Annotated in this window: 99 protein-coding genes, 2 tRNA genes and 3 pseudogenes; 71 read left to right on the plus strand and 33 right to left on the minus strand. The window is 73.9% G+C overall.

Annotated features, from left to right (window positions below):
- The first annotated feature begins 316 nt into the window (after positions 1-316).
- The 12 genes from ACWD4P_RS06925 to ACWD4P_RS06980 all read left to right on the plus strand — a co-directional run bounded on the left by ACWD4P_RS06925 (position 317) and on the right by ACWD4P_RS06980 (position 19,000).
- Positions 317-1,849, plus strand: coding sequence for a DUF7059 domain-containing protein (locus ACWD4P_RS06925; protein WP_449778834.1), 1,533 nt, complete (start codon positions 317-319; stop codon positions 1,847-1,849).
- Between the two features lie 321 nt (positions 1,850-2,170).
- Entirely contained in the window at positions 2,171-2,629 is a 459-nt protein-coding gene (locus tag ACWD4P_RS06930; RefSeq protein ID WP_359829795.1) for a DUF3592 domain-containing protein, read from the plus strand.
- 489 nt (positions 2,630-3,118) lie between these two features.
- Positions 3,119-6,031, plus strand: coding sequence for a type I DNA topoisomerase (gene topA, locus ACWD4P_RS06935; RefSeq protein ID WP_449778835.1), 2,913 nt, complete (start codon positions 3,119-3,121; stop codon positions 6,029-6,031).
- A gap of 247 nt (positions 6,032-6,278) precedes the next feature.
- Positions 6,279-9,878 carry a dTMP kinase gene (tmk, locus tag ACWD4P_RS06940; RefSeq protein ID WP_449778836.1) on the plus strand — a complete coding sequence of 1,200 codons (3,600 nt, stop codon included), beginning with the start codon at positions 6,279-6,281 and terminating at the stop codon, positions 9,876-9,878.
- A 288-nt stretch (positions 9,879-10,166) separates the two neighbouring features.
- Positions 10,167-11,378, plus strand: a complete 1,212-nt coding sequence (locus ACWD4P_RS06945; RefSeq protein ID WP_359824696.1) for a DNA polymerase III subunit delta' — start codon at positions 10,167-10,169, stop codon at positions 11,376-11,378.
- Between the two features lie 337 nt (positions 11,379-11,715).
- Entirely contained in the window at positions 11,716-12,903 is a 1,188-nt protein-coding gene (locus ACWD4P_RS06950; RefSeq protein WP_449778837.1) for a hypothetical protein, read from the plus strand.
- A gap of 183 nt (positions 12,904-13,086) precedes the next feature.
- Complete coding sequence (locus ACWD4P_RS06955; protein WP_449778838.1) at positions 13,087-14,817, plus strand: alpha/beta hydrolase; 1,731 nt, start codon at positions 13,087-13,089, stop codon at positions 14,815-14,817.
- Between the two features lie 119 nt (positions 14,818-14,936).
- Positions 14,937-15,587, plus strand: coding sequence for a leucine efflux protein LeuE (gene leuE, locus ACWD4P_RS06960; RefSeq protein ID WP_359824686.1), 651 nt, complete (start codon positions 14,937-14,939; stop codon positions 15,585-15,587).
- 81 nt (positions 15,588-15,668) lie between these two features.
- Positions 15,669-15,742 (plus strand) — tRNA-Thr (locus ACWD4P_RS06965).
- A gap of 242 nt (positions 15,743-15,984) precedes the next feature.
- On the plus strand, positions 15,985-16,368 hold the full coding sequence (locus ACWD4P_RS06970; RefSeq protein WP_359824684.1) for a hypothetical protein: 384 nt from the start codon (positions 15,985-15,987) through the stop codon (positions 16,366-16,368).
- A gap of 41 nt (positions 16,369-16,409) precedes the next feature.
- The gene (locus ACWD4P_RS06975; protein WP_449778839.1) at positions 16,410-17,336 is read left to right on the plus strand and encodes an ABC transporter ATP-binding protein; all 927 of its coding nucleotides are present in this window, start codon (positions 16,410-16,412) and stop codon (positions 17,334-17,336) included.
- Positions 17,333-19,000 (plus strand): hypothetical protein, encoded by a 1,668-nt coding sequence (locus ACWD4P_RS06980; protein ID WP_449778840.1) that lies wholly within the window; start codon positions 17,333-17,335, stop codon positions 18,998-19,000. Before ACWD4P_RS06975 ends, ACWD4P_RS06980 begins: the two co-directional genes overlap by 4 nt.
- Before the next feature lie 118 nt (positions 19,001-19,118).
- Here the strand turns inward: ACWD4P_RS06980 and ACWD4P_RS06985 are convergent, their stop codons facing one another.
- From ACWD4P_RS06985 to ACWD4P_RS06995, 3 genes are all read right to left on the minus strand, one after another.
- The gene (locus ACWD4P_RS06985; RefSeq protein ID WP_449778841.1) at positions 19,119-19,715 is read right to left on the minus strand and encodes a TrmH family RNA methyltransferase; all 597 of its coding nucleotides are present in this window, start codon (positions 19,713-19,715) and stop codon (positions 19,119-19,121) included.
- Complete coding sequence (locus ACWD4P_RS06990) at positions 19,712-20,356, minus strand: class I SAM-dependent methyltransferase (RefSeq protein ID WP_359824675.1); 645 nt, start codon at positions 20,354-20,356, stop codon at positions 19,712-19,714. The genes ACWD4P_RS06985 and ACWD4P_RS06990 overlap by 4 nt, the downstream gene beginning before the upstream one ends.
- Before the next feature lie 223 nt (positions 20,357-20,579).
- The gene (locus ACWD4P_RS06995; RefSeq protein WP_359824673.1) at positions 20,580-21,074 is read right to left on the minus strand and encodes a carboxymuconolactone decarboxylase family protein; all 495 of its coding nucleotides are present in this window, start codon (positions 21,072-21,074) and stop codon (positions 20,580-20,582) included.
- Between the two features lie 213 nt (positions 21,075-21,287).
- Between ACWD4P_RS06995 and ACWD4P_RS07000 the strand changes: the two genes are divergently transcribed.
- Positions 21,288-21,488 (plus strand): hypothetical protein, encoded by a 201-nt coding sequence (locus ACWD4P_RS07000; protein WP_359824670.1) that lies wholly within the window; start codon positions 21,288-21,290, stop codon positions 21,486-21,488.
- A 90-nt stretch (positions 21,489-21,578) separates the two neighbouring features.
- On the opposite strand, the gene ACWD4P_RS07005 is transcribed toward ACWD4P_RS07000, so the two are convergent.
- Positions 21,579-24,311: a lysylphosphatidylglycerol synthase domain-containing protein gene (locus ACWD4P_RS07005; protein WP_449778842.1), complete on the minus strand. Its 2,733-nt coding sequence runs from the start codon at positions 24,309-24,311 to the stop codon at positions 21,579-21,581.
- 444 nt (positions 24,312-24,755) lie between these two features.
- Here ACWD4P_RS07005 and ACWD4P_RS07010 point away from each other — a divergent pair, with 444 nt between their 5' ends.
- From ACWD4P_RS07010 to ACWD4P_RS07020, 3 genes are all read left to right on the plus strand, one after another.
- Entirely contained in the window at positions 24,756-25,022 is a 267-nt protein-coding gene (locus ACWD4P_RS07010) for a UBP-type zinc finger domain-containing protein (protein ID WP_359824665.1), read from the plus strand.
- Between the two features lie 141 nt (positions 25,023-25,163).
- Positions 25,164-25,436 (plus strand): hypothetical protein, encoded by a 273-nt coding sequence (locus ACWD4P_RS07015; protein ID WP_359824663.1) that lies wholly within the window; start codon positions 25,164-25,166, stop codon positions 25,434-25,436.
- A 214-nt stretch (positions 25,437-25,650) separates the two neighbouring features.
- Positions 25,651-26,679, plus strand: coding sequence for a sigma-70 family RNA polymerase sigma factor (locus ACWD4P_RS07020; protein ID WP_359824660.1), 1,029 nt, complete (start codon positions 25,651-25,653; stop codon positions 26,677-26,679).
- A gap of 57 nt (positions 26,680-26,736) precedes the next feature.
- On the opposite strand, the pseudogene ACWD4P_RS07025 reads toward ACWD4P_RS07020, so the two are convergent.
- Positions 26,737-26,913 (minus strand): annotated as a pseudogene (locus tag ACWD4P_RS07025) (hypothetical protein); the annotation flags it as partial.
- Between the two features lie 101 nt (positions 26,914-27,014).
- Between ACWD4P_RS07025 and ACWD4P_RS07030 the strand changes: the two are divergent.
- Positions 27,015-27,515 (plus strand): NUDIX hydrolase, encoded by a 501-nt coding sequence (locus ACWD4P_RS07030; RefSeq protein WP_359824657.1) that lies wholly within the window; start codon positions 27,015-27,017, stop codon positions 27,513-27,515.
- Positions 27,516-27,645: 130 nt separating this feature from the next.
- Here the strand turns inward: ACWD4P_RS07030 and ACWD4P_RS07035 are convergent, their stop codons facing one another.
- From ACWD4P_RS07035 to ACWD4P_RS07050, 4 genes are all read right to left on the minus strand, one after another.
- Entirely contained in the window at positions 27,646-28,407 is a 762-nt protein-coding gene (locus tag ACWD4P_RS07035) for a Clp protease N-terminal domain-containing protein (protein WP_359824654.1), read from the minus strand.
- 77 nt (positions 28,408-28,484) lie between these two features.
- Entirely contained in the window at positions 28,485-29,228 is a 744-nt protein-coding gene (locus ACWD4P_RS07040; RefSeq protein WP_449778843.1) for a tyrosine-protein phosphatase, read from the minus strand.
- 190 nt (positions 29,229-29,418) lie between these two features.
- A complete protein-coding gene (locus tag ACWD4P_RS07045; protein WP_449778844.1) occupies positions 29,419-30,153 on the minus strand; it encodes a VC0807 family protein in 735 nt (244 codons plus the stop codon).
- A 199-nt stretch (positions 30,154-30,352) separates the two neighbouring features.
- Positions 30,353-31,054, minus strand: a complete 702-nt coding sequence (locus ACWD4P_RS07050) for a hypothetical protein (protein WP_359824647.1) — start codon at positions 31,052-31,054, stop codon at positions 30,353-30,355.
- Between the two features lie 452 nt (positions 31,055-31,506).
- On the opposite strand from ACWD4P_RS07050, the gene ACWD4P_RS07055 reads away from it, so the two are divergent.
- The 4 genes from ACWD4P_RS07055 to ACWD4P_RS07070 all read left to right on the plus strand — a co-directional run bounded on the left by ACWD4P_RS07055 (position 31,507) and on the right by ACWD4P_RS07070 (position 35,879).
- A complete protein-coding gene (locus tag ACWD4P_RS07055; RefSeq protein ID WP_449778845.1) occupies positions 31,507-32,373 on the plus strand; it encodes an RNA polymerase sigma factor in 867 nt (288 codons plus the stop codon).
- Positions 32,370-33,488, plus strand: a complete 1,119-nt coding sequence (locus ACWD4P_RS07060) for a hypothetical protein (RefSeq protein WP_449778846.1) — start codon at positions 32,370-32,372, stop codon at positions 33,486-33,488. Before ACWD4P_RS07055 ends, ACWD4P_RS07060 begins: the two co-directional genes overlap by 4 nt.
- A 403-nt stretch (positions 33,489-33,891) precedes the next feature.
- Positions 33,892-35,484 (plus strand): protein kinase domain-containing protein, encoded by a 1,593-nt coding sequence (locus tag ACWD4P_RS07065; protein WP_449778847.1) that lies wholly within the window; start codon positions 33,892-33,894, stop codon positions 35,482-35,484.
- 20 nt (positions 35,485-35,504) lie between these two features.
- Positions 35,505-35,879, plus strand: a complete 375-nt coding sequence (locus ACWD4P_RS07070) for a VOC family protein (RefSeq protein ID WP_449778848.1) — start codon at positions 35,505-35,507, stop codon at positions 35,877-35,879.
- A gap of 186 nt (positions 35,880-36,065) precedes the next feature.
- Here ACWD4P_RS07070 and ACWD4P_RS07075 read toward each other — a convergent pair whose 3' ends face one another.
- From ACWD4P_RS07075 to ACWD4P_RS07100, 6 genes are all read right to left on the minus strand, one after another.
- Positions 36,066-36,776 (minus strand): class I SAM-dependent methyltransferase, encoded by a 711-nt coding sequence (locus ACWD4P_RS07075; RefSeq protein WP_359825904.1) that lies wholly within the window; start codon positions 36,774-36,776, stop codon positions 36,066-36,068.
- Positions 36,777-37,059: 283 nt separating this feature from the next.
- A complete protein-coding gene (locus tag ACWD4P_RS07080) occupies positions 37,060-37,581 on the minus strand; it encodes an ion channel (protein WP_359825906.1) in 522 nt (173 codons plus the stop codon).
- A gap of 55 nt (positions 37,582-37,636) precedes the next feature.
- Complete coding sequence (locus tag ACWD4P_RS07085) at positions 37,637-39,019, minus strand: hypothetical protein (RefSeq protein WP_449778849.1); 1,383 nt, start codon at positions 39,017-39,019, stop codon at positions 37,637-37,639.
- A 149-nt stretch (positions 39,020-39,168) separates the two neighbouring features.
- Complete coding sequence (tatA, locus tag ACWD4P_RS07090; RefSeq protein WP_359825912.1) at positions 39,169-39,459, minus strand: Sec-independent protein translocase subunit TatA; 291 nt, start codon at positions 39,457-39,459, stop codon at positions 39,169-39,171.
- Positions 39,460-39,701: 242 nt separating this feature from the next.
- Positions 39,702-40,271: a methyltransferase family protein gene (locus ACWD4P_RS07095; RefSeq protein ID WP_359825915.1), complete on the minus strand. Its 570-nt coding sequence runs from the start codon at positions 40,269-40,271 to the stop codon at positions 39,702-39,704.
- Between the two features lie 267 nt (positions 40,272-40,538).
- Positions 40,539-42,083 carry an MFS transporter gene (locus ACWD4P_RS07100; RefSeq protein ID WP_449778850.1) on the minus strand — a complete coding sequence of 515 codons (1,545 nt, stop codon included), beginning with the start codon at positions 42,081-42,083 and terminating at the stop codon, positions 40,539-40,541.
- Between the two features lie 109 nt (positions 42,084-42,192).
- On the opposite strand from ACWD4P_RS07100, the gene ACWD4P_RS07105 reads away from it, so the two are divergent.
- Entirely contained in the window at positions 42,193-42,798 is a 606-nt protein-coding gene (locus ACWD4P_RS07105) for a TetR/AcrR family transcriptional regulator (protein ID WP_359825921.1), read from the plus strand.
- On the opposite strand, the gene ACWD4P_RS07110 is transcribed toward ACWD4P_RS07105, so the two are convergent.
- A complete protein-coding gene (locus ACWD4P_RS07110) occupies positions 42,788-43,105 on the minus strand; it encodes a cupin domain-containing protein (protein ID WP_359825923.1) in 318 nt (105 codons plus the stop codon). The two genes, ACWD4P_RS07105 and ACWD4P_RS07110, sit on opposite strands and share 11 nt — an antisense overlap.
- Before the next feature lie 172 nt (positions 43,106-43,277).
- On the opposite strand from ACWD4P_RS07110, the gene ACWD4P_RS07115 reads away from it, so the two are divergent.
- On the plus strand, positions 43,278-43,544 hold the full coding sequence (locus ACWD4P_RS07115) for a hypothetical protein (RefSeq protein ID WP_359825925.1): 267 nt from the start codon (positions 43,278-43,280) through the stop codon (positions 43,542-43,544).
- A 114-nt stretch (positions 43,545-43,658) separates the two neighbouring features.
- On the opposite strand, the gene ACWD4P_RS07120 is transcribed toward ACWD4P_RS07115, so the two are convergent.
- Positions 43,659-44,816, minus strand: coding sequence for an acyl-CoA dehydrogenase family protein (locus tag ACWD4P_RS07120; RefSeq protein ID WP_359825927.1), 1,158 nt, complete (start codon positions 44,814-44,816; stop codon positions 43,659-43,661).
- A 253-nt stretch (positions 44,817-45,069) separates the two neighbouring features.
- Between ACWD4P_RS07120 and ACWD4P_RS07125 the strand changes: the two genes are divergently transcribed.
- Entirely contained in the window at positions 45,070-46,299 is a 1,230-nt protein-coding gene (locus ACWD4P_RS07125; RefSeq protein WP_449778851.1) for a TetR/AcrR family transcriptional regulator, read from the plus strand.
- 64 nt (positions 46,300-46,363) lie between these two features.
- On the opposite strand, the gene ACWD4P_RS07130 is transcribed toward ACWD4P_RS07125, so the two are convergent.
- Positions 46,364-46,804: a hypothetical protein gene (locus tag ACWD4P_RS07130; protein WP_359825933.1), complete on the minus strand. Its 441-nt coding sequence runs from the start codon at positions 46,802-46,804 to the stop codon at positions 46,364-46,366.
- A 296-nt stretch (positions 46,805-47,100) separates the two neighbouring features.
- Between ACWD4P_RS07130 and ACWD4P_RS07135 the strand changes: the two genes are divergently transcribed.
- The 8 genes from ACWD4P_RS07135 to ACWD4P_RS07170 all read left to right on the plus strand — a co-directional run bounded on the left by ACWD4P_RS07135 (position 47,101) and on the right by ACWD4P_RS07170 (position 59,016).
- Positions 47,101-49,056, plus strand: a complete 1,956-nt coding sequence (locus tag ACWD4P_RS07135; protein ID WP_449778852.1) for an ATP-binding protein — start codon at positions 47,101-47,103, stop codon at positions 49,054-49,056.
- Between the two features lie 61 nt (positions 49,057-49,117).
- Complete coding sequence (locus tag ACWD4P_RS07140) at positions 49,118-51,475, plus strand: hypothetical protein (protein ID WP_449778853.1); 2,358 nt, start codon at positions 49,118-49,120, stop codon at positions 51,473-51,475.
- A 261-nt stretch (positions 51,476-51,736) separates the two neighbouring features.
- Positions 51,737-52,390 carry a DedA family protein gene (locus tag ACWD4P_RS07145; RefSeq protein ID WP_449778854.1) on the plus strand — a complete coding sequence of 218 codons (654 nt, stop codon included), beginning with the start codon at positions 51,737-51,739 and terminating at the stop codon, positions 52,388-52,390.
- A 209-nt stretch (positions 52,391-52,599) separates the two neighbouring features.
- Positions 52,600-54,375 carry a threonine/serine ThrE exporter family protein gene (locus tag ACWD4P_RS07150; RefSeq protein WP_449778855.1) on the plus strand — a complete coding sequence of 592 codons (1,776 nt, stop codon included), beginning with the start codon at positions 52,600-52,602 and terminating at the stop codon, positions 54,373-54,375.
- Positions 54,376-54,463: 88 nt separating this feature from the next.
- Complete coding sequence (locus ACWD4P_RS07155) at positions 54,464-55,525, plus strand: hypothetical protein (protein ID WP_449778856.1); 1,062 nt, start codon at positions 54,464-54,466, stop codon at positions 55,523-55,525.
- Positions 55,526-55,808: 283 nt separating this feature from the next.
- Entirely contained in the window at positions 55,809-57,083 is a 1,275-nt protein-coding gene (locus ACWD4P_RS07160; protein WP_449778857.1) for a C40 family peptidase, read from the plus strand.
- Positions 57,084-57,149: 66 nt separating this feature from the next.
- Positions 57,150-57,695, plus strand: a complete 546-nt coding sequence (locus ACWD4P_RS07165) for a GNAT family N-acetyltransferase (RefSeq protein ID WP_449778858.1) — start codon at positions 57,150-57,152, stop codon at positions 57,693-57,695.
- Positions 57,696-57,735: 40 nt separating this feature from the next.
- On the plus strand, positions 57,736-59,016 hold the full coding sequence (locus ACWD4P_RS07170) for a GNAT family N-acetyltransferase (protein WP_449778859.1): 1,281 nt from the start codon (positions 57,736-57,738) through the stop codon (positions 59,014-59,016).
- A 61-nt stretch (positions 59,017-59,077) separates the two neighbouring features.
- Here the strand turns inward: ACWD4P_RS07170 and ACWD4P_RS07175 are convergent, their stop codons facing one another.
- The gene (locus tag ACWD4P_RS07175) at positions 59,078-59,932 is read right to left on the minus strand and encodes a TetR/AcrR family transcriptional regulator (protein WP_359830202.1); all 855 of its coding nucleotides are present in this window, start codon (positions 59,930-59,932) and stop codon (positions 59,078-59,080) included.
- A 182-nt stretch (positions 59,933-60,114) separates the two neighbouring features.
- On the opposite strand from ACWD4P_RS07175, the gene ACWD4P_RS07180 reads away from it, so the two are divergent.
- Positions 60,115-60,687 carry a GNAT family N-acetyltransferase gene (locus ACWD4P_RS07180; protein WP_359830204.1) on the plus strand — a complete coding sequence of 191 codons (573 nt, stop codon included), beginning with the start codon at positions 60,115-60,117 and terminating at the stop codon, positions 60,685-60,687.
- 56 nt (positions 60,688-60,743) lie between these two features.
- On the opposite strand, the gene ACWD4P_RS07185 is transcribed toward ACWD4P_RS07180, so the two are convergent.
- Positions 60,744-61,223 (minus strand): macro domain-containing protein, encoded by a 480-nt coding sequence (locus ACWD4P_RS07185; protein WP_359830206.1) that lies wholly within the window; start codon positions 61,221-61,223, stop codon positions 60,744-60,746.
- A 9-nt stretch (positions 61,224-61,232) separates the two neighbouring features.
- Positions 61,233-62,561: an MFS transporter gene (locus ACWD4P_RS07190; RefSeq protein WP_449778860.1), complete on the minus strand. Its 1,329-nt coding sequence runs from the start codon at positions 62,559-62,561 to the stop codon at positions 61,233-61,235.
- A 115-nt stretch (positions 62,562-62,676) separates the two neighbouring features.
- Here ACWD4P_RS07190 and ACWD4P_RS07195 point away from each other — a divergent pair, with 115 nt between their 5' ends.
- On the plus strand, positions 62,677-63,666 hold the full coding sequence (locus ACWD4P_RS07195) for a LysR family transcriptional regulator (RefSeq protein WP_449778861.1): 990 nt from the start codon (positions 62,677-62,679) through the stop codon (positions 63,664-63,666).
- Between the two features lie 162 nt (positions 63,667-63,828).
- On the opposite strand, the gene ACWD4P_RS07200 is transcribed toward ACWD4P_RS07195, so the two are convergent.
- Positions 63,829-64,443 (minus strand): YceI family protein, encoded by a 615-nt coding sequence (locus ACWD4P_RS07200; protein ID WP_359831919.1) that lies wholly within the window; start codon positions 64,441-64,443, stop codon positions 63,829-63,831.
- Between the two features lie 183 nt (positions 64,444-64,626).
- Here ACWD4P_RS07200 and ACWD4P_RS07205 point away from each other — a divergent pair, with 183 nt between their 5' ends.
- The 8 genes from ACWD4P_RS07205 (at position 64,627) to ACWD4P_RS07240 (ending at position 72,565) form a co-directional block, all read left to right on the plus strand.
- A complete protein-coding gene (locus tag ACWD4P_RS07205; RefSeq protein ID WP_449778862.1) occupies positions 64,627-67,854 on the plus strand; it encodes an SNF2-related protein in 3,228 nt (1,075 codons plus the stop codon).
- Positions 67,851-68,051: a hypothetical protein gene (locus ACWD4P_RS07210; RefSeq protein ID WP_449778863.1), complete on the plus strand. Its 201-nt coding sequence runs from the start codon at positions 67,851-67,853 to the stop codon at positions 68,049-68,051. Before ACWD4P_RS07205 ends, ACWD4P_RS07210 begins: the two co-directional genes overlap by 4 nt.
- A 32-nt stretch (positions 68,052-68,083) precedes the next feature.
- Positions 68,084-69,031 carry an RNA polymerase sigma-70 factor gene (locus tag ACWD4P_RS07215; protein WP_449778864.1) on the plus strand — a complete coding sequence of 316 codons (948 nt, stop codon included), beginning with the start codon at positions 68,084-68,086 and terminating at the stop codon, positions 69,029-69,031.
- Between the two features lie 34 nt (positions 69,032-69,065).
- Positions 69,066-70,163, plus strand: coding sequence for a DNA polymerase III subunit beta family protein (locus tag ACWD4P_RS07220; protein WP_449778865.1), 1,098 nt, complete (start codon positions 69,066-69,068; stop codon positions 70,161-70,163).
- A gap of 37 nt (positions 70,164-70,200) precedes the next feature.
- Positions 70,201-71,004: an alpha/beta fold hydrolase gene (locus ACWD4P_RS07225; RefSeq protein ID WP_449778866.1), complete on the plus strand. Its 804-nt coding sequence runs from the start codon at positions 70,201-70,203 to the stop codon at positions 71,002-71,004.
- A gap of 83 nt (positions 71,005-71,087) precedes the next feature.
- Positions 71,088-71,531 carry a helix-turn-helix domain-containing protein gene (locus tag ACWD4P_RS07230; RefSeq protein WP_449778867.1) on the plus strand — a complete coding sequence of 148 codons (444 nt, stop codon included), beginning with the start codon at positions 71,088-71,090 and terminating at the stop codon, positions 71,529-71,531.
- A 2-nt stretch (positions 71,532-71,533) separates the two neighbouring features.
- The gene (locus ACWD4P_RS07235; protein ID WP_449778868.1) at positions 71,534-72,094 is read left to right on the plus strand and encodes a hypothetical protein; all 561 of its coding nucleotides are present in this window, start codon (positions 71,534-71,536) and stop codon (positions 72,092-72,094) included.
- Between the two features lie 117 nt (positions 72,095-72,211).
- Positions 72,212-72,565: a DUF2516 family protein gene (locus tag ACWD4P_RS07240; protein WP_359828888.1), complete on the plus strand. Its 354-nt coding sequence runs from the start codon at positions 72,212-72,214 to the stop codon at positions 72,563-72,565.
- A gap of 191 nt (positions 72,566-72,756) precedes the next feature.
- Here ACWD4P_RS07240 and ACWD4P_RS07245 read toward each other — a convergent pair whose 3' ends face one another.
- On the minus strand, positions 72,757-74,262 hold the full coding sequence (locus ACWD4P_RS07245) for a PP2C family protein-serine/threonine phosphatase (RefSeq protein ID WP_449778869.1): 1,506 nt from the start codon (positions 74,260-74,262) through the stop codon (positions 72,757-72,759).
- A gap of 235 nt (positions 74,263-74,497) precedes the next feature.
- On the opposite strand from ACWD4P_RS07245, the gene ACWD4P_RS07250 reads away from it, so the two are divergent.
- Positions 74,498-75,061 carry an O-acetyl-ADP-ribose deacetylase gene (locus tag ACWD4P_RS07250; RefSeq protein ID WP_449778870.1) on the plus strand — a complete coding sequence of 188 codons (564 nt, stop codon included), beginning with the start codon at positions 74,498-74,500 and terminating at the stop codon, positions 75,059-75,061.
- Positions 75,062-75,260: 199 nt separating this feature from the next.
- Here the strand turns inward: ACWD4P_RS07250 and ACWD4P_RS07255 are convergent, their stop codons facing one another.
- Entirely contained in the window at positions 75,261-76,094 is an 834-nt protein-coding gene (locus ACWD4P_RS07255) for a methyltransferase domain-containing protein (RefSeq protein ID WP_359828894.1), read from the minus strand.
- 217 nt (positions 76,095-76,311) lie between these two features.
- On the opposite strand from ACWD4P_RS07255, the gene mshA reads away from it, so the two are divergent.
- Both mshA and ACWD4P_RS07265 read left to right on the plus strand, forming a co-directional pair.
- Positions 76,312-77,682 (plus strand): D-inositol-3-phosphate glycosyltransferase, encoded by a 1,371-nt coding sequence (gene mshA / locus ACWD4P_RS07260; protein WP_449778894.1) that lies wholly within the window; start codon positions 76,312-76,314, stop codon positions 77,680-77,682.
- 95 nt (positions 77,683-77,777) lie between these two features.
- Positions 77,778-78,314, plus strand: coding sequence for a YbjN domain-containing protein (locus ACWD4P_RS07265; protein ID WP_449778871.1), 537 nt, complete (start codon positions 77,778-77,780; stop codon positions 78,312-78,314).
- Positions 78,315-78,323: 9 nt separating this feature from the next.
- Here ACWD4P_RS07265 and ACWD4P_RS07270 read toward each other — a convergent pair whose 3' ends face one another.
- A complete protein-coding gene (locus ACWD4P_RS07270; protein ID WP_449778872.1) occupies positions 78,324-79,667 on the minus strand; it encodes an MDR family MFS transporter in 1,344 nt (447 codons plus the stop codon).
- A gap of 148 nt (positions 79,668-79,815) precedes the next feature.
- Between ACWD4P_RS07270 and ACWD4P_RS07275 the strand changes: the two genes are divergently transcribed.
- Positions 79,816-80,574 carry a phosphoglyceromutase gene (locus ACWD4P_RS07275; protein WP_359830330.1) on the plus strand — a complete coding sequence of 253 codons (759 nt, stop codon included), beginning with the start codon at positions 79,816-79,818 and terminating at the stop codon, positions 80,572-80,574.
- 276 nt (positions 80,575-80,850) lie between these two features.
- Complete coding sequence (locus tag ACWD4P_RS07280; protein ID WP_359830328.1) at positions 80,851-81,447, plus strand: lytic polysaccharide monooxygenase; 597 nt, start codon at positions 80,851-80,853, stop codon at positions 81,445-81,447.
- Positions 81,448-81,582: 135 nt separating this feature from the next.
- On the opposite strand, the gene ACWD4P_RS07285 is transcribed toward ACWD4P_RS07280, so the two are convergent.
- Complete coding sequence (locus ACWD4P_RS07285) at positions 81,583-81,762, minus strand: hypothetical protein (protein WP_359830326.1); 180 nt, start codon at positions 81,760-81,762, stop codon at positions 81,583-81,585.
- A 180-nt stretch (positions 81,763-81,942) separates the two neighbouring features.
- The gene (gene phoU / locus ACWD4P_RS07290; RefSeq protein ID WP_359830323.1) at positions 81,943-82,632 is read right to left on the minus strand and encodes a phosphate signaling complex protein PhoU; all 690 of its coding nucleotides are present in this window, start codon (positions 82,630-82,632) and stop codon (positions 81,943-81,945) included.
- 306 nt (positions 82,633-82,938) lie between these two features.
- Between phoU and ACWD4P_RS07295 the strand changes: the two genes are divergently transcribed.
- Positions 82,939-84,336, plus strand: a complete 1,398-nt coding sequence (locus ACWD4P_RS07295; protein WP_449778873.1) for a sensor histidine kinase — start codon at positions 82,939-82,941, stop codon at positions 84,334-84,336.
- A 2-nt stretch (positions 84,337-84,338) separates the two neighbouring features.
- Entirely contained in the window at positions 84,339-85,034 is a 696-nt protein-coding gene (locus ACWD4P_RS07300) for a response regulator transcription factor (RefSeq protein ID WP_031069385.1), read from the plus strand.
- Positions 85,035-85,137: 103 nt separating this feature from the next.
- On the opposite strand, the gene ACWD4P_RS07305 is transcribed toward ACWD4P_RS07300, so the two are convergent.
- On the minus strand, positions 85,138-85,809 hold the full coding sequence (locus tag ACWD4P_RS07305; RefSeq protein WP_359821240.1) for a DUF461 domain-containing protein: 672 nt from the start codon (positions 85,807-85,809) through the stop codon (positions 85,138-85,140).
- A 427-nt stretch (positions 85,810-86,236) separates the two neighbouring features.
- Between ACWD4P_RS07305 and ACWD4P_RS07310 the strand changes: the two genes are divergently transcribed.
- The 7 genes from ACWD4P_RS07310 (at position 86,237) to ACWD4P_RS07340 (ending at position 93,406) form a co-directional block, all read left to right on the plus strand.
- On the plus strand, positions 86,237-86,719 hold the full coding sequence (locus tag ACWD4P_RS07310; protein ID WP_014136563.1) for a CarD family transcriptional regulator: 483 nt from the start codon (positions 86,237-86,239) through the stop codon (positions 86,717-86,719).
- 296 nt (positions 86,720-87,015) lie between these two features.
- Positions 87,016-87,771, plus strand: coding sequence for a 2-C-methyl-D-erythritol 4-phosphate cytidylyltransferase (ispD, locus tag ACWD4P_RS07315; RefSeq protein ID WP_449778895.1), 756 nt, complete (start codon positions 87,016-87,018; stop codon positions 87,769-87,771).
- Entirely contained in the window at positions 87,761-88,279 is a 519-nt protein-coding gene (gene ispF, locus ACWD4P_RS07320; RefSeq protein WP_359821242.1) for a 2-C-methyl-D-erythritol 2,4-cyclodiphosphate synthase, read from the plus strand. Before ispD ends, ispF begins: the two co-directional genes overlap by 11 nt.
- 142 nt (positions 88,280-88,421) lie before the next feature.
- The gene (locus ACWD4P_RS07325) at positions 88,422-88,814 is read left to right on the plus strand and encodes a PPOX class F420-dependent oxidoreductase (RefSeq protein ID WP_359821245.1); all 393 of its coding nucleotides are present in this window, start codon (positions 88,422-88,424) and stop codon (positions 88,812-88,814) included.
- Positions 88,815-88,911: 97 nt separating this feature from the next.
- The gene (gene cysS, locus ACWD4P_RS07330) at positions 88,912-90,306 is read left to right on the plus strand and encodes a cysteine--tRNA ligase (RefSeq protein ID WP_359821246.1); all 1,395 of its coding nucleotides are present in this window, start codon (positions 88,912-88,914) and stop codon (positions 90,304-90,306) included.
- A gap of 137 nt (positions 90,307-90,443) precedes the next feature.
- The gene (rlmB, locus tag ACWD4P_RS07335) at positions 90,444-91,436 is read left to right on the plus strand and encodes a 23S rRNA (guanosine(2251)-2'-O)-methyltransferase RlmB (protein WP_359821249.1); all 993 of its coding nucleotides are present in this window, start codon (positions 90,444-90,446) and stop codon (positions 91,434-91,436) included.
- Between the two features lie 287 nt (positions 91,437-91,723).
- Complete coding sequence (locus tag ACWD4P_RS07340; RefSeq protein WP_449778874.1) at positions 91,724-93,406, plus strand: DoxX family membrane protein; 1,683 nt, start codon at positions 91,724-91,726, stop codon at positions 93,404-93,406.
- Between the two features lie 230 nt (positions 93,407-93,636).
- Here the strand turns inward: ACWD4P_RS07340 and ACWD4P_RS07345 are convergent, their stop codons facing one another.
- From ACWD4P_RS07345 to ACWD4P_RS07355, 3 genes are all read right to left on the minus strand, one after another.
- Positions 93,637-94,428 (minus strand): nucleotidyltransferase family protein, encoded by a 792-nt coding sequence (locus tag ACWD4P_RS07345; protein ID WP_449778875.1) that lies wholly within the window; start codon positions 94,426-94,428, stop codon positions 93,637-93,639.
- 107 nt (positions 94,429-94,535) lie between these two features.
- Positions 94,536-94,991: a hypothetical protein gene (locus ACWD4P_RS07350; protein ID WP_359821256.1), complete on the minus strand. Its 456-nt coding sequence runs from the start codon at positions 94,989-94,991 to the stop codon at positions 94,536-94,538.
- A 282-nt stretch (positions 94,992-95,273) separates the two neighbouring features.
- Complete coding sequence (locus ACWD4P_RS07355) at positions 95,274-96,365, minus strand: ABC transporter ATP-binding protein (protein ID WP_359821258.1); 1,092 nt, start codon at positions 96,363-96,365, stop codon at positions 95,274-95,276.
- A 282-nt stretch (positions 96,366-96,647) separates the two neighbouring features.
- On the opposite strand from ACWD4P_RS07355, the gene ACWD4P_RS07360 reads away from it, so the two are divergent.
- Positions 96,648-96,724 (plus strand) — tRNA-Thr (locus ACWD4P_RS07360).
- A 752-nt stretch (positions 96,725-97,476) separates the two neighbouring features.
- Here ACWD4P_RS07360 and ACWD4P_RS07365 read toward each other — a convergent pair.
- Together ACWD4P_RS07365 and ACWD4P_RS07370 are read right to left on the minus strand one after the other, a co-directional pair.
- Positions 97,477-99,079 (minus strand): annotated as a pseudogene (locus ACWD4P_RS07365) (IS1634 family transposase).
- Positions 99,080-99,345: 266 nt separating this feature from the next.
- Positions 99,346-99,649 (minus strand): annotated as a pseudogene (locus ACWD4P_RS07370) (DUF255 domain-containing protein); the annotation flags it as partial.
- 520 nt (positions 99,650-100,169) lie between these two features.
- On the opposite strand from ACWD4P_RS07370, the gene ACWD4P_RS07375 reads away from it, so the two are divergent.
- From ACWD4P_RS07375 to ACWD4P_RS07440, 14 genes are all read left to right on the plus strand, one after another.
- The gene (locus tag ACWD4P_RS07375) at positions 100,170-101,027 is read left to right on the plus strand and encodes a LysR family transcriptional regulator (protein WP_359821271.1); all 858 of its coding nucleotides are present in this window, start codon (positions 100,170-100,172) and stop codon (positions 101,025-101,027) included.
- A gap of 681 nt (positions 101,028-101,708) precedes the next feature.
- Positions 101,709-102,602, plus strand: a complete 894-nt coding sequence (locus ACWD4P_RS07380) for an ABC transporter ATP-binding protein (RefSeq protein WP_449778876.1) — start codon at positions 101,709-101,711, stop codon at positions 102,600-102,602.
- Positions 102,603-102,610: 8 nt separating this feature from the next.
- Positions 102,611-103,648, plus strand: coding sequence for an ABC transporter permease (locus ACWD4P_RS07385; RefSeq protein WP_449778877.1), 1,038 nt, complete (start codon positions 102,611-102,613; stop codon positions 103,646-103,648).
- Positions 103,645-104,979 carry a YcaO-like family protein gene (locus ACWD4P_RS07390; protein ID WP_359821277.1) on the plus strand — a complete coding sequence of 445 codons (1,335 nt, stop codon included), beginning with the start codon at positions 103,645-103,647 and terminating at the stop codon, positions 104,977-104,979. The genes ACWD4P_RS07385 and ACWD4P_RS07390 overlap by 4 nt, the downstream gene beginning before the upstream one ends.
- A gap of 40 nt (positions 104,980-105,019) precedes the next feature.
- Positions 105,020-105,721, plus strand: coding sequence for a TOMM precursor leader peptide-binding protein (locus ACWD4P_RS07395; protein ID WP_449778878.1), 702 nt, complete (start codon positions 105,020-105,022; stop codon positions 105,719-105,721).
- Between the two features lie 9 nt (positions 105,722-105,730).
- Positions 105,731-107,407, plus strand: coding sequence for a nitroreductase family protein (locus ACWD4P_RS07400; protein ID WP_449778879.1), 1,677 nt, complete (start codon positions 105,731-105,733; stop codon positions 107,405-107,407).
- A 2-nt stretch (positions 107,408-107,409) separates the two neighbouring features.
- On the plus strand, positions 107,410-108,210 hold the full coding sequence (locus ACWD4P_RS07405; protein WP_359821285.1) for a nitroreductase family protein: 801 nt from the start codon (positions 107,410-107,412) through the stop codon (positions 108,208-108,210).
- Positions 108,211-108,330: 120 nt separating this feature from the next.
- Positions 108,331-108,507 (plus strand): thiocillin family RiPP, encoded by a 177-nt coding sequence (locus ACWD4P_RS07410; protein ID WP_359821287.1) that lies wholly within the window; start codon positions 108,331-108,333, stop codon positions 108,505-108,507.
- Between the two features lie 37 nt (positions 108,508-108,544).
- On the plus strand, positions 108,545-108,721 hold the full coding sequence (locus ACWD4P_RS07415) for a thiocillin family RiPP (RefSeq protein WP_359821289.1): 177 nt from the start codon (positions 108,545-108,547) through the stop codon (positions 108,719-108,721).
- A 61-nt stretch (positions 108,722-108,782) separates the two neighbouring features.
- Positions 108,783-108,959: a thiocillin family RiPP gene (locus ACWD4P_RS07420; RefSeq protein WP_449778880.1), complete on the plus strand. Its 177-nt coding sequence runs from the start codon at positions 108,783-108,785 to the stop codon at positions 108,957-108,959.
- 49 nt (positions 108,960-109,008) lie between these two features.
- The gene (locus ACWD4P_RS07425) at positions 109,009-109,209 is read left to right on the plus strand and encodes a thiocillin family RiPP (RefSeq protein WP_359821293.1); all 201 of its coding nucleotides are present in this window, start codon (positions 109,009-109,011) and stop codon (positions 109,207-109,209) included.
- A 101-nt stretch (positions 109,210-109,310) separates the two neighbouring features.
- Positions 109,311-110,480, plus strand: coding sequence for a PqqD family peptide modification chaperone (locus tag ACWD4P_RS07430; RefSeq protein ID WP_359821296.1), 1,170 nt, complete (start codon positions 109,311-109,313; stop codon positions 110,478-110,480).
- Entirely contained in the window at positions 110,477-113,050 is a 2,574-nt protein-coding gene (locus ACWD4P_RS07435; RefSeq protein WP_449778881.1) for a hypothetical protein, read from the plus strand. The genes ACWD4P_RS07430 and ACWD4P_RS07435 overlap by 4 nt, the downstream gene beginning before the upstream one ends.
- Positions 113,047-113,958: a lantibiotic dehydratase C-terminal domain-containing protein gene (locus tag ACWD4P_RS07440; protein ID WP_449778882.1), complete on the plus strand. Its 912-nt coding sequence runs from the start codon at positions 113,047-113,049 to the stop codon at positions 113,956-113,958. Before ACWD4P_RS07435 ends, ACWD4P_RS07440 begins: the two co-directional genes overlap by 4 nt.
- Positions 113,959-114,343: the final 385 nt, after the last annotated feature.

Genomic DNA, 114,343 nt, shown 5'->3' on the forward strand with positions numbered 1-114,343 from the left:
CCAGTCGTCCACCGCTGCGCCGGGCCCGGATCTCGACGACCCGCGCGGTCGGAGCGTGCCGCCGGACGTTGGTCAGGGCCTCGACCACGATCCGGCGGCCCACGGCCCACCACCCACCGCCGTCCTCGCGAGCCGATGAGAGCCGCGCCGAGCCGCCGCGCCGCCGAGCGCGGCCCACCGCCGTCGGACGACTCGGCGTCCCTCGCGGGGCGGCGCGTGGGGGCTTCCGGGGGCGCGCGGGGTGGTGCGAGCTTCCGTCCGGTGGGCGCGGGGCGCAGGGGCGGCCGGAGGGTGAGCGGCGGGGGACAATGGCGGGGTGATCAGTAGCCCCGTTCTCGACCCGACCCGCCTCGCCAAGTTCCGTGAGGCGCTGCTCGCCGCCTCGTTCACCGCCGACGGGTGCCTGGACCTGCTCGGGCCCACCGGCTATTCGGCGTTGGCCCGCAGCGAGGCGGTCCCGGCACTGCGGGCGACCCGCGGTGGCAGTCCGCTGGAGACGCTGGTGCGGCTGTTCCTGCTGCAGCAGCCGGTGCCGTACCGGGCGGCCGCCGCCGCGCTGCCGGTGGAGGACTGCCTGGCGGACGGCTGGCTGCGCCCCGACGGCGACCTGGTGCGCGCCACCGTCGACGTCCGGCCGTACGCCAACGAGGTTGCCGGCATGCCCAGTTCGGACGCCTGGGTGGTCTCCGACCTGGGCTGCGCGGTGGGCGGCGCGGGCGGCATCGGCTCCGGTGAGACCGCGCACGGGGTGGCCCGCAAGGACCTGGTGCTGGGGGTCGGCGGCGCTTCGACCACGCTGGCCAACATCGCTGTGCGCCGCCCCGTCCGGGCCGCGCTGGACCTCGGTTCGGGTTCCGGTGTCCAGGCGCTGCACGCCGCCCGGCACGCCGGGACCGTCACCGCCACCGACCTCAACCCGCGCGCGCTGCGCTTCACCGAGCTGACCCTGGCGCTGTCCGGTTTCGACAACACCGAGGTGGCCGCCGGCAGCCTCTTCGAGCCGGTCGGGGAGCGGAAGTTCGACCTGATCGTCTCCAACCCGCCGTTCGTCATCTCGCCGGCCGGCCGGTTCACCTACCGCGACGGCGGCATGGCCGGCGACGACCTGTGCCGCAGCCTGGTCCGTTCGGCCGCCGACCACCTGGAGCCCGGCGGCTACTGCCAGCTGCTCGCCAACTGGCAGCACATCAAGGGCGAGGACTGGCAGGAGCGGCTGGCGGGTTGGGTCGCGGGAACCGGACTGGACGCCTGGATCGTCCAGCGCGAGGTCCAGGACGTGGCCCAGTACGCCGAGTTGTGGCTGCGCGACGGCGGTGACCACCGCGGCCCCGGCGGCGACTACCAGGCCCGCTACGGCGAGTGGCTGGACGCCTTCGAGGCGGGTCGGGTCGAGGGCGTCGGCATGGGCTGGATCACCCTGCGGGCGAGCGGCGCCGAGCGCCCGACCGTCCGGGTGGAGGAGTGGCCGCACCCGGTGGAGCAGCCGCTCGGCCCGCACATCGAGGCCTGGTTCGACCGGCAGGACTTCCTCCGCTCGCACGACGACGCGGGCCTGCTCGCGGCCCGCTACGTGCTGGCCGACGAGGTGGTCCAGGAGCAGGTCGGCGCGCCCGGCGCGGAGGACCCGGAGCACGTGATCCTGCGTCACAACCGCGGCATGAGGCGGGCCACCAAGGTGGACACCGTGGGCGCCGGCTTCGTCGGTGTGTGCGACGGGACGCTGTCGGCGGGCGAGATCGTGGACGCCATCGCGCAGCTGCTCGGCGAGGACCGGGTGGTCCTGCGGGACCGGGTCCCGGAGTCGCTGCGCCTGCTGACCGAGCAGGGGTTCATCGACCCGGTCCGCTGAGGCCGGACCGGCAGGACCCGCCGGCCCGCCCAGACCCCCAGCAGACCCCCAGACCCCCAGACCCCCAGACCCCCAGACCCCCAGACCCGCCGGACCCGCCGGACCGGCAGGACCCCCAGAGCGGCAGGACCCGGTTCCGTCGGGCCCCGGTCCGTCGAGAGCGGGGTCCGGTCCGGTTCGGTCCGGTCCGAACCGGGACGGTTCACCCGGCCGTACCCCCTGGTTCGTCCGTCCGCCGCTGGGCGGCTGTCTCCCGTTGGCTCCCCGCTGCGAAGCTCTGTCCACAGGCTGTGGACAGAGCTGGGGAGCCGGGGGCCAGGGGTGGACACGACGACGGCGATGGTGGGCGGGTCGGTGCTCGCCCTCTTCGGTGGCGTGCTGCTGCTCTGGTGCGCCGCCGAAGCGGGCCTGCGCCTGCGGGTGCGTCGCCGGGGTGCGTCGGCGGTGGCCACCGTGGTGGCCGAGGACGACGTGCACGGCCAGTTGGACAGTGCGCCGCTGCTCTCCTTCTCGGTGCCGCTCTCGGTCGGCGGCCCGGGTGCGTGCGGGATCGCGGGGCTCGTGGTCGCCCGACCGCGCGGGCACACCCCGCTGCGCCGTCCGGACCGCTTCGCGCCCGGGGCCTCGGTGCGGATCTGTTACGACCCGCAGCGCCCGAGCCGGGTGGTGCTGGCGTCCGGGGAGGTCGGCCGGGCGGCCGTCGTCGACCTGCTGTGGAGCGTCCTCGGGGTGGGCTGTCTGGCGGCGGGCGCCGGGCTCCTGGCCGCGGCCGGCGGCTGAGCCCGCGCGACCCTGAGCACCGATCCGCAACGAAACCCTGAGCTCCGGTCCGCGACGCGGCCCGGAACACCGATCCGCGACGCAGCCCCGAGCTCCGGTCCGCACCGCGGCCCGGAGCGCCGACCCGCACCGCGACCCGGGGTACGGCCACGGAAGGCGACCCGCCGGCGCCCGCACCCCGCGCCCGCCCGTCGATATTTCCGTTGACAGATCTTGAAATCCGTCATTCCATCCTCCGGAACCTGCCGAAGCCCCCCTCCGCGGGGCGCGAACCTCCGTCATCGGGTTACCGTTCGAGTGGCGTCGGTGAGCCCGGCAAGTGAAAAAGCGGGATCCGTCCGTTTGACAAGGGTGGCCGGGGTACGGTCACACTCCGCTGGTGGGGGTGTCGTGCCGCGGCAGCCCCGGGACGGTGGAGGGGTCGGGCGGAGCGCAGCCCGTGCTGCCGGCGCCGACCAGCCACATATGGACCGGGAGAGAAGAGCGAAGGTGTCCCCGAGCAGCGAGACCGCGCACGGACAGCGACTCGTCATTGTCGAGTCGCCGGCCAAGGCGAAGACGATCAAGGGCTACCTGGGCCCCGGCTACATCGTCGAGGCGAGCGTCGGGCACATCCGCGACCTCCCCAGCACCGCGGCCGAGGTGCCGGACAAGTACACCGGCGAGGTGCGCCGCCTCGGGGTGGACGTCGACCACGACTTCGCCCCCATCTACGTGGTCAACGCGGACAAGAAGTCCCAGGTCAGCAAGTTGAAGTCGCTGCTCGCGGAGTCCGACGAGCTCTTCCTCGCCACCGATGAGGACCGCGAGGGCGAGGCCATCGCGTGGCACCTCCAGCAGGTGCTGAAGCCCAAGGTGCCGGTGCACCGCATGGTGTTCCACGAGATCACCAAGTCGGCGATCCAGGAGGCCGTGGCCAATCCGCGCGAGCTCAACCAGCGCCTGGTCGACGCCCAGGAGACCCGCCGCATCCTCGACCGGCTGTACGGCTTCGAGGTCTCGCCGGTGCTGTGGAAGAAGGTCATGCCGAAGCTGTCGGCGGGCCGCGTGCAGTCCGTCGCCACCCGCCTGGTGGTCGAGCGCGAGCGCGAGCGGATGGCCTTCCGCACCGCCTCGTACTGGGATCTGGTCGGCACCTTCGGCACCGGCCGCACCCCGGCCGACGCCGCCAACCCGGAGACCTTCGGGGCCCGGCTGGCCTCCGTCGACGGCAAGCGGATCGCCAGCGGCCGGGACTTCGGCCAGGACGGCCGGCTGAAGGGCGCCAGCGCGAACACCCTGCACCTGGACGAGCAGGCGGCCCGTCAGCTGGCCGCCGCCCTGGAGCAGACGGTGTTCGCCGTCCGCAGCGTCGAGTCCAAGCCCTACCGTCGCTCGCCGTACGCGCCGTTCCGCACCACCACGCTGCAGCAGGAGGCCAGCCGCAAGCTGGGCTTCGGTGCCAAGCGGACCATGCAGGTGGCTCAGAAGCTGTACGAGAACGGCTTCATCACCTATATGCGTACCGACTCCACCACGCTGTCGGACACCGCGGTCACCGCCGCCCGGGTCCAGGTCACCCAGCTGTACGGCGCCGACTACCTGCCGGACGCCCCGCGCACCTACGCCAGCAAGGTCAAGAACGCTCAGGAGGCGCACGAGGCCGTCCGCCCGTCCGGCGACCGCTTCCGCACCCCCGCCGAGACCGGCCTGACCGGTGACGACTTCAGGCTGTACGAGCTGATCTGGATGCGCACCGTCGCCTCCCAGATGAAGGACGCGGTCGGCCAGTCCGTCACCGTCCGGGTCGGCGGCACCTCCGCCGACGGCCGGGACGTCGAGTTCTCCGCCTCCGGCAAGATCATCACCTTCCACGGCTTCCTCAAGGCCTACGTCGAGGGCGCCGACGACCCGAACGCCGAGCTCGACGACCGCGAGCGCCGGCTGCCGCAGGTCGCCCAGGGTGACCCGCTGGCCGCCGAGCGGATCACCCCGGAGGGCCACGCCACCAAGCCGCCGGCCCGCTACACCGAGGCCTCGCTGGTCAAGGAGCTGGAGGACCGGGAGATCGGCCGCCCCTCCACCTACGCGTCGATCATCGACACGATCATCCAGCGCCGGTACGTCTTCAAGAAGGGGACGGCGCTCGTTCCGTCGTTCCTCTCCTTCGCCGTGGTCAACCTGCTGGAGAAGCACTTCGGCCGGCTGGTCGACTACGACTTCACCGCCAAGATGGAGGACGACCTCGACCGGATCGCCGCCGGTGAGGCGAAGTCCGTGCCGTGGCTGAAGCGCTTCTACTTCGGCGAGGGCGAGGGCCACGCCACGGGCGGCGCCGCCGAGGCCGGCAACGGCGACGGCGACCACCTGGGCGGCCTGAAGGAACTGGTCACCGACCTCGGCGCGATCGACGCCCGGGAGATCAGCTCGTTCAAGGTCAGCGACGACATCACCCTGCGGGTCGGCCGCTACGGCCCGTACGTCGAGCGCGCCTCGGCCGTCGAGGGCGAGCCCGGTCAGCGCGCCGACATCCCGGACGAGCTGCCGCCGGACGAGCTGACCGTCGAGCTGGCCGAGGAGCTGCTGGCCAAGCCCAGCGGTGACTTCGAGCTCGGCCCGGACCCGGTCAGCGGCAACACGCTGGTCGCCAAGGACGGCCGCTACGGCCCGTACGTGACCGAGATCCTGCCCGAGGGCACGCCGAAGACCGGCAAGAACGCGGTCAAGCCGCGGACCGCCTCGCTGTTCAAGACGATGTCGCTGGACACCGTCACGCTGGAGGACGCGCTGCGGCTGCTCTCGCTGCCGCGGGTGGTCGGCACCGACGCCGAGGGTGCGGAGATCACCGCGCAGAACGGCCGCTACGGCCCGTACCTCAAGCGCGGCACCGACTCTCGGTCGCTCACCAGCGAGGACCAGCTCTTCACGATCACTCTCGACGAGGCGCTGGCGATCTACGCCCAGCCCAAGCAGCGCGGCCGGGCGGCCGCCGCCCCGCCGCTCAAGGAACTGGGCAACGACCCGGTCAGCGAGCGTCCCGTGGTGGTCAAGGACGGCCGCTTCGGCCCGTACGTGACCGACGGCGAGACCAACGCGACGCTCCGCAAGGACGACGACGTCGAGACCATCACGCCGGAGCGCGGGTACGAGCTGCTCGCCGAGAAGCGGGCGCGCGGGCCGGTGAAGAAGGCGGCGAAGAAGGCCCCGGCGAAGAAGGCCGCGGCCAAGAAGACGACCACGGCCAAGACCGCGGCGACCAAGACCGCCGCCAAGAAGACCGCCGCGAAGAAGACCACCACCACCAAGACGGCGGCGGCGAAGAAGACGGCGGCCAAGAAGACCGCCGCGAGCAAGACGGCGGCCAGCAAGACCACCGCGAGCAAGACGGCGGCTGACACGACCACGGCCACCGAAGAGGGCTGATCACAGGTCACCACGGCCGGGCCCGTGCCCCCGATCCCGGGGGTGCGGGCCCGGCCGCGTGTCCGGCGGTCCGGGTCGGACCGGCGCGTGGCGAGGCGGGTGCCCCGGCGCCGCGCGCCCGGCGGGGCCGTCGGACACGCCCGGGGTCGGGCGGGCTTGTGCGGGGAACGTCACAACCCGGTGATGAGCGGGATCCGGAGGCCCGTTCGCCTCATTCCGGCCAGGTCCAGCCCGCTACGCTGACCGTATGACGAGCGAGGAGCAGCCCACCCCCAGCGCCGCCCCGGCCGCCAGAGCCGCACGGGCCGACCTGCCCGATGTCGCGCCCGCCGGGACTCCGGCGGACCGGGCCCGGGCGTTGCTGCGGACACGTGCCTACCGGCGCCTGTGGACCACCCAGCTGATCGGCGGCACCGCCGACCGGCTCGGTCTGCTGGTACTGCTCGCGCTCACCGTGATCGCCGCAGCCCAGGGCGGCCAGTTCGGCGGCCTGCCGCGCAGCCTCGCCTTCGCCCTCGCCGCGGTCCTCGCCGTCCGGGTGCTGGCCACCGGGCTGGTCGGTGTCGCGCTGCTGGGCCCGGTGCACCGGCTGGTGGCCGGTCGGCTGGACCGGCGCTGGACGCTGTTCGGCGCCGACGTGCTGCGCGTCCTGCTGCTCGGCGTCGCGCCCTGGTGGAGCGTCTGGCTGGGCTCCGCCGCCAAGCCCTCCGGGGCCGCCACCTACGTCCTGCTCGCCTCCGTGTTCGTGACCGGTGCCGCCGAGCGGGTCTGGGGCATCACCAAGGCCGCCGCCGTCCCGGGCCTGCTGCCCTCGGCCGATCCCCACGCCCCGGCCGCCGAGCGGCGACCGGCCGCCGCCAACCTGGAGAGCGTCCGCGGCATCGACCGCTTCACCGGCTGGGTGACGGTGCCGCTCGGCGCCGCCGGCCTGGTGGTCCTCACCCTCCTCAACAACATCGGCGCGGCCCTCGGCTCCGACTGGCTCCGCGCCCACCAGCTCACCTTCGCGGCGCTCGGCGCGGCCGGGCTGTTCGCCGCCTCGGCGGTCCGCGGCTACCTCCAGCAGCTGCCCGGCGGTCCGGTGTCCGTCGCCCCGGTCTCCCCGCTCCAGGGCCTGCGCGCCCCGACCGACGCCGCCCCCGGCCCCGCGCTGAGCAAGGGCCGCACCGGCAGCGCCCCGTACTTCACCTTCGCCGTCGCGGCCGGCTACGCCGCGATGGCGGGCGTCGCCGCGCTCGCGCTGCTGACCGCCGCCGAGCACCGCGCCGGGCCGATCGGCTACGGCCTTGTGGTGCTCGCAGCCGCCGGCACGCCCGCCCTGGGCGCCCGGCTCACCCGGGCCACGCTGCCCTCGCTGTCCCGCCGCCGGCTGCTCGCCCTGGCGCTGCTCACCCAGGGTGTCGCGCTGATCCTCGCCGGGCTGGTGCTGGACTTCGTGCTGGTGCTGCTGCTCACCGTGCTGGCCGGCCTGGCCGCCGGGATCGTCGTCTCGGCCGGGCGGACCCTGCTCGCCCAGGAGGTCGAGGAGGCCCGGCTGCCGAAGGTCACCGAGCACCTGTTCGCCGTGCTCAGGTCCGTGGTCGCCGCCGCGCTGGTCGTCGTCCCGCTGATCGCCGCCGCCTACGGGGACGTCGAGTACGGCACCGTCGAGCCCGGCTCCTTCACCTTCATCCACGGCGGCGCGGCCCTGGCCGTCGCCACCGCAGGGCTGCTCACGCTGGTGCTCGCCGCGGTCGTGCTGCTGCGCACGGACGACCGGCGCGGCACCGCCCCGTTCGTCCGGGACCTGGTGGACTCGGTGCGCGGCCCGGTCGGCCCGGTACCGCACCGGGGCACCGGCACCGGCTTCTTCATCGCCCTGGAGGGCGGCGACGGCGCCGGCAAGTCCACCCAGGCCCAGGCGCTCGCCGAGTGGATCCGCGGCAAGGGGCACGAGGTCGTGCTCACCCGTGAGCCCGGCGGCAGCCCGGTCGGCCAGCGGCTGCGCGGCCTCGTCCTGGACGTCGGCAACACCGGCCTGTCGCACCGCGCCGAGGCGCTGATCTACGCCGCCGACCGCGCCGAGCACGTCGAGAACGTCATCCGGCCGGCGCTCGCCCGCGGCGCCGTGGTGATCACCGACCGGTACATGGACTCCTCCATCGCCTACCAGGGCGCCGGGCGCGACTTGGCCGCGACCGAGGTCGCGCGGATCTCCCGCTGGGCCACCGGCGGGCTGCTGCCCGACCTGACCGTCGTCCTGGACGTCGACCCGACCAGGGCCCGCGAGCGCTTCACCGAGGCGCTGGACCGGCTGGAGTCCGAGCCCACCGAGTTCCACCAGCGGGTCCGGGCCGGCTTCCTCGCCCTTGCCGCCGCCGACCCGGCGCGCTACCTGGTCGTGGACGGCAGCCAGGCCCCCGGCTTCGTCACCACCGCCATCCGGCACCGGCTCGACCGCGAGCTGCCGCTCTCCGAGCAGGAGAAGGCCGCCCGCGCCGAGCAGGAGCGGCTCGCCAAGGAGGAGGCCGAGCGCCGCGCCGCCGAGGAGGCCCGCAAGAAGGCCGAGGAGGAGGCCGCCGAGCGCAAGCGGCAGGAGGTCCTGGCGCAGCTGCGGGCCGAGCAGGCGGAGCAGGAGCGGTTGGCCAAGGAGGAGGCCGAGCGGGCCGCCGCCGAGGCCCGGCGCAAGGCCGAGGAGGAAGCCCGGAAGAAGGCCGAGGAGGAAGCCCGGCGCCGCGCCGCCGAGGAGGCCGAGCGCCGCGCCAAGGAGGAGGCCCGGCTGGCCGCGGAGGCCGCCGAGCGCCGGCGGCTCGCCGAGGAGGCGGCCGCCCAGGCGGAGCTCCAGCGGCAGCGCGAGCTCGCCCGGGAGGAGCAGCGCCGGCGGGCGGAGGAGGCGCTGCAGCGGGCCGAGGAGGCGCGGCTGGCGCAGGCCGCCGCGCTGGCGGCCGCGGCTGCGGCGGCGGAGTCGGCGGAGGGCCGGGCCGAGGGACGGCCGGGTTCGGAGCCAGGCTCGGGCGCGGGCTCGAAGGGTTCGGGGCCCGGGGAGTCGGCCGCGGAGACGACCACGGAGCTGCGGGCGGTCCGGGACGTCCCGACCGACGCGTCGCAGGGTTCTCCGCGGACCTCGCCGGAGGCTCCCTCGGGGGCCGCGTCGGGCGGGCTCGGGGACGAGGCGACGCGCGAGTTGTCGCTGCGGGACCGGCAGGCGGCCGTCCGGGCGGCGGAGGCCGTCGAGGCGCGCAAGGCCGCCGAGGCCCAGGCTCAGGCCGAGGCTCAGGCTCAGGCCCGCCGGGCCGCCGGCGGTGCCGGCGGTGCCGCGGGCGCGGTCGACGAGACCGCCAGGCTGCCGGTGGTACCGGCCTCGGCGGTGGACGAGACGGCCGTGCTGCCGAAGGTCCCGGCGGAGGACGACCGGACCGCGGTGCTGCCGCGGATCGACCCGGGCCGCGTCGAGGGCCGCGGCGAAGGCCGTCCCGAGGGCCGTACCGAGGGCCGTACCGGCGGGAGCCGGCCGGCGCAGGGGCCGCGACGCGCGGAACCGGTGGACAGCACCCGCGAGCTCCCGGTGATCGGCGCGGAGCCGACGGCCGAGTCGCAGGCGCCGTCGCAGCCGCAGGCCCAGGCGGGTGCCGAGCGGTCGCGGCCGGAGTGGGCCGAGGAGACGCCGCTGGACGACCTGCCGAGCCTCACCGACACCCTGCTCGGCTCGCACGACGAGTGGGCGCGCCTGGAGCGCGGCGGCCCGGGCCAGAGCGCCCCGTACGGCGGCCCGCAGGGCGCCCCGACGGAGCGGCCCGAGAGCCGTGGGGACGCCCCGGACGCGGGCAACGGCAAGGGCAAGGGCCGTCGCTGGGGCCGCCGGGGCTGACCGGACGGCTGTGCGCGGCGCCGTCGGGGCTCGATCCCCGGCGGCGCCGTCGCGTTCGCGGCCGTCGCGCTGCCGTTGCCCCGCGCGCCGCCGTGCCTCGCCAGCCGCCGTGCCCCGCGCGCCGCCGTGCCTCGCGTGTCGCCGTTCTGCGTGTCGTCGTGGCCCGTGCGGGGCCGGCCTCCCGTCCGCCGTGACCCGGACGGAGCAGTGGGTGTCGGAGCGGAGACGTATGCTCGACGGCGGGGAAGAGGCGCCACGGGCGCTGCCGTACGGAGCTTGGGAGCAGCAGTGGCCGTCTGGGACGACCTGGTGGGCCAGGACCGGGTGGTCGAGCAGCTGACCGCCGCCGCCCGGGCGGCCGGGGCGACGGTCGAGGCCGGCCGCGGAGCCGCCCCGGTCGAGGGCGCGAACGCCTCCCTGATGACGCACGCCTGGCTGTTCACCGGCCCGCCCGGCGCCGGGCAGGTCACCGCCGCGCGTTCCTTCGCCGCCGCCCTCCAGTGCACCAGCCCCGATCTCGCGCTCGGCGGAACGCCCGGCTGCGGGTTCTGCGACGGCTGCCACACCGTGCTGGCCGGCAGCCACGCCGACGTCAAGTACGTCCGGACCGACGGCCTCTCCATCGGCGTCGGCGACATGCGCGACCTGGTCATGCGCGCCTCCAGCTACCCGACCGGCGGCCGCTGGTCGGTGATCCTGGTGGACGCCGCCCACCGGCTCACCGAGGCCGCCGCGAACGCGCTGCTCAAGGGCGTGGAGGAGCCCTCCCCGCGCACCGTCTGGCTGCTCTGCGCCCCCTCCGTCCAGGACGTGCTGCCGACCATCCGCTCGCGCTGCCGCCTGCTGGTGCTGCGCACCCCGGCGGCCGAGGCGGTCGCCGACACCCTGGTCCGGCGCGACGGCGTCGACCCGGAGACCGCCCGGCTCGCCGCGCTCGCCGGTCAGGGCGACATCGAGCGCTCGCGCCGCCTCGCCGTCGACGAGCAGGCCCGGACGCGCCGCACGGAGGTGCTGCGCATCCCGCTGGAGGTCGGCGACATCGGCGGCTGCCTGACCGCCGCCCAGCGCCTGGTCGACACCGCCAAGGCCGACGCCGAGGCGCTCGCCGAGACCCAGGACGCCAAGGAGACCGACGACCTCAAGGCGGCCTACGGCGCCGCCGAGGGCAGCAAGGCGCCACGCGGCATGGCGGGCGCGGTCAAGGAGCTGGAGAAGCGGCAGAAGAGCCGGGCCACCCGCACCCGTCGGGAGACGCTCGGCGTCGCCCTGCTCGACCTGCTCGGCTTCTACCGGGACGTGCTCGCCATCCAGCTCGGCTCCACCGGCGCGCTCGCCAACGAGGACCAGCGGCAGGCGCTGAACCGGGTGGCCCAGGCCGGGCCGGCCGAGAGCACGCTGCGCCGGATCGAGGCGGTGCTGGCCTGCCGCCGGGCGCTGGACCGCAACGTGGACCCGCTGCTCGCGGTCGAGGCGATGACGGTGGCCCTGCGCGCGGGCTGAGCACCGGACCGGGGCCGCGGTTGGGTGTGCCGTTCCGCTGCCCCGGGGGCCGCTCGCGTTCCCTGAAGGCCGCTCAGGTGCGTTGAGGCCCGCTCACCTGCTGAGGCCCGTTCACCTGTGTTGAGGCCCGCTCACCGCCGGTGGTATCCGTACGCCTCCCGGAGGCGGTGCGCCGTCCCACCTTCGAGTGAACGAGCGACACTCGCCGGGCACACCGTCGTGTGACCGTCCGCCGGTTGTGCACGCTGGGGGCCGACTGCGCCCGCTGCCGGGGCGGTCGCCTCCCGCACGCGCCGGTTCCGGTTCGGCGCGGCCCCCTCCAGAGGTGGTGCGTCCCGTGGTTCGTTCGCTCCTCGTCATCCCCCTGCTCGCCGCCGCTCTCGGTGGGATCTGGCTGGCCCGGGGTGCCCAACAGCGCTGGCGCGACCTGCGCGCCGCCGAGACCTACGAGCTGGCCGGAGACCGCTGGCCGATGCTGCTGCGGGCGGCCGGGGCGATGGTCTGCGGGGTGTGCGTGACCGCGCTGACGGTGCTCACCGCGCTCGGCGCCTTCGGCGGCCTCGGCCGTGGAGCCCAGGAGCCGGACCTGGTGGACCCGGTCGTGGACGCGGCGGGCGCGGGGCCGGGCAGCGGGACGGGCACGGCTGAGGGAGCGGTGGCCCGGCAACAGGCGGCGCCCCCCGTGGCCGCCGATCCGGCCGGTGCCACGGCCGCCGCCGCTGCGCCCGTCGGAGCCGCCTCGGCGCCCGCGGCCCCCGCCGTGGCCAGCCGCTTCGACAGCGTCGGCCACCCCGGCGGCGGCGAGCTCCTCCAGTCCGCCGTGCTCGGCCCCGACGGCCACCCCCGCAACGTCCGGGTCTGGCTCCCGCCGCAGTACGCCAAGGAGCCGAACGCCCACTTCCCGGTCGTCGTGATGCACGCGGCCGCGCCGCAGAAGACCGCCGACGCCGAGGTCCCGGACGTCTTCGAGGGCATCGGCTCGGCCCTCCAGACCGGCAAGACCCACCCGTTCATCCTGGTCGCCCCCGAGGCGCCGAACGGCACCGCGCACCCCTGCGAACTGGTCGCCGCCGCCCCGGCCGCCGTCGCCGACGACGCGGCGCTGCGCACCACCATCGCGGCCACCTTCCGCACCCTGCCACCCGGCCCGGCCTCCTGGGGCGCGCTCGGCGTCGAGGGCGGGGCGCCCTGCGCGGCCGCCGCCGGACTGGCCAGACCCGACCTGTACGGCGCCGCCGCGGCGGTCTCCGGCCGCTACGACGCCACCGCCCTCACCCAGACCGGCGCCGAAGCCCCGGCGGGCAGCGCGGCCAAGTTGCTGCTGGCCGCCGCCAAGGCCGACTCCGCCGGGCTGGACGCGGCCCGCAAGCTCCAGTCCGCGCTGAAGGCCGGCCCCGGAGCGGCGGCCAGGGCAGAGGTGCGGATCTCGGACAACGTCCAGGACTTCACCCCCGACCGGGAGCGGCTGCGGCTGGTCCGGCAGGCGGCGCAGTTCCTGGCCGAGGCGCTGGCGAGGGCGTCCTGAGCGCGGGTCAGGCGGCGCTACGCTGCCCGGTACCCCGGGGCGGGTGCCGGGCAGCGGCGTTGTTCCCGGGGGCTCCACGAGGGGTTCCACGGGCTGTTCCACGGCTGGGGCACGGCTATTCATGGCTGGTCCACGGCTGGTCCATGGCTGGTCCATGGCTGGTCGACTGCGGAGAGGTGGCGGATGAGGGTCTTCGGGCGGACACGGCTGCGGGTACGGTCACGGGCACGGGTGTGGGTGCGGCCTCGGGCGCGGTCACGGTCACGGGCGCAGGTGCGGCCGCGGGCGTTGGCGGCGGCACTGGTCGTGGTCGGGCTGCTGGCGGGCGGGTGCGGCTCCGGTCGGTCCGGGGCGCCGGCGGCGCCCTCCTCGGACGCGGCCGGTTCCGGCGCGCCGTCCGCCCCGGTGGTCCCGGGACAGACGGCGGCCCCGGCGGCCGGGGCGACCCCGCTGGAGCCGCTGCCCGCCGCCGTCCCGGCCGCGCTCGCGCCGTACTACGCGCAGCGACTGGCCTGGCAGCCCTGCGACAACGGGTTCGAGTGCACCACGTTCCGGGTGCCGCTGGACTACGACCACCCGGGGAGCAGTGACCTCACCCTGGCGGCCGCCCGCGCGGCGGCATCGCCTGCCTCCCCCTCCGCCACCGCGCCGTCCGCCTCCCCGGTCACGCGGCTCGGCTCCCTGCTGCTCAACCCGGGCGGGCCCGGCGGCTCGGCGATCGAGTACCTGGAGGCCGCCGCCGGGACGTACAACCACGGGGTGCGGGCCCGGTACGACCTGGTCGGCCTCGACCCGCGCGGGGTGGGCCGCAGCAACCCCGTCAGCTGCCTGAGCGGCGACCGGATGGACGCCTACACCACCGTCGGCCTGACCCCCGGTGACCAGCACGGCATCGACGCGCTGATCGCCGCCGACAAGGAGTTCGCGGCGGGGTGCCACCAGCAGGCCGGGGCGGCGCTCGGCCACCTCAGCACCGTCGAGGGCGCCCGCGACATGGACGTGCTGCGCGCCCTGCTCGGCGACGAGAGGCTCAACTTCGTCGGCAAGTCCTACGGCACCTTCCTCGGCGCCACCTACGCCGGGCTGTTCCCGAGCCGGGTCGGGCGGCTGGTGCTGGACGGCGCGATGGACCCGTCGCTCGACTCCGTCACCGGCAACCGCACCCAGGCGGGCGGTTTCGAGACGGCCTGGGCCGCCTTCGCCAAGGACTGCGCCGCCCGCGAGGACTGCCCGCTGGGCCGCACCGAACAGCAGGTCGGCGACCGGCTCACCGCCCTGCTCGCGGGTGTCCGCGGCACCCCGCTGCCCACCACCACGGGCGGCCGCCGGCTCACCGGGTCCCAGGCGACCACCGGCGTCATCCAGGCCATGTACGCCGACTTCCTGTGGCCGCGGCTGCGCACCGCGCTCGCCGACGCCGAGGCCGGCGACGGCACCGGGCTGCTGAAGCTGTCCGACGACTACTACGGGCGCGAGGCGGACGGCTCGTACCCCAACCTGATGTTCGCCAACACCGCGGTGAACTGCCTCGACCTGCCCGCCCCGTTCCGCGGACCGGAGGACGTCCAGCGGGCGGTGCCGGAGTTCGAGCGGGTCTCCCCGCACTTCGGGCGCGACATGGCCTGGATGGCCCTGGCCTGCACCTACTGGCCGGTCCGGGCCACCGGCGCGGCGCACACCATCCGGGCCGCCGGCGCCGCCCCGATCGTCGTCATCGGCACCACCCGCGACCCGGCCACCCCGTACGCCTGGGCCCAGTCGCTGGCCGGCCAGCTGGAGTCCGGCCGACTGCTGACCTTCGACGGCGACGGCCACACCGCGTACGGCCGGCACAGCACCTGCGTGGACGGAGCGGTGAACCGCTTCCTGCTGACCGGGGAGGCCCCTGAGCAGGGCAAGCGCTGCGACCGGTAGCGCCGGGGCGCCGGGGCTCCGGCGTCGGCCGTCCGACAGGTGGTTTGCACTTCAACCGATCACCGGTGCGACGTTACGATGAGCGCCCCCTGTCACCCTCCCCCGCACCGGAGCTCATCGTGCTCGGAGTCAACGACCTGGCGACGTACGTCCTCGGCGCCCTCGTCATCGTCCTCCTGCCCGGCCCCAACTCCCTGTACGTCCTGTCCGTCGCGGCCCGCAAGGGCATCCGCACCGGCTACCGGGCCGCGGCCGGCGTCTTCGTCGGCGACCTCACCCTGATCAGCCTCACCTCGCTGGGCGCGGCCTCCCTGCTCAAGGCCAACCCGGCCGTCTTCGCCGTGGTCAAGTTCGGCGGCGCCGCCTACCTCCTCTGGCTCGGCTACGGCATGCTCCGCGCCGCCCGCCAGCTCTGGCGCGAACACCGGGCCGCCGCCGACCCCACCGTCGAACCGGCCCCCGAGTCCGCCGAGAACCCCTTCCGCCGCGCCCTGGTGGTCAGCCTCCTCAACCCGAAGGCCATCCTCTTCCTGCTCTCCTTCTTCACCCAGTTCGTCGACCCCTCCTACGGCCAGCCCGTCCTCTCCTTCGCCCTCCTCGGCGGCATCCTCCAGGCCTTCAGCTTCCTCTACCTCTCCCTCCTGATCTTCGCGGGCACCACCCTCGCCACCGCCTTCCGCCGCCGCAAGCGCCTCTCCGCCACCCTCACCAGCGGCGTCGCCGTCCTCTTCGCGGGCTTCGCCGCCAAACTCGCCGTCTCCTCCGCCTGACCCCCGGCCCCGGATACCGGGTACGGATCACCCGCGAACCTGTGTAGACTGGCCCGCGTTGCCGCCACACACGGCAACGGCGCCGCCTTAGCTCAGTTGGCCAGAGCAACGCACTCGTAATGCGTAGGTCGCGGGTTCGAATCCCGCAGGCGGCTCAGTGTGAAAGGCCCAGGCCGGATCCAATCCGGCCTGGGCCTTTTTGCGTGCCGTGGGCGGGGCCGGGCGTGGTGGGCGAGGGGGCGGATTCGGCGGGGAAACCGCCTCTTTGGTCATACGGGATATCTGCCGAACGGCAGATGGCAGGGGGCTGGGGATCGGTCAGGCTTGCGGCGTGCTCAGGGGGCCGGGGGTGTGCGGCCCGAGAGGTGCGTTCGATTCCAGCCGTAAGGAGGGCGTGGTGGACCGACGCTCGAAGTCCGTACCCGCGTTGTTCGGCCTCGTGGTGGCCGTTCTCGTTCCGCTCGTCGGGTGTGCCAATGCCGTGGACGCCGCGCCGGAGGACAAGACCTTCGCGTTCGCGGGGGAGAAGTTGGACGTGAAGTCGCACGGTGCTCCGGCCGATCTCGTCGCGGCGGACCGGCCGGACGTCAAGGTCACCCGCTGGTTCGACACGAGCGGCAAGGTCGGCGGTGTCAAGGAGTCCTGGACGCTGGCGGACGGGGTCCTGGAACTGCGGGCGGGGTGTTCGGGGCTCGCCAACTGCGACACGAAGTACCGGGTCGAGGTGCCCAGGGGCGTCGCGGTGCTGCGGGACGGGCGCGAGACGGAGCTCAAGGGGTGAGGGGGACGAGGGGGACGAGTCGTGTCGGAGAAGGGGCGGGCATGCTCGAACTGATCGACGTCACCAAGGAGTACAGGGGTGGCAAGCGGGCCGTCGACGGCGTCACGATGCGCCTCGGCCCGGGGATGGTGGGGCTGCTGGGGCCGAACGGTGCGGGGAAGTCGTCGTTGATGCGGATCGTGGCGACGGTGACCCGGCCCACGAGTGGGCAGGTGCGGTACGAGGGCGTCGACGTGGTGGCGGAGCCGGACCGGCTGCGTCGGCAACTCGGTTACCTGCCGCAGGACTTCGGGGTCTACCCGAACCTGACCTCGCGGGAGTTCCTGTCCTACCTGGCCGCCGCCAAAGGGATCGGCGCCCGCTCGGCCCGGGCCCGGATCGACGAGCTGATCCAGCTGGTCAACCTGACCGAGGCGGTCAAGCGCCCGCTCGGCGCGTACTCGGGCGGCATGCTGCGCAGGGTCGGCATCGCGCAGGCCCTGCTGGCCGACCCCAGGGTGATCGTGGTCGACGAGCCGACCGCCGGGCTGGACCCGGAGGAGCGGGTGCGCTTCCGCAACCTGCTGAGCGAGCTCGCGGCGGACCGGGTCGTGATGCTCTCGACCCACATCGTCTCCGACGTCGAGTCGGTCGCCTCCGACATCGCCGTGGTCGCGCACGGCCGGCTGCTGCGCCGGGGGGCGCCCGACGAGCTGCTCCGGGAGATCGACGGGCAGGTGTGGGAGGCGGTGCTCCCCCCGGCGGACCTCCTGGAGGTGCAGGCCCGCCACGTGGTCAGCCGGATGGTGCGGACGGGGTGCGGGGTGCGGGTGCGGCTGCTCGCCGACGCGAGGCCCTGGCCGGACGCCGTCCCGGTGGCGCCGGACCTGGAGGACGCCTACCTGGGTGTCATCCACCGCTCGGGGGAGCGAAGCGGCGGTGTCCACCCGGCCGGGCACTCGGCCGGCCGGCGGGAGGCGCGGCGATGAGCGTGGGGGCGACGACGCGGGGGCGGGCATCGGGGCGGGTGTCGCTGTTCGCGGGGCTGGCGGTCGGCGACTTCCGCGACCGGGTGCGCCGGCCGGTGTACGCGGTGACGCTGCTCGCCGCGGTCGGGCTCGGCTACCTGGCCGTACCGGACGCCGGCGGGCACTGGACGATCATGGACGTGGGCGGCAACCGGGGGGTCTACAACAGCGCCTACGTCGGCGCGGTCACCGCGCTGGCCGGCGCGCTCTGGCTCACCTTCGGCGGCTTCTACGTGGTGCGCGGCGGCATCGCCCGGGACGAGAGGAGCGGGGTCGGCCAGGTCCTCGCCGCCACCCCGCTGCGCACCTCCCACTACCTCCTGGCCAAGTTCCTGAGCAACCTGCTGGTGCTCGCCTCCATGGTCGGCGTGCTGGCCGTCACCGCGCTGTTGATGCAGTTCGCCCGCGGCGAGGACCGTTCGCTCGACCCGATGGCGCTGCTGCAGCCGTTCCTGCTGCTCTCGCTGCCCTTGATGGCGATCACCGCGGCGGCGGCGCTGCTGTTCGAGACGGTGCCGCTGCTGCGGGGCGGCTGCGGGAACGTCGTCTGGTCCGTGGTGGCCATGGTGATAGCGATCGGCGGGCAGTCGGCCTCCGCGCCGCTGGACGGTCTCGGAGTGAACCCGGTCGCGCGGTCGATGGGCGTGGCGCTGGAGGCCCAGCACGGGACGGTCGACCCGGGCGGCTTCAGCCTCGGCCTGACCAAGGTCGACAAGCCGCTGGGCACCTTCGTCTGGAGCGGTTTCGACCCGTCCTCCGGCTACGTCCTCGGCCGGCTGGCGCTGTTCCTGGCGGCGTTCGTGGTGGCGCTGCTGCCGACCCTGTGGTTCGGCAGGTTCGATCCCGCCCGCGGGTCGGGTGGTACGGCCGCCCCGGTTCGGGCCGCCGTCGAGACGGCGGGCGCGCCGTCCGTGCACGACGGCGCGGAGCCCGCGGGGGCCCGGTGGGCGACCGCACCGGGCGCCCTGCCGCGGACCGAGCCGGGGATCGAGTCGCGGACCGAGCCGCGGCGGGCCGGGGCGTTCGGACGGCTGCTGGCGGGCGAGGTCCGCATCCTGGTGCAGGGCGTGTCCCGCTGGTGGTGGCTGGTCGCCGCGGGGCTGACGGTGGCCGGGTTCGCGATGCCGCTGAACGTCGTCACCGGCCTGCTGCTGCCGCTGTCGTGGCTGTGGCCGGTCCTGCTCTGGTCCAGGCTCGGCAGCCAGCAGGTCGAGAACGGTCTGGAGGTACTGCTCGGGTCCTACCCGTCGGCCCGGCGCCGGCTGCTGGCCGAATGGGCGTCCGGGCTGGTGCTCACCTCGGTGACGGGCCTCGCCCCGCTGATACGCATGCTGGTGGCGGGGGACGGCGCGGGGGCGGCGAGTTGGCTCGGTGGCGCGTTGTTCGTTCCCTCGATGGCCATGGCGCTCGGCGTGGTGAGCCGGAGCCACCGGCTCTTCCAGGCGGTCTACCTGCCGCTCTGGTGGATCCTCGTCAACAACGTCGCCGCCGTCGACTTCATGGGGGCGGTGCGGGTGAACGGCAGTCCGGCCGGGCCGGGGCCGCTGCTGGTCGGGGCGCTGTCCGCGGTCATGCTCGCGGTGGTGTTCCTGGTCGGCGCCGCCCGACGGAACGTCAAGGGCTGAGCCGGAAAGGGAGAGACATGGGCCGGGCGGGGGCGGGTCGGAGGCCGACGGAAGCCGGGAGCCCGGGCCGTCGGTGGACGACCCGGGCTCCCCCGTGCTGTGGGGTGCGGCGCGTCTCCTACTCGTCGTCGCCGAGGTCGCCCGCGAGGTCGCCCGCGAGGTCGCCCGCGAGGTCGCCGTCCGGGGTGCCGTTGATCGCGTAGCCTTGCCGGCGCGCCTCGTAGCAGGCCACGGTCGCGGCCGCCGAGACGTTCAGCGAGCCGACCCGGCCCAGCTGCGGCACGAACACCACCTGGTCGCAGAGTGCCAGGGCCTCGGGGGTGATCCCGCGGTCCTCGTGTCCGAGCACGAAGGCCACCGCCGGGGTCAGCTCGGCCGCGAACATCGGCACCGCTTCGTCCGCCAGCTCCAGGCCGACGACCTTGTAACCGTCCGCCTTGGCCGCCGCGACGGCCTCGGCGATGGTCGGGAAGTGCTCCACCTTCAGGTACTTGTCGGTGCCCATCGCGGCCTTCTGGGCGCCGGACGAGCGCACCGACGGGGTGTCCCCGACCAGGTAGAGCTTCTCGGCGCCCATCGCCGCGCCGGTGCGGACCAACGAGCCGACGTTGAACGGCGACTGGAGGTTCTCCAGGATCATCGCGAGCCGGAACTCGTTGCTGCGCCGCCAGGAGCGGTGCAGACGCTTCAGTTCGGTCCCGCGCAGCTGCTTCACGTCGTCGTACCTCGTCCACTCTCGGAGCCCTCGCCCACCTCGGGGCGGGGCCGCGCTTCCAGGATCCGTACCCCGTTGACCGACGTGACCCGAGTGGTCGGGTAGCCCTGCTCGTTCAGCCACTTCTGGAGCGAGTCCGAGCCCAGGTGCTTCTGCACCACCAGGAACGCCGAGCCGTCCGGGGTCAGCCGGTCGAGCCAGTGCGTGAGCAGGCGGCGCAGCGCGGCCTTGCCGATCCGGATCGGCGGGTTGGAGTAGATGGTGGCGAAGCGGACGTCCTCGGGGACGTCGTCGGGCAGGGCCGCCTGGACGTTGCCGAGCCCCAGCGACTCGGCGTTCAGCCGGACCAGCTCCAGGGCGCGCTCGTTGACGTCCACCGCCCAGACCGGGAGGCGCTTGCGGCGGCTCGCCCAGGTCAGGGCGATCGGGCCGTAGCCGCAGCCGATGTCCAGGATCGGGCCGCGCACCCGCGGCTGCGGGGCGTGCTCCAGCAGGATCCGGGTGCACGGGTCGAGCCGGCTGCGGGAGAACACTCCGGTGTCGGTGGTCAGTTCCAGGGTGAGGTCCGGCAGGGAGACCGTGATCGGCCGACGGTCGCTGGCGACCTCGGGTGCACCGGTGAAGTAGTGCGAGCCGGACATGATTTCCCCGTCGTTCGTATGGGCCTCGGGGCCACCGGGTGGGTGTGGGTCAGCCCTTCGTACGGCACCGATCGTACCCCCGGTGGCCCGCAGGGCGTTCCGGCCGCCGTGCCGTCCGCAGCTCCGGCCGCCGTTCCGTACAGCCGTCCGGGCAGCGGTCCGGGCAGCGGTCCGGACATCGGCCGGGACACCGACCCCGACATCGGCCGGGACGGCTGCGCGGTCAGACGGTGCCGGGGTTCTTGCGGGTGGCCACGTTGATGCGGTTCCAGGCGTTGATGGTGAAACAGACCGAGATCAGCTGTGCCAGCTCGGCCTCCGCGAAGTGCGCGGCGGCCCGGTCGTAGACCGCGTCGGAGACGCCGCCGCCGATCCGGGTGATCTCCTCGGCCAGCGCCAGGGCGGCCCGCTCGCGCTCGGTGTACACCCCGGCCGGGGCCTCCGGCCAGACCGGCAGCAGGTAGATCCGCTCGTCGGTCTCGCCGGCCTTGCGGGCGTCCTTGGCGTGCATGTCCAGGCAGTACGCGCAGCCGTTCAGCTGGGAGGTGCGCATCTGGACGAGCTCGACCAGGGCCGGGTCCAGGCCCTCGCGGGCGGCGGCGTCCAGGGCGATCATCGCGCGGAACACCTTGGGGACGGTGCGGGCGTAGTCGAGGCGGGCGGTGGCCTCGGCGGCCTCGGTGTGCGGGGCGGTCCGGGTGCTCTCGTTCGTTGTCATGACGACGACCCTAGGTGCGGAATGAACCCTCATCCTGGGTCATTGAACGGCGTTTTTCATGGGTCAATCCGGCCGGTCGGACAGGGGTGTCCGCAGGAGCCCCGGCAACACGCCGGAGCGGCGTCGGCACTTCGCGTCCGGGTGCCGGGCGGCGGATACTGCCAGTACGCCAGCCGGGCCCGTGAAGGCCTCCGAACAGTGAGGACGGATGCCATGCCGCAGGAACAGCACGAGGAATACCTGATCGAGGAGAGCGCCGAGACCGTCGAGCCCGACGAGAAGGCACCCGAGGGCGACACGTACGACGAGGTGGCCGAACGCCGGGCCCTCGGTGCGGATCAGGCGACCGACGTCGCGGATGTCGTGGAACAGACCCGGGCGGTCCGCCACGACGAGGAGGAGTACCGGGAGTAGCCGGGCGGGAACCCGGAGGCCACCCACTGCCGCCGCGGCCCGGCCGCCCAGCCCGCCGGGCCCGGCCGATGGCCCACCCGCCGGGCCCGGCTACAGGGCCCGGCGGCGTTGCAGCCAGACGAAGGCCGCCCAGCCGGGCAGCACCGGCAGGATCAGCGTCAGCAGGCGGTACAGCGCCACCGCGGCCAGTGCGCCGCCCCGCTCCATCGACGCGGTCTGCTGGAGCAGTGTCAGCAGCATCCCGTCCACCGCGCCGGCCCCGCCCGGGGTCGGCGCCGCGCTGCCCACCGCGTTGCCCACCAGGAACACCACCGCGACCGAGGCGAAGGACGGCTCCTTGCCGATCGCCCGGGCGCAGCAGTACAGGCAGGCGATCAGGCAGATCGACACCAGCAGCTGCCCGGTGACGCCCACCGCCAGCCGGGCCGGGCTGCGCAGCAGGTCCAGCAGTCGCGGCAGCACCTCGGCGGTCAGCGGACGCAGCCGGGTCGCCAGCCACCGCCGGGCCACCGGGATCGCCGACACCACCGCTAGCAGCGCCGCGGCCCCCGCCAGCCCGCCGGCCACCGCGGGCAGCGCGTCCAGCTCGGAGCCGCCCGGCTCGAAACCCAGCAGGTAGACGAAGGCCCCCAGCTGCAGCAGGTGCAGCACCAGGCCGATCAGCGTCCCCACCCCGACGCTGGACAGCGCCTGCGCGGTGGGGATGCCGGCCTGCTGCAACAGGCGGGTGTTCAGCGCGACCCCGCCGACGCCGCCGGGCGACACCAGCTTCACGAACGACCCGGCCACCTGCGCCAGCACCGCGTTGCGGAAGTCCAACCGCTCCGGTACGAAGCCGACGAAGCCCATGGCCGCCGCGACGTGGCTGGTCGCCGCCGCGGCCAGTGCCAGCAGCAGCCACCAGGGGTCGGCGTCCGCGAGCGCGGAGACCGGGTTGTCCTCCGTCGCGAACAGCTGCGGGATCAGCAGCCAGCCGGCCACCACCCCGCCCACGACGACCAGCAGGGTCCGCGGCCGGAGCCGTTCCAGCCGCACCGGTCGGCCGACCACCTGCGGGCGGGTGCGCAGGACCTCCGCGCGGATCTCGTCGAGCAGGCCGCCGGGGGCTGGGGCGTCGTGCGGAGGGTCCGGCTCGGTGGTGGAGGCGGTGCCGGCGGTAGGGGTGCCGGCGGTAGCGGTGACGGCGGGGGAGGGGGCGTTGGGGGAGGGGACGGCCGGCCGGGGAACCGCCGAGGCGGCCGGCCCGCTCGCGCTCCCGGCTGCGCCGTCGGTGCCGCCCGCCCCGCCGCCGGCCCGGGCGGGGGAGTGCTTCGCGTGCCGCTTGAGGGCACGGCGGGTGGTGTGGGTGAGGGCGATGGGCTGAAGCAGGGGGAGGGCGGCGCCGACGGGGTCCGGGCCGAGGACGGCGGTGGCCGTACGGACGGAGCGGGCGGCGCCGGCGCGGAGGGCGAGGGTGGTGAGGAGCTGGGCGAGGTCGCAGAGCAGCACGAGTTCGGTGGCGGCGATGTCGCCGTCGGCGAAGCCGACCAAGTGCACCGCGCCCGAGTCGTCGACCAGCAGGGAGGAGGGGACGAGGGCGCGGTGGGCGATCTCGCGGCGCTGGAGCAGGGCGAGCTGCTGCCAGGCGTCGGTGAGCAGCTCGTCGGTGATCTCCTCGTCGGCGAGTTCGTCGAGGGTGCGCCCGGCGATCCGCTCGTACGCGATGAGGGCCGTGTCCTGGCCGAGCCCGGCGGTGGCGGCGATGCGGCGGGTGCGGACGCCGGCCGCGAGGGCCGCGTACGTGACCAGAGCCTCGTGCTCCAGCCCGGTGCGCGGGGAGCGCAGGACGCGCGGGTCGGGGGCGGTGCGCAGGCGCAGCCGGCGCCAGGCGCGCTGGACGGCGGCGGCGGTGACGGCCTGCCGGTCGAGCAGCTGGACGTCGAGTTCGGGGCGGCCGTCGGCCTGCCGGACCCGGTAGCGGTCGGGGCCCGCCGGCTGCGCCTCGACCGGGCGCAGGCCGCTGTCGCGCAGGGTGCGCAGGATCTCGCCGGGCCGGGGGCGGGGGTCGGGGGTGCCGACCGCGTACAGCGTGCCGTGGGCGCCGGTCCAGCCGATCAGCAGCCCGAGCAGGAGCGCGGTGGGGGTGGCGTACCCGCTGGTCAGTCCGGCGAGACCGGAGAGGGTGAGGACGGTCCAGGGCAGGCGGCGTTCCCGGCTGCCGGAGGCGGTCATGAAGGCGAGCACCGGCGCGAGGTAGCCGTAGACGGGCTCGGTGTGCCCGAGCCCGCCGCCGGGCAGCGGCTGGGTGAGCGCGCTGAGCAGCGAGACCGGGGCGAGGCCGTCGGCCCAGAGGTCCAGGCCGAGGGTGGCACCGTACGCGAGGACGGCGGCGAGCAGCCCGTCGGAGACCTGCTGGACGGCGCGCCGCCGGTCCGGGCCCAGCAGCCGGCGGAGGGAGAGGCCGACCGGCAGCAGCAGGACGGCGGCGGTGGTGAGTCCGCCGGCCAGGCTCGCCAGCGGGCGTGGCACCAGCGCGGCCGCCTCGGCGACGTCGGCGGCGATGCCGCCGGTGGTGGCGCGGGCGTAGTCGGCGAGCAGCAGGCAGAGGGCGATGGTGAACAGGCCGCCGAGCATCCGGATCAGGGCGACGGGCTGCCGGACCCGGTCGGTGGCGGGCAGCGGGCGGGCCCGGAACCGGCCGGGGTCGGCCTGTTCGGGTATCCGGGCGGTGGCCGTCCCGGCGCCGCCGTCGGCCGGCACCGTGCCGCTGTCCCGCTGCGCGGGCGCACCGCCGGGGTCGCCCCCGCCGGTGTCGTCGTTCGTTCTCCCCGTCACGATCGCCACGAGTGGCATGCTCCCATGCCGCCCGTGGGTGCGGAGCGGGGATTCCCCGGCCCCGGTAGGACGTGGCCGAAGAGAGCCCCTGGGCCCGCCGGGTCGGCAGGGTGACCAGGTGGCGCGGGTTGACGTGCCGGGGCGGCCGGCGGCGTACCCGAGGAGGTCGGCGGAGACGTCCTCGGCCCCGAGCGCCGAAACGAGGACGGCGTCGGACCCGCCGCCGAGCCGTGTGCGCGGCGCCGGGTCGTCGGTGTGCCCGCCGAACCCGCGTCGTGGGCGGGGGACGGCCGGCTGCGCCGGGGCGAACTGGCTTTGCGCGGCCGGGACTTCCCGTGGCCCCGGGCGGACCGGCCACCGGCCGTCCCCCGGCGCCCCGACGGGCCGGCCCGCCCGCCGGGGCGGCAGCGTCCTGAGCAGGCGCCGCGCGCCCGACCGGCATAGCCTTCAGGCATGAGCGCCTGCGAAGACCTCGCTCTGGCCCCTCGGACCATCGAGGCCCGCCCGCCCGCCGACGGCTGCGCCGACTGCCTGGCGCAGGGCCGCCGGGACTGGGTGCACCTGCGGATCTGTCTGGACTGCGGCCACATCGGCTGCTGCGACTTCTCGCCGCAGCGGCACGCGACCGCGCACTTCCACAACACCTCCCACCCGGTGATCCGCTCCTACGAGCCGGGGGAGGACTGGCGTTGGTGCTTCGTCCACGAGGTCATGGGCTGAGGCGGTGCTCATGTGCGTCTCCCGTGCTTCCCGCAGTGGCACGGGGCCTCGACCCGGGTAAAATCCGGACATAACGCTACGCCTGTGCGGCCCCTCCGGACGGCATCCGTCCGGCCGGTGGCCGACGAAGGGAGGCCGACGATGACCAGGCGAATCCCCGGCAGCGCCGCCAGGTTCCGCCAGGGCGCCGAGGAACTGCTGGAGCGCCGGGGCATGGCGAGCCCGCCCACCCGGCTCGCCCCGAAGCCGAGCGCCGGCGCGACGTCCCACGCCGCCGCCGGAGGCGGCCTGGGCGAGGCCTTCCGCCACGGCGGGAGGGACGCGCCGGGCGCGACGATGCGCACGGCCCCGGCGATGCACGCCGAGCTCAAGGGGCACCGGCACCGCGGCGCGGAGAAGCACTCCGCCCACTGAGGCGCGGCGTACCGCGGGGCGGGCGCCCGGGGGCGCCTTCGAGCGCCCGCCCGCCTCTGACGTGCGCTCAAAGGCGTTTCCGGGGCTCCCGGAAGCGGCTGGGGGGCTCCCGGAGGCCGCTGTCAGTGGCGTGCGCTACGTTCGTCCCGCTCATCAGGGCACAGGCACACGCACAGGCACAGGCACACGGCAGGACGACGGGGGCGGGCGCACCATGGCCGACGTGATCACGGAGGAGCCGGTCGAGCTCCAGCTGGAGCGGTACCGCACCGAGCTGACCGGCTACTGCTACCGCATGCTCGGCTCGGTCTTCGAGGCCGAGGACGCGGTGCAGGAGACGATGGTTCGCGCCTGGCGCGGGCACCGGGGCTTCGAGGGGCGGGCCGCGCTGCGCTCCTGGCTGTACCGAATAGCCACCAACGTCTGCCTGGACGCGCTGAACGGCCGCAACAGCCGGGCCCGGCCGATGGACCTCGCGGGCCCGGTCACGGTGGCCACGGCGCACGGCACCCAGCTGCCCGAGGTGACGTGGGTCGGACCGGCGCCGGACGGCCGGGTGCTGCCCGAGTCGGGGGACCCGGCCGACGTGGCGGCCCAGCGGGAGTCGGTGAAGCTGGCCTTCGTCGCCGTGCTCCAGCGCCTCGCGCCCCGGCAGCGGGCGGTGCTGATCCTGCGCGAGGTGCTCGGCTGGAAGGCCGCGGAGGTGGCCGAACTGCTCGGCGTCACCGTGGCGTCGGTCAACAGCGCGCTCCAGCGCGCCCGGGCGGTGCTCGCCACCGACCCCTCGGCGACCCGGCCGGCCCCCGAGCTGGACGAGGACCACCGCGCGCTGCTGGACCGCTACGTCCGCGCCTTCGAGGCCTACGACATGGAGGGTCTCACCGCGCTGCTGCACGAGGACGTCACGCTCAACATGCCGCCGTTCGCGATGTGGCTGCGCGGGCAGGACGAGATCCGTGACTGGATGCTGGGCCCCGGGCACGCCTGCCGCGGTTCCCGGCTGCTCCCGGTGACGGCCAACGGCGGCCGGGCCTTCGGCCAGTACCGTCCGAGTCCGGCGGGCGGGCACGAGCCGTGGTCACTGATCGTGCTGGAGGTGTCTCAGGGGCGGATCACCACGCTCACCAACTTCCTGGACACCGACGTGCTGTTCCCGCTCTTCGGCCTCCCGCCCCGGCTGCCGGCCGAGCCCGCGGCGCCCGCCGGGGGCTCCGTGGGCCTGGTGGAGCCCGTCGCCGAGTAGCTCCGCGAGGTCCAGGGGGTCGGTCGCGCCGGGGAGCAGTGCCGAGAGGCCGCTGAACGCCAGCAGTTCGCGCAGCGGGCCGCCGGCGTTCAGCAGCACCACGGCCACCCCGTGCCGCGAGGCGGCCAGTCGCAGCCGGGCGAGCGCGTCGACGACGGCCAGGTCGGGGGCGGTGAGCGCCCCCAGGTCGCAGGTCAGTACGGGGCTTTCCGGTGTGGTCTCCATGGTGTCCATGGCGGGTAGGACCGCCGGGGCGGCTCCGACTCATCGGTCCGCCGGCGGAGCCGGGTGGCAGAGTGGGGGCGACCGAACCCACCTGCCCCCGGAGGACCGCCGTGTCGGCCGAGCCCGTTGAGCCCCTGAAGTCCCGCGAGGAATGGCTGGCCTCCCTGCCCCGGATCTACGCGGCGGCGGGCTGCCTGCTGCGGGACGAGTCCGGCCGGATCCTGATCGTGAAGGCCGGGTACCGCGAGCACTGGCAGTTCCCGGGCGGCACGATCGACCTCGGCGAGGGCCCGGTCGAGTGCGCCGCGCGGGAGTTGGTGGAGGAGACCGGAATCGTCCGGGAGGCGGGCGAGCTGCTGGCGATCTCCTGGACCCACGCCTCGGCCGAACTCGACCACCCCGCCCAGCACTTCATGTTCGACTTCGGTACCGTCCCGGACGGCACCCCCGTGACCGTCCCGGCCGGTGAACTGGACGACTACCGCTGGGCGTCGATCGAGGACGCCCTGGTCCTGCTGGGGCCGGCCCGTTCGGCGCGGCTGCGGGCGGCGCTGGAGGCGGCGGAGGACGGCCGGGTCCGGATCGTCACCACCCACGTCTCCGGGTTCTGAGCGGAAGTGCCGCACGCCGGCCGGGAGTTCCGTCCGGCGTGCGGCGCAGCGGAGCGGGGCAGGTCGGGACGGGACGGCGTCGACCGGGGCCCGGGTCGGCGCCGACACCGGCACTTCGCCGCTCCGCACCTCACCCTTCCGGCTCGGACTCCGGGTTCCGGGCGGCGATGATGGCGGCGATCGCCTCCGAGACGAAGGCCTCCGTCTCGGACTTGTCCACCTTGAGCCCGGCCAGCACGCCCTGGCCGTTCTCCAGCTCCAGCAGCGCGAGCAGGATGTGCTCGGTGCCGACGTAGTTGTGTCCGAGCTTGAGCGCCTCCCGGAAGGTCAGCTCCACCGCCTTCTTGCCCTGGGCGTCGTACGGGATCAGCGCGGGCACCGTCTGCTCGACGGCGTCCGGCAGCGCGGCGGTGGCGGCCCGGCGGACGGCCTCCGGGGTGACGCCCTGGGCGGCGAGGGCCTTGACCGCGATGCCCTCGGGCTCGGCGAGCAGGCCGAGCAGCAGGTGCACGTCGGTGATCTCGGCGTTGCCCGCCTTCCTGGCCTCCTCCTGCGAGGCCACCACGACCTTGCGGGCCCGGGGCGTGAACCGGCTGAAGCCCTGGCTGGGGTCGAGGTCGTTGGGGGTGCCCGGGTCCTTGGGGACGAAGCGCTTCTGGGCGGCCTGCTTGCTGACGCCCATGCTGCGGCCGATGTCGGTCCAGGAGGCGCCGGAGCGGCGGGCCTGGTCGACGAAGTGGCCGATGAGGTGGTCGGCGAGGTCGCCGAGGTGGTCGGCGGCGATGACCGCGTCGGAGAGCTGGTCGAGCGCGTCGGTGTGGACCTTCTTGATCGCGGCGATCAGGTCGTCGAGGCGCAGCGGAGTGGTGTTGGGAACAACGGGATTCTCCATGCGTCAACCGTAGGTTGTCGATCCGAGGATCGTCAACCATCGGTTGACGCCAGTTGTGGGTGTGGTTTCCGGCAGCCTCAGGCGTCCGGCAGCAGCCGCTCCCGGACGGCGGCGATCCGCTCGGGCGCGACGCCCGCCGCGAGCAGGTAGTCGACCGGCTCGAACCCGTCGAGCGCGGACGCCAGGGCGGCCTCGGCGGTGGTCCCGGCCTCGGCGAGCACCGCGTCGATCCGGCGGTACGGATCCGGCAGGCCCAGCATCCCGTACAGCGGACGGATGTTGGGGGTGCTGAGCAGGTAGTCCTCGGCGATCGCGGCCCGGTCGACCCCGGCCAGGGCGAGCAGCAGCAGGGCGGCCAGGCCGGTGCGGTCACGGCCGGCGCCGCAGTGCACCACCACGCCCCCGGGGCGGGCGCCGGCGATCGCGGAGACCAGTGCGGCGGCGGCGTGCGGGCAGTGGTCCAGGTACGGGCGGAGCGCGAGCGGGGTGCCGTCCAGCCGCCCGTGGGCCTCCCACCAGCCGGGGCCGGCGAGCTCGTCCAGCGGGACGCGGATCAGCTCGACGTCGGCGGGGAGCGGGAGGAGCGGCCGGTGCTCCTCGGCGTTGCGCAGGTCGACCACGGTGCGGACGCCGTGGTCGAGGAGGGCGTCCCAGCCCTCGGCGGTGAGACGGTCCAGGTTGTCGGCCCGGACGACGGCGCCGCGGGCGGTGGGCCGGCCGGAGGCGGTGGGCAGCCCGCCGAGGTCGCGGACGTTCAGGCAGCCGTCCCAGACGAGGGTGCGGTCCTCGGTGCTGCGCGGCGCGTGCGTCGTCCGGTTCATGGGGCTCCCCGTTTCCTCGACGGGGGCCCGTTACCCCCTCGTTATGAACGACTCCCGGGACATCCGGATGGTTCCTCGCTGTTCGAGCCGTCGGCACCGGCCGTTCAGGGAGCGGGAGGGCCGCGGACCCGGGGCGGGGCCACCGGGTGCGGGGGAGGGGAGGGCCGTCGGTCCGCAGCGGACCGGACGGTCAGGCGGCCGTCGGGGCCTCGGTCTCGGTGCGGACCAGCCGCTCGATCGGCTCGACCGCGATCTGGCCGAGCATCGAACCGCCCGCGATCGCGCCGATCAGGAAGACGGTGGACAGCCAGGCCATGGTCGACACCGGCAGGGTGAAGGCGCCGACCACCCGGGCCGTGCACTCGGCCAGCAGCGCGGTGCCCCAGATGCCAGAGAAGAGGCGCTCGTGGCGGCGGAAGGCCCGTGACCCGGCGGCGCGGCCCTCGACCAGCCGCTGCCAGGCGGCGGCGCGCTCCCGCCGGCCCTTGGTCATGAAGGGCATCAGCACCGGGGTCATCACCGGCCGTCCGATCAGCGCGGAGACCAGGATCGCCAGCGCCACGGTGCCGCTCAGCCCGCCGTCCTTGGCGATCATCAGCCGGGCGTCGCCGGTGACGAAGGTCAGCGCCAGGCCCGCCAGGTTGACGGCCAGCATCAGCGAGGCCCACAGGTTGAGCCGGCGCTCGGTCAGCAGGCCGAGGATGGTCCGGGCGGCGGGGAAGGCGCTGCTCCAGGCCAGCGCGGCGAACTCGCTCAGGCCGAAGGCCGAGTGCAGCAGGTAGTAGCCGGCCAGCGGGGCGACCACGTCGAGGGCGAGCGGGCGGAGCCCGGAGACCAGCGGGTCGGACGCCTCGGCGTGGGTGGCGACCGGTTCGGTGGCGGTGGTGGTGGCGCGGGCGGCGGTGACACTGACGGTCTGGCTCACGGTGGTTTCCTCCCCGGCTGGTGGCCGCGGGCCGCTGCCCGCGTCGTGCCTCCAGTCTTTCCGCCGGGCCTCCGCCGGAGCAGTGCCGTCCGTTGCGTCATCCGCGTGACAGCTGTCATGGTGCGGGCCGTGACACTAGCCCTGACCTGCGGTTTTCCGCTCCTCGGCGGATGGGGTCGCCAACCCCCGGAGCGGGCCGCTACCCCTCGACGGGGAAGGTCCACAGCTCGCGGCCCAGCGTGTCCAGGCATCGGACGGTGCCGAAGCGCTCGTCCCCGGCGGACAGGAAGCCCCGTGCGACCCCCGCCAGGACCGTCCGGGCGACGCCGTCGCCCCGGGTCCAGGCCCCGGTCAGCACCAGGGCCTTGTCGGCCAGCTCGGCGCGCTGCACCCGGGCCACCGCGGCGGTCAGCAGTACGGCGTTGACCGCCTCCAGCTCGCCGGGCAGGAGGTAGGCCTCCCCGGTGGGGGCGCGGTCCGCCTCGGCCCGGCGCCGCAGCTCGGGCAGGCCGTAGTGGCGGACGGCGGCGACGGCGTCGTCCAGCGGGAGCTGCCAGCGCGGCCCGGGCAGCACCTCCCACCAGACGTCCTCGCCGACCGGCAGCACCTCGCCGATCCGGGCCCGCCAGGCCTCGATGCCGTAGGGGGTGCGCGGGTCGGGCCGGTGACCGGGGAGGTCCGCGAGGGTCCAGTCGGAGCGGCGGACGACGCTGAGGTCGAAGGTGAAGGACACCCGGTCGGCGGCGGGGCGCTCGGCCAGGCCGAGCAGCAGCCAGTGGGTCCCGTCCGGCAGGTTGAAGGTCCGGCGCCACCCGCGGAAGCCCAGGGCGCGCAGGGCGGGTGCGAGGTGCTCGCGCAGGCCCTTGGCGTGGAGCTCGTGGAGCTCGGGGGCGGTCGTCATCGCGGTCGTTCCTCGCTGGTCGTGCTGCTGCTGGTCGTGCTGTCCGGTGCCGTCTGCCCGGCCGGTGCCGTGCTGCTGGTCTCGTGCTGCCTCTGTCGTGACGCCCGGTGGCCCGCGCCGCCGGGGCCGTGACGTCCGGTGGCCCGCGCCGCCGGTGGTGGTTCCCCGTCGGCGCCGGTCCGTGGCGGGGAGGGCCCGAACCGGGGGGCGTACGACCGGGGCCTGCGAGGGTCGTGCGTGCGCCCTCGAAACGACCGGGTCATGGCGGCGGGCCGGGTGAGTCGGTGCCCGGTGCCCGGGTGCGTCGGCGGCCCGGACTGCTTCGCCTACCGACAACGTAGGTCGGGAGGGGCCGTTCGGGCCGTGGGCGAACGACAGCAGTCCTCGGGACCTTGGCCCCGGCCGGTCCGGTCGTTCGGCCGGGGCCGAAGTGTTCGCCCGGATGGCGCATCATGTGGCGGGTGCAGAGTGCAGAGCGCCCCGGAGCGGGCACCGACGGCGCCGTCGGCCGGTCCGGACCAGTCCCCCCCGAAGGCCGGACAGCGGGCCCGGACCCCGTTCCCCCCGACCTGACCGAAGCGGTCCGGGCCGCGCAGGCCGGGGACGAGGAGGCGTTCCGGCTGCTGTTCCGGACCGTCCAGCCGGGCCTGCTGCGTTACCTGCGGGTCCTGGTCGGCGGCCGGCCGGAGGACGCGCAGGACGCCGAGGACATCGCCTCCGAGACCTGGCTGCAGATCGCCCGCGACCTGCGCGGCTTCTCCGGCGACGGGGACGGCTTCCGGGGCTGGGCCGCCACCGTCGCCCGCCACCGGGCCCTCGACCACCTGCGCGCCCGTCGCCGCCGTCCGGTCGCCGACCTGCCCTTCGACCAGCTGGTCGAGCTGGCGGGCGGGGAGGACACGGCGCGGTCGGCGCTCACCACGGTCGGCACCGCGGACGCGCTGGCCCTGATCTCCCGGCTGCCGCGCGACCAGGCCGAGGCCGTGCTGCTGCGGGTGGTCATGGGACTGGACGCGGAGAGCGCCGCCCGGGTGCTCGGCAAACGGGCGGGCAGCGTCCGGATGGCCGCCCACCGTGGTTTGCGGCGGCTGGCCAAGCTGGTCGAGCCGCTGGCGTCCGGAGGCGGTATCCCGGCGGCCCGGGGCGCCGGAGCGGCGGCCGGGGGCGGGGCCGGAACGGCGGCCGGAACCGGGACCGGAACAGCGGCTGGAACGAGCGCGGGTGAGGCCGCCGGGCGACCCGCGGGGAAAGCCGCGAAAAAAAGTTCTCCGCAGGGTGTGACAGAACGCCGGGCCGCGACGCTGAAGGACATGAGATGAGCACCAACCGATCCCGTCGGGTCGACCGTGATGCCGCCGAGCAGCTGCTCGGTGGTGCCGTGGGCGGTCCGCCGGCCGGGCAGGACGCCTCGCTCACCGGACCGGACGGCGGTCCCGGGCAGCTCGCCCGGGTGCTCGCCGCGGCCGCCGCCCCCGCGACGGTCGAGGAACTGGCCGGGGAGGAGGCCGCCCTGACCGCGTTCCGGGAGGCGCGTCTCGCGCCCGACCCGACAGTGACCCCCGTCCGGAGACGATCGATGGCAACCGCCGCGCTGGCCAGGGCCTTCAGCACGAAGGCCACTGCCGTCGTGCTCGGCGCCACCGCGCTGTGCGGGGTCGCCGTCGCCGCCGGCACCGGCAACCTGCCGTCCGCCCTGGGCGGCGGCCCGCCCGGACCGGAGCGCAGGCTCGGGGGCCAGGACACGGCCGGCGGTCCCGCGCCGGGCTCGTCCGCCGCCGACCCGTCCGTCGGCGCGGCCCCGTCCGGTGCCGTGGCGTCCGGTTCCGCCCGCCCGTCCGGCAGTGCCTCCGCCGGACCGCAGGTGGTCGTCCCGTCCGACCCCGCGACGCCCGGCACCCCCTCGGCCGAGGGCCGCGGTGGCCGTTCGGCCGTCCCGTCCGGGCTGGCCGGCCTCTGCGCCGGCTTCGCCGACCGCACGGCCAAGGGCGACCGTCCGAGCAGGGTGGCCGGCGAGCCGCTGTACGGCCCGCTGGTCCTGGCGGCCGGCGGTGCGGACCGGGTGGCGGACTACTGCCGGGCCGCGACCGGCAACCAGGACGGCGATCACCAGGGCGGCACCGGCCCGAACCGGGACCCGGGCCGCGGTGGCGGCGCGTCCGGCTCAGGAACCGGCTCCGGTAGCGGCGCCGGGGCGAACGCCGGATCCGGCCGGGGCAACTCCGGCGGTGGCGGGCCCGGTGGCGGCGGTGGCAACGCGAGCGGCAAGGGGAGCGGCAACGCGAGCGGCAACGCCAACGGCGGCGGCAGCGGCGAGGACAACGGCGGCGGGAGCAGACCGGGCAAGCCCGGGGTGACCGTCCCGCCCGTACCGACCGTCCCCGACGCGCAGGACGGCCGACCGAGCAGGCCCGACCGGAACGGCAACGAGCAGTAGGCCGGGAAGGCCCCCCAGAACTCCGGGTGGGCGGCGAGCGACTCCCCCCGGGCTCGCCGCCCACCCGGAACGGCACCACCGCAGGAACAGCAGGAAGCAGTACCACCCGAAGACCCCGGGTGGCCGGTCGGCTCCCCCGTGCCCACCGGCCACCCGGCCGGCCCCGGCCGGACCGGCAGGCGCACCCCGGACGCGCCGCCGGCCCGGCCGGCCCGGAAACGTGCGGCCCGCCCGCCCGCAGTCAGGGCGGGCCGCACCCCCGTGCCGGCGGCCGGGGGACCGCTGCCCGGTCCCCCGACCGCCACCCTCCGCCCCTGGTGGGCCCGTTCGACGGTGCGGCTATCGTGCACAGGTGCACGAGGCGGCCCGGGACCCCGGGCAGGGCACGTGAGGGGAGCTCCAGGTGATCGGACGGGCGCTGAACGGGCGTTACGAACTCGTCGAGTTGCTCGGCGTCGGCGGCATGGCCACCGTCTGGCGCGGGGTGGACCGGGTGCTGGGCCGTCAGGTGGCCGTCAAGGTCCTCAACGGCGGCCTCGCCGACGACCCGCGCTTCGCCGAGCGCTTCAGCCGCGAGGCGCAGCACGCGGCCATGCTGGTGGACCCGAGGATCGTCATGGTCTTCGACTCGGGCGTGGACCAGGGCACCCCGTTCATCGTCATGGAGCTGGTCCACGGCCGTTCGCTGGCCGCCCTGTTGGCCGAGCAGCAGACCCTGCCGGTGGAGCGCGCCGTCGGCATCGCGGCGGCGGTCTGCGAGGCGCTGTCGGTCGCGCACGGGGCCGGGCTGGTGCACCGGGACATCAAGCCCGGGAACATCATGATCACCGACGACGGCGGGGTGAAGGTCGTCGACTTCGGCATCGCCCGGGCCGGCTCCTCCAGCAACCTGACCCAGACCGCGAGCGTGCTCGGTACGGCGGCCTACCTCTCGCCCGAGCAGGCCACCGCCTCGGCGCTGGACGGACGGACCGACCTGTACGCGGTCGGCTGCGTGCTGACCGAGATGCTCACCGGCACGACCCCGTTCACCGCCGAGACCCCGGTGGCGATCGCCTTCAAGCACGTCAGCGAGCAGCCGCTGCCGCCGTCCGTCCGCCGGCCCGGTCTGCCGCCCGCACTGGACGCCGCGGTGCTGCGGCTGCTGGCCAAGAACCCGGCCGACCGCCCGGTCGACGCCGCCGCCGCCAGAGCCGAACTCCTCGGTACCGTAACGGGGTTGATGGTCGGAGATCCGACCGCCGAGCTGCTCGCGAACACCGCCGGCGCTGCCACCCAGCTGCTGCCGCCGGTGCCGCCGGTGCCCCACTTCCCGTCGCCGAACCAGCAGCACACCACGGTGCTGCCGCCCCAGCCGCCGGCCGCCACCTCGGTGATGGCGCCGATCCCCGTCCCGCCGCCGGCTCCCGTCGCCGCGCGGGCCCAGGCTCCTGCCCGCAGCCGTCGAAAGCCGCTGGTGGCGGGGGCGTTGGGCGTCGCGGGCCTGGCCGGCGTCGCCGCGATCGCCCTCACCGCGTTCGACGAGCCGGCCGGCAACGCGGCCGCCGCCAAACCGGCGGCGGCCACCGCCAAACCGGCCGCGACCACCGCCACCACCCCGGCGGCGGCGCCCACCCCGAAGGCCTCCGCGGCCTCGGCGGCGCCCACCACCCCCTCGGCACCCCCCTCCACGCCCCCGGCCCCCACCCAGGCCGTCCCGCGCAACCAGCCCGCCGCGCTGCAGATCCAGTCCTTCCGGCAGGCCGTCGCCCAGGCCCAGGTCGGCAAGGAACGGGACAAGCAGACCGAGCTGTTGAAGATCCTCGACACCACCGCCGCGCGCCTCAACGAGGGAAATCCGGACGATGCCGCCCAGGAGCTCAGGAACGCCCAGAAGGTGGTCAAGGACATGGCCAAGAAGCACGCCATCGACCTCCCGACCTACGCCAACTGGAACGCCCGCCTCTCGGCTCTGTTCGCCACCCTGCACACCGCCGCGGACCTCCAGGACGACTGACGGGGCGCCAGGATCGGCCCGTGCCGACGATCGGTTCTCCCGCCCCCGGTGTCTCCGGCGTGCCCCGCGCCGTCGCGTTCTGGACGGGCGCCCTCGACCGCGTCCCGAGCGGCGGCCCGGTCGGGGAGGACTGGACGGTCCTCGTGCCGGCCGGGGGCGGCAGTGGTGTGGAACTCGCCCTCGGCCTCAGCGAGTCCCCCGTGCGGGAGGAGCCCCGTGTCCACCTCGACCTCTTCGCCGGGGACGCGGCGGACCAGCTCGCCGAGGTCGAGCGCCTCGTCGCCCTCGGCGCCGAACGCGTCGACTGGAAGCGGTACCCCGAGGACCCGGACTTCGTCGTCCTCGCCGACACCGGGGGCAACCGCTTCTGGGTGATCGACACCAGCCGCTCCTGAGTGCGGCGGCACTGTCCACAGCCTGTGGACAGTGCCGCGCGGCGGTTCCGTCCGTGGACGTTCTCCGCGGAAGACGCCGGCGGAAACGCGTCGGCCCCCCGCGCGGGTGCGCGAGGGGCCGACGGGTCCGGGTGCGGTGGCGCCTCCGGTTGGCGCCTACGGGTGGTGTGTGCCTACGGGTGGTGCCTACGGGGCGGCGGTGACCGGCTTGCGGGCCCGGGTCAGCAGGGAGACGCCCGGCAGGCCCTGGACCGGGAGGTAGCGCTCGGCGGCGATCACCGCGCTGAGCGCCGTGTTGACGAGCGGGGGCACGTCGTCCAGGTCGCTGCCGGTGCTCTTCCGCCGGCGCCAGGCGGCGGCCGGGCGCAGCAGCACGTTCCAGCTGTCCAGCGTCTCCATGGTGAAGCCGCTGTCGAGTATCACCTCGCGCAGGGTGTCGCGGGTGTAGCGGCGGACGTGGCCGACGGCGACGTCGTGCGCCGACCAGAGCTTCATGTCGCACGGCACCGCGATGAGCGCCACCCCGCCGGGGCGCAGCACCCGGTGGATCTCGGCCATCGCCTCGTCGTCCTCCTCGATGTGCTCCAGCACATCGAAGGCGACCACCAGGTCGACCGCGCCGTCGGCGACGGGGAGCTTGCGGGCGTCGGCCCGCATCACGGCGAGCCCGCGGTCGCGGGCCACCTGGGCGCCCTCCTCGCCGTACTCGACGGCGACCGGCTGCCAGCCGTGCGCCCGCAGCACCCGGGTGTTCCCGCCACCCGCGGCGCCGATGTCGAGCGCGACGCCGGCCTTGCTGAACTTGGCGAGCTCCCGGGCCAGCAGTGCCCGGCGCTCCTTGTACCACCAGTGCCGGTCTTCGAGCTCGGCGAGCTTGCGTACCTCGTGGCCTTCCACGGGCCCTCCCAGACTCTTGGTCTCCCTGGCCGTGGCGGAACGCACTGTCCGATCGACCGAACACATGAGAATTTCGTGAGTCACTCTACGGGTTCCGCATCCTCCCGGATCAAGGCAGTCCGCGGCCGCGTCCCGGCGTCGCCCGGGTGCCGCAGGCCGGTCCGGGGGCCTCGGTCCGGCGTTCGACCGGGCGGCGAACGGCCTTGGCGGGGAGGAGCTTCCGGGCCCGGTCGGGCGGGTTCGACGGGGTGCTCGCGGGGGCCCGCCGGGTCGTCCGCCGGGCTCAGCCCTCTCCCCGGATCCTCCGCTCCACCGTTCCCCGCACCGCCCGGGACGCCGTGCCGGCCGCTGCCGCGAGGAACACGAAGTTGTAGCCGATCTGCAGCACGACCACGAGCCTCGCCGTCTGCCCCGCGGGCGTGATGTCGCCGTAGCCGACCGTCGCCATCGTCACCACGGTGAAGTACAGCGCGTCCAGCCGGGTCTCCAGCCCGGCGAACTCCGTCTTGCGCGAGCCCAGCACGTAGTACGTCGCGGCGAAGATGGTCAGCGCCAGGAAGATGAGGAAGGCCAGCCAGACCACCGGCCGCCTGGCCGTCCCCCGCATCACCCCGACGATCTTGGCCAGCATCAGCCAGGTCAGCCCGACCAGGGCCCCCGAGAACACCAGCCAGCTCAGCAGCGGCCGCCGCTCGCCGAGCCACTCCAGCGGCAGCGTGAAGTACCCGACCATCAGCAGGGCGGACGCGCTCAGCAGCCAGAACCAGGCCCTCGGGTCGGCGGGCGGCGGCGGGTTCTCGGACATCTCGCCCAGCCTGACCCGCCGCGGGCCGGGCCGCCCGCCGTGGCCGCCGTCCGGGTCAGGCCGGCCCCGGCGCGTCCAGCAGCTCCAGCACCGCCAGGGCGGCGATCAGCCCGAGCGCCAGACAGAGCGTCACCAGCACCGTCGGATGGCTCCAGAGCACGAAGGCCAGCGCCGCGAGCGCGACCGCCAGCCAGCCCAGCGGGGCCTTCCAGCGGTGGACGAACCGGCCGACCGGCCCGAGCCGCAGTCCGGCCCGCCCGGCCACCCGCCGCACCGCGCCCAGCCCGGCGCGCCAGCCGCCCCGCACGGTGCGCGCCCACCGCCCGGGGCCGATCACCCAGGCGCCGAGCGCGACCAGCAGGCCGAGCGTGACCACCACCCGGACGGCCGAGCGCAGGTAGCGCACCAGGGTGTCGTACACCGCCTGGGCGGCCGCCTGGTCGACATCGGCCGGGAGCCGGTCCAGGTAGACGGCCCGGAACACGCTCAGCCCGATGCCCAGCACCAGCGCCCCGCCCGCCATGCCGAGGGCCGTCACCACCACCGCCTGGCGCCGCCGCGTCGCGAGCAGCACCCCGCCGAGCGCGCAGGCCCCGGCCAGCACCGGCACCCAGAAGCCGGCCAGGTCCAGGACCCGCAGGGCGGTGCGGACCTCGGGGACGGCGTCGGAGCGCACCAGCGTGTAGGAGGTGTGGATCTCCGGGATCCGGGAGGCCAGCGGGATCCCCTGGTCGACCAGCGCGGACTTCACCCGGGCGATCACCGGCGCGAGGTCCAGCACCACGGTGTCGTCGCGGACCTCGACGGCGCCGCCGCCCTGCCCGGTCACCATCTTCTCGACCGCGGCGTGCGCGTCCCGGTTGACGTCCGTCCAGAGGGTGACGAAGGCGTCGCTGTCCACGATTCGCTCGACCTGGTCGTGGACCAGGCCGCTGAGCCCGTCGCCGAGGGCCTGGCCGATGCCGCCGAGCAGGGCGCCGAGCTTGGGCTTGTCGTCCGGGGCGAGGCCGTCGAGCAGCGAGTCGAGCGGGAGCTTCTTCACGATCTCGGCGGTCACCCGGTCGGTGACGGCGGCCTTGATCCGGGGGTCCTCGGCCAGCGGGGCCATCGTCGCGAGGTAGCGGTCGGTGTCGCTGATCTCGGACCTCGCCCAGAGCGCGAGGGCGCTGAGCGGGGTGAGCACGCAGGCCAGCACGATCAGCAGGGCGGCGAAGGAGGAGCGCACCCGGTGCCGGGGCGGTCGCGGGGCCGGTCCGGCCGCCAACTGGTGGGCGAGTCGCGCCTCCTGGTCCTCGACGGCGTTCAGCCGGGCCCGCAGCTCGGCCAGTTCGTCGTCGTGTCCGCCGGCGGGTCTGCCGGCGGGCCCTTCGTCACGGCCGTCGTCGCGTCTGCCGTCGGTGCCGCCGTCGGACTCGGCGCCGGGCTCGTCGGTCGGCATGCCGGGTCTCCGTTCCTCCGGTGGGTGCATACCAGGAGACAACGGATCAGATCGGACGGCCAGTCGGGAGGCGCGGCGGCCCGCACGGCCCCGGAACAGCGGAAAGCCCCCGGTGAGTCACCAGGGGCTTTCCGGAGGAGAGGGGAGGCTCAGGCGGTCGTCTCGGGCCGCTTGGTCTCGGTGGCCTTGGTCACGTTGGTCGGCGTGACGGCGGCCGGGCGGTCGGCGCTCTGCTGGGGAGCGGCGGTGCTCTGGGCGGTACCGGCGGCGGCGTCCGCCGGGGTGTCGTCCTCGCGCATGGCCTTGGTCTCGGCCTTCAGGATGCGCATGGACTTGCCCAGGCCACGGGCCATCTCGGGCAGCTTCTTCGATCCGAACAGCAGGATTACGACCGCCAGCACCACGAGAATGTGCCAGGGCTCAAGACCGTTCCGCAGCATCCCTGGCCACCGGTCCCTTCTTGTTTGGAGTCATGGCGGGCGCTAGCGCCCGTGCTGGCCAGTATGCCTGGCCCTGACGGCGAACGGATACACCGGCTGGGAAACGCTGGCCAAAAACCAGGTGCCGTTCGAGCGGATCGCGAGCGTGCCGACGCCCACCTGGCGGAACGCGGGTGCCGAAGTTCACACCCACCGAACGGTTCAGGCCCGTCGGCCTGATCCGGGTGACCGTTCCGACGCGCTCAGTGGACGAAGGGCACCAGGCGCTTCGACGTCCGGCGGTACTCCGCGTACTCGTCGCCGAAGGCGGCCAGCAGCAGCCGCTCCTCGGCGGAGATCCGCCAGCCGTACGCGGCGAGCAGCACTGCCGCGACCACCAGGGCGGCCGCCCAGCTGCCGGTGCCGAGCGCGTAGCCGACCCAGACCAGCAGGCTGCCGGCGTAGCCGGGGTGCCGGATCAGCCGGTACGGGCCGGTGCGGACGACACGTTGGGTGTCCACGGTGCGCAGGGTCCGGGTGTAGTACCGGCCCAGGGTGCGCATGCCCCAGGCCCGGAGGGCCAGCCCGGCGACCACCATGGCGACGCCGAACCAGCCCGCCCGTTCGGGTAGTTCGCCGATCCCGGCGCGGTCGAACAGCACCACGGCGAGGACCGACAGGACGTAGCAGCCGAGCAGCAGCCGGGTCGACCCGCGGTCGCGGCGGTCGGCGTGCCAGGTGCCGGCGGAGGCGTCCTCGCGCCGGCGCAGCAGCAGCTCGTAGGCGATCCAGCAGAGGAGGCCGAGGAGGGAGAGGAGGGCGGGCAGGGACATGGAGGCTCCCGGCGGTCGGATCCGAGGTGTGCCTCCACGGTCCTCCGGACGCGCCGCCCGCACACGCACCCGGGGGTGGACCCACCGCGGTCCACCCCCGGGTGGAGGCCCGCCGCGAGCCCGCGCGAAGGCCCCGTGCGGGAAACCGCCGCCGTGCTGCGCGGGCGCCACGTCCATCGGCACCTGTAGCCCGGGAGGGGACGGCGGAGAGGCCCCGCCCGGGTGGGCGGGGGCTCTCGATGACTCGCGTGGATCGGGCCGGGTGGGTCAGGCGGTGGCGGGCTCCTGGGCTGGGGCGGCGGCCGGGAGGTGGCGCATCAGGCGGTGGGCGAGGACCGCGGCGCCCAGGGCGAAGACCATGCCGACCACGGCCGCGACGTGCAGGCCGTCGGTGAAGGCGGTCCGGGCGGTCTCCAGCAGGTCGGCGCCGAGCCGGCCGGGCAGGTGGGCGGCGGTGGTGACCGCGCCGCCGAGGGTGTCCTGGGCCGTCCGGGCGGCCTCGCCGTCGACGCCGGCCGGGAGGGCGCCGTCCAGCCGGTGGCGGTAGACCGCGGCGCCGGCCGCGCCGAGCAGCGCGATGCCGAGGGAGCTGCCGAGTTCGACGGCGGTCTCGGAGGTGGCGGAGGCGGCGCCGGCCTGCTCGACCGGGGCGGCGGAGACGACCATCTCGGCGGTCATCGTCATGGTGCCGACGGTTCCGGCGGCCAGCACCCCGGCCGCGGTGAGGATGAGCGTCAGCGGGGAGTGCGGGCCGACCCGGGTCATCATCGCGAAGCCCGCCGAGCCGATCAGGAAGCCGCCGCCCATCAGCGCCGCCGGACGGACCCGGCCGGCCAGCGCCGAGCTGATCCCGACCGCGGCGCCGACACCCAGGCTCGGCACCAGCGACCAGAGCGAGGCGGTCAGCGGGCTCATGCCCTTGACCAGCTGGAGGTACTGCGAGGTGAAGAGGGAGAAGCCCATCATCGCGAACATCGCGATGCTGTTGACGCTGATCGCGCCGGTGAAGGTGCGGATCCGGAACAGGCTCAGGTCGAGCAGGGGGTTCGCGGCGGTGCGCTGGCGCCGGACGAAGGCGCCGGCGAGCAGCAGCCCGGCGAGGACGGCGAGGGCCGGCAGCGGGCTCCAGCCGTCTACGGCGATCGTCTTGACGCCGTAGACCAGCGGCAGGACCGCGGCCGGCGAGAGCGCGGCGCCGAGCAGGTCGAAGCGGCCGGTGCGGGCGGTGGAGCGGTACTCGGGGAGCAGGACGGGCGCGGTCAGCAGCACCAGGGCCATCACCGGGACGGCGAGCAGGAAGGCGGAGCCCCACCAGAAGTGCTCCAGGAGCAGGCCGCCGGCGACCGGGCCGAGGGTGGCGCCGGCGGTGAGGACGCCGCCCCAGGCGCCGAGCGCGATCTGCCGCTGCTTGGGGTCGTGGAACATGGTGCGGATCAGCGCGAGGGTCGAGGGCATCACGGTGGCCCCGGCGGCGCCGAGCACCGCCCGGGCCGCGATCAGCTGGCCGGCGTCGTGCGACCAGGCGGCCAGCAGCGAGGCGACCGCGAAGCCGGCGGCGCCGATCATCAGCAGCCGGCGGCGGCCGATCCGGTCGCCCAGCGAGCCCATCGTGATGAGCAGCCCGGCCAGCAGGAACGAGTACATGTCCATGATCCACAGCTGCTGGGTGCCGCTCGGCGCCAGCGTGGTGGAGATGTACGGGACGGCGAAGAAGAGCACGCCCATGTCCATGGTGAGGACGAGGGTCGGCAGCAGGAGGACGGCCAGGCCGATCCATTCGCGACGGCCTGCGCGGCCGGTGGTTGCGGTCATGGGGAAGACCGTACGGATGGCTGAGACATTTGTCTAGCACGTTCGTCTCAATCAATTGTGCGAGACGTTCGTGCGAGACATCCGTCCAGGACTTCCGTAGGATCGGGCCATGGGAAACCGCGAAGACCTGATGGCCGGCGCCAAGCGCTGCCTGTACGAGAAGGGCTACGGGCGCACCACCGCCCGCGACATCGCGACCGCCTCCGGCGTCAGCCTGGCCGCGATCGGCTACCACTTCGGCTCGAAGGAGACGCTGCTCAACGCGGCGATGATCGAGGCGGTCGGGGAGATGGGGGCGGCCCTGGGCGCGGTGGTGACCGCCGCCAACCAGGTGTCGGACGACCCGGAGGCGCGCTTCGCGGCCGTCTGGGACGGCCTGCGGGACGTCTTCGTCGAGCACCGCGGGCTCTGGGCGGCGCAGTTCGAGGCGCTCGCCCAGGCCGGGCACGCCCCCGAGCTGGCGGCCGCCTTCGCGGCGGCGCAGAAGGAGGGCCGGCTCGGGCTGGCCGCGGTGTTCCAGGGGGTGCCCGAGGTGCCGGACACCGAGGAGGAGGTCACCCGCGGGGCCTTCTACCAGACCCTGCTGGCGGGCTACGGCGCCCAGTGGCTGGCCGCGCCCGAACTCGTGCCCAGCGGACAGGACTTCCTGCGCGGGCTGCGACTGGTCAGTGCCGGCGTGTTCGGCTCCTCGGAGGCCGGTCCCGCTACGCGGTGACGGCGGTCAGCAGCACCACCGAGTCGACATGCGCCAGCAGCCCGTGCCGCTCCTGCGGGACGGGCTCCAGGTGGCCGGCCGGCAGCTCCAGCCGCCGGCCGGCGATGGTCAGCGAGACCCGGCCGCGCAGCACCTGGACGCTGCCCGCGGTGGGCGGGTTGTGCTCGTCCAGCGTGGTGCCCGCGGTCAGCGCGATCACGGTCTGCCGCAGGATCCCGTCGTGCAGGACCAGGTGGGCGCTGCGCCCGTGCGGGCTCTCGGCCGCCCGGGCGGCGTGCTCCACGGCGAGCTGTTCGAGATCGGGCATGGCGCCTCCTCCTCGCTCCGGGCGCACCCCGTGTGCCCAGGGTCGCGGACGCCCGGGCGCCGCGCACCCGGAGCAGGTGCCGCGGGCCGTCCGGCGGGGCGACAGGCGGGGCGACCGCCCGGGGCGAGCAGCCCGACGTGCAGCCCCCGCCGACTGCCCGCATCGTGGAGGCATGGCGACCAACCAGAGAATCTTCAGCGGGTTCCAGGTCAACCGCACGGTCCTGACCGGTGGCGCGGTGCTCACCGCGATCGGCACGGTGCTCAGCGCGGCCGGCGCGACGATGGTCTGCGTGGCGCTGGTCACCGCGGGCCGCAGCTGGGTGCGGGGCCTGGAGAATCCGCCGACCGCCCTCGCCCAACGGGCCCTGCACGAGGCGCGGGTGGCGTCCACGGCGGGTTGGGAGGCCTGGCGCACCGAGCACGGCTCGCCCAACTGAGCCCCCCGGGGCCGTGCGACGCCGCCACGCCGCCACGCCGCCACGCCGCCACGCTGCCACGCTGCGGCGCCGCGGCCCCGCACGGCCCGAACGGCCCATGTGCCCCGAACGGCCCTACAGCCCCAGCGACTTGGCGATGATGCTGCGCATGACCTCGCTGGTGCCGCCGTAGATCCGGAACACCCGGTTGTCGGTGTAGAGCCGGGCGATCGGGTACTCCAGGATGTAGCCGTAACCACCGTGCAGCTGGAGGCACTTGTCGATCACGGTGGAGGCCGACTCGGTGCAGAACAGCTTCGCCGCGGCCGCGTCCGCGACGGTCAACTCGCCGTTCTGGTACAGCTCCAGCGCCCGGTCCACCATCGACTGCTGCGCCACCACCTGGGCCTCGCAGTCGGCCAGGCTGAACTTGGTGTTCTGGAACTCGGCCACCGCCTTGCCGAACACCTTGCGCTCCTTGACGTACTGCACCGCGAACCGCACCGCCGCCGCTGCCGCCGCGTACGCGCCGACGGCGATCGCCAGCCGCTCCTGCACCAGGTTGTGGGTCAGGTAGGAGAAGGCCCTGCCCTCCTCCCCGAGCAGGTTCTCCACCGGCACCCGGACGTCGCTGAACGCCAGCTCGGCGGTGTCCGAGGTGCGCAGGCCGATCTTCTGGAGCTTGCGGCCGACGGTGTAGCCCTCGGAGGCGGTGTCCACGCAGAGGATGGACAGCCCGGCCCGGCGGTTCTCCGGGTCGTACGGGGCGGTGCGGCAGACCACCAGGACGAGGTCGGCCAGCACACCGCCGGTGATGAAGGTCTTCGCGCCGTTCAGGACGTAGTGGGTGCCGTCCTCGGAGAGCCGCGCGGTGGTGGAGATGCCCGCGAGGTCGGAGCCGGCGCCCGGCTCGGTCATCGCGATCGCGGTCATGATGTCGCCGGAGACGAAGCCGGGCAGCCAGCGCTGCTTCTGCTCCTCGTTCGCGTACTCCAGCAGGTAGGGCAGCACCAGGCCGGTGTGGACACCGGAGGAGCCGAAGCTCACGCCCGCCCGGGCGGTCTCCTCGGCGATCACCGCCTGGTACTTGAAGCCGCTCTCGCCCGCGCCGCCGTACTCCTCCGGCACCTCGATGCCGTAGACGCCGAGTGAGCCGAGCTGCCGGTAGAAGTCGCGCGGCGGGTGGCCCTCGGCCTCCCAGCTCTCGTAGACCGGGACGACCTCGTTGGCGATGAAGTCCCGGATGGTCTCCCGGAAGGCCTCGTGGTCCTCGGTGAACACGGTGCGGCGCACGGCGGCGCTCCCTTCGGCGGCTCCGGCCGGGGCTGCCGGCCGGGGCGGAACGGGCCTGGTGATGGCCCCACAAGTTAATCCGGGGTAGCTTCGGCTGTCCAGGGTCGACAGGGCGGGAAAAGGCGTTCGGGGAACGGCCGGCGGGGGAGCGAAGTGAATCCTTGCTAGCCTTCCGTCGACGCCGGCCCTGGCCCGGTCCTGACCCCGGTCCTGACCCGGTCCTGGTTCCGGCCGAAGGGGATGGAGGCTCGCGATGGTGGTCCGACGACCGCCCGGACGGCGTGCCCAGATCCTGGCCGTGGCCGCCGACCGCTTCCACCGCAGGGGCTACCACCAGGTCTCGATGACCGAGGTCGCCGCCGGTGTCGGCATCACCGCGCCCGCGCTGTACCGGCACTTCCGCGGCAAGCCCGAACTGCTGGATCGTGCCGTCCGGTTGGGACTGGACGCGCTCTCCGAGGGCCTGCGCCCGGCCCGCACCACCGCCGACCTCGGCGCCGCGCTGGCCGCCGTCGCGGTCGGCCACCGCCCGCTCGGCACCCTGGTGCAGCGCGACGCCCGGTTGCTGCCGCCGGCTCGCCGGGCGGCACTGCGCCGCGAACTGCGCGCCGACGTCGCCCTGATGGTCGCGGTGCTGCGCGCGGAACGGCCGGAACTCGCCGTTGTGGACGCCGAGTTGCTCTGCTGGTCGGCGCTCTCGGCCTGCGCCGGGCTCTCCTACCAGTCGGCCGCGCCGCAGCCCCGGCGGGCGGAGGCGCTGCTGCGCGAGGTGGTCGCGGCCGTCCTGGCGGTCCCGCTGTCCGGCACGGCTGCCGGGTCCACCGGGTCCACCGGGTCCACCGGGTCCACCAGGGCCACCGGGTCCACCGGCGGACCGGCGCCGGAGGCCGCGTCGTACGCGCCCGGTCCCAGACCGCGGGCGCGCCGGGAGGAACTGCTCGCGGCGGCCGTTCGGCTGTTCCACCAGCGCGGCTTCGACAACGTCAGCACCGACCAACTCGGCGCCGCCGTCGGCATCTCGGGGCCCAGCGTGTACCGGCACTTCGACAGCAAGGCCGAGCTGCTCGCCGCCTCCCTGGTGCGCAGCCGCGAGCGGCTCTGGCACGAGGTGGACCGTGCGATTGCGGCGGCCGCCGGGCCCGCGGCTGCACTGGAGGCCGGGCTGGCCGCGTACGTGGGCTTCGCGCTGCGCAACGGGGACTACCTGGGCGCGATGCTCAGCGAGACGGAGCGGCTCGCCCCGCCGGACCGCCGGGCCGCGGTGGACTTCCGCCGGGACTTCCTGCGCACCTGGGTCGGGCTGCTGCGGCAGGTGCGCCCCGGGGACGACGCGGCGACCGCCAGGATCCGGGTGCACGCGCTGTTCGCGCTGGTCAACGACGGGGTGCGGAACCGGCCGCACAGTGCCCGGCCGGGCCTCGGGGACTGCCTGCTGCGGCTCGGCCGGGCGGTGCTGGGCACTCCGGTGGAAGGCGCGTCCTGAGGGCGCCCGGTGCGGCCCCGTGCCGGTGGGGTCCAGCGCCGGTGCGGCCCGGTACCGGTGCGTCCTAGTAGAGGACGTGCGGGTAGTAGACCCGGTCGTCGACGGTGCGGTGGCCCCGGCCGGTGCCGGCCTTCCCGCCGTTGCCCCGGCCCGCGTCGCCCTTCCCGGTGTTGCCCTGGCCGGCCGTCCCGGTGCTCCCGCCGTTGTCCGGGCCGGCGCCCCCGGAGTTGCTCTGCTGGCTGCTGACGCTGCCGGTGTTGCCCGCCACCGCGAGGCCGTTGTCCTGGTTGCCCGCACCCGAACCGGTGGCCGTCTGCTGGGTGTTGACCGCGTTGCCGTTGACGTTGCCCATGATGTTTCCGGAGCCGGAGTTGCTCACCACGCTGCTGTCGGCGTGGTCGGCCGCGTCGGCGCGGTTGCCGGCGTGCGCGGTGGCGGCACCGAATCCGACGAGGAGGAACGCCCCGAGGGCGGTGACGGCGGCGGCTGCGCGAATACGGGACACGCTGGTCTCCCTGGCGAGAAGCGAATTGTGGCGCCGTCCGGAGCGGCCGCTCCGGGACTCCGTTCGGCCTGACGTCGCCCGCCCAGCATTCACCAGCGAGGTGGACGAACTCCATCGAACGGGTGGCAATTCGCCCAATGGTGGAGGAGTGGTCAATTCGGAGTTGACGGTATTCCGTCATTCCGTCGAGGAGTTCCTCGGGAAGTCCTCCGAGAAGTTCATCGGGAAGTCGGCCCGGAAGGCGGTAAGAACAAAGAAATGGTCGCCAGATAGTCGCACTGGCACACTGAGGACCCATGTCTGATGGTGCCCCACTCGAGCCCGCCCCCGCCGAGGAGCTGCGCACGACCGAGGTCGATCTCGGCGGCCTGGTGAACGTCCTCGCCACCCACCTCTACTCCACCCCGCTGGTCGCCCTGCGCGAACTCGTCCAGAACGCGCACGACTCGCACACCCGCCGGCTCCTGGAGGACCCGGACGGCGACCACCGCCCGCTGATCCGGGTGCGCGCCGACGCCGACCGGCGGACCGTCGCCATCGAGGACACCGGCGCCGGCCTCACCGAACCCGAGATCCACTCCTACCTGGCTACCGTCGGCACCGGCTACACCAGGATGCTGCGCGAACTGACCGGCAACCAGGACCTGATCGGCGCCTTCGGCCTGGGCTTCCTCTCCGCCTTCTCGGTCGCCGACGAGGTCACCGTCACCACCACCTCGCACCGCGAGCCGTGGCTCGGCCACCGCTACCGCAGCCGCGGCGGCGAGCAGTACCGGGTCGACCCGGTGCCCGCCCGGCCCAGCCCCGGAACGGTGGTCGAGCTGACGCTCAAGGCCGAGCACGCCCACCTCGCCGACGAGGACGTGCTGCGCGACGTGCTCGGCCGCTACTGCGTGCTGCTGTCGGTCCCGGTCCACGTGGGCGGGGACGAGCAGCCGGTCAACTCCGTCGAGGTGCCCTGGCGGCAGCAGGCCCTCCCGTCGCCCACCGCCACCCCCGGCCGGGACGCCTCGCGCCGCCCCTCCGAGGACGACCGGTACGAGGCCCGGATGCGCTTCGCCGCCGCCTTCGGCCGCCGCTTCGAGCCGCTCACCGCCTTCCCGGTCCGGCCGGTCGAGGACGCCACCGACGCGGTCGGCCTGCTCTGGGTCCAGGACGGCGGCAGCTACGGCAGCAGCGACAACCGCGACCTCGCCGTCTACCTGCGCGGCATGCTGCTCGCCGAGGACGCCCGCGACCTGCTGCCCCGCTGGGCCGGGTTCATCGGCGGCGTGGTCGAGTCCGACCGGCTCACCCCCACCGCCAGCCGCGAGGACCTCCAGCGCGACGAGCACTACCACGCGCTCCGGAAGGCCCTCACCGACGCCATCGTCGACGGCCTGTACGAGACCGCCCGGCTGCGGCCCGCCGCCTGGCGCCGCATCCTCGCCCGGCACGGCAACGAGCTGCTCGGCGCCGCGCTCTGCGACGAGCGGCTGTTCACCCTGCTCGCCGACGACGTCCCGGTGCCCACCTCACAGGGCGACCTCACGGCCGGGGCGCTGCGGGCGGCGGGCGGCGGCGCGGTGCACGTCGCGCTGGGCAGCGGCGGCGGCTTCGAGGAGATGCTGTACCGGGCGATGCGGGTGCCGATCGCGCGCGGCGACCGCTACGCCGTCCTGCCGTTCCTGCACCGCTACGCCGAACTGCGCGGCTGCCGGGTGGTCGAGCTGGGCAGCGAGCGCGGCAACCGCGAGCTGTTCCGCGACCCGGAGCGCCCGCTGCCGGAGCACGAGTCGGCCTGGCTGGCCGGCGCCCTCGCCGACCCGGGCGAGCAGCTCGTCCCGGCCCGCTTCGACCCGCCCGGCCTGCCGCTGGTGCTGGTGCCGGACCGCGAGGCCGAGCTGAAGGCCCGGATCGAGGACGACCAGGCGGACGCCCGGATACCGTCCGCCGCCCTGCGGCTGGCGCGCGCCTTCACCGCCCGCACCGGCGGCGAGGTCCGGGCCCGGCTCTACCTCAACCTGGACAGTCCGGCGGTCCGGGACCTGCTCGCCGCCTACCGCGCCGGGCACACCGGCAGCGCGACGGCGGCCGGGCTGCTCCGCTCGATCAAGGTGATCATGGCCGCGGCCTCGTCCGGTCCGTCCGAGGGCGATCTCACCGCCGCGCTGGCCGGCATCGGCACCGCCGTCTCCGCCCTGACCGCCGCCGTCCCGGCCGGTCTGCCGGAGGTCCCGGACAGCCCCGGCGCCCTCTCGGAGGAGCCGTGACGGACGGACTGTCAGTGGGGTGCGGTAGACAACTCATCAGCACGACACAGGGGGAACGGGCATGACCACCGACATCTGGGCCTGGGTGCGGGACACCCACCGGCAGCTGGCCGAGGCCGGCCACCACCGGCTGGCCGACGCCATCGTCGAGCTGCCCGAGCACGCCACCGAGGGGCGCAACGAGCAGCTGGACGCGCAGTACCCGGAGGCGGTGGCCGCCGCCCGGGCGCTCGGCCTGCCCTGGGTCGAGGTCTACCTGCGGCACTGGCGGATGCAGAACCTGCTGAACAAGCGCCAGCAGGGCGAGGCGGTGCTGCCCGAGGCGGTCGACCTGCTGGACTTCGCGCACGGGGAGGACACCGCCGGCTGCCCGCAGTCCGTCTGCGTGGTGCAGGACTTCGCGATCTGCCACGCCCGGGTCGACGGGCCGGGGTACGTGGCCGAGCGCCTCGCCGTGGTCGGCGAGACGCTGGACCGGATCGAGCCCGGCCGGGCCTGCTACGACTGCCTCTCCCGCGAGTACTCCGACGCCCTGGAGGACGACGGCCGGGCGGCCGAGGCGCTGGACTACCTGGACTCCGCGGCCAACCGGATGCGGGCGGCCGGGCAGCCGGTCTCGCTCCGGTTCCACCAGGCCCGGGCCGGCACCCTGCACCTGCTGGGCCGGCACGAGGACGTGCTGGAGCTGTTGGACACCGCCGAGCGGGCCGAGCAGGCGCAGGGCCGCCGGCTGGACGAGCGCGACCAGCGCTGGGGCGCACTGCTGCGGGCCCGCGCGCTCGCCGCGCTCGGCCGCACCGAGGAGTCGCTCGCCCTGCTGCCCGAGCAGGCCGAGGCCGAGCGCCACGCCGACCTGCGCGGCGCCTGGACGCAGACGGTCGAGCTGCTGGTCGCGGCCGGCGCCCGGGAGAACGACGCCGAGCTGGGCGCCGCACTGGCCCGCTGGGTCGGGTACCTGGACGGCGTCGGCGCCCACCGCCCCTGCGTGGACCTGCTGCTGGCGGCCGGTCGGCTCGCGCTCGCCCGCGGCGCCCGCACGGTGGCGCTGACCCTCGCCGCGACCGGAGAGCGTAAGCTCACCCGGTTGCGGCGCACCGACGGCGTGTCGGAGCAGGTCGCCGCCCTGCGCACGGCCGCCGAGGCACTGCCGGAGCCCGAGCTGCCCGTGCCTCCGGGTGAGCTGGCGGAGCACCTGGCCTCGGTCGGGGTGCCCTACGAGACCGGCGCCGACCTGCTCTCCGTCGCCCTGGACCGGTACCGGGGTGAGCAGGCCGGCGCCACCGGACTGGCGGTGCTGCTGGCCACCGTGCTGGGCGGCCTCGGCCACGCCCGCGCCGCGGCCGACCTGCTGTGGCGCCACCTGGAGGACGACCCGGCGGACCGCGAGCTGACGGGCGCGCTCGGCGAGATGCTGATGGACGCCCGGGACGCCGAGGGCGTCCGCCGCCTCGCCGACCGGCTGGCCGGCTCCGCCCCGGCCGACGCGCACTGGATACGCGCCCGCTGGGCCGCCGCCGAGGGCCGCTGGGCCGAGGCGCTGGAGCAGTGCCGGTCGATCCTGGAACTGGACGACGAGGTGCTCAACACCCGCCGCCTCGCCGCCCACGCGGCCACCGAGCTGGGGGACCACGCCACCGCGCAGCGGATGTACCAGGAGCTGCTGGAGCACGCGGTGCCGGCCGAAGGCGCCGTCGGGGAGGACGGCCACCGGACGGTCCGGGAGCCGGACCTCTGGCACCTGATCACCGCGGCCACCGCCAACCGGGACTGGGCCGTGGTCCGCTCCACCGGCGCGCTGCTCGACATCGAGTTCGACGAGCCCGAGGGCCCGGTGGACGAGGAGTGGCAGCTGGTCACCATCCGCGCCACCCGCACCAACGGCGCGACGTCCGACCTGCCCGCACTCCGGACGGGCCCGGCCACCGCCCGCGTCCTGCCGGTGCTCGGCGAGGACCTGACGCTCAACCACGGCGACGTGGTGGTCTTCGGGCCGGCCCTGCTGGAGCCTCCGCCGGCCGAGGACGCCCCCGAGGAGGAGCGGCAGCGCTGGCGCCCGGTGTTCGAACTGCTCACCCTGCTCGACCCGGCCGGGTACACCACGTACTGGATCGACGGCGGCTGGCCCGGCGAGGAGCCGTGGGCGGCCCTGCGGGAAGAACTGCACCGGGCCGGGTACGAGGTCTGGGTGTACAGCGGGGACCAGTACCGGATCACCGATCCCGCGGAAGGCGAGGACACCCTGCCCGGCGTCTACGCGGCCCTCGGCGTGCCGCCGACCGCCACGGCCGCCGAGGCGGACGCCCTGCTGCTGCGGCTGACCGAGGCCTGGGCGCACCCGCTGGCCTGGCCGGCGCTGGCCGAGGCGGCCGGCGCGGACCTCGCCCGGCACGAGGAGATCGTGGAGCGCTACGGGCTCTGACCGTCCTCGACCGCTCTGGACGGACCTCGATCGTCCTCGACCCGGTCGACCTTCTCGACCGTACGGCCCCGGCGGGCCGGCCCACCCGGGCCCTCGCCGGGGCCGTGCGCGTTCCGCCCCCGCCCCCGCCCCCGCCCCTCGCGCTCGCGGGCCGTCCGCCGGTGCGGCCCCGCGGGCGGGAACCTTTCCGCCCCCGCCCGAGTCTTTGTCAATGCTTTACCATTCCATTGCCAAGACTCGACCTCCGGGAGTGCCCGCACCGTGACCAGCCTCGCCCTCGGCCCGTCCTGGCTCGATCCGACCACGCTGATCTCGACCTTCGGCCTGATCGGCATCCTGGCCATCGTCTTCGCCGAGTCCGGTCTGCTGATCGGCTTCTTCCTGCCGGGTGACTCCCTGCTGTTCACCACCGGCCTGCTGGTGGCCGGCGGCACCTACCTGCACCAGCCGCTCTGGCTGGTCTGCGCGCTGATCGTGGCCGCCGCGGTGGCCGGGGACCAGGTCGGCTACCTCTTCGGCCGCAAGGTCGGCCCGAGCCTCTTCCGCCGCCCCGACTCCAAGGTCTTCAAGCAGGAGAACGTCGAGAAGGCCGCCGCCTTCTTCGAACGGCACGGGCCCAAGGCGATCGTGCTGGCCCGCTTCGTCCCGATCGTGCGCACCTTCACCCCGATCGTGGCCGGGGTGAGCAGGATGAACTACCGCGGCTTCGTGGTGTTCAACCTGGTCGGCGGCGTGCTCTGGGGTGGTGGAGTCACCGTGCTCGGCTACTTCCTGGGGCAGATCCCGTTCGTCCGGGACAACATCGAGGCCATCCTGGTCGGCATCGTGCTGGTCTCGGTGATCCCGGTGGCGGTCGAACTGCTGCGGGCGCGCCGCTCCGGCGCGGAGCGGTCCGCACGCCACCGCGCCGGGTAGGCGTCCGTCACTCCGGCCACGGGACGTCGCGTACATGTGCGCCGGGCTGTTCGATCAGGCAAGGTGTAACCCGAGATCGAACGGTGGCCGGATGCCACCAGGGGCGGCGAGGAGCGGAAGTGCCTAAGCGGGGCCGACCGGGTGCGGGCAAGCGGGCGAGGGGGGGCCGGGCGGTCCGACAGGCGCGGCAGGCGGCACCCCCGAAGCCGGTGCACCCCGCCGACGCCCCGCCCACCGAGGGCCTGCTCGGCCACCCCGCCCCGCCGGTCGAGCCCACCGTCGTGGTGCCGCTCGCCCCGCCCGTCCCGGAGACCAAGGGCCTGCTGGCCCCTGAGCCGGAGCCGGCCCCTGAGCCGGCGCCCGAGCCGACGGCCGCGGCGGGCCGGTTCGTCGCCGACCGGGTCGAGGTCGGCCGGGGCGAGTCCGGCCGGGGCGAGGCGGAGCGCCCGGTCCGCCGCCGCTCGGTCGCCGAGGACACCCTCACCCCCGAGGAGTGGCGGGCGGCCGGGTACACCCCGCCCACCGGCATCCCGGTCGCGGACCTCACCGCCGGCGCCCCCGGCGAGGCGCCCTGGCCGGACCGGATGCGCACCCTGCTGCGCACCCCGATGTCCGAGCGGCCCGCCTTCGAGCGCACCGCGCGCGAGATGCACCCCTCCTCGTCCGTCACCCGCAACGTCCCGCGCATCCTCGACCTGACGCTGCGCATCGGCGAGCTGCTGCTGGCCAGCGGCGAGGCCGCCGAGGACGTCGAGGCGGCGATGCTCGGCATCGCGCACGCCTACCGGCTGGACCGCTGCGAGCCGCAGGTGACGTTCACCCTGATCGGCATCTCGTACCAGCCCTCGCTGGTCGAGCCGCCGGTCACCGCCGACCGCGTGGTGCGCCGCCGTACCTCCGACTACACCCGGCTCGACGCGGTGTACGAGCTGGTCGCCGACATCACCGCGGAGAAGGTGACGGTCAACGACGCCTACCGCCGGCTCGCGGTGATCCGCCGCAACCGGCACCCGTACCCGGCCTGGTTCCTCGCCCTGACCACCGGACTGCTGGCCGGCGCGGCGACCTTCCTGGTCGGCGGGAAGATCGACGACAAGGCCTGGCTGGTCTTCGCGAGCGCCTTCGTGGCGGCCGTGCTCGGCGACCGGCTGGCCTCCGCCCTGGCCCGGCGCCGGCTGCCGGAGTTCTACCAGTTCGTGGCGGCCGCGATGCCGGCCGCGGCCTCGGGCATCATCCTCTCGCTCAACGACTGGGGCCTGCGCGGCTCGGTTGTGATCACCGGTGGCCTGTTCGCCCTGCTGCCCGGGCGCGCGCTGGTCGCCGCCGTGCAGGATGGTCTGACCGGCTTCTACATCACCGCCGCGGCCCGCCTGCTGGAAGTGGTCTACCTGGTCGCGGGCATCGTGATCGGGGTGATGGTGATCCTCTACCTGGGGGTCGGCTTCGAGGCGAACCTGCGCCCGGACGAGAGCCTGGTGGGAGTCAACTACCCGCCGGTCCAGATGGTCGCCGCGATGCTGCTGACCCTGGCCTTCGCGACGCTGCTCCAGACCGACCGCCGCACACTGGCCCTGGTCACCGTCAACAGCGGCATCGGCTGGGCGAGCTACGGCGCGCTGGTGTACAACGCGGGCGTGAACCCGATCGCCGCGACCGGGGTGGCGGCGGGCCTGGTCGGCCTCTTCGGCCAGCTGATGGCGCGCTACCGCAACGGGTCGGCGCTGCCGTACGTGACGGCCGCGATCGGCCCGCTGATGCCGGGTTCGGCGCTCTACCTCGGGATGCTCGCCTTCGCCCAGGGGCACTCCAGCGCCGGCCTGGTGTCGGTCTTCCGGGCGGCGGCGATCGCGATGGCGCTGGCGGTCGGGGTGAACCTGGGCGGGGAGATCGCCCGGCTGTTCCTGAAGCTGCCGGTCGGCTCCGAACGTCCGTCGCTCTACCCGGCGATGCCGCGCCGGGCGGCCAAGCGCACCCGAGGGTTCTGACCGGACGTCGACCGGAGCCGGGGCCGACGCGGGCCCCGGGCCACGTCACGGCGGGCAGCACGCAGGACCAGGAACGAAGGTAAGACCCATGACGACACTGCTGGACGGCTACCGCGAGCACATCGTCGCCGCGCACAAGCAACCGCTGTTCCTGCTGCTGGTCGGATTCATCACCTCCTTCGTCTTCATCCGGTTCAGCGTCCGGATGATCCGCGCCCAGGTGCGCTGGTGGCCGGGCAACGTGACCCCGGGCGGCCTGCACATCCACCACATGGTGTTCGGCCTGGGCTTCCTGCTGCTCGGCGGGATCGGGGTGTTCGCCACCTACGGCGGGCACCCGTGGATCGACTGGTTCGGGCTGGCCTTCGGCATCGGCTGCGGCCTGGTGCTGGACGAGTTCGCGCTGATCCTGCACCTGGACGACGTGTACTGGAGCGAACAGGGCCGCAAGTCGGTGGACGCGGTGATCTTCGGCATCCTGTTCACCTCCCTGCTGCTGGTCGGGTACGTGCCGCTCGGCGTGGTGCCGGGCGAGGAGACCAGGTGGGGCCTGGTCACGATCATCGCGGTGAACTCGCTGGCCTCGGTGATCACCCTGCTCAAGGGCAAGATGTGGACCGGCCTGGTCGGGATCATGGTCCCCGGCCTGTCCTGGATCGGGGCGGTCCGGCTGGGCCGCCCGAGCAGCCCCTGGGCCCGTTGGCGGTACGCCACGCGCCCCCGCCGCCGGGCGCGTGCGCTGCGGCGCGAGCGCCTGCTGCACCGGCGCGCGGACGTGGCCCGCACCTGGCTCTTCGACCTGATCGCCGGGGCCCCGGACAAGGTGCCCGCCAACCACCCGGCCGCGCACCGGGTGGCGGAGCGGATGGCCGCCCGGGCCACCGCCCACCTCGACGCCCACGCCGCCCGGGCGCTGGCCCGCCGTCAGGCCCGGCTGGCCGACCGGCGCTCGGCGGCCGCCGCGGGCGCGGCGGTCCCGGCCTCCGGGGCGGCGGAGGCCGGTCCGGCCCGGTCCCGACTGGCGCAGCAGCGCCGCCGGACCGTACGGGCCGGGCGCAGCCGGGCCTTCGCCGTCGGTGCGACCGGGCTGGAGAGCCGGCCGGAGCGGCACCCCCGGCTGCGGACGAGGACCCGCCGGATCGGCCGGTAGCCCGCCCGGGCCCCGACCCCGGCGCTCGTGGTCCCCGTCGCCGGGTCGGAGCCGAGGTCCTGGTCGGAGCCGAGGTCCTGGTCGGATCATCCGATGGCCACTCGATCGGCGGAGCACTTTCCAGGTGTGAAGGCCGCCGGAATTGAGAACATGAGCGTCATGTGACCGATCTGTCACGTGATGGGACGAATCACCGGACTCCCGCCGCCCCCGGGCCGCCGTCTGCCCGTACGCCGCTCGCCGTCCGACGCGTCCCCTCCGGACCCGTCAGAAGGGATGTCGCGTGGCGCGCAGGATCCTGCCGACCCTCCTGTTGTCCCTCACCGCGCTGCTCGGGCTGCTCCCCGCCGCCCATGCCGCCCCCGCGGCCCCCGAACCGACGGCCGGCCCGGTCGCGGGCGAGGAGCCGTACCCGACCACCGAGGAGATCGACCGGGCCCGGGCCGAGGCCGAGGCCAAGGCCTCCTCGGCCGCCGCCCTGGAGGCCGCCCTCACCGCCGCCCGGGTCGAGCTGGACCGGGCCGGGCGGACGACCGAACGGGCCGTCGAGGCCTACAACGGAGCCCAGCTCGCCCTCGCCCGGGCCCGTGACGAGGAGGGCGCCGCCGCCCGGCGCGCCGCCGTCGCCGAGACCGAACGGGCCGCCGCCGCCGAGGACGCGGCCCGGCTCGCGGCCGAGACCTACCGGCAGGGCGCGGGCGCCGAACTCTCCGCCCTCAACGCCCTGCTCGGCGCCCACGGCCCGCGCGAGGCGGGCGACCGCGCCGCCGCGGTCGGCCAGGTCAGTCAGCGCACCCGGCAGATCCTGGACGCCGCCACCTCCACGGCCGCCGCCGCCCGCAATGCCTCCGCCGCCGCCCGGGCCGCCACCGAGGCCGCCGGACGGGCCGCCACCGAGGTCGGCACGGCCAGGGCCAGGGCGGAACAGCGGCTGGCCGCCCAGCAGAACGAGGTGGCCGCCGCCGGGCGGCGCCGCGAGCAACTGCTCGTCGAACTGGCCGCCGCCCGGAACACCACGGTCGAGCTGGAGCGCCAACGCCGGGAGGCCCTGGAGGCGATCGCCGCCCGCGAGGCCGAGGCCGCCGCCCGCGCCGCCGCCGAGCAGGCCGCCCGGGAAGCCGAGGCCGCCGCTGCCGCAGCTGCCGCTGCCGCCAGGGTGCAGGCCGTTCCGCCCGAGGTCCGACCGTGGTCCGCCGAGGGCGCGGCCGCCGCCATCGCCTTCGCCAGGGCCAGGATCGGCCTGCCCTACGTCTGGGGCGGCGAGGGCCCGGGCGGCTACGACTGCTCGGGGCTGACGATGATGGCCTGGCGCGAGGGCGGCCGGCGGCTCAACCACTTCGCCGCCGACCAGTACGCCCAGAGCACTCCGATCGGCTACCGCCAACTGCGCCCCGGCGACCTGGTCTTCTGGAGCGACACCGGGCGCGCCGCCGACATCCACCACGTCGGGCTCTACATCGGCGACGACCAGATGATCGAGGCCCCGCGGGCCGGCATGCCGATCAAGCAGGCCAGCCTCTGGATCATGGGCACCCCGGACTTCTACGCCAGGCCCTGAACCCCCGGTGCCGATGTCGGTGGGCCGCGTTGGCGTGGCCGCTCGGACCGGTGCGGAGGAGGCGTCATGCGACTGCGGGATGTTCGGGCGGGGGACGTCGAGGCGTACGTGAGGATGCGCTGCGACCCGGTGATGATGGCCGAGCTGGGCGGCCCGCTGCCCCGGGAGGCGGTGGAGGCGCGGCTGCGCAAGGACCTCGCCCTGGCGGCCGGGGACACCTCCTGGATCAGGATGATCGTGCCGGACGGCGCCGGGGACGACGAGGTGGCGGGCGCCGTCACGCTCTGGTCGGATCAGGAGGACGGCGTGACGGTCTCCGAGATCGGCTGGATGGTGCTGCCCGAGTACCAGGGCCGCGGCCTGGCCAAGACCGCCGTCCGCCGGGTGCTGGACGACGCCGCCGAGGACGGCCGCTGGGGCGAGGTGCACGCCAACCCGGGGACGACCAACGGGCCGTCCAACGGGATCTGCCGGGCGCTCGGATTCCGGCTGCTCGGCGAACAGGACGTGGACTTCGCCGACCGCGTCCTGCGCACCAACCACTGGGTGGTGGTGCCGGGCGAGCACAGCGGGTCGGGCGCGGAACGGCGCGGCGGGTCGGGCACGGAATAAATCGGGTGCCGCCCCGGGAGGGCCGCCGTACGGTGGCCCCATGGGCACCAGCATCGATCATTCGGCCGTTGACACCGTGAACGGGCTCCAGGTCCGTGCCGTCTCCCTGGACGAGGTGGAGGCCTGGGACAAGGCGCTCGCCTTCGGGTTCCTGCGCCCGCACAGGGACCGGGCGACCGAAGTGCGCCGCCGGCAGTGGGAGCCGGGCCGGATGCTGGCCGGCTTCGACGGCGGGTCCCAGATCGCCACCTTCCGCAGCTTCGACACCGAACTGACCGTACCCGGCGGGGCCGTAGTCCCGGCCGACGCGATCACCAACGTCACGGTGAGCGCCACCCACCGCCGCCGCGGCCTGCTCAGCGCGATGATGCGCCGGGACCTCGCGGCCGCCGCCGAGCGCGGCATGGCGGTCGCCGTGCTGATGGCCGCCGAGTACAACATCTACGGCCGGTTCGGCTTCGGCGCGGCCACCTGGGGCGGCGGCCGGAACATCGACCTGCGCCGCACCCGGGGCCTGCGCGACGGGCTGCCGGGCGTTCCCGGCGGCCGGATCGACTTCGTGGACATGGCGGAGCTGCGCGAACTGGGCGCGGACCTGTACGAGCGCTGGCGGCGCACCCAGCCGGGCGCGATAGGCCGCGACGAGCTGTGGTGGCAGCGCACCGTCGGCGAGGTCCGGGTGCCGGGTTCCGACTTCAAGGAGCCGTTCGCCGCGGTGCACCGGGACGCCGACGGCACGGTCACCGGCCTGGTGCTCTACCGGATCGACCCCAAGTGGGACGGCGCCTACCCCGACGGCACGCTCAGCGTGGACGAGTTCATCGCGCTCGACCTGCCCACCGCGGTCGAGCTGTGGCGTTTCGTGATGTCCGTCGACTGGACGGCCCGGGTCACGGTGTCCAGGCTCGGCCCGGACGACCCGCTGCCGCTGCTGCTCCAGGAGCCGCGCGCGGCCACCCCGCACGAGGACAACGCCGACGAGGTGTGGCTGCGCGTGCTGGACGTCGAGGCGGCGTTCGGCGCCCGGACGTACAACACCTCCGGCCGGGTGGTGCTGGAGGTCGACGACAAGCTCGGCTACGCGTCCGGCCGTTGGGCCCTGGAGGTGGCCGGGGACGGCACCGGCCGCTGTAGCAGGACCACGGACGACGCCGACCTGGCGCTCGGCGCCTCGGAGTTGGGCGCGGTCTACCTGGGCGGGCAGACCGTCTCCGGGCTGGCCGCGGCCGCCCTGGTCACCGAGTTGCGCCCGGGTGCGGCGGCCGCCGCGGACGTGCTGCTGCGCACGCCGCTCCGGGCGTGGACGCCGACCGAGTTCTGATCCCGCTCCGGCGGATCCGGCCGACCCGTTCGCGGGCCGGCCGGATCCGTGCCGGCAAGTACTACTTGACCGCCGTCTTGCCGATGGTGGGCAGGATGAAGTCCTGGATCAGGCCCTTGGCGTCGCGGACGATCGGCCGGAAGACCCGGTAGCGGGACAGGTTGATCACCCGGGCCGCCATGGGGGTGGACCGGCGGACGAACTCCCGCGTCCGCTCGGTGTCCTCGGTGCGGTCGAAGACCCAGTAGAGGACCACGACCATGAGGTGCAGCCAGAGCACGTCGGGCAGCAGGTCGACGAGTTCGGCGTCCAGCTTGGGCGCCAGCTCCGAGCCCTGGAGCACCTCGCGGAACAGCTCGACCGCCGTCGCCCGGGCCGGGTGGGACTCGTTGGAGAACGGGCTCAGCGAGCTGGTCGGGTCGGCGGCGGTGCGGAAGAACTGCGCGGAGAACTCGTGGTACGGCGCGGCCGTGTCGAGCCAGGAGGTCAGCGCGATCTGCAGCCGTTCGGCGAAGTCCCGGGTGTGGGCCATGCGGCGCTTGGCGTCGGCCGCGTGCTCGTAGGTCATCCGGTCGTAGAACCCCTGGATCAGGAATTCCTTCGCCGAGAAGTAGTAGTACGCGTTGCCCACCGAGACGCCGGCCTCGGTGGCGATGGCGCGCATGGTGGTCTTCTCGTAGCCCCGTTCCTGGAACAGCCGCATGGCCGTCTCCAGGATCAGGGCCCGGGTCGCCTCGCTCTTGTCGGTCTTCGGCTGGGCCCGGCCGCCGGGCAGCGGCCCGCCGTCCGGTCCGGGTCCGCCGTCCGGCCGCGGGCCGTTCTCCGGCCCGGGGCCGTTCTCCGGTACGGGCACGGCCGAAGCCTCGGCCGTGCCGTTCTCGCCGTCCGGTCGGTTCGTCGCTGCCAGGTCGTCCACGCGCACGAGCCTAGCCGGAGACGACGTTCCAACCGGTGTCGGTGTTCGTGGTACCGGATGCCCCCTCCGCATCCGGTACCACGATGACCCCCGTCATTTCGAACGTGTTCAAAAGCTGGGTGGAACTGTAGACGCTTCGGTTGAACATGTTCAACTCCATCTCTCTGTGGGAGGCTGGTCACATGATCAGTTCAGGCCAGACCGTCATCCGGCGCGGCGGCGTGCGGGACGCCGAGTCCGTCGCCGAGGTGCACGCCCACAGCTGGCGCACCACCTACCGGGGGATCGTCCCGGCGGAGGGGTTGGGCGACGGGATGGTCGCCCAGCGGCGTGAACTGTGGAAACTGCGTCTGGAGGCCGACTACGGGGAGCCGGAGAACGCACCCGAGCTCCTGATCGCCGAACGGGGCGGCGTGGTGGTCGGGTTCATCTACCTCGTCCCCCAGCCGGACGGCGGGGTGCTGATCGACAACCTGCACGTGCGGCCGGGCCTGAACGGCGGCGGCATCGGTCGCGAACTGCTGACCGCGGGCCGCGCCCATGTCGCCGAGCGGCACCCCGGGGCCGGACTCTCCCTGGAGGTGCTGCGGGACAACACCCGCGCGATCGCCTTCTACGAGCGCGAGGGCGCCGAGCGGGTCCGGGCGCAGGAGGGGGAGTTCCCCGGAGGATTCCTGCTGCCCGAGTACGTGTACGCCTGGCCGGCCGGACGCGTGGCGGTCCGGGCCGACCGGCAGGAGCCGGCGGATCGGTAGGGACGGACCGGTCGGAGCGGATCGGTGGAAGTGGAGGGAGCGCGGGCGCGGTCGGGTCAGCCGATGTCGTAGACCGTCACCGGCACGCCCCGGGCCGTCAGCCGGGCGGTGACCAGCGGTTCGACCCGCTCCCAACGCCCGCCCGCCAGGCCGCAGCCGATCCGCGGCATGTGGACGGAGGCGCCGAGCCGGAGCGCGTGCTCACCGAGCGCGGTCAGAGCGGTGTCGATCGCCTCGTACCGCACCGGCACGCCGGTGGAGCGCCCCGTCCGGATGCCGCGCTGGCCGACCAGGTTGGCCACCCAGACGTGCGGATCGACCGGCACCAGCTGGACGGCGCCGAGACCGAAGTCGTTCGTCGCCCGCTCCCGGTGCCAGCGTCGGTACGCGGCCTCGGGCTCGGGCCAGCGTCTGGAGAGCGCGAGCACGAAGCCCTTGCCCCAGCCGCCGAGGTCGTTGCAGACGTGCGCGATCACCTTCACGCCCTTGCCCTGGGGCGTGGTGGCATCGCCTCGGACGTAAGTGATTTCCCCCATGCCTCGACGTTAGAGGGTGGCACTGACAATCTGCTCGCCATTTTCCGTGGACCCGTCGGGTGCCCCGCCGGCCGTGCCCTCCGGCCCGGAGCCCGGCCCGCCGCCCGGAGCCCGGCCCGCCGCCCTTCGCACCGCCAGGTGCCGCCGCCCCGCCAGCGCGACCAGCAGCGCGAGCCCGGCGGCGACGGCGGGCAGGACGTAGCCGGCGCCCGGAGCGGCCCGCTCGGCGACCGCTCCGGCGAGTGCCGCGCCCGCCGAGATGCCGACCACGATGCCGGACACCGCCATCGCCATCCCCTCGTTGAACTGCCGCTGCGGCAGCAGCTCCTGGACGAGCGTCATCCCGGTCACCATGGTCGGCGCGGTCGCGGTGCCGGCCGCGAACAGGGCGGCGCCGAGCAGTCCGAGTCCGGTCCCGCCGAGTCCGGCGGCGAGCGGCAGCAGCAGTACCGCGGCCATCGCCGCCGTGCCGAGCAGGAAGCGCCGGCCCGGTGCCCGGCGCGGGGTCAGCAGCCCGAACAGCAGCCCCGCCACGCAGGACCCGGCCGCGACCAGGGCCAGCAGCAGCCCGGCCGACGCCTTGTGGCCGAGCGCGTCGGCGTACGCCACGGTGGTGATCTCGGTCGCGCCGAAGACCATGCCGGTCGCCAGGAAGGTCAGCACCAGTACCCGCAGCCCGGGAACCCGCAGCGGGGAGCCGTGCCGCGCGCCGGTGGACTCCCGGACGGGCAGCGGAGGTTCGGTGCTGCGCTGGGCCGCGAACAGCAGGGCCCCGGCGGTGCCGAGGGTGCCGGCGGCGATCAGCCCGGCCTCCGGGGCGATCGTGGTGCAGAGCAGCATCGCGAGCACCGGTCCGGCCATGAAGCAGAGCTCGTCCAGCGCTTGTTCGAGGGAGTTGGCCAGGTGTCGGGCGGCCGGGTCGTCCCGGTGCAGGTGCGCCCAGCGGGAGCGGGCCATGCCGCCGAGGTTGGGCGCCGCCGAGCAGGCCGCGGAGCAGAGCAGGAGCGTCCAGTCGGGCGCGCCCAGCCGGACGCAGAGCAGCAGGCCGGCCAGGGGAACGGCGTTGTACAGCGCGGCCGGTACCGTCACCCGCGCCTGCCCGTGGCGGTCCACCAGCCGGCCGATCAGCGGCATCCCGATCGCGCCGGCGACCAGTCCGGCCGCCGAGACCGCCCCGGCCAGCCCGTACGAACCGCGCCGCTCGGAGAGCAGCACCACCAGCGCGACGCCGTTCATCGACAGCGCCAGCCGGCCGAGCAGTCCGCTCAGGGTGAAGGCGAGGGCGCCGGGGGCCGCGAACAGCCGCCGGTAGGAGGCGAGGAGTGCGCGCGAGGGCATCGGGCTCCTGTGGGCAAGGGGGGGAGGGTGTCCGGACAGCCTGGCGCCGTCGGCGGGCAGCCGTCCAACACCTGTTTCGCCGCACTCACAACACGATGTTGTTAATCTGCCGCCCATGCCCCGCGACCTGCACCCCCGACTGCTGCGCGGCTTCGTCGCGACCGCCGAGACCCTGCACTTCGGCCGGGCCGCCGAGCGGCTGCACACCGCCCAGCAGGCGCTCAGCCGGGACGTCCGGACCCTGGAGGGGCTGCTCGGCGAAGCGCTGTTCACCCGCACCACCCGCAGCGTCGAACTCACCCCGGCGGGGCAGCGGTTGCTGCCCCGGGCCCGCCGGCTCCTCGCCCTGCACGACGAGATCCTCGCCGAGGCCGCGGCCTCGGCCGGGGCGGGGGCCGGCCGGCCGCTGCTGGTCGACCTCAACAGCGACGTCACCGGCCCGGACCTCACCCCCGACCGGGTGCTCGAACGGGCCCGCGCCGCCTGGCCCGAGGGCGAACTGCTGGCCCGCTTCCACGGCGGACTGGCCGCGGCGGCCGCCGAGTTGCTGGCCCACCGGCTGGACGCGGCCTTCGGCCGCTTCGCCGGGCTGCCCGAGCCGGTGCGTGGCCGGCTCGCCCAGCTGCCGGTGCGGTTCGACCGGATGTCGGTGATGATGGCGGACACCCACCCGCTGGCCGACCGGCCGGTGCTGCGCCTGGCCGAGCTGGCCGGGCACCCCGTCGACGTCTGCGCGGGCAACCCCGCCACCACCGAGTGGGCCGATCTGGGCACCCGGCTGCTGCGCGAGCACGGTCTGACGCCGGCGCCGCCGTACGTGCCGCCGGTGGGCGTGGACGAGACCGCCCGTTACCTCGCCCGGCACGGCGATCCGATGCTGACGACGGTCGGCGGGCCGCGGATTCCGGGGGCGGTGACCGTGCCGCTGGTGGAGCCGGTGCCGCTGAGCCTGGTCAGCCTGGTGCACCGGCCCGGCGAGCGTCACCCGGGGCTGCGGGCGCTGGCCGCCGCGGCGGGTGCGCTCGGCGCGGCCGAGGGCTGGCTGCGGCGTCCTCCGGGCACTTGGCTGCCGGCGGCGGACGCGGCGCTGCTGCCGCGGGGGTAGCCGGGGGCGGCGCGATTACCGGCGCGGCCGGTCGGCGCGAGCCGTCGGCGCGGGCCGTCGGCGCGGGCCGGCCGGCGCGGGCCGTTCGGGTGCCGGGGGAACGTGGAAACCGCCCCTGCCCCGGGGGGAAGGGCAGGGACGGTGCTCCGGGGGAGGGCCGGCTCAGGCGGCCTTGACGGCGGAGATGTCGAAGCTGAGCTTGACCTTCTCGCCGATCAGCACGCCGCCGGTCTCCAGCGCCGCGTTGTAGGTCAGGCCGAACTCGGTGCGGTCGACGACGGCCTTGCCCTCGAAGCCGACCCGGTTGGCGCCGTACGCGTCGGTGGCGCTGCCGGTGTACTCCAGGTCCAGCACGACCGGGCGGGTGGTGCCCTTGATGGTGAGGTCGCCGGTCATCCGGTACGAGTCGCCGTGGACGAGCTGGGCGGAGGTGCTGCGGAAGCGGATCTCCGGGTGGGTGTCGACGGCGAAGAAGTCGCCGGTGCGCAGGTGCTCGTCGCGCTGGGCCTGGTTGGTGTCGACGCTGGCGACCTTGATCACCAGCTCGGCCGAGGAGTTGCCGGGGTGGGTCCCGTCCAGGTGCAGCTTGCCGTCGTACTCGGTGAAGCGGCCCTTGACGTTGGTGACCATCGCGTGGCGGACCGAGAAGCCGATCTCGCTGTGGGTGCTGTCGATGGTCCAGTCGCCGGTCAGGTGGGCGAGGTCGGGGCCGGCCGGCGCCTGGACGGCGGTGGCGGCGGGAGCGGTGACGGTCTTGGTGCGGTTGAACAGGCCCATGGCTTCCTCCTTGGTTCGAAGCCAGTTGTTTAGGCTTCAACTTGTTGGCTCCAGCGTAGGGTAACTTCGTTCAACTTTCAACCACAACTCCGGAACCTCCCCCGAACGGCCCAGCGGACCGGCCCTGTCGGCCCTCCCGGCTAGGCTGCGGAGGACGGTCCCACCCCGCTCGGAAGGCCCCCGATGTTCGTCCTGCACGCGCTCTGGCGGGCGGACGGGCAGCTGGCGCTCTGGGCCGAGGACGCCCGCGCCCACCCCGGGGCCGCCGAACCGCACCCCGACCGCCCCGCCCCGCGCGCCCACCCCTACGCCTGCCCGGCCGGCGAGCTGGCCGCCGTGCTCGGCGGCATCGGCCCGGGCCTCGGCTGGCTGGCCGGACAGGCCCCCGAGCGCTGGGCCACCCTGCTGCTGCCCACCGTCGGCACCGTTCCCGCGCCCTCGCCCGACCTACCGGTCACCCCGCCGCGCGGCGGCGCCGTGCTCACCCCCTGGCGGGTGCCCGCGCTGCTCTTCGACGCGGGGGCCGCCGCCCAGCTGCTCGGCGAGGTCTTCGACCCGGTCTGGGCCGTCACCGACACCGACCTGCCCGGCGCCGGGCGGGTCGAGGTGGTCCACGGCCCCTCGCTGCGCTGGCTCACCGGGGTGCACGACCTCGCCTGGCGGGCGGTCGGCCGGGGCCGGGTGCTGCCGCTGCCCGTGGCCGCCGCCGACGGCCGCCCGCAGGCCCGGTGGCGGCCCGACCTCACCCCGGCCGGGCGCCGCGAGGCCGCCGCCCTGGCCTCCGGCTGCCCACCCGTCCTGCTGGGGGAGTGGCCGCACGGGCCGGGCAGCGGCGAGGCGCTGCTCGACGCCGCCCTGGGCGCGCTGGTGGACGCCGAGGCCCGCGCCGCGCTGGCGGACGCGCCCTTCCCGCCGCCCGGCGGGACCGGGGCCGGAACCGCCGCGGAACACTGGCTGCACGCCCTCGCCGCCCCCGACGGCGGGATCGACGGCGTCCAGCCCGGGGAACTCGCCGAACTGCGCCGCCGGCTCGGCGCCTGGTACGCCGCCGCCGAGCCCGTCGACCCGGCGCTGCGGCTCTGCTTCCGCCTGGTCGAGCCGCTCGGCCCCGATCCGGACGATCCCGAGGGCCGCCCCTCCGACGACGCCTGGCGACTGGAGTTCCTCCTCCAGGCCGTGGACGAGCCCTCCCTGCTGGTCCGCGCCGCCGACCTGCACGAGGGCGGCGCCGCCCACGCCGCGCTCGCCCGCCGGGCCGACGACCCGGCCGACGTCCTGGTCGCCGAACTCGCCCGAGCCGCCCACCGCTGGCCCGCCCTGGACGGGCTGCGCCACCGCTCCCGCCCGTCTGCCCTGCCGCTGGACCGGGCCGGCGCGCTGGACTTCCTGCGCACCGCCGCGCCCGCCCTCGCCGAGGGCGGCTTCGGGGTGCTGCTGCCCGCCTGGTGGCGCCGCCGCCCCCGGCTCGGGCTCGCCCTGCGCGCCACCGCGCCGCCCGCTCCCGGCACGCTCGCCGTCACCAGCCAGGTGGACCGGGACGCCGTGGTCGCCTTCCACTGGCAGGCCGCGCTCGGCCCGGAGGGCGAGCCGCTCACCGAGCGGGAGCTGGCCGAACTCGCCGCCGCCAAGCAGGGGCTGGTCCGGGTGCGCGGCACCTGGCTGGAAGCGGACCCGGCGCAGATCGCCGCCGCCCTCGCCTTCCTCGCCGACCGGCGCGACGGCGTGCTCGCCGCCTCCGAGCTGCTCCGGCTCGCCCTCGACCCGGAGCCGACGGCCGCCGGGCTGCCGGTCACCGGCATCAGCGTGGACGGCCCGCTCGGCGAACTGCTCGCCGGGCGGGCCGGCGCCGCCCCGGCACCGCAGCTGCCGCCGGACTTCCGGGCCGTGCTGCGCCCCTACCAGGAGCGCGGGCTGGCCTGGCTGCGGACCATGTCCGGGCTCGGCCTCGGCGCCGTGCTGGCCGACGACATGGGCCTCGGCAAGACCGTCCAGACGCTCGCCCTGCTCGCCGCCGAGAAGGCCGAGGCCGCAGGGGCGGCCGGGAGTGCCGGGAGTGCCGGGAGTGCCGGGAACGCCGGGAACGCCGGGAAGGCCGCCGAAGCGTCCGCCGGCGCCACCGGTCCGACCCTGCTGGTCTGCCCGATGTCCCTGGTCGGCAACTGGCAGCGCGAGGCCGAGCGCTTCGCCCCCGGCCTGCGGCGGTACGTCCACCACGGCTCCGGCCGCCTCGGCCCGGACCGACTCGCCGAGGCCGTACGGGGCGTGGACCTGGTCATCACCACCTACGGGCTGGTCCAGCGCGACCTCGCCGCCCTGCGCGCGATCCGCTGGCGCCGGGTCGTCGCCGACGAGGCGCAGTACGTCAAGAACACCGGTACCGCGCAGTCCCGGGCGATCCGCGCGCTGCCCGTCACCCGGCACCGGATCGCCCTCACCGGCACCCCGGTGGAGAACCGGCTCGCCGAACTGCACGCCGTCCTGGACTTCGCGAACCCCGGCCTGCTCGGGCCGGCCGAGCGTTTCAAGGAGCGCTACGCGATCCCGGTCGAGCTGCACCGCAGCCCCGAGCGCACCGCCGAACTCCGGCGCCGCACCGCCCCGTTCGTGCTCCGCCGGGTCAAGTCCGACCCGGCGGTGGCGGCCGAACTGCCCGCCAAGCAGGAGATGACGGTGTGGTGCAACCTCACCGCCGAGCAGGCCGGGCTCTACCAGGCCGTGGTCGCCGACCTGCTGCGGCGGGTCGAGGGCATCCGGGGCGTGGAGCGGCGCGGCACGGTGCTGGCGGCGATCGGCAAGCTCAAGCAGGTCTGCAACCACCCGGCCCAACTCCTGCACGACGGCTCGGCGGTGGGCGGGCGCTCGGGCAAGGTCGCCCGGCTGGCCGAACTGCTGGAGGAGGCGCTGGCCGAGGGCGACCGGACGCTGGTCTTCACCCAGTACGCCGAGTTCGGCGCGATGCTCCGCCCGTACCTGGAGCGCCGGCTCGGCGAGGAGGTGCTCTACCTGCACGGCGGCCTGCCCCGGGCCCGCCGCGAGGAGCTGGTCGAGCGGTTCCAGTCCCCGGACGGGCCACGGGTGTTCCTGCTCTCGCTGCGGGCCGGCGGCACCGGCCTCAACCTGACCGCCGCCAACCAGGTGATCCACCTGGACCGTTGGTGGAACCCGGCGGTCGAGGAGCAGGCCACCGACCGCGCCTTCCGGATCGGCCAGCGCCGGGACGTCCAGGTCCGCCGGCTCGTCTGTGTCGGCACCGTCGAGGAGCGGATCGACGAACTCCTCGCCGCCAAAAGGACGTTGGCCGAGACAGTGGTGGGCGAGGGGGAGCGCTGGCTCACCGACCTGCCGGTGGACGCGCTGCGCGAACTGGTCGCCCTCGCGCGGGAGGACGCTGTGGCCGAGGAGGACGCGTGACCGACGAACCGAGACCGCCCGTGGTCAACGTCGCCGCCTACTGGCGCGGTGACTTCACCCTGCGCCCCGCCCCCGCGCGGGAGGAGGACGGGCCGGACGAGCCCTCGCTGCGCCGCCTCGGCCGCTCCGGCATCACCGTGCACGGCCGTGACCTCGCCGTCCTGCTCGCCCCCGCCTACGAGGCCTTCCGGAGCTGAGCCCGGCGGCTACCTGCGGTAGCGTCGCGAGGGTGACCGACACCCACGACGCGCCGCCGGCCGACCCCCGGCTGGCCGCCTTCGAGCAGCACCGGCGGATGGTCTTCGGCATCGCCTACCGGATGCTCGGCAGCGTCGCCGACGCCGAGGACCTGGTCCAGGACACCTGGCTGCGCTGGAGCGGCGTCACCGGCCCGGTCGCGAGCCCCGGCGGCTTCCTGGCCCGGACGGTCACCAACCTCGCCCTCAACAGGCTGAACTCGGCCGCCGTCCGCCGCGAGTCCTACGTCGGCCCCTGGCTCCCCGAGCCGCTGGTCACCGAACCGGACGCGACGGACGGCGTCGAACGGGCCGAGACCGTCTCGATCGCCCTGATGGTGGTGCTGGAGAGCCTGTCGCCGCTGGAGCGCGCGGTGTTCGTGCTCAAGGAGGCCTTCGGCTTCACCTATCAGGAGATCGCCGAGGCCCTGGACCGCACCGAGGCCGCCTGCCGGCAGGTCGGCAGCCGGGCCCGGGCGCACGTGCGCGCCCGCCGCCCGCGCTACGACGCCCCGCCCGAGCTGCGCCGCCGGGCCACCGACGAGTTCCTGGCGGCCTGCGTCGGCGGCGACCTCAACCGGATGCTGGAACTGCTCGCCCCCGACGTCACCGGCTGGACGGACGGCGGCGGGGTGATCCGCGCCGCGCGGCGGCCGGTCACCGGCGCCGAGAACGTCGCTCGCTTCGTCCTCGGGGTGTTCCGCCGACTCGGCGAGTCGGCCGCCTCCCGTCCGGTCCTGGTCAACGGCGAGCCGGGTGTGCTGGTCACCGTGGACGGCGTGGTCGACTCCGTGGCGGTCTTCGAGTTCGCCGAGCAACCCGACGGCACCGTGCGGATCTGCGGGATCCGCGCCGTCCGCAACCCGCACAAGCTGGCCCACCTGGCCGGCCCGGCCCCCGACGGCGCCGCCGGCCGGCCCGGCCGGCCGGACCGGGCTTGACCCTCGACCAGGTCGAGCCCGCAGAGTCACCGGCATGGAGAGCGAGCTGCACAGCATCGGCGAACTGGCCCGCGCCAGCGGTCTGGGCGTCGGCACCCTGCGCTACTACGACGGCGCCCAGGTGCTCACCCCCGCCTGGGTCGATCCGCAGACCGGGTACCGCTGGTACCGGCCCGGCCAGCTCGCCGACGCCCGGCTGCTGGCCCGGCTGCGCCGGGTCGGTCTGCCGCTGGCCGGCATCCGCGCCGTGCTCGGCGCCGCCCCCGGCGGCGGCGAGGCCCGGAGGGTCCTCGACGCGCACCTGCGCCGCTTGGAGGACGGCCTCGCCGACGCCCGCCGTGAGCTCTCCCTCATCCACTCGATGCTCGACCAGAGGGAGCAACCGATGACCACCACCCCCGCCGGAATCCGGCTCACCGTCCCGGCCGGCGGCCTCGCGGCCGCCCTGGACGCGGTCCGCTTCGCGGTCGGCGCCGACCCGGAGCTGCCCACGCTCGCCGGCGTGCTCTTCGAACCCGACGGACCGGTGCTGCGCCTGGTCGCCACCGACCGCTACCGGATGGCCCTCGCCGAGGTGCCCGCCACCGGTGACGTGCCCGCGCGGCCGGTGGCCGGCACGCTCGTCCCGACCGCGCTGGTGGACGCCCTGCGGGCGCTGCTCGGCACGGGGACGGCCGAGGTGGCGCTCACCCTCGGCGGCGGAACCGTCCGGGCCGAGGCCGGGGAGCACCGGATCGAGGGCACCGTGCCGGACGCCGACTTCCCCGACCACCGGGCCGTCACCCGACTGGCACCGGAGCACCGGATCACCCTGGCCGCCGCCGAGCTGCGCGCCGCCGTCGAGACCGGCGCCACCCGCACCCTGCCCTCCGGCCCGCACGGTGCCGAGTGCGAGGTCACCGTCCTGACCCTGACCGGGGACGGCCGCCTGGCGGTCGCCGAGGAGCCGGACCCCGAGGGCTACCGACTGGCCGTCAACCGGGACTTCCTGCTCGACGCCCTGGACGCCGGGCGGCCCGGGCAGCTGCTCCTCGAACTCGGCGGCCCGATCGCCCCGTTGGCCGTCCGCACGCCCGGCCTGCCGGGCACCTTCTCCGTCCTGATGCCGATCCGGCTTCCCGAGTCCGCCTGACCGGGGGCCGGTGCGCGGGCTCTGGAAGGATCACCGCATGAGCCCGTACACCGATCCCCCCGCCGCCGAGGTCCGCGTCCCCGCCCCCGGCGGCGGCCTGCTCTGGGCGGAGCGCTGCGGCGCCGGCAGCCCGGTGGTGCTGCTGCACGGCTCCGGCATGGACTCCCGGCTGTGGGACGCCGTCGTCCCGGCGCTCTCCCGGCACCACGACGTGATCCGCTACGACGCCCGCGGCCTCGGCCGGTCCAGCGCGCCCGAGCGGACCTTCGACGACATCGAGGACCTGGGCGCCGTCCTGGACCACTTCGGCCTGCGCAGCGCCGCGCTGGTCGGTCTGAGCATGGGCGGGGAGACCGCGCTGGACTTCGCCCTCGCCCACCCGGGCCGGGTCGCCGCGCTCGGCCTGGTCGGCGCCTCGGTCTCCGGCCACGACTGGCCGCCGTCGCCGCAGACCGCCGCCTACGCCGAGGCCAGGCGGCGCGGGGACGCGGCGGCGCTGGCCGGTCTCGAACTCTCCGTCTGGGCTGCGATGGGCCGCGGTGCCCCGGGCGGCGAGCTGATCGCGGCGATGGTCGAGGAGAACGCGGCCCGCCGGATCGTCAGCGAGCACCACCTCGCGGGCGCTCCGGCCCGGGCGGCCGAGCCGGTCCTCGGCACCGTGGCGGCGCCGACCCTGGTCGTCCACGGTGACCGCGACCACCCGGAGATCGCGGCGATCGCCCGTCGGCTCGCCGCCGACATCCCCGGGGCCCGCGGCCACCTCGTCCCGGACGCTGACCACTACCTGCCGCTGCGCACCCCCGAACGGCTCACCGAGCTCCTGCTGGCCCATCTGGCCTGACCCCGGGCCCCGCCCGGCCCTCCGTGTTTGCTGCCGCTAGCACCCTGCTTGCATTTGCAAGCAGGGTGTTGCAGGCTGTCCGCATGGCCTCACTGAACGTCGGCCCGCTGGGCGAGTACATCCGCGAACAGCGCCGCAACGCCCAGTACTCGCTGCGGCAGCTGGCGGAGGCCGCCGGCGTGTCCAACCCGTACCTCAGCCAGATCGAGCGCGGGCTGCGCAAGCCGAGCGCGGAGATCCTCCAGCAGATCGCCAAGGCGCTGCGGATCTCGGCGGAGACGCTGTACGTCCAGGCCGGGATCCTGGAGGAGCGGCGGGGAGAGGGCCTGGAGCTGCGGGCCTCGATCCTGGCCGATCCGCTGATCAACGAGCAGCAGAAGCAGGCGCTGCTCGCGGTCTACGACGCCTTCCTCAAGGAGAACGCCGCGTCGAAGGACGCGGCCGTGTCGAAGGCGAGCGGCGAGTCGGCCCCCGCTCCGGCGGCCGACGGCCCAGCCACCCAGAACATCCACCGGGAGGACCGGTAACCATGCCCATCACCGACGAGATCAAGAAGACCCTCAGCGACCCGACCCCGCTGTACGCCCTGGCCGGCGCCGGGGACCTCGCGTACGAGAAGCTGCGCGAGGTGCCGGGCCGGGTCGAGGCGCTGGCGGCGGACCGCAAGGGCGCGCAGGAGATGGCCGCCTCCAAGCTCCAGGAGGCGCAGACGCTGCTGACCGGGGCCCAGGCCAAGGTCGCCGAGACCGTCACCACCCTGCCGACGGACCTCAAGGCTTTGCAGGAGCGGGCCCAGGGCTTCGCCCTGCTGCAGGTGGCCCGCGCGGTCGAGCTGGCGGTGAAGGCCAAGGAGACGTACGACGAACTGGCCGAGCGCGGCAAGGTCGTGGTGGACAAGGCCCGCCCGGGCGGGCCGGAAGAGGCCGGGCCGGCCGTCGAGCTGACGGTCGAGCCGGCCGTCGAGCCGACCTCAGAGCCGGCCGCAGGGCCGGTCGGGGCCGCGGACGGGCCGGTGGCCGAGGAGGCCGTCGAGCCCGCCCCGAAGAAGTCCGCCAGGGCCCGCAAGGACGCGGCCGACGCCGCGGAGTGACCTGGTGCCCCGCGGGGCACGACCGGTGACCGTGGGACGTTGACCCCGGTGCGGACGGTCGCCGTGCCAGGATGGGCGGCGGTCGCATCGCCGGAGTCGAGAGCAGAGGAGATCGAAATGGTCGGAGTGTTGCAGATTCTGGCCTTTTCCTACCTGAATCCGATCTGGTGGGCGACCATCGCGATCCTCGCCTACAAGCTGTTCGCCCTCGCCGACGCGGTCACCCGCCGCGAGGACGCCTACCGGGCGGCCGACAAGAAGACCAAGGGCTTCTGGGTGGCGATCCTGGCGATCTCCTTCGGCTGGGACTTCCTGTTCGGGGTGAACTTCTTCACCGGCATCGGCACCCTGGCCGGTCTGGTCGCCTCGATCGTCTACGTGGTGGACGTCCGCCCGGCGATCCGGGCGCTGACCGGAGGCGGTGGCGGCCGGGGCGGCCGGAGCAACACCGGGCCGTACGGCCCCTGGTAGGACCGGCAGCGGACAGTCCGACGGCCCGGGCGGGTGAACTCCCCGCCCGGGCCGTCGTGTTGGCTGTTCCGCCGTTCCGCCGTTCCGCCGTTCCGCCGTTCCGCCGTTCCGCCGTTCCGCCGTTCCGCTGTTCCGCCGTTCCGCCGTCGCGACGCCCGTCGCCGCGCTCCGGCCGTACGGCCGTGCGGCCGTCAGCCGAGGATCAGCTGCACCGGGTTGCGCTCCAGCAGCAGCACCGCGACGTCGTCCGTCAGCGCCCCGCCGTTCAGCTCCTCGACCTCGGCGATGGCGCTGTCGACCAGCCGCCCCCTGGTCAGCCCGGCCGCCTGGTGGTCGCCGACCAGGTCGGCGAGCCCGTCCTGGCCCAAGCGGCGCGATCCGGCCCCGACCCGGCCCTCGATCAGCCCGTCGGTGTAGAGCAACAGCCGCCAGCCCGCCTGGAGTTCGATCTCGTGGGCGGGCCAGGCGGCCTGCCCGTCGTGGCAGGGCAGCAGGCCGAGCGCGGGCCCGGCGAGGTCGGCGGGCAGGGTGATCGGCTCGTGGTCCCGGCCGAGCAGCAGCGGCGCCGGGTGCCCGGCGAGGTAGAGCCGGGCCCGCTCGCCGGTGCCGAGCGCGTCGAGGCCGCTCCTGCCGCTGCCGGGTTCGATGACCAGCATGCAGAGCGTCGCGAAGATCTCGTCGCTGCGCCGCTCGTGCTCCAGCACGTGCTGGAGGGTGGTGAGCAGGGCCTCGCCGGTGAGGCCGGCGAAAACCAGGGTGCGCCACGCTATGCGGAGCGCGACGCCGAGCGCGGCCTCGTCCGGGCCGTGGCCGCAGACGTCGCCGATCACGACGTGGACGGCGCCGTCGTCGGTGCGCACGGCGTCGTAGAAGTCGCCGCCGAGCAGCGCGCGGCGGCGGCCCGGCCGGTAGCGCCGGGTGAAGGAGAGCCCGGCGCCGTCGAGCAGCGGGGTGGGCAGCAGGTGGCGCTGGAGGCGGGCGTTCTCCTGGCCGCGCAACTCGGCCTCGACCAGGCGGCGCTGGGACTCGTCGGCGCGCTTGCGCTCGACGGCGTAGCGCAGGGCGCGGGCGAGCAGCGGGCCGTCGGTTTCGTGCTTGAGCAGGAAGTCCTGGGCGCCCGCGGCGACGGCGGCCGCGCCGAGTTCGGCACCGGCGGCGTCGGTGAGCACCACGACCGGGGTGTGCGGGGCGCGGCGGAGCAGCTCGTGCAGGCCCTCCAGCCCGTCGGAGGAGTCGGAGGAGCCGGAGGGGTGCGGCAGGTCGGCGGGCGCGGCGAGGTCGAGCAGCACGCAGCCGAACTCGGGGGTGCGGGAGCGCCCGCGCCGGGCCCAGGGGGCGGGCGGGGCGAGCAGTTCGGTGGCCTGGTCCAGGCCGCGGGCCCAGTGGATCTCGATCGAGGTGCCGCTGTCGGCCACCGCGGCCTTGATCAGCTGGACGTCCGAGGCGTCGTCCTCGATGACCAGCAGCCGCAGCGGCGCGTCGTCGGCCGGGCCGTCCGCGCCCGGGAGGCCGCCGGGCTCGGAGATGTGGGACGGGTGGGAGGCGTGCGCGGCCCGGGAGCGGGGGTGCGGTATCGGCGGGGCCGCCGTGGCCGGTCCGGTCGTGGCGCGGCTGCGGGCATGGCCGACGGGGGCGCCGTCATGGGCGCCCGGCAGGTCCGCGGCACCAGGTGCCCGCCCGTCTCCCGTTGCGGGCATCGGTGGTTCCTCCCTTTCCCCGACTGCGTAACGGTCGGCGTCCGTCCGCAGTGCCCGCCTGGCACCGCGCGTCGGGGAACTTCTCGCGACCATAACGTGATCTCCGGGGATTTCTCTGGCCGACCGGCGCCGTTGTGGTTATTGCCACGCCGGTGGCGGTGTGGTGACTGGACTCGGACGACGACCCGGTTCCCGGCCCGGTGGCTGCCGGGCGGCCCGGGGGAGGGAGCGGGACATGGTGCCGCGGATCACCCTGGTGGAGGGTGACATCACGGAGCAGCCGGTGGACGCGGTGGTGAACGCCGCCAACTCGTCCCTGCTGGGCGGTGGCGGGGTGGACGGTGCGATCCACCGCGGGGGCGGGCCGCAGATCCTGGAGGAGTGCCGCCGGCTGCGGGCCTCGCACTGGGGCAAGGGGCTGCCCACCGGTCGGGCGGTGGCGACGGCGGCCGGACGGCTGCCGGCCCGGTGGGTGGTGCACACCGTCGGGCCGGTGTACCGGGCGGAGGAGTACGAGGAGCGGGCGGAGCTGCTGGCCTCCTGCTATCGCGAGTCGCTGCGCACCGCGGCGGCGCTCGGCGCGCGCACGGTGGCCTTCCCGGCCGTGTCGGCCGGGATCTACGGCTGGCCGCCGGCGGACGCGGCCCGGATCGCGCTCGGCACCGTCGCGGAGGTGCTGGACGGCGGGGACGCGGAGGCGGGGGCGGAGCTGGCGGAGGTGCGGTTCGTGCTGTTCGGGTCGGAGATGTACGAGGTGTTCGAGCAGGCCCGGCGGGAGCTGTCCGGGCGGGACGGCTGACGGCGGGGGTGGGGCGCGGTGGGCGTGGTGCCGGCCGGGCGGCGTGTGGTGCCGTCGCTCGGCCGGGTCCATCGTGGCGTGCCGAGGCGTCAACACGCCAGAGTTATTCGATAACTCGTTCGAGTGAATGCGTCGGATCGCTCACCAGCTCCGGCGTGCACCAACCATCCGCGCGCTCCCCGGCCGGGCCGTACGACCGCTACGGCGCGAGCGCCGACCAGGGCACCGTGACCTCGCCCTGCCGCCACCGCCCGCGCGCGTCCACCAGCGGCCAACTGCCCGCCAGCGCCGTGCAGGCCGCCACCCAGCGCTGCCGCGCCCCGAACGCCCCGTACGGCGCGGCGGCCGCCCAGGCCCGGTCGAAGTCGGCCAGGAAGGCGTGCACCGGCCGCCCCGGCACGTTGTGGTGGATCAGCGCCTTCGGCAGCCGCTCGGCCAGGTCGGAGGGCTGGCCGAGGCCGCCCAGCCGGGCCGCGAAGGTCACCGTCCGGGGCCCCTCCGGGCCGAGCGCGACCCAGACGTGCCGCCGACCGATCTCGTCGCAGGTGCCCTCGACCAGCAGCCCGTCCGGGGCGAGCCGCGCGCACAGCCGCTCCCACACCCCGGCGACCGCCGACTCGTCGTACTGCCGCAGCACGTTGGCGGCCCGGATCAGCTGGGCCGGGGCGCCGCCGTCCAGCGGCACCTCGAAGCCCCCGCGCCGGAACGTGAGCAGCGGCGGCTCGGCGTACGGCAGCGCGGCGGCGACCCGCTCCGGTTCGATCTCGATCCCGACCACCCGGACGTCCGGCCGCACGGTGCGCAGCCGCCCGGCCAGCTCGACGGCGGTCCACGGGGCGGCGCCGTAGCCGAGGTCCACCGCGACCGGCGGGCGCCCGGCGGCGCGCAGCGAGCGGCCGAGGGCGTGGGCGATCCAGCGGTCCATCCGGCGCAGCCGGTTGGTGTTGGTGGTGCCCCGGGTGACCGTCCCCACCGGGCGTCCGGTCCGCCCGCGGGCGGGCGCGGCGGAAGCGGGATCGAAGGAGGCAGCCATGCCCAGAAGGGTAGTCGGGCCGCCGACGGCACCGTGCTGACCTGCGGCGACGGCACCCGCCCCGGTCGGTTGGCGGCGGCGGGAATGCCGGACGCGGTCCGTGCGGTTGGCACTCTGATGGTGATGTGTGCCCGGGACGGGGCAGCGCACACCGGACAACGGGCGGCCCGGCGCGGGCGGCCTTGACGGGCCGCACAGAGGAGGCTTCAGCCAGGTGATCCAGCACCCCGTCCGTTCGGTACGCCGTGCCCAGCCCGCCGCACCCGCGCGGGGCCGGCTCCAGTCGCTCGTCCCCGGCCGCCGTCGCCCACGCCGGATAGCCATGCTGAGCGTCCACACCTCGCCGCTGCACCAGCCCGGCACGGGGGACGCCGGCGGGATGAACGTCTACATCGTCGAGCTGGCCAAGCGCCTCGCCGACCTCAACATCGAGGTCGAGGTGTTCACCCGGTCGATCTGCTCGGACGACGCGCCGACGGTCGAGCTGGCCCCGGGCGTGCTGGTCCGCCACGTCACCGCCGGCCCGTACGAGGGCCTGGTCAAGGAGGACCTGCCGGCCCAGCTGTGCGCCTTCACCCACGGGGTGCTGCGCACCGAGGCGGGCCACCGCCCCGGCCACTACGACCTGGTGCACTCGCACTACTGGCTCTCCGGGCAGGTCGGCTGGCTGGCCGCGCAGCGCTGGGGGGTGCCGCTGGTGCACACCATGCACACCATGGCGAAGGTCAAGAACGCCGCGCTGGCCGAGGGCGACACGCCCGAGCCCGCGGCCCGGGTGATCGGCGAGACCCAGGTGGTGGAGGCGGCCGACCGGCTGATCGCCAACACCACCGAGGAGGCCGCCGAACTGGCGCTGCACTACTCCGCCCGGCCGGACCAGCTGGCCGTCGTCCACCCCGGGGTCAACCTGGACGTCTTCCGCCCCGCCGGTCCCGGGGCGCCCGCCGCCGCGCGGGCCCGGCTGGGCCTGCCGCAGGACGCGGCGGTGCTGCTGTTCGCCGGCCGGATCCAGCCGCTGAAGGCCCCGGACGTGCTGCTGCGGGCGGTCGCCGCGCTGCTGGGCCGCCGCCCGGAGCTGCGCGAGCGCCTGGTGGTGCCGGTGGTCGGCGGGCCGTCCGGCACCGGGCTGGCCCGGCCGGAGAGCCTGCACAAGCTCGCCGCCCAGCTGGGCATCGGCGACGTGGTGCGGTTCCACCCGCCGGTCGGCCAGCCGCAGCTCGCCGACTGGTACCGGGCGGCGACGGCGCTGGTGATGCCCTCGTACAGCGAGTCCTTCGGGCTGGTCGCGCTGGAGGCGCAGGCCAGCGGCACCCCGGTGGTGGCGGCCGCGGTCGGCGGTCTGCCGGTCGCGGTGCGGGACGGCGAGACCGGCACCCTGGTGCAGGGCCACGACCCGCTGGACTGGTCGCACGCGCTGGAGCCGTACGTCACCGACCCGGGCCTGGTCGCCCGGCGCGGCGAGGCGGCGGCCCGGCACGCGGCCCGCTTCGGCTGGGACACCGCCGCGGCGACCACCGCGGAGGTGTACGCGGGCAGCATGGCCCGCCCGGCCGGCCGGCTGGCGGCGGCCCGTCGCCGTCTGGCCTGAGCGGACGCCGGCCGGCGTCCACGCACGCCCCGGGCCGCCCGCCTCGGCCGCTCCGGGGCTGCGCCTGCCCGGTACCGGCGAGTAACGTCACCCCCATGGCAATCCGCACCAAGGACGAGGCCCTGACCCTCCTGCGCGCCGCCCTGGACGACACCGGGGTGGCCTGGGAGCCGGCCGCCACCGACCCGTACACGCTGGTGGCGGCCCTCCCGGGCACCCGGAAGCTGAGCACCACCTGCGCCCTGCGGGTCGGTGACCACACCCTGTCGGTGAACGCCTTCGTGATCCGCCGCCCCGACGAGAACCACGAGGCCGTCTACCGCTGGCTGCTGGAGCGCAACACCCGGATGTACGGCGTCGGGTACGCGGTCGACGCGCTCGGCGACGTCTACCTGGCCGGCCGGCTGCCGCTGGAGGCGCTCACCCCGCAGGTCGTGGACCGGCTGCTCGGGACGGTGCTGGAGAACGCGGACGAGCCCTTCAACACCCTGCTGGAGCTCGGCTTCGCCACCGCGATCCGGCGCGAGTGGGAGTGGCGGACCAAGCGCGGGGAGTCCACCCGCAACCTGGCCGCCTTCGCCCACCTGGCCGCCCCGCCGACCCCGGCGGAGGACGCCCCGGACGCCGGCTGACCCGTCCGGTCAGCCGACCGTCGGAGCCTTCGCCGGCTCCGCCGCGGGCGCCGCGGGCTCCGCGGCCGGTGCCGTGACCTCCGCCGCGGGCACCGGCACCGCCGTCGCCACGGGCCGGCGTCGGCCCACCGAGCCGGTCCGCCGGGCCAGCACCACGTACCCGAGCGCGGTCAGCGTCCCGACCGCCCCGCAGGCCGTCCAGAGCACCACCGGTCCGGCGTGCTGGAGCAGCAGCCCGCCGCCCGCCGGGCCGAGGAACGAGGCGAGCGACCAGGAGAGGCTGTGCACGCCCTGGTAGCGGCCGCGTCCGTGGGTCGGCGCCAGTTCGGCGACCAGGCCCATCATCACCGGCGTGTTGAGGATCTCGCCGACCGTCCAGACGGCCACCGAGAGCGCGAACAGCCAGGCCGAGGAGCCGGCCAGCGCGGCCAGTCCGAAGCCCCAGCCGGTGAGCAGGCAGCTGGTGATCAGCAGCCCGGTCCGCGAGCGGCCCTGCATCCACCGGGTGAGCGGGATCTGGAGGACCACGATCAGCAGCCCGTTCAGGCCGATGACCAGGCCGTACTCGGTGGAGGTGATGCCGGAGGCACCCATGTCCACGGCGAGCGTGGTGCTGCCCTGCTGGAAGACCAGCGCGAGCAGCAGGGTCAGGCCGACCAGCGCCATGAACGGGGCGTCCCGGAACACCGAGCCCAGGCCGATCCGCGGTTCCGCCGGGCCGTCCGTCCGGTCGTCCGGGAGCCGCGGCCTGGTCTCCGGGATCCGGACGAAGATCACCACCGCGCAGACCAGGGTGGAGAGCGCGTCCAGCAGGAAGAGCGTGAGGTAGCCGTGGGTGGCGATCAGGCCGGCCAGCGCGGCCGAGAGGCCGAAGCCGATGTTGATCGCCCAGTAGTTCAGCGAGTACGCGCGGACCCGGTCCTCGGCCGGCACCAGGTCGGCGATGATCGCCGAGGTGGGCGGGCGGGTGGCGTTGTTGCACAGGCCCACCAGGAAGGCCACCGCGGCGATCGCCACCTGGCCGTCCGCGAAGCCGAGCACGGCGGTGAACAGCGCGGTGCCGAGCTGGGCGGCGACCAGGGTGGGGCGGCGGCCGATCCGGTCGGCCAGCACGCCCGCGCCGATCGCGGCGACGGCCGAACCGAGGCCGAACAGCGAGGCCACCAGGCCCGCGTAGGAGGCCGAGTAGCCCCGGTCGACGGTCAGGTACAGGGCCAGGAACGTCACCACGAACGCGCCGAGCTTGTTCACCAGGGTGCTCACCCAGAGCCACCAGAACTCCCGCGGCAGCCCGCCCACCGTCTCGTGCACGAGTCTTCGGAACCGGGGGTTGGTGACCAGGGGGACGAGCATGTGGGGGCTCCCGTGGGCAGGCGTCCGCCGAGCGGTTCGGCAGGCCCGGTCAGCCGACGCATGTAAGTGTCAGATGCGCGGGTCACACATTACACAGCGACGGAAGGTCCCCACCAGGGGTTTTCCGGCCCCCACTAAGCTGGGGGCCATGGCTGACACGACGTACCGACTCATCCTGCTCCGCCACGGCGAGAGCCAGTGGAACCAGAAGAACCTGTTCACCGGTTGGGTCGATGTCGACCTCAACGAGAAGGGCGAGAAGGAGGCCGCCCGCGGCGGCGAGCTCCTGGCCGCCGAGGGTCTGCTCCCCGACGTGCTGCACACCTCGCTGCTGCGCCGCGCGATCCGCACCTCCCAGATCGCCCTGGACAAGGCCGACCGGCACTGGATCCCGGTCAGCCGCAGCTGGCGGCTGAACGAGCGCCACTACGGTGCGCTCCAGGGCAAGGACAAGGCCCAGACCCTGGCCGAGTTCGGCGAGGAGCAGTTCCAGCTGTGGCGCCGCTCGTACGACACCCCGCCGCCGGTGCTGGCCGACGACGCCGAGTACTCGCAGGCCGGTGACGCCCGCTACGCCGAGATCCCGAGCGAGCTGCGTCCGCGCACCGAGTGCCTGAAGGACGTCGTCGAGCGGATGCTCCCGTACTGGTACGACGCCATCGTCCCGGACCTCGCCGCCGGGAAGACCGTCCTGGTCACCGCCCACGGCAACAGCCTGCGCGCGCTGGTCAAGCACCTCGACGGCGTCTCCGACGAGGCCATCGCCGGCCTGAACATCCCGACCGGCATCCCGCTGGTGTACGAGCTGGACGCGGACTTCAAGCCCCTCACCCCGGGCGGCCGCTACCTCGACCCGGACGCCGCCGCGGCTGCCATCGAGGCGGTCAAGAACCAGGGCAAGAAGTAGGCCACTTGCCGCTACGGCCCCGCCGCCCGGTCGGACCGGGCGGCGGGGCCTTCGTTCGTTTTCGGTCGGTTCGGGGTCAACCTGCTTGCCTGGTCGGTGAGTTGGGTAGGCGCGAAAATGGTTCAGACCATTGACGGCCGCCGTCGGCGGCTCCTACCGTGAGGGCACCGGACTGGCGCAGGCATGCCAGGATCTCCCCGTCCGGGCCGCCGCACCCCCACGCGCGCGCGTCTGCGCCCCCGGCGCACACTCCATCCACCCCCACGGAGGAGCACCATGCGCACACGCCACATCGTCGGGGCGGCCGTCGCCGCGCTGGCGATCCCGCTGACCCTGGCCTTCCCGGCCTCGTCCCACGGCTGGATCTCGACCCCGCCCAGCCGGGCCGCGCTCTGCGACACCCACGTGGACGGCGTCCCGTGGGACTGCGGCGACATCCAGTGGGAGCCGCAGAGCGTCGAGGGCCCCAAGGGCTTCCCGGCACTCGGTCCCTCGGACGGCACCATCTGCGCCGGCGGCAACGCGCGCTTCGCCGAGCTGGACGACCCGCACGCGGGCGCCTGGCCGACGACGCCGGTGACGGCGGGCCAGCAGCTCACCTTCACCTGGAAGTTCACCGCCCGGCACGCGACCTCGGACTTCCGGTACTACATGACCAGGCCGGGCTACGACGCGAGCCAGCCGGTCACCCGGGCCAACCTGGACCTGACGCCCTTCCTGACCGTCCCGTTCGGCGGGGTGCAGGTGCCGAGCACGCTCAGCCACACCGCGACCATCCCGAGCGGGCGGACCGGCCACCAGGTGGTCGTCGCGGTCTGGAACATCGCCGACACCCCGAACGCCTTCTACTCCTGCACCGACGTCACGTTCTGACGCACCCGGGGGCACACCCGTGGGCACGCGCGCGGTCGCCCGCGCGGGCGCGCCACGGAACCCCCGCGGACACGGACGAGGTGCACGGCCGCCGGAAGACCGTGCACCTCGGGGGCGCCTCGTGCGGGGGGCCGCTCAGTGGCCACCGCAGCAGCCGCCGTCGGCGCCGCCGCACTGGCAGGGCGCGCCGGACTGGCAGCCGCAGCCGCAGCCCGGGCCGCAGCCGCAGCCGGCGGCGAGGACGGGGAGCAGCTTCGGGGCGGGTGGCTCGACGGTGTCGTGGGCGGTTGCCGGTCGGGTCGGGTGGGCCTTCATCGAGCTTCCCTCCTTGTGACGGGCACGGTCCTGTGCCCCCAATGTCGAGTGAAACCGCCGAACGGAGGGGGCGTCAACGGGCGCGCGGTGGTGGGGCGCACGGGAGACCGTGCGCCCGCACCACCCTCGTCACGGGTTTACTCACCCCTCGGGGTGAGCCGCCGGCACCACGACCGGCGGTCAGTCGACCGGCGCGGCCTCGGCTGCCTCGGTGGCGGCCACGAACTCCGCCACGTGCTCCCCCGTCACCAGGTACACCACGCGCTTGGCGACCGACACCGCGTGGTCCGCGAAGCGCTCGTAGTAGCGGCCGACCAGGGTGATGTCGACGGCGGTCTCGATGCCGTGGTGCCAGCGCTCGTCGATCAGGTGCGACAGCAGCTCGCGGTGCAGGGTGTCGATCGCGTCGTCGTCCTGCTCCATCTCCAGCGCCTTGTCGACGTCCTTGGTGGCGATGACCAGGCCGGCCTTGGCCACCAGGCGCTGGGCGAGCTGGCCCATCTCCAGGACGGTGGAGTGCAGGTCGCTCGGCACGGCGGTGTCGGGGTAGCGCATCCGCGCGACCTTGGCGACGTGCCGGGCGAGGTCGCCGCAGCGCTCCAGGTCGGCGCTCATCCGCAGCGACGTGACGACGATGCGCAGGTCGGTGGCGACCGGCTGCTGGCGGGCGAGCAGGTCGATGGCCCGGTTCTCCAGCTCGTGGTGCAGCTCGTTGACCTTCTCGTCGGCGGCGATCACGCTCTCCGCCAGCGCCAGGTCCGCGTCGAGGAGTGCGGTGGTGGCGCGGCCCATCGCAGAGCCGACCAGCCGGGCCATCTCGACCAGGCTGTCGCCGATCGCATCGAGTTCCTCGTGGTACGCGTCGCGCATGTTCTCTCCTCAGTAGCTGTGTCGGTGGCGGTGCCGACCGGTCAGCCCGTCCGACCGTCGTTCCGGTGTCCGGGTGACCGCTGCTGGTGGCGCGCATCGTACGCGCACACCCGAGCCGGTGGCCGCTGTTCGGCACACCGATCTCTCCCACACGGGCTGCGTGGCCAACTTTCGGCCGTCAGGGCGACGGAGCACGGCCGCTCCGGTGAATCGGCGGCCACTTGAAGGTGAATTCTCGGCAACGCGTGGTCGATGCCTTGATCGAGCGCTTGGGGACTGCCCTGGCCGTACGCTTACGCTGGCCACATGGACGTGAACGTGGCCGCCGCCGCTGCCTGTGCCATAGCCGGGCTCGGCGTAGGCCTCACCGCCTCCATCGCCTTCCGCTGGAGCGAGCGCGAGCAGGCCAAGGGCAAGTACAGCGGAACCGGCGGCAGGAACCTCGGCCGGTACCAGCCGCTGGGCACCGGCAATCCCGAGCCGCCGCTGCCGCCGGGGGTCGACACCGTGCTGTCCGTGCTCCGCTCCTGCGCGATCGTGCTGGGCGAGGGCGACGAGGTGGTCAAGGCCAGCTCGGCGGCGTACGCGATGGGCCTGGTGCGCGGCGGTGCCGTCGCCGTGGACCAGATGCTCTCGCTGGCCCGCTCCACCCGCAGGGACGGCGAGATCCGCCAGGTCGAGCTGGAGGTGCCCCGGCCGGGCGCGGCCCGCGCGGCGGAGCCGCTCGCGGTCTCCGTCCGGGTCGCCCCGCTGGGCTCCCGGCTGGTGCTGGTGCTGGTCGAGGACCAGACCGAGCGGCGCCGGGTCGAGGCCGTCCGCCGGGACTTCGTGGCCAACGTCAGCCATGAGCTCAAGACCCCGGTCGGCGCCCTGTCGCTGCTCTCCGAGGCGGTCGTCGACGCCTCCGACGACCCGGAGGCGGTGCAGCGCTTCGCCGGCCGGATGCAGGTCGAGGCGGCCCGGCTGGCCAGTCTGGTCCAGGAGATCATCGACCTCTCCCGGGTCCAGGACGACCGGCTGATGATCGACCCGGAGCCGGTCGCGGTGGACGAGCTGATCGCCGAGGCGATCGACCGCTGCCGCCAGCAGGCCGCCGCCAAGCAGATCCTGATCGCGGCCGGCGGCATCGCCGGCCTCTACCTCCACGGCAACCGCGGCCAGCTCGCCGCCGCGCTCGGCAACCTGGTCGAGAACGCCGTCAACTACAGCCCGCCGCGCACCCGGGTGGCCATCGCCACCCGGCGGATCTCCAGCGCCGCGGCGCTCGGGGAGGCGGACGGCGAGCTCATCGAGATCTCGGTCACCGACCAGGGCATCGGCATCTCCGAGAAGGACCGCGAGCGGGTCTTCGAGCGGTTCTACCGCGTCGACCCCGCCCGCTCCCGGGCGACCGGTGGCACCGGCCTGGGCCTGTCCATCGTCAAGCACGTCGCGGCCTCGCACGGCGGCACCGTCTCGGTGTGGAGCGTCGAGGGCCAGGGCTCCACCTTCACCGTCCGCCTGCCCGCCGGGCAGGCCCCCGGGGAGGACGGGTCCGAGAACGCGTTCGACGACGAGCCGGACCGCACGCCGGGCGGCGACCCCGCCGGCCCCGCCGCCGCACCCCGCACCCTCACCACGGACCGTACGGACCGTTCGCTCCCCGCCGGGGAGCGGGAACAACACCTGTCAGACACAACCCCTCAGCTTGCCCCGGAGGCCTGATCGTGACCCGAGTACTGGTGGTCGAGGACGAGGAGTCGTTCAGCGACGCCCTCTCGTACATGCTCCGCAAGGAGGGCTTCGAGGTGGCCGTCGCCGCCACCGGCCCCGACGCCCTGGAGCAGTTCGAACGCAATGGTGCCGACCTCGTCCTGCTCGACCTGATGCTGCCGGGCCTGCCCGGCACCGAGGTCTGCCGCCAGCTCCGGGTGCGGTCCAACGTCCCGGTGATCATGGTGACCGCGAAGGACAGCGAGATCGACAAGGTCGTCGGTCTGGAGATAGGCGCTGACGACTACGTCACCAAGCCGTACTCCACCCGCGAGCTGGTCGCGCGGATCCGCGCGGTGCTGCGCCGCCGCGGCGAGGACGGCGGCGCCGGCGACAACGGCGGCGGCCCGGGCGCCCTGGAGGCGGGCCCGGTCCGGATGGACGTGGACCGCCACGTGGTGACCGTGGACGGCGCCAAGGTCGACCTGCCGCTCAAGGAGTTCGACCTGCTGGAGATGCTGCTGCGCAACGCGGGCCGGGTGCTCACCCGGATGCAGCTGATCGACCGGGTCTGGGGCGCGGACTACGTGGGCGACACCAAGACCCTGGACGTCCACGTGAAGCGCCTGCGGGCCAAGATCGAGCCGGACCCGGGCGCGCCGCGCTACCTGGTCACCGTTCGCGGCCTGGGTTACAAGTTCGAGCCGTAAACCGCCCCGAACACGCGGAAGGCCCCCGCCGGCAGCAGCCGGAGGGGGCCTTCGCGTCGCTCCGGCGGGCCCGAGCGGGCCCGCCGGGGGGCGGGGTGCGGTGTCAGTGCGCGGCCGGGACGCCCGGGGCGGTGGTGGTGCCGGCCGGGACGGCGGCACCGGGGGTCGGCGCGCCCGGGGTGGTGGCGCCGGCGGACGGGGCGGTGGCGCCGGGCGTGGCGGTCTTGGCGGGGGTGGCGGTCGGCGACGGGGTCGGCCCGAAGCCCTGGTAGAGGCCGCGGCCGTGCTCGCCCGAGTCGGGGCTCACGGCGGCCTGGGCCTCGACCTTCTGGCCGTCCTTGAAGGTGAAGACGGTCGGGGCGAAGCCGCCGACGTGGACGGTCGCGGAGGCGGCGGTGGCGGACGGGTTGCCCTGGCCGCCGATCACCACCGAGCCACCGGCCGGGACGACGATCTCGGACAGCGGAGCGCCGGCGGCGTCCGCGAAGGTGGCAGCGGCACCGCCGACGGTGACGGACTGGAGCTCGGCCGGGGTGGTCGCGGTGTTCGCGATGTTGACGACCACGTTCGCGGGGCCGGTGTGGTCGCCGGAGGCGCCCTCCGCCGTGACGACCACGATGTTGTTCAGCCGGAGGTTCGTTCCGAGGGTCGCCGCCGCGTTGTCCGGCTTGATCTGCAGGGTGTCCGGCGTGTTGCCGGCGGCGCAGGAGGACAGCGAGGCGATGGCGATGGCGGCGATGGCGGCGATGCTGCCGCGTCGAAGGCTGCGGCTCACGGCGGCGGCTTCTCCTAGGTCACGTGTCGGAAGGTCAGGTCTCAGATTATCGACCTCGCTTATGCGCTCCTCACGGGGTGGTCCCCGTGTCGCACTCCCGGGGGCCTCCGGGGGCCGTCCGGCGGTACGTTCGGCATGTCCGGGTCACGCGGAGGACAAGGTTCGACCAAGATCGAATAACGATTGGGTCGCGACCGGAAAAGGGGTGAAAGCTCAAGATCCAATCATGGTTGCGGGGGTGTTGCGCAAGGGTTTCGTCGAACCCTGGAACCGCCTCCGACCTGCGGGAAGCCCCTCTCGAACATCGGTCGCAGCACGTCATGGGGGTCCTTGTCAAGCCCCGAGACCGGCCCTGACCTGCGAAAACGCCCTTCGGGTGCGCCGCGAACCGTGTTATTCTGGAAAGCCACGGAAGGGGTCCTGTCACATGACGTTCAAGGTTGGCGACACGGTGGTCTACCCCCATCACGGGGCCGCGCTGATCGAGGCCATCGAAACTCGCCAGATCAAAGGTGTGGACAAGACCTACCTGGTGCTCAAGGTGCAGCAGGGAGACCTGACGCTCCGCGTGCCCGCCGAGAACGCGGAGTTCGTCGGCGTGCGCGATGTGGTCGGCCAGGAGGGTCTGGACCGGGTCTTCGAGGTGCTGCGGGCACCGTACACGGAAGAGCCGACCAACTGGTCCCGTCGCTACAAGGCGAACCTGGAGAAGCTCGCCTCGGGCGACGTCATCAAGGTCGCCGAGGTCGTCCGCGACCTGTGGCGCCGCGAGCGCGAGCGCGGCCTCTCGGCCGGCGAGAAGCGGATGCTCGCGAAGGCGCGCCAGATCCTCGTCAGCGAGCTCGCGCTGGCGGAGAACACCAACGAGGACAAGGCGGAGACGCTGCTCGACGAGGTCCTCGCCTCGTAGCACGTCACCGCTCGTGCGGTCGGGCTGCCGCCCAACGCTCACAGCGCCCGGTGCCGGCGCACCACTTCTCGGACGAACCGTCCGGGAGTGGTGCAGTGGCACTTCGGGCGCTGAGGCATGTCCGGACCACGCCATCCGCCCGAGCCGGCCCAGGCTTGCAAGACCGTTTCTGCGCCCGCTGTTGCGCGGAGCTTGCGGAGCTGTGCGGCGGGCGGTGGACCGTGGTTCTTCGGAAGGGGCCCGGTGCGCCCGCCGGGCACGCCATGGCCATACCCACTTCGCCGAAGGAGTGAAACCTGAACGCGTCAGGAGCAGTCGCAGCAGCAGTGGTGCCCGCCGCCGGACGGGGTGAGCGGCTGGGGCCCGGGGCCCCGAAGGCCCTGCGGGAACTGGGGGGCGTGCCGCTCCTGGTGCACGCCGTCCGGGCCCTGGCCCGCAGCCGGGCGGTCGGCCTGGTCGTGGTCGCCGCCCCCGCCGACGGGGTGGCCGAGGTGGTCGCCCTGCTGGACAGCCACGGGCTGGACGACAAGGACATCCGGGTGGTGGCCGGCGGGGCGACCCGCCAGGAGTCGGTCCGGCTGGGCCTGGCCGCGATCCCGGACGAGGTCGGGATCGTGCTGGTGCACGACGCGGCCCGCCCGTTGGTCCCGGTCGAGGTGGTGGACGCCGTCGCGGCCGCCGTCCGGGCCGGGGCGCTCGCCGTGGTGCCCGCGGTGCCGCTGGCCGACACGGTGAAGCGGGTCGAACCCAACCCGGGCGGCCCCGAGCCGGTGCTCGACACGCCCGAGCGCGCCACCCTGCGCGCCGTGCAGACCCCGCAGGGCTTCGACCGGGCCACCCTGGTCGAGGTGCACGCCAAGGCGCTGGCCGAGGAGAGCGCCGGCACCGCCGACGCGCCCCCGGTCACCGACGACGCCGGCCTGGTCGAGCGCTACGGCGGTCGGGTCGTCGTGGTGCCCGGCCACGAGGAGGCGTTCAAGGTCACCCGTCCGCTGGACCTCGTGCTCGCCGAGGCCGTACTCGCCCGCAGGAGGGCCGCCGATGCCTACTGACCCGCAGACCCCGGTGATCCCCGTGATCCCGGTGATCCCCCGCGTCGGGATCGGCACCGACGTGCACGCCTTCGAGGCCGGCCGCCCGCTCCGGGTGGCCGGGCTGGACTGGCCGGACGCCGGGGACGGCCTCTCCGGGCACTCGGACGCCGACGTCGCCGCCCACGCCGCCTGCGACGCGCTGTTCTCGGCCGCCGGGATCGGCGACCTGGGCGCCCACTTCGGCACCGACCGCCCGGAGTGGGCCGGCGCGTCCGGGGTGAAGCTGCTCGGCGAGGCGGCCCGGCTGGTCCGCGCGGCGGGCTTCGAGATCGGCAACGTGTCGGTCCAGGTGATCGGCGTGCGGCCGAAGATCGGCAAGCGGCGGGCCGAGGCGCAGGCCGCGCTGTCCGAGGCGGTCGGCGCCCCGGTGGCCGTCTCCGGCACCACGACCGACGGTCTGGGGCTGACCGGCCGGGCCGAGGGCCTGGCCGCGATCGCCACCGCCCTGGTGTACGAACGGCGTTGAGCCGCTCGTGCCGGGGGGCGGGAACAACCCGTACCTGACGGGTGTTCACCCGGTGTTCCGGGGGCCCGGGTCGCTAGTGTTCGACCCGGGCCCGCGCGGGGCTTCCGCTCGGGCCGCGAGCCGCGACGAGAAGAGGTTTCCGATGGGTGTCGAACTCGCCGACAAGGTCAAGAATCTGCTCGACAGCAAGAGCTTCGCCGTGGTCTCCACGATCCAGCCCGACGGGAGCCCGCAGGCTTCGGTGGTCTGGGTCAAGCGGGACGGCGACGACATCCTGTTCTCCACTGTCCAGGGCCGCCGCAAGCACCTCAACCTGGTCAGGGACCCGCGCCTGTCGCTCGTGATCAACTCGCAGGACAACCCGTACGAGTACTTCGAGGCGCGCGGCGAGGCCACGCTGACCACCGAGGGCGGGCGCGAGCTGATCGACGAGCTGTCCCACAAGTACATGGGCAAGGACTACGGCTTCGACGGCCCGGACGACGTCCGGGTGGTCGTCCGGATCTCCCCGCGCAAGGTGGTCGGCACCATCTGATCCACCCGACCCCGCCCCGCCGTTTCCCCGGGACCACGCCCCCGTCCTCCCGGGGAATGTGGCGGGGCACCCCCCGCTGCCCACTACGCTGGACGCTGTGAGCATTCGTCTGTACGACACCAGCACCCGCCAGGTACGCGACTTCGTCCCGCTTGTACCGGGTTGTGTCTCGATCTACCTGTGCGGCGCTACCGTCCAGTCGGCGCCACACATCGGGCACATCCGGTCCGGGCTCAACTTCGACATCATGCAGCGGTGGTTCGCCTACCGCGGCTACCAGGTGACCTTCGTCCGCAACGTCACCGACATCGACGACAAGATCATCACCAAGGAGCGCGAGCTCGGCACGCCGTGGTGGCAGATCGGCTACGAGAACGAGCGGGCCTTCAACGCCGGCTACGACGCGCTGGGCTGCCTGCCGCCGACCGTCGAGCCGCGGGCCACCGGGCACATCCCCGAGATGATCGAGATGATGCGCGGGCTCATCGAGAAGGGCCACGCCTACGCGGCCGACGGCAACGTCTACTTCGACGTGCGGTCGTACCCCGACTACCTGGCGCTCTCCAACCAGAAGCTGGACGACCTGCGCCAGCCCGAGGGCGAGGGCGAGACCGGCAAGCGGGACCAGCGCGACTTCGCGATGTGGAAGTCCGCCAAGCCGGGCGAGCCGAGCTGGGACACCCCGTGGGGCCGCGGCCGTCCCGGCTGGCACCTGGAGTGCTCCGCGATGGCCCACAAGTACCTCGGCGAGGCCTTCGACATCCACGGCGGCGGGCTGGACCTGATCTTCCCGCACCACGAGAACGAGATCGCCCAGTCCAAGGCCTACGGCGACGACTTCGCCGGCTTCTGGGTGCACAACGCCTGGGTCACCATGGCCGGCGAGAAGATGAGCAAGTCGCTGGGCAACTCGGTGCTGGTCTCCGAGATGGTCCGGGCGTGGCGGCCGATCGTGCTCCGCTACTACCTCGCGGGCCCGCACTACCGCTCGATGATCGAGTACAGCGAGGAGTCGCTGCGCGAGGCCGAGGCCGGCTTCGGCCGGATCGAGGGCTTCGTCCAGCGCGCCGTGGAGCGCTGCGGCACGGTCGACGCGGCGCCCGAGGTGCCGCCGGCCTTCGCCGAGGCGATGGACGACGACTTCGGCGTGCCGCAGGCGCTGGCCGTCGTGCACACCGCCGTCCGCCAGGGCAACAGCGCCCTGAACGCGGACGACAAGGAGAGCGTGGTGGCGCGACTCGCCGAGGTCCGTGCGATGCTCGGTGTACTGGGCCTCGACCCGCTCGACCGGCACTGGGCCGGGGCGGAGCGCGGTGAGGACCTCCACGGCGTGGTCGACTCGCTGGTCCGTCTGGTCCTGGACCAGCGGCAGGCGGCGCGCGAGCGCAAGGACTTCGCCACCGCGGATGCCATCCGCGACCAGCTCGGCCTGGCCGGGCTGGCGATCGAGGACACCCCGTCCGGCCCGCGCTGGACGATCAACAGCCAGTAACCCCATCCGACGATCGGGGTGATGGGTGGGCCGTACCGGACCGGTGCGGCCCTCCCGCATGACGTAGCGCATGCCGTCGACCGCCACCGGGCAGACCGGGGCGGTCGGGGCATGCCGGACAGACAGGAAGTACAGCCATGGCCGGCAACAGCCAGCGCAGGAACCGCCGCAACCCCGGATCGAAGAAGGGCGCGTCTGTCGGTACCGGCGGGCACAGCCGGAAGGCCCTGCAGGGCAAGGGCCCGACCCCGCCCGGCGAGGAGCGCAAGGGCCACCCCAAGCAGCGGGCCGCCAACGCCGCGGTCAAGCGCGAGCGGGACGCCAAGGCCCGGGCCGGCATGCGCCGGGCCGGCGGCGGCGGTCGCGGCGGCCGCGGCGGCGCGGGCAGCGCCGAGCTGGTCTTCGGCCGCAACTCGGTGGTCGAGGCCCTGCAGGGCGACGTGCCGGCCAACGCGCTGTACGTCCAGCAGTTCATCGACACCGACGACCGGGTCCGCGACGCCTTCCAGGCCGCCAACGACCGCGGCATCCCGCTGATGGAGGCCCCGCGGCCCCAGCTGGACCAGATGACCGGCGGGATGAACCACCAGGGCCTGGTGCTCCAGGTGCCGCCGTACGAGTACGCGCACCCCGACGACCTGCTGGCGGACGCCGCCGACGCCGGCCAGGACGCGCTGATCATCGCGCTGGACGGCGTGACCGACTCGCGCAACCTGGGCGCCGTCGTCCGCTCGGCCGCCGCCTTCGGCGCGCACGGCGTGGTCATCCCCGAGCGCCGCGCGGCCGGCATGACCGCCGGCGCCTGGAAGACCTCCTCCGGCGCCGCGGCCCGGCTGCCCGTCGCCCGGGCCACCAACATGACCCGCACCCTGGAGGCCTACCAGAAGGCCGGCCTGATGGTCGTCGGCCTGGCCGCCGACGGCGAGGCCGAGATCGGCGACCTGGACCTGCTGACCGGTCCGGTCGTGATCGTCGCGGGTAGCGAGGGCAAGGGCCTGTCCCGGCTGGTCTCGGAGACCTGCGACATGCGGGTCCGGATCCCGATGTCCGGCCTGACCGAGTCGCTGAACGCCGGTGTCGCGGCGGGCATCGTGCTGTACGAGGCCGCGCGGCTGCGCGCCAAGCGCTGAGCACGGGCGCCGAGTGCTGAGCTCGGGCGTCCGGCGCTGAGCGCGGGCGTCCGGGGCTGAGCTCGGGCGCCGGGTGCTGAGCTCGGGCGTCCGACGCTGAATCCGGGCGTCCGGCGCTGAGCACGGCGGGGGTGCGGAGCGCAGGCGATCTTCCGAATTCCCCGCAACGCGAGTGAAGGCGATCGGGCCCGATCGGGCCCGATCGCTTTTTTCATGATCATTTCAAGTGTGCGTCGGACCTCCACCCGGGAGAGTGTCCTAAGCGGCCGTCACCCGGTTAGACGGGCGTGGACACCAGAACACCTCGGCGCCCCCTGTTCGGCGACGGCAGCACCGGGATAGACGCGGGCCCCGGCCTCAACACCGTCAAGGTGGAGTCGGACCCTTCGCGGCTCAGCAGCACCCAGGCGAGCTTCCGGCTCCGGCTCGGCGCCCCGGTGGCGCCGCTGATCGACGCCCCGCCCGGACTGCTGTCCACCGGTGCCGCGTTCGGCGACCCGTACGCCAACCAGGGCCTGATCCGCCGTCCGCTGGTCACCCCGCAGGTCGTCGTGGCCGCCTCCGCCGTCCCCGCGCTGGCCGGGGCCGGGGCCGGGGTCGGTGGCGCGCCGCGCCGCAAGGGCCGGGTCACCGCCGTCACCTGGACCGGCCAGGCGCCCCCCGGCGACCTCGCGGCCACCCAGCTGCTGGAAGCGGTGCGCCTCGGCGGCACCCCCGCCGGCGGCGTCCGCCTGGTCGAGCCCGACACCCAGCTGCTCCCCTCCCTCGCGGGTGTCCGGACCCTCCCGCGCCAGCCGCGCGAGGGCACCGGCACCGCCACCGACGCGGGCGTCGGGCCGGTCGGCGAGCCGCACGGCTGGACCCCGAGCGGCGAACTGCCCGAGGTCTCCGCCGTCGACGCCGCGGGCAAGCAGCCCTGGTACCCCGGCCGCCGGGTCGACCTCGGCCTGGTGCTGCTGCCGCTGCGCGCCGTCCTCGGCGCGCTGTCCGTCTACGCCGGGTTCAGCAAGCTCTGCGACCCGGTGTACTTCGACGGTGGCGAGCGCGGCTCGATGATGCGCTGGCTCTCCTCGCTGCACCCCTGGAAGGTCGCCGAACCGCTGCTGGCGTTCGCCATGGCGCACCCGGTGGGCGCCGGCCTGGTGGTGTCGTTCACCCAGATCGTGGTCGGCGTGCTGACCGTCCTCGGCCTCTGGCAGCGGCTCGCCGCCGGTGCGGCGATGGCGCTCTCCGCCGCGCTGCTGTTCACCGTCAGCTGGCGGGCCGTCCCGGTCTACGACACCCCGGACCTGATCTTCCTCGCGGCGTGGAGCCCGCTGCTGATCGCCGGGGCACCGTTCGCCTCACTGGACGGACGGCTCAGCCTGGAGGCCTGGCGCCGGTACGGCGCGGACGCGTCCGGGGCGCTGCGCCGCCGGGTGCTGCGCCGCGGCACCGTCGTCACCACGGTCGTGGTCGGCCTGACCCTGCTGCTCGGCTCGATGCTCGGCGCCGCCGTCCGCACCGGCGCCCGGGCGCACCAGGCACCGGACCGTCCGGCCACCGACTACGGCACCCCGGTCTGGCCGTCCGGCGGCCCGTCCGGAGCCTCCGGAGCCCCCGGCGGCAAGGGCACGTCCACCACGCCCCCGCCCGCCGCCCCGCGCCCGGCCACCCCGACACCGAGCGCGACCACCCTGCCGGCCGCCACACCCTCCAAGCCCGCCACCCCGACGCCGAGCGGCAAGGGGCACTCGGGCAAGCCGGAGGCCGGGTCGGGCTCCTCCCCGGCCGCGTCCGCCCCCGCCGGCGGTTCGGGCGGCACCGCTCCCGCGTCGCGCAGCACCCCGGGTGCCGGCGGCGCGGGGCCGGCGTCCAAGTCCAGCCCCAGCTCCGGCGGGCTGCTCGGCGGGGTGCTGGGCAGCGCACCGCTGTCCGATCTGTCCGGCGGCCGGGCGGCCTCCCACCCGGGGGCGCCTACCGCGACCTGAGGCCCCCGTGACGGCGATCGGCCGGGCGCTCCGTGGGGGAGCGCCCGGCCGACGTGCGTCCGCGGGCGGTACTGCGGCCGGGGGAGCGGACGGCTCGCTCCGGGGGCGTGCCGCTCAGGGGCGCCGGCCGGGCGGCTCCGGAGGCGTGCCGCTCAGGGGCGGTGCCGCTCGCGGGCGGTGTCGCTCGCGGGCAGGGGCGCTCTCGGGTGGTGTCGCTCGCGCCGGGCGGCTCAGCGGGGCGCCCGGCCCGAGCCGGAGGCGAGCTCCTTGGCCGCCTCGGTGAGGTCCTTGGCGGTGTCGATCGCCCGCCAGTACACGCCCTGCGGCAGCTGGTAGCCCGCCAGCCGCTTGCCGCGGGCGAGTTGGGGGAAGGTGGTGCGCTCGTGGTCGCCCACGTCCGGCAGCAGCTCGGCGAACTCCGGGCTGAACACGTACAGGCCCGCGTTGATCAGGAACGGCGAGGGCGGGGCCTCGATGAAGTCCAGCACGTTGCCGAACTGGTCGGTCTCCACCGCGCCCCAGGGGATCCGCGGCCGGGCCAGGGCGAGCGTCGCGACGGCGTCCCGCTCGTGGTGGAAGGCGGCCATCTCGCGCAGGCTGAAGCGGGTCCAGATGTCGCCGTTGGTGGCGTACCAGGGCTCCTCCGGGCGGGGCAGGGCCTTGGCCGCGTACTTGAGCCCGCCGCCGCGCCCGAGCGGCTCCGCCTCGACCACCGTGCGCACCCGCAGCGGCAGGTCCGCCTTGTCCAGCCACTCCTCCAGGACGTCGGCGAGGTGCCCGCAGGAGATCACGACGTCGGTGACGCCCTCCTCGGCCAGCCAAGCCAGCTGGTGGCCGACGATCGGCGTGCCCGTCCCGGGGATCTCGACCAGCGGCTTCGGGCGGTCGTCCGTGTACGGGCGCAGCCGGGAGCCCTGGCCGCCGGCCAGGATGACGGCCTGGGTGACGGGCGTCGTGGTCGGCCGGGGGCGCGGGTGCTGGGCGGACGGGAGGTCGGCGGTGGCGCCGGAGTCTGCGGTCATGGCTGAACCCTAAGGCGGGGGACGCGGGGCGTCCGCCGCCTCAGGGCTCGGGTTCCCCGGCCGGCCGACTTCCCCGGCCTTCCGGCGGCCGCGGTTCTACGGCGTCCTCAGCCGACGACGCCGGCCGCGAACGACCCGTCGCAGACCGGACGGGCGAAGGAACGCGCCCGCTGGACGTCGCCCTGGTACTTGCGGACCGCCGCCTTGCCCAGCTCGGTGGACAGCGAGGTGCAGTACGGCGTCAGCGACGGCTGCTCGCGCATCGAGCGCTCCAGCAGGTCCAGCGCGGCGGAAGGGTTCTTCGCGCGCAGCTCGTCCAGCAGCGCCACCCGCAGCGACTCCTGCGGAGCGAGCCCGTCCGAGGCCTTGGCCGCGGCACCGGCCGCGTTGTTGGAGCGCCCGATCCCGGCGCCGTCGCCGCTGGACGCCGCCACGACCTGCTGGTCGAGCCCGGTCGGTGGGGCCCACGGGACCCGGGTCACGGCGAGGGTGCCGGTGGTCACCAGGACGACCGGCAGGGTCAGGGCGACGGTCTGGCCGATACGGCGCAACAGCTGCTTCACCCTCAGGAGAGTAGCGGTGCGTGCGGGCCGGATCGCCCTCCGTTACCCCATCGAGTGACACGGTGTCCGGGTTCGTCCCCCCGCCGTGTTGACGCGGGGCGGCCGGAGCCCGCGGGGGAAGCCGGCCGGCCGACCGTCCACGGCCGACGTCCACGGCCGACGTCCATGGCCGACGTCCATGGCCGACGTCCATGGCCGATGTCCACGGACGCCGACCGGAAACGGCCGGAGCCCGCCGGACCGCGAGGGTCCGACGGGCTCCGGTGTCGTGCGGAGGTCGCGTCAGTTGCTCAGGCGCAGGCCGGAGCTGGTGGAGAAGACGTGGGTCTCGTTGGCGATCGGCACGACGTGGACGGTCTCGCCGCGGGCCGGGATCTGACGGCCGGGCACGCGGACGACCAGGTCGTGGTCCTCGCCGCCGATCTGGGTGGTGCCGTAGACGAAGCCGTCCGAGCCGAGCTCCTCGACCACGTTGACCGTCACCGCGACGCCCTCGATGCCGCCCGACGGGACGATCTCGAAGTGCTCGGGGCGGATGCCGACGGTCACCGTCTTGTCGGTGCCGGCGCCGGCCAGGTTCTCGCGGGAGATGTTGACGACCGAGCCGCCGAACTTCACGCCGCCGTCCACCAGCGGCACCTTGACCAGGTTCATGGCCGGCGAGCCGATGAAGCCGGCGACGAACAGGTTGGCGGGCTTGTCGTACATGTTGCGCGGGGTGTCGACCTGCTGGAGCAGACCGTCCTTGAGCACCGCGACCCGGTCGCCCATGGTGAGCGCCTCGGTCTGGTCGTGGGTCACGTAGACCGTGGTGATGCCCAGGCGGCGCTGCAGGCCGGCGATCTGGGTACGGGTCGAGACGCGGAGCTTGGCGTCCAGGTTCGACAGCGGCTCGTCCATCAGGAAGACCTGCGGCTGGCGGACGATCGCGCGGCCCATCGCGACGCGCTGGCGCTGACCGCCGGAGAGCGCCTTCGGCTTGCGGTCCAGCAGCTCGGTGAGGTCGAGGATCTTCGCCGCCTCCTCGACCTTGGTGCGGATCTCCGTCTTGTTCACGCCGGCGATCCGGAGCGCGAAGCCCATGTTGTCGGCGACGGTCATGTGCGGGTAGAGCGCGTAGTTCTGGAACACCATGGCGATGTCCCGGTCCTTCGGCGGCAGGTGGGTGACGTCGCGGTCACCGATCCGGATCGCACCGGAGTTGACGTCCTCCAGGCCGGCCAGCATGCGCAGGCTGGTCGACTTGCCGCAGCCCGAGGGGCCGACCAGCACGAGGAACTCGCCGTCCGCGATGTCCAGGTCCAGCGCGTCCACCGAGGGCTTGTCCGCCCCGGGGTAGACACGGGTCGCCTGGTCGTACGTGACAGAAGCCATGTTCGTTGTTCTCCTTCACCGGCAGGAACGTGCCGGACGATCCGAGTAAAGGGGGTCTGTTGTGCTCCGCCGGCCCACCAGTGGTCTGAACCACTGCGCGAACCGACTCCCGGCGACGCTACCTGCGCTTCCGCCGCTTGTCAGCCCCCGCCCCACTCGATTTCGGCATCGGTTCCATCACGCCCACCCATCCCACCAACCCCCGGATATCCCCCCATCCCCTCACCCGGGCCCGGTAGACTGCCCCCGGTGCCGCCGTGACCCGTCGCGGACGGCCACCGTGCCTCCTTAGCTCAGCTGGCCAGAGCACCGCTCTTGTAAAGCGGGGGTCGTCGGTTCGAACCCGACAGGGGGCTCCAAAACGGACATTTTTTCGAGGTGAAATGGACAATCGGGACGCGTATTTTGTCCCTCTGTCGCGCGACCCGTCCCTCGGGGCCTCTGGGCCCCATTCGCAAAGTTGCAGGTCGGGGCACGTGCGGCGCATTTTGTCCGCCTGATGAGCCTGCGCCCACGGTCCGGTGCTCAACGCGCTCTTCGGGCTAGATTTCCCATGAAACTGCAGGTCGGGGCATGTCTTGATGCACGGAGAGCAACTGGAACGACCCCCGCCTATGCGGGCGGAGGCTCACCCGTTTGGGTCAACGGCATTTCTGCAGTTCAGCGGCGCCTCAGATCTGCCCTGCCGGTGTCGGCACACATTCGGCACACATCAGAGTCGATCATGGCCAGTGAATCCGCGCGTGCTGCCGCCAGAAGCGAGCCCGGTCGCTGTGCCCAGAAGTGGCACTGGAGTCCTCGCGCTCTGCTGCGTCTCGTCAGTGCTGTGGCGATCCGCGTGTCGCTGAGGCGCCTGTTGGAGTGCTGGCGCGATAGCTGCTCCGAGTGACGATGATGGGTGCCCTCAGGGTGGCGGTCAGCTGCTCGGCGTTCATGCGTAGTAGGTGCCGTCGGTGGGCAGCAGGTGGGGCGGGGAGAGGATGTCAGCGTTCACCCGAGTTCGACAGTTGGTGGGCATGTAAGTGCCCGTGATCACGGCTCTGAGCTGGCGTTTGGGCAGTGCGGGAGTGAGGGGGCGTGTGCCCGCGCTCCCGGAGGATGTTTGGCCTGGTCAGCGCGTGACCGCGGGTTCCAGGCCGTCCATCTTTGGCGGCGTCGGGATGCCGCCGTCCTTGAGGACCTGCGTCTGTAGGTCTGTGGGCTCGGTGAGCCGGCGGAGAGCGCCAGTGGGTCCGGTGAGGGTGACTTGGTGCAGGCGGGGGAATTCGTTCCTGACGGTGCGCCAGGTGGTGTTGGTGCGGCGTTCGGCGACGCGGATCAGCAGCAGGGAGAGCCAGCACAACAGCACGTGGGCGCGGATGCGTTCGTCGACGCGGTGATAGACGGGTCGCAGGTTGAGGGTGTTCTTCATGGTGCGGAGAGCCGTCCGGTTGCGGGATGCTGCTTGAGCCAGCGGCCCAGACTGGGGTGGTCGCGAAGGACGCACTCGGCCTTTCGGTGCACCGCGTCGGAGGGTTTCGGAGCGCGTTTGAGGCCGGCCTTGGCCGCGCGGGTGCGGGCTCTGCTGGCGTCCTGCTCGCGGGCGGTCTTGATCCGTTCCAACTCGTCTTCGATGGCGGCGAGTTGCTCTGATCTGCGGGTGGCGTCGCGTCCGGCTTCGGCCGGGTTGTGGCAGATGATCCAACGGCGGCCTGGGTCGCTGGCCAGGCGGACTTCCTTGACGCGCAGGTTGTCGCGGACCATCTGGTAGCGCCCCTGGCGGGCAAGGGCTTCGGGGGCCTTGGCGGAGCCGTCGCGCATCTTCATCCCGGCGATGTAGTGGCCGCCGGCGCGGGTCAGGCAGGCCAGGTTCGCCTCGGAGCTGAAGCCGGAGTCGACCACGGTGACCACCCGGCCCAGGCGCCAGGCGCGTAGGTCGGCGCGGACCTGCTCGATGACGGTCTGGTCGTTGGTCGAACCGGGCCAGACCCAGCAGCGGACCGGGATGCCCTCGTGGGTGACCGCCAGGCAGATGACGATCTGCGGTAGGTCGGGGCGGTGGTCCTTGGAGTGTCCGAACCGGCGGAGCGACCCGTCGCTGTCAGGGGTGTCGCGTTCGAAGTAGGTGCTGGTGGTGTCGGAGAAGACGACGTCGACCTCCAGGTCGAGCAGGTTCGCGGCGGCGAAGGACACCGCCTCCTGGACCGCGGCCTGCGTGTTCTCGTCGACGAGCAGGTCCATGGCCCGGTAGGCGTGCTGCTCGGCCACTTCGCCGGCCCCGGGGATCACCACGTCCGAGGACGCCCAGTCGACGGCGGCCCGCTTGGAGTCGGGGCGATGGCGCGGTTGGCGACCAGCGCGAACAGCGCGCGTTCCAGGTCGGTGCGAAACCGGCGTGTGTCCAGCACCTCGCCCAGGGCCGTGTCGATGCCCAACAGCTTCCACAGCCCGTCCAGCAGCCAGGTCGCGCCGATCGCCCGGGACGCGGCCACCTGCAGCGAGCCGTCCTCTCCCATGGCGAGCGGCGCGGCGGCGTCCTGGTCGCCAGCGCCGAGGTAGCGGTTGAGGAAGGCGACCAGCCGGCGCAGGGAGTCCAGGTCGAGCCGGTCCTCGCGGCCCAGGTTAAGCAGGACCTCGGCCTTCGTGGTGCCGTCCGACCGGTAGTTGGTGGCCAACTGCACGTAGCGGACCACGCTACCGTCCTTGTTCCGGCGCTGAATCTTCCGCACGTACATGCGCGCAGAATGCCGCATCCACCGACGTCACCGACGCCGAAGACCGGGATTGCGCATGTCCGCCCAGCCAAGTGCTCTAGACCACTCGCAGGCCGTTCATCGGCGATAACACCCCATCAGACCCGGACGTGTGCCCGCCAACTGTCGAAGCCGGGGTTCAGCGTGGGGGTCAACCCGCGCTCCGGGCGCGAAGTTACCGAGTAGGAATCCGAGGCTCCCCGAGGGGGTTCGCCGGGTCTCTCGCTGTCGGCCACTCGCTGCGGGCACTGGGCCGTTATTGCCCACCCGGCGGTCGTCATCACCGCATCCGGCCGCTCCTCCCGGTCCACCTTCACCGAGACGAGCCGCTCGTTCAGGTACTGGGCCAGGCCCTCGCCATCAAGGACTTGTGCGCCATCACGTGGCACCAATGAATTACCAGAAGCATAAGTGGCAGGACGCATACCCCACCGACAACATGATGGGGACGTCCCGCCGCTTCGCTTCATTGATCGCCTCCTCTCCCCGTGGCCGCCAATCCACCGGATTGGGGGCGTGCTGGAGCAGGTAAGGCGACTGCTCGTTGGCCAGTCGATTCCTACCGAAATCGTCGCACGACCCGGACCGTCCGGCCCAGCACCCGAGGCCGGACCAGGAGCAGGAACTTACATGCAGAACGCAACCAAGAGGCCCGTAGATGCCACTCCGGCCGAGGAGACTGGGCCGAGCGATCTTGCGCGGACAGCGGAGTACAGCGACGGCTTCGGGGAGGCCATCTCTGACGGCGTGACATCGTCGGGCCGCAGGGACGACGCGCTCGATGCCGCCAGCTGAACCTTGAGCTTCTCGGCGAACAGCAGGCTTCCGCCGCGGCATGCGTCCGCCTGGACCTACACGACTTATCCGAAGCGGACTTCGGCCGGTGAGCAAGTAGTTCGCCCTCGTCGAGGTGTCCGGACCTGGGGATGTGCAGCTCGTCACGGCTTGCGTTCGGATACCCAGCCAGCCCTGACGAGGGCACAGGGAACAGCCAATTCACGTAATTGTGATGCCGGTCACATGGATGCGACAGTGCGTCCCGGTGAACGTGCGGGGTGATAGGCATGGCGTTATGGGGATCGAGCTTCACCATCTAAGGGGATTTCTTGCAGTGGCCGAGGAGCGCCAGTTCACGCGGGCGGCATCCAGGCTGCACGTGACACAGCCGACCCTCAGCCGCACGATACGGGTCCTGGAGGAACAGATGGGGGAGCGTCTACTGGATCGGACCACTCGCCGGGTGGCACTGACATTGGCAGGCGAACGCTTATACAGGGACCTGTCCGAACTATTGCCGCGGCTGGATGCAGCCCTCCGGTCCAGTGATGCGAGGGTCGCGTTGCGCCTCGTATTCGCATGGGGGCTCCCTGGCACCTGGCTCCGGGAGGCCGTGGTCCGCTTCGAGGAGGCCACGGGGGTGCAGGTGGATCTGATCCGGCGGGACAACCCGCTCGCGGAGCTCGAGCGCGGCGAGGCGGATGCGGCGCTGGCGTGGGGGCGGGTGCCGTCGCCGAGTCTGCCGGCGGTGACGATCCTGCATGAGGCGCGCATAGCTGCGGTCGGACGCGGCTCCGTCTGGGCGGCCCGTGGGTGGATCGACTGGTTCGAGTTCGTCGACATCCCTTTGGTCGCCAATGTGGTGAGCGATGCCACGCCACCCGAGGAGTGGGTGTCCGAGCGTCGCCCCCGGGTGGCCGCGCGGGTGGGGAATCTTGAGGAGGGCCTGGAGGCGGTGGCGGCGGACCGCGGCATCGCTGTCGTCCCGGAGGCGGTCGCACGGAGGTACGCGCACCCCTCGGTAGTCTTCATTCCGGTGCGCCACGCGCCTGCGGTCCCCTTGAACCTGGTCTCCTTCCGGCAGGGCAGGCACCCGCTCGCCGCGCAGTTCGTCGACATGGCGTTCGAGGCTGCGGCTGCGGCACGGCACTGAGGCCCATGGGGTCGGGCGTGCGGAGGGGTCAGCGGGTGCCCATTCATGCAGCCGACGCATATATCGGGCGGATTTTCTATTTCTCAGCCGATCCGTCGGAACGTATGCTCAAATCGAACTGATGGCGGGAGTGATTTCCTCTCCGGCCTCATTCGGATCGGGGGATCGGGGGGTCCTATGTTGCAGTGCGAAACTTTGGCGTATCCGGAATTCCGGCTTACGGCTGGGCGGCGATCGGCCGATCGAATTTCCGTCGCCGCCCCGTTTTCCACGACTGGGCTGGCTTCCTGTTCTGTCGACTGCCCCCTGATGGCATAATTCTGCGCCCTCAGGCACGGAACGGTCTGCGACATCCTTCGGTGCGGGTCTGCCTGCAGAATCGGAATCCGCCGCACCGTCGTCAGCATTTCCCTGACGGTTTCCACGCCCGCATCGAAATGCAATGGCGGCGCACCGTGTCGTCTTTTCCTCTACTCTGCGGTGAATGCCGAAATGCGGCCACCAGTCGGAGCGGCTTCAATTCTCACCTGGAAGGGCCCGAGCGTGTCCGCGTTGTACAAGGGTTTCCGGTCTCGCGCCGGCGCAGCCTCGGCTACGGGCGCGCCAGGCGGGACTCCCCCCGTCGGCGATGTCGTAGTCGACGTGCGGGAGCTACGGAAGGACTATGGCGGTAGGACCGTGGTGAACGGGGTCGACCTGCAGGTCGGTGCCGGCGAAGTGTTCGGCCTCCTGGGCCCGAATGGAGCCGGTAAGACCACGACCCTGGAATGTCTGGTGGGTCTACGCCGACCCACCGGGGGAACCATTCGCGTCCTCGGCGATGACCCTGCCGTTCACACGGAGGACTTCCGGCGTGCGGTGGCGGTGCAACCCCAGGAAGGCGCCCTGTTCTCCAACCTGACGGTACGGGAGACGGTTGAACTGTGGGCGTCTTTCTACCCTCGGCCGGACGACGTGGATGCCGTGATCGACCGAGTTGGGCTTTCGGACGAAGGGTCCCGGCGGGTCAAGGGGCTCTCCGGCGGCCAACGGCGGCGCCTTCTGCTGGCGGTGACCGTCGTAGGTCGTCCGAAGGTCCTGGTGCTGGACGAGCCGGCCGCCGGTCTCGATCCGCAGGCGCGGGAGCGGCTGTGGGCGGTGGTGCGAAAGCACCGTGAGGATGGCGGCACCGTGCTGCTGACCACCCATGACATGACCGAGGCCACCGAACTGTGCGATCGCATCGCCGTCCTGGTCGACGGCCGGATCGCTGCGTGCGACACCCCGGCCCGGCTTGTCTCCGCGCTGGCGACGACGAGCACGGTGACGTTCAGGGCCGGTTCGGAGGTGGCGCTGGAGGTACTCCGGGCGCTTCCTTCGGTCACCGCCGTCGAGGCGCTGCCGTACGGGGAAGGTCAGGTCACCGTCCACGTTCGCACGACCGATGGCGACGGGACGTTGCGCCGCATCGCCGCCGACCCTGTCCTGGACGCCAAGGAACTGGACGTCACCCGAGGCGGCTTGGAGCAGGTGTTCCACACGCTGGCCTCCTCCGACCGCCGCGACCCCGCGGGCGCACCCGGCAAGGAGGTCTGACCACCACCATGATCGAGATCCAAGCGCTACGACACCTGGTCAAGACCAATACCCGTGAGCTCGTCCGCGACGGCAAGACGGTCTTCTTCGTCCTGCTCTTTCCGCTGCTCTTCCTCGCGATGTTTCTGGGCTTCGGCTACCTGAACACCGGGGGCACCTACCACGTCGCCGTCCAGCCCTCCCCGACGCAGCAGCAGATCCTTCAGCACGCCGCCGGAATCAAGGGCCTCACGGTCGAGGGATGGACCCGGGGATCACCGCCCGCCCTGACCGACCTGGCCGGCTACGACGCGATCGTGACCGTCGCCGACGGACGGGCCGTCGTCACCATCGACTCGGCGAAGTTCGGCGCGGTGAAGATTCTGCGGGAGGTACTGGGCGACAGCGGTATCGACGCCGGACGCACCGAGTTCCGTACGCCCGACGGCGGGCAGCCCTTCGACCCCGTCAAGGCGTCGCTGCCGACCGCGCTGGTCATGGCGCTGATGTCCGTGGCGTTCTTCGGAACGGCCACACCACTGATCGCGCTGCGCCAGCGCGGCACCCTGCGGCTGCTCGGCACCACCCCGTTGCGGCGGCGGACGTTCGTGGCGGCGCAGGCACCGGCCCGGCTCGCCTTGGTTGCGGTCCAACTGCTCGTGCTGGGAGGGGTGGCGGCCGGCTTGGGCTTCCTCCCGGCAGGAGCGGCGCTGCGCCTGTTCGCCACCGGCCTGCTGGGAGCACTGATGCTCTTCGCCTTCGGGTACCTGGCGGCTTCCCGCCTGCGAAACCCGGAGATCGCCAATGGCGTCCTGGCGGTACTCATGCCCGTCGTCCTCCTCTTGGGCGGCCTGTTCCTGCCGCTGCAGATGATGCCGGCGGCGCTACGCACCGTCTCCGACGCACTGCCCACCAGCTACCTGGTGGACGCACTGAACCACGACCTCACAGGGGCGGCCTCCGCCCACGGCCTGGTCGTCGACTGGCTGGTGATGGCCACGGCCGCACTGATCTTCGGCGGGCTCGCCGCCCGTCTGTTCCGTTGGGACCAGGGAGAAGGACAATGACCACCCCCGCGCTCCAGGCCGAACTCGGCCGACTCACCGATCTGGACACCTTGGTCGGCCCCTATGGGCTGGTCAGCCGGACACACCGACTGCCCAACCAGCACGGCGACGCCCGTTTCCCCATCTACACCGCCTCGTTGGGGAACCTCGCACCAGTGGTGGACAACGTCGCGCAGTCGCTCGGTGGGCGCGACGCCCGCGGGGACATGGACGGCGCCGGCGGCGCCCCGGACCCCGAGCGCGCCGCCCGGCTGAGCGTGGCCGAGGCGCTGGAGCGCTACTCCATGTGCGTGGTGCAGCCGGAGGGCGTCATCTGGGCGACGGCCGACGAACTCGGCTCCGAGGCTCTCGACCTGACCACCTTCCCGCGCTGCTCACCCGCGGAGCTGGCGCATCCGAAGGCGCTCACGGTGGACATCGACACCCGGGCGCCAATGCGCTGGGTACGCGGCTGGTCCCTCACCCAGCGCAAGCCCAAGTGGGTTCCGGCGGTGCAGGTTTGGATGCACATCCCGCCGCTGTCCATGGGCGAGCGCTGCTGGAATCCCATCTCCACCGGATGCGCGACGCATACCGATCTGGCGCAGGCCCTGGTCAACGCGTTGTGCGAGGTGGTGGAGCGGGACGCGATCGCGCTCACCTGGTACCAGCGGCTCGCCCTGCCGCGCATCGAGTTCGACCGGGTGCCGGCGGCCCTGGAGCCGTTCCTGGAGAAGTCCCGCCGCAGCCTGGTCGACACCGCATTCTTCGACGCCACCTCGGACCTGGGCATTCCGACCGTCTACTCGGTCGACCTGTCGCCGCACAACGAGGTGCTGGGGCAGATGGTGATGTGCAACACGAGCCTGGATCCCGCGGATTCCGTGGCGAAGATCGTCAGGGAGTCCGCGTCATCCCGGATCGCCATGCAGGTACAGCGCGAGATGCCCGACTCGGTGGACGACTTCCAGCACGTCTTCCACGGCGCGGCCTACATGGGACGCCCGGAGCGCCGCCCCGAATTCGACTTCCTGCTGGAAAGCGGCGCGCGGCGTCGTTTCAGTGATCTGCCCACTCTCACCAGTGGCGCCGGCGGCCCGGACCTGGCCCTGCTGGTCGACAGGCTAGACCTGGCGGGCTACGAGGCGGTAGCGGTGGAGTGCACCACCGATGAAGCGCGGGACGCGGGCTTCCGGGTCGTCCGTGTGGTGGTGCCGGGGCTGATGCCTCTGTCCTTCACGCACCGCTCACGGTACCTCGCCCACCCTCGGCTCTACGAGGCACCTGTCCGGATGGGCTACCCGGTGCACGCCGAAGCGGATCTCAACCCCCTGCCGCAGCCTTTCGCGTGACCCGCCGCCCGCCGCTTTGTATCTGGAGAAGGGGACAGCAATGACCAAGGTGCACGTACTCGCACTCGGAGACTTCGGCACGGCCGTGGCGGAGCGGCTGCGACGGGACCACGACGGGGTCGTGGTCACCTCGGACCGGGAGGGCCCGCAGCAGTTCTCCGCGCGCTGGCCCAGGGCCGACGTGCGGGTGCTCGCCTCCTGGCGCGAGGCGCCCGCGGTGGCCGAGGCGCTCGACGCCCGCTCGGCTGCCTGGGGAACCCCGTGGCTTCCGGTGGTCGCGGAGCACCCCCGGCTGCGGATCGGGCCATTGGTGGTGCCGGGTAAGGGAGCCTGCTACCACTGCTTCCGCCGCCGGCGCTCCCAGCACGAGCGGGACAGCGCGCTGACGGCCGCCCTGCACGCGCACTATGACGCCCATGCGGAGGCGGGGCCGGGAGGGTTCCTGCCCCAGCACGCGGTGCTGGCCGCCGGTGCGGCACTGGACCTGTTGCGGAGGTTGGAGCACGACGCTGGCGACAAGGACGCCGGGACCATACGCCACTGGCACCTGCTGGAGCAGCACCTCGCCGCCGCGCGGGTGGTCGGCGTCCACGGTTGCGACCGGTGCCGCCGAACGAGCACGTCGGCAGGATCGAGTTGGGAGGACCTGGCACGCGACCTGGACCCATGGCTACCGGTCCCCGCCGCACTCGACGTCCACGCCGACAGCATCACCACGCCACCGACTCCCGCTCGCGACTGAGGTATGACCATGGCTGACAACAAGCTCGTCTCTGCCCAGGACATGCGCCGCGCCGTCGCGACGGACCCGCAGTTCCGCCCCCCTACCCGTCCCGCACTCTGTCGCGGCCTGGTGGTAGTTCCCCTCCCGGACGGGATCCTCGTCGAGGGTGGCCCCAGCCGTCAGGTCCTTCGGGGCACCGCCACACGGGACCTCGTCCCCAAACTGCTGCCGCTGTTCGACGGCACGCGCGAACTGTCGGACATCGCCGATCAGTCCGACGTCCCGGTGGAGCACGTCGAGCAGGTGAGCGCCCTGCTGTACACCTGCGGCCTGCTGGAGGAGGGCGAGGCGCCGGACAGCGCCTCGGACAGCGCCGTCGCACCGTACTGGTCACGGAACCTCGACTCCACCCGGGTCAACCGCAACGCTCGCGAGGTGCAGCGAAGGCTGGCCGAAACACGGGTGGCGGTGGTCGGCCGCCGAGACGTCTGCGCGCTGATCCGGGACAACCTCACCGAGGCCGGCGCGACGCATGTCGCCCTGGCGGACGGCGGAATCCCCGACATCGCACCGGACCTGCTGATCGCCATCGCCGACGACGAGCGGACTGATCTGCAACCCCTGGCGTCCTGGTGCGCTACCCACGGTGTCCCTCTGCTGCCGGTTCACGTCAGCCACACGACGCTGGACCTGGGCCCCTACATCGACCCGGAGTTCACCGTCTCGTACGCCGAGGTGCAGCGGCACCGGGACGGTGCCGCTTCCGGAACCGACCGGCCGTCCGCCCTCGATGACGGCGTCGCGCGTTCCGTCATCGTCGCACTGATCACCAACCAGGTGACAGCACTCGTGGGACGGGTCGGATCGACGCCGGTCCTGCGCGGACTCGTCCGCACGGATCTGGATGCGTGGCAGCAGTCGTTGTACGTGATCGCCCCGATACCGGACCGCCCCGACGCCCGCTCGGCACTGACCTCGGCCGGGGTACCGCTCGCCCTCGCCTTCGAAGCGTCGGTCGCCTTCTCCCCGCGCAGACTGCTCAACCCGCGAGACCACCAGATGCACTACAAGCCGGGCAACATCGCGCTGCAGCACGAGAGCAAGCGGTGGCCCAGCGCCCGCACCGTCGTCCTGCCCGGCGAAGGGGTGGTGCCGCACAGACCGCTCGACGCGGACACCGCGCCGTCCGTGGACCGGGTGACCCTCGACCATCTGACGTCGGTCCTCCTGCGGGGGGCCGGCCGACGCGAGGACCCCACGCCTACCCGTCACGTCCAGCGGTGGGCGCCCACGGGAGGCAACCTCGGATCGGTCCAGCTCCACGCGCTGGCCGGCGACGTCGACGGACTGCCGGCCGGCATCTGGGGGTACGAGTCCGCGGCCCACCGACTGGCACTGCTCGGCGACGCGACCGAACACGGGCTGCCCGAAGCCGGGGACGGCCCTGCGGTGACGATCGTGCTCACCGGCGCCCTCGCCCGGGTCGCGTCGAAGTACTCCGCCTTCGCCTGGCGGGTCGTACACCTGGACGCGGGCGTGGCCATCGCGCAGATGGCCCACGTGGCGCGGTCCCTCGGACTGCGGGCGCAGCCGCTCGACCGGTGGGACGACCTCGGTCTGGCCGCCCTGCTCGACCTCGACCTGGACGCGGAGCCCGTCACCGGTGTGCTGACGCTGCGTCCCTCTGCCGTGAAGGAGCGCTGACCGTGCCGATCGACTCCGCCCCGCTGCTGCCATCCCGGCGACAGGAGCAGGACCTTCCCCTGCTGCTCGACCACAACAGCGTCCTCCGGGAGATACAGGTCCGCAGCCGCCTGGACGCCGAGTCGCTCGACCGGCCCCTCACCACACCCGACCCGGCGCTGCGCGGCCTGCTGCGCATCTCCGCCGAAAAGCGGGCGGGCGGTGCGGGCGGCATTCCGGCCGTCGCCGCTCCGACGGGCCGAAAGTCGCTGGACGAGCTGCTGCGTCACCGCTCCTCGGTACGCACCTACGGCTCCCGGCCGGTAGCGGTCGAGGCCATCGCCGCAATGGTGCACCGGGCCTCGGACTTCGACCGTTCCGCTTGGCCCGACCACGGGTCCGGAGCCGAGTTGGAGTTCCTGGTGGCCGCGCGCGATGTCTCCGGACTGCCCCGGGGGCTGTACCTGTTCTCCCCGGAACGCGGCGACTTCACCGCGTTGGCGGACCTGCCCGGGAGCGAGGCCGCCGGTGACCTGGTGCTCCAACTGGAGTTCGCCGACGCCCCCGCCATCGTGCTCGTCTGCGGCCCCCTCGCGGGCTCCCTCGACCGCCACGGGGAGCACGGGCACCGGCTGCTCCTCACCCGTGCCGGCGCCGCTGCCCACACCGCCTGGCTCACGGCACTGGACCTGGGGCTCGTCGGCAGCATCTTCGCGGGGTTCCTGTCCGCCGCCCTCAAGCCGCTCGTGCCGGTCGATGGCTACCGCAGCACCCAGTTGCTCGCATTCTCCCTGGGCCACGCGCCCACCGGTGAGGACGGCTGAGCGCGTCCAGGTGGGCCAACACAGTCTCCGCGCCCTGTCCGGGGCGCGGGCAAGCGGCGGGCGCCACCACCGGTCGCCCGCCGGCCATCGCAAGTACCCGAGATCGAGAAGGAGAACGTCATGCCGTACGACACGGATGTGCTCGTCGACCTGTTCGCCGAGGACAACTCCCTGACCGTGGACGCCCTGCCCACCGACTCGTCGCTGGCGTCGGTGTCCACTGTCGGATCGCTGGGTTGCCTCTCCTGCCCTGGCTCCACCGCGATGTGCGCCGGAACAGCCAGCTCCCAGGGCTGACGATCACCTCGCCGACACCTGCCGAAAGGAAACCACCATGCCCGACACCATGAACCTCGACCTCTTCGCCGAGGACTTCGCGGCCAACCTGACCGCCGAGGTCCTCGACGACGCAGCCCTCCTGGGCACCTGGGGATCGCTGGGCACCTTCACCAGTGCGTCCTGCCCGGCCTCCACCGCGGGCACCAGCGCAAGCGCCTCGTCCGCCGGCTGAACCGGCACCGACGACACCCATCACCCCCAGAGCACCGGAACAGAGAAGGAGACAGACCCTCATGCAGCACGCCACGGAACTCGACCTGTTCGCCGAAGACTTCGTCGACGGCCTTCAGGTCGAGCAGCTGAACGACAGCACCCTGCTCGCCAGCTGGACCTCCAGCAGCAGCGTCGGCTCGGCCAGCTGCCCCGGTTCCACCGCCTCCAGCGCCTCGACCGCCTCCTGCACGAACTGAACCCGGCGGAAGCACGGCTTCCGACCGCATCCCAGAAGGGAAGAACACCGTGAACACCACGTGGACCAACCCGTCGGCGCAGCCCATGACGGACACCTTCGCCATCGACCTCGCCGCCGAGGACATGACGGTGGAGCTGCTCGACGACAGCGCCCTGCTCGGCACCGCCGGCAGCTTCTCCAGCGGTGGTAGCGCCAGCTGCCCGGCCTCCTCGGTCGGCTCCGCCGCCTCCTGGTCCTCGGCCGGCTGACCTGGCCTGACTCGACCATGAGCAACACCGCCGGGTCGGCAATGTGCAAGATTGCCGACCCGGCGGTGTCCCTCCCAAGTATCCCCTCAGGAGGTCACTCCGTGCGATCCCTCGCAACGGCCATTCGACGCCGGGAGAGCGCAACCGGACAGAGCATCGTCGAAGCACCCACGGACACCGCATGGCTCGACACCGAACGGCTCGTACTGAAGGACGGCATCGAGCAGTTGGAGGGCATCGACGGCAGGCCCATGCTCTTCGACGGCTCCACCGGACGCTACGTCGCCGTTTCCCGCGCCGGGACGGTCGTCCTGTCGCTCCTCGACGGCGCTTCCACTGCGAGGGACGTGGTGCGGACGGTGACCGCTTCGTCGTCCGGCGAGCCCACCGCCATCGAGACCGCCGTGCTGCGCTTCTTCAGCGAACTCCGCCAGGCTGGCGTGCTCACCATCGCCCCCCAGGCGCAGACGCGCGGGCAGCGCGTCATGCGGTACTCGCTGCGCGAGCGGATGCCGCGCAAGGCACTGACGCGCTCGGTCCACGTACTGCTGGAGCCACTGGCCCGGCAGTTGCGCCGGCTACCGGTGGCCGTCGTGGTCGGCGCCTGGCTGGCGCTGGTAGGGGCGGCGGTCGCCGTGGCCGGCTACGCCCTTGCCGACCGGGGGGCGCCGCAGTTCTCCTCCTGGTCGTGGCTGGCGGTACTGCTTCTGGTCGCCCAGATCGCCGTACACGAACTCGGCCACGCGCTGGTCTGCCAGTACCTGCGGGTGCCGGTACGGGAAGCCGGCGTCACGCTGATGCTCTACGTGATGCCGGTGGCCTACGTGGACCGGACGGACGCCTACCGGGTTCGCAACCGCGCACCCCGCGTGCTTATCGCCCTCGCCGGCCCCATGAGCGACGCGATCTGGGCGGGCGTCACCGGTGGGGTGCTGCTCACCGCGCACGGGGCCGCGCACGACATTGCGAGCGCGCTGCTGCAACTGCAGCTGCTGCTGATGCTGGTCAACCTCAACCCGCTGCTGCCCTCCGACGGCTACCACGCCCTGGAGTCCGCGATGGGCTCCATCAATCTGCGCGGACGGTCGTTCGCCTATCTGACCCATCTCGTGACCAGGGCGCCCCTGCCCAGCCACCTCCTCGCGAGCAGCAGGACCAAGCGGGCCGGCTACTTCGCGTTCGGGGCGCTCTGCCTGCTGTACGGGCTCGTCCTGGTCGGCATGGTGCTGTCCTCGTGGTGGCGCGTCTTCGAGGCGGTGAGCGGCGCGTGAGGACAGCCCGGAACGCACCACAGGCCGGACTGCCCGCCACCGGGCACGGCCTCCCCACCGACTCCACCCCGACCGTCTCCCTGTTCACCGTGCACAGGGTCAACAGCCTTCCCGTCGAAGACCTCAATCTGGCGCTGCGCAGCACCGGCGCGTCCCTCCGTCTGGAGACGGCCCTGGAGCAGCAACTGGACGGCATCACCGGGCCGTTGTCGGAAGCGCTCCACGCACTGGTTCCCGCACTCGACCACGAGCCGGGCCTGCGCCGCGCGGTCCTCGGCCTGCGCCGCGCGGTGCACAACGGCCGATCCGTCACGCCGAGCCCGGCCGTCCTCCAGGCGGTGTCCGAGAGGCTGGCCCCGGCCACCAGCCGCTTGCTGGCCCGCTGGTCCGAGCGGACCGGCCGGCTCGCCGGGCAGCGCGCCGAGACCGACGCCAGGTACGGAGAGGAGACCGCGCGGGCCACCGTCCTCCTGCGTGAGGCACTCGCCGATCCCCGCCTCGCCCAAGGGCTCGCCCACGCCAGTCCGCACCTGCTGGGACATCTGACGTCGAAGCCGCTCGAACCGCAGAGCAAGGCCGCCAGGTCGGTCCTGGGCTATGTCTCCCGGGCGGCGCTCAAGACGAGTCCCTTCTCCCGGCTGACCGCGCTCGCTCTCGACGGCGTCCAGCCCAGCACCGATGGCCACAGCTACGTAGCCCAGCACCACGTCCGGTCCTGGCTCGACGTCCTCGCCCGGGACGAACGGACCGCTGCCGCGTTCCAGGTCGAGCCCAACGATTCGGCCCGGTACCTGGGGGACCGTCCGCACCTCCTGGTCTCCTCGTACAACGCGGGAGGAACCACGGCCTGGCGCTCGGACACCCTGGTCGACGCGGGTCTCTACGCACCACTCCTACGGACACTCGCCGCCTGGCCCCGGATGACGGTGGCCGAATGCCTGATCCGGATCGGGGGAGAGGATCCGTTCGCCGGCTACCTGCGACTGCTGGACACGGGCTGGCTCCGCCTGGTCCTGCCTTGGCGGCCGGACGACCGGCGGCCGCTCCCGGAGCTCGCCCGTTCCCTGGACGGACTGGACCACCCGGTCGCGCGACGGACCGCGACCCTGCTCCGCCACCTCGACTCCGAGGCGGCCGAACTGTCCCGGCTGCCGGGTGCGCGACGCGTCCGGATCGTGGAACAGCTCGCGGCGAGCACACGGCCGGGCGCTGACGGAGATCCCCGCCCGACCGTCCGATTCGCCGTCTACGAGGACGCCGTCGCGGACGTCACCGCGGACATTCCCGGTGACCACGTCCGAGCGGACCTGGCCGAACTGGGCAGGCTGATCCGCCCCCAGGTGTTCCGCTCGCACATCTACGACTGGCTGCGTGACGAGTTCGTGCTCCGACACGGATCGGGCCGGCGCTGCTCCGACGTCTTCCAGTTCCTGTGGGAGGTCGCGGCGGACCCCGAGCACGACCGGAAGTTCACCCGCGCACTGCTGCTGGACCGTGGCATGGTGGGCCGTCCGACCGACCGGGCGTGGCTTCCCGTCTCGGCCAGCAGCGCACCGCCGACGACCGCGGTGCTCTACCAGCTCGCGGCGGCCTCTGCGGACGACATCCGTCAAGGGCGCCACCGCTTGGTGGTCAACCAGTACAACCCTGGGATGGGCGGGCTGGTCGCGCGGTTCCGCGCCCTTCTCGCACCCGGCCGGCCGGGTGAAATGGGCCTCACGGAACATCTGCAAGGCTGGGTCGCCGACGCGTTTCCCCAGGCGGTCCCATGCCAACTCACGCTGTCCGGCGACGTCAACGGCATGCACCGGGCCGCGGACGGCGTACTGCCCGGGCTGCGTTGGCCGGGCGAGCCGTCCGGCCCCGGCGGCTCACCGGGCTCGGCGTCCGGCATCACCGTCGAACACGATCCGACGACCGACACGCTGAGGCTGGCCACCGAGGACGGGGAGACCATCGCACCCGTGTACCTGGGAGTCGTCCCCATCCACCTGATTCCCGGGGTGGCCCGGCTGCTGCTCAGCCTCGCGGACCCGTGGGTCAACGGCTCCCGGCTGAGCTGCACCCGCAGCCCGCTTGATGCCACGTCTCCCCCGCAACAGGGCGGGGTCGAGCTACTCCCTGGCGTTTCCCATGGTCGGCTGGTACTCGGCCGCCGCACCTGGCGGTTCGCCCCGGGGGTGATCCCCCGGCCGGAGAAGGGCGAGACACCGGTGGCGTTCTTCCGGCGGATGCACCGGTGGCGGGTCGGCCACGGGATTCCGGACGAGGTCTTCCTCTCCGTGGAGAGCTCCGTGCCGACCGGCGACCAGGCCGCCACCAAGCCGGCGTGGCTGTCCTTCCTGAGCCCGCACGCCGTATGGGCGGCTGCGACCCAACTGGGATCCGCCACGCACATGGTGGCGATCCGGCTCGCGGTTGCGGCGCCGGATCGCTCCGAGTACTGGGTGCGGGACGGCCGAGGGCTGAGCCGTGCCGCCGAGCACATCTCGCTGCTGCGCTGGGAGCGCCCGGAGCCGGCACAGGCCGGTCGGCACGAGCCGGACGGAACTCGGGTGGAGAACCGATGAACGAGGGTCTGACCGAAGCGGACTGGTGGTACGTGCGCCTCTATCCCGGCGGTCTGGAACATCTGGACGAGGCGGTGACCAGTTGCCTTCCGCCACTGGTCGAGACAGCACTGGCCGGGGGAAGCGACCGCTGGTTCTTCATCCAGTACACCGACTGGAACGGCCCGCATCTGCGGCTGCGGATCCACGGCCCACGGCACCTGCTCGACTCCCTGCACCGCCGACTGCCCGCTCTCGCCATCGACTGCGAGCGGCTTGCGGGCCGCGCCCCCACCGAGCGCCCCCTGCTGCTCCCGCTCGACCTGCGCCCCTTCGTGGGACGGCACGCGGGCGCCGACGTCGCCGTGTACGAACCCGAGGACGGAAAGTACGGCGGGCCGACCGGCACCCGGCTCGCCGAGGAAGTGTTTCAGCACTCCAGCGAGTTGGCCCTGTGGGGCGTTGGCCTCGCCAGGACCCCGGATCGCGCCGCGCTGGCGGTGCTGCTCCTTCGCGGCTCGGTTGCCGCACTGCAGAGGGTGTCTCCCCCCGAGGGAGTCCGGCCGATAAGCGAGAGCCAGTTCTGGCATCGGCACTTCATGTGGTGGACCCAGGACGTGGGCCACGCCGCCGAGCAGTTGCGCACCCGGTTGCGCGACGATGCCGAACAGGACCGCTGGGGGATCGAGGACCGGGCCGAATCGCTGGCATCCGATCCGGTCGTCCGGCACCGGATCGAGGAATGGACGTCGGTCGTGGCCGCGTACCTGGACCGGGCATCCCACCACGCCGTTCCCCACAGTGCAGCTCACCTGGTTTTCCACCAGGCCCACATGATGCTCAACCGAATCGGGATCCTGCCACGTGAGGAGGCACTGCTCGGCGTCCTGGCAGCGCGCGCTGAATTTGTCCGGGACCTGCCGGTGTGACGGAAAACTGACGGATAGTGGGTAGGGACAATCGACGAGCCGTCCGGCGCCCGCCGGAGTGATGGAGGTCTGACATGAAGCAGTCGTCGGCAGGGGCCGGCCGCGCCCGCACGCTGAGCGTGATACTCGTCCTGGGGGCGGTCGCCGGCACGGTGACCGGGTTCCTGGCCGGGGACTCGTCGGTCCGGGCGGTGTGCGTGGGACTCTCGGTGGTTCTCCTCTGTGTCGCAGGAGCGGCCTGGAAGACAAGCGGCAATCGAGGCGACGCCACGCACGACTGAACGGGCTGTCCGGCCGAAGCAGCGGACCCAGCTGCGCGCTCGTTTGCAGCTGGGCCGCGCCGGCCTTCGTGGGTTACCGACAGGGCCAGCCCCCTGACAGAGGG

The sequence above is a fragment of the Kitasatospora sp. NPDC002543 genome, from assembly GCF_053594915.1.

Coding starts and splice junctions, on each gene's coding strand:
- ACWD4P_RS07010 (WP_359824665.1), top strand. CDS start 24,756: ATGAGCGCCTGCGAAGACCTCGCTCTGGCCCCTCGGACCATCGAGGCC.
- ACWD4P_RS07325 (WP_359821245.1), top strand. CDS start 88,422: ATGGGTGTCGAACTCGCCGACAAGGTCAAGAATCTGCTCGACAGCAAG.
- ACWD4P_RS07055 (WP_449778845.1), top strand. CDS start 31,507: ATGTGGCGGGTGCAGAGTGCAGAGCGCCCCGGAGCGGGCACCGACGGC.
- ACWD4P_RS07085 (WP_449778849.1), bottom strand. CDS start 39,019: ATGCCGACCGACGAGCCCGGCGCCGAGTCCGACGGCGGCACCGACGGC.
- ACWD4P_RS07235 (WP_449778868.1), top strand. CDS start 71,534: ATGCCCATCACCGACGAGATCAAGAAGACCCTCAGCGACCCGACCCCG.
- phoU (WP_359830323.1), bottom strand. CDS start 82,632: ATGCGCGACGCGTACCACGAGGAACTCGATGCGATCGGCGACAGCCTG.
- ACWD4P_RS07000 (WP_359824670.1), top strand. CDS start 21,288: ATGCCGCAGGAACAGCACGAGGAATACCTGATCGAGGAGAGCGCCGAG.
- ACWD4P_RS07015 (WP_359824663.1), top strand. CDS start 25,164: ATGACCAGGCGAATCCCCGGCAGCGCCGCCAGGTTCCGCCAGGGCGCC.
- ACWD4P_RS07155 (WP_449778856.1), top strand. CDS start 54,464: ATGACGACACTGCTGGACGGCTACCGCGAGCACATCGTCGCCGCGCAC.
- ACWD4P_RS07265 (WP_449778871.1), top strand. CDS start 77,778: ATGGCAATCCGCACCAAGGACGAGGCCCTGACCCTCCTGCGCGCCGCC.
- ACWD4P_RS07250 (WP_449778870.1), top strand. CDS start 74,498: ATGGTGCCGCGGATCACCCTGGTGGAGGGTGACATCACGGAGCAGCCG.
- ACWD4P_RS06990 (WP_359824675.1), bottom strand. CDS start 20,356: ATGTCCGGCTCGCACTACTTCACCGGTGCACCCGAGGTCGCCAGCGAC.
- ACWD4P_RS07205 (WP_449778862.1), top strand. CDS start 64,627: ATGTTCGTCCTGCACGCGCTCTGGCGGGCGGACGGGCAGCTGGCGCTC.
- ACWD4P_RS07230 (WP_449778867.1), top strand. CDS start 71,088: ATGGCCTCACTGAACGTCGGCCCGCTGGGCGAGTACATCCGCGAACAG.
- ACWD4P_RS07125 (WP_449778851.1), top strand. CDS start 45,070: ATGGTGGTCCGACGACCGCCCGGACGGCGTGCCCAGATCCTGGCCGTG.
- tatA (WP_359825912.1), bottom strand. CDS start 39,459: ATGCTGCGGAACGGTCTTGAGCCCTGGCACATTCTCGTGGTGCTGGCG.
- ACWD4P_RS07020 (WP_359824660.1), top strand. CDS start 25,651: ATGGCCGACGTGATCACGGAGGAGCCGGTCGAGCTCCAGCTGGAGCGG.
- ACWD4P_RS07385 (WP_449778877.1), top strand. CDS start 102,611: ATGATCGAGATCCAAGCGCTACGACACCTGGTCAAGACCAATACCCGT.
- ACWD4P_RS07100 (WP_449778850.1), bottom strand. CDS start 42,083: ATGACCGCAACCACCGGCCGCGCAGGCCGTCGCGAATGGATCGGCCTG.
- ACWD4P_RS07310 (WP_014136563.1), top strand. CDS start 86,237: ATGACGTTCAAGGTTGGCGACACGGTGGTCTACCCCCATCACGGGGCC.
- ACWD4P_RS07275 (WP_359830330.1), top strand. CDS start 79,816: ATGGCTGACACGACGTACCGACTCATCCTGCTCCGCCACGGCGAGAGC.
- ispF (WP_359821242.1), top strand. CDS start 87,761: ATGCCTACTGACCCGCAGACCCCGGTGATCCCCGTGATCCCGGTGATC.
- ACWD4P_RS07220 (WP_449778865.1), top strand. CDS start 69,066: ATGGAGAGCGAGCTGCACAGCATCGGCGAACTGGCCCGCGCCAGCGGT.
- ACWD4P_RS07135 (WP_449778852.1), top strand. CDS start 47,101: ATGTCTGATGGTGCCCCACTCGAGCCCGCCCCCGCCGAGGAGCTGCGC.
- ACWD4P_RS07245 (WP_449778869.1), bottom strand. CDS start 74,262: ATGCCCGCAACGGGAGACGGGCGGGCACCTGGTGCCGCGGACCTGCCG.
- ACWD4P_RS07375 (WP_359821271.1), top strand. CDS start 100,170: ATGGGGATCGAGCTTCACCATCTAAGGGGATTTCTTGCAGTGGCCGAG.
- ACWD4P_RS07080 (WP_359825906.1), bottom strand. CDS start 37,581: ATGTCCGAGAACCCGCCGCCGCCCGCCGACCCGAGGGCCTGGTTCTGG.
- ACWD4P_RS06975 (WP_449778839.1), top strand. CDS start 16,410: ATGCTCGAACTGATCGACGTCACCAAGGAGTACAGGGGTGGCAAGCGG.
- ACWD4P_RS07270 (WP_449778872.1), bottom strand. CDS start 79,667: ATGCTCGTCCCCCTGGTCACCAACCCCCGGTTCCGAAGACTCGTGCAC.
- ACWD4P_RS07410 (WP_359821287.1), top strand. CDS start 108,331: ATGCCGTACGACACGGATGTGCTCGTCGACCTGTTCGCCGAGGACAAC.
- ACWD4P_RS07165 (WP_449778858.1), top strand. CDS start 57,150: ATGCGACTGCGGGATGTTCGGGCGGGGGACGTCGAGGCGTACGTGAGG.
- tmk (WP_449778836.1), top strand. CDS start 6,279: ATGACGAGCGAGGAGCAGCCCACCCCCAGCGCCGCCCCGGCCGCCAGA.
- ACWD4P_RS06995 (WP_359824673.1), bottom strand. CDS start 21,074: ATGACAACGAACGAGAGCACCCGGACCGCCCCGCACACCGAGGCCGCC.
- ACWD4P_RS07185 (WP_359830206.1), bottom strand. CDS start 61,223: ATGGGGGAAATCACTTACGTCCGAGGCGATGCCACCACGCCCCAGGGC.
- ACWD4P_RS07255 (WP_359828894.1), bottom strand. CDS start 76,094: ATGGCTGCCTCCTTCGATCCCGCTTCCGCCGCGCCCGCCCGCGGGCGG.
- ACWD4P_RS06955 (WP_449778838.1), top strand. CDS start 13,087: ATGAGGGTCTTCGGGCGGACACGGCTGCGGGTACGGTCACGGGCACGG.
- ACWD4P_RS07035 (WP_359824654.1), bottom strand. CDS start 28,407: ATGGAGAATCCCGTTGTTCCCAACACCACTCCGCTGCGCCTCGACGAC.
- ACWD4P_RS07200 (WP_359831919.1), bottom strand. CDS start 64,443: ATGGGCCTGTTCAACCGCACCAAGACCGTCACCGCTCCCGCCGCCACC.
- ACWD4P_RS07105 (WP_359825921.1), top strand. CDS start 42,193: ATGGGAAACCGCGAAGACCTGATGGCCGGCGCCAAGCGCTGCCTGTAC.
- ACWD4P_RS07240 (WP_359828888.1), top strand. CDS start 72,212: ATGGTCGGAGTGTTGCAGATTCTGGCCTTTTCCTACCTGAATCCGATC.
- ACWD4P_RS07295 (WP_449778873.1), top strand. CDS start 82,939: ATGGACGTGAACGTGGCCGCCGCCGCTGCCTGTGCCATAGCCGGGCTC.
- ACWD4P_RS07440 (WP_449778882.1), top strand. CDS start 113,047: ATGAACGAGGGTCTGACCGAAGCGGACTGGTGGTACGTGCGCCTCTAT.
- ACWD4P_RS07355 (WP_359821258.1), bottom strand. CDS start 96,365: ATGGCTTCTGTCACGTACGACCAGGCGACCCGTGTCTACCCCGGGGCG.
- ACWD4P_RS07115 (WP_359825925.1), top strand. CDS start 43,278: ATGGCGACCAACCAGAGAATCTTCAGCGGGTTCCAGGTCAACCGCACG.
- ACWD4P_RS07395 (WP_449778878.1), top strand. CDS start 105,020: ATGACCAAGGTGCACGTACTCGCACTCGGAGACTTCGGCACGGCCGTG.
- ACWD4P_RS07180 (WP_359830204.1), top strand. CDS start 60,115: ATGATCAGTTCAGGCCAGACCGTCATCCGGCGCGGCGGCGTGCGGGAC.
- ACWD4P_RS07095 (WP_359825915.1), bottom strand. CDS start 40,271: ATGTCCCTGCCCGCCCTCCTCTCCCTCCTCGGCCTCCTCTGCTGGATC.
- ACWD4P_RS07195 (WP_449778861.1), top strand. CDS start 62,677: ATGCCCCGCGACCTGCACCCCCGACTGCTGCGCGGCTTCGTCGCGACC.
- ACWD4P_RS07285 (WP_359830326.1), bottom strand. CDS start 81,762: ATGAAGGCCCACCCGACCCGACCGGCAACCGCCCACGACACCGTCGAG.
- ACWD4P_RS07415 (WP_359821289.1), top strand. CDS start 108,545: ATGCCCGACACCATGAACCTCGACCTCTTCGCCGAGGACTTCGCGGCC.
- ACWD4P_RS06980 (WP_449778840.1), top strand. CDS start 17,333: ATGAGCGTGGGGGCGACGACGCGGGGGCGGGCATCGGGGCGGGTGTCG.
- ACWD4P_RS07170 (WP_449778859.1), top strand. CDS start 57,736: ATGGGCACCAGCATCGATCATTCGGCCGTTGACACCGTGAACGGGCTC.
- ACWD4P_RS07110 (WP_359825923.1), bottom strand. CDS start 43,105: ATGCCCGATCTCGAACAGCTCGCCGTGGAGCACGCCGCCCGGGCGGCC.
- ACWD4P_RS07225 (WP_449778866.1), top strand. CDS start 70,201: ATGAGCCCGTACACCGATCCCCCCGCCGCCGAGGTCCGCGTCCCCGCC.
- ACWD4P_RS07060 (WP_449778846.1), top strand. CDS start 32,370: ATGAGCACCAACCGATCCCGTCGGGTCGACCGTGATGCCGCCGAGCAG.
- ACWD4P_RS07400 (WP_449778879.1), top strand. CDS start 105,731: ATGGCTGACAACAAGCTCGTCTCTGCCCAGGACATGCGCCGCGCCGTC.
- rlmB (WP_359821249.1), top strand. CDS start 90,444: ATGGCCGGCAACAGCCAGCGCAGGAACCGCCGCAACCCCGGATCGAAG.
- ACWD4P_RS07280 (WP_359830328.1), top strand. CDS start 80,851: ATGCGCACACGCCACATCGTCGGGGCGGCCGTCGCCGCGCTGGCGATC.
- ACWD4P_RS07050 (WP_359824647.1), bottom strand. CDS start 31,054: ATGACGACCGCCCCCGAGCTCCACGAGCTCCACGCCAAGGGCCTGCGC.
- ACWD4P_RS07190 (WP_449778860.1), bottom strand. CDS start 62,561: ATGCCCTCGCGCGCACTCCTCGCCTCCTACCGGCGGCTGTTCGCGGCC.
- ACWD4P_RS07040 (WP_449778843.1), bottom strand. CDS start 29,228: ATGAACCGGACGACGCACGCGCCGCGCAGCACCGAGGACCGCACCCTC.
- ACWD4P_RS07345 (WP_449778875.1), bottom strand. CDS start 94,428: ATGACCGCAGACTCCGGCGCCACCGCCGACCTCCCGTCCGCCCAGCAC.
- ACWD4P_RS07390 (WP_359821277.1), top strand. CDS start 103,645: ATGACCACCCCCGCGCTCCAGGCCGAACTCGGCCGACTCACCGATCTG.
- ACWD4P_RS07420 (WP_449778880.1), top strand. CDS start 108,783: ATGCAGCACGCCACGGAACTCGACCTGTTCGCCGAAGACTTCGTCGAC.
- ACWD4P_RS07140 (WP_449778853.1), top strand. CDS start 49,118: ATGACCACCGACATCTGGGCCTGGGTGCGGGACACCCACCGGCAGCTG.